At 68.0% G+C, this 104974-nt stretch carries 98 protein-coding genes, 1 tRNA gene and 1 riboswitch (1 of these 100 only partly in view); of the genes, 47 read left to right on the top strand and 52 right to left on the bottom strand.

Annotated elements, in window-relative coordinates:
• Window positions 1-191: 191 nt before the first annotated feature.
• Complete coding sequence (gene gloA / locus HWX76_RS18395; protein WP_050014660.1) at window positions 192-581, top strand: lactoylglutathione lyase; 390 nt, start codon at window positions 192-194, stop codon at window positions 579-581.
• 107 nt (window positions 582-688) lie between these two features.
• Here gloA and HWX76_RS18390 read toward each other — a convergent pair whose 3' ends face one another.
• From HWX76_RS18390 to glyQ, 5 genes are read right to left on the bottom strand one after another with little or no spacing between them, the layout of a single operon-like run.
• Entirely contained in the window at window positions 689-1576 is an 888-nt protein-coding gene (locus tag HWX76_RS18390) for a SprT family zinc-dependent metalloprotease (protein ID WP_050014658.1), read from the bottom strand.
• A 45-nt stretch (window positions 1577-1621) separates the two neighbouring features.
• A complete protein-coding gene (locus HWX76_RS18385) occupies window positions 1622-2386 on the bottom strand; it encodes a lysophospholipid acyltransferase family protein (protein ID WP_050014656.1) in 765 nt (254 codons plus the stop codon).
• A gap of 43 nt (window positions 2387-2429) precedes the next feature.
• On the bottom strand, window positions 2430-2993 hold the full coding sequence (gene gmhB, locus HWX76_RS18380) for a D-glycero-beta-D-manno-heptose 1,7-bisphosphate 7-phosphatase (protein ID WP_050014654.1): 564 nt from the start codon (window positions 2991-2993) through the stop codon (window positions 2430-2432).
• A 10-nt stretch (window positions 2994-3003) separates the two neighbouring features.
• A complete protein-coding gene (glyS, locus tag HWX76_RS18375; RefSeq protein ID WP_124631521.1) occupies window positions 3004-5103 on the bottom strand; it encodes a glycine--tRNA ligase subunit beta in 2100 nt (699 codons plus the stop codon).
• A 22-nt stretch (window positions 5104-5125) separates the two neighbouring features.
• Complete coding sequence (gene glyQ / locus HWX76_RS18370; RefSeq protein WP_006488593.1) at window positions 5126-6130, bottom strand: glycine--tRNA ligase subunit alpha; 1005 nt, start codon at window positions 6128-6130, stop codon at window positions 5126-5128.
• 321 nt (window positions 6131-6451) lie between these two features.
• On the opposite strand from glyQ, the gene HWX76_RS18365 reads away from it, so the two are divergent.
• Window positions 6452-8107, top strand: coding sequence for a hypothetical protein (locus tag HWX76_RS18365; protein WP_176016141.1), 1656 nt, complete (start codon window positions 6452-6454; stop codon window positions 8105-8107).
• Between the two features lie 54 nt (window positions 8108-8161).
• On the opposite strand, the gene lnt is transcribed toward HWX76_RS18365, so the two are convergent.
• From lnt to HWX76_RS18325, 8 genes are all read right to left on the bottom strand, one after another.
• Window positions 8162-9862: an apolipoprotein N-acyltransferase gene (gene lnt / locus HWX76_RS18360; RefSeq protein WP_124653788.1), complete on the bottom strand. Its 1701-nt coding sequence runs from the start codon at window positions 9860-9862 to the stop codon at window positions 8162-8164.
• Between the two features lie 52 nt (window positions 9863-9914).
• Entirely contained in the window at window positions 9915-10802 is an 888-nt protein-coding gene (locus HWX76_RS18355; RefSeq protein WP_021160150.1) for a transporter associated domain-containing protein, read from the bottom strand.
• A 295-nt stretch (window positions 10803-11097) separates the two neighbouring features.
• Window positions 11098-11247: a hypothetical protein gene (locus HWX76_RS18350; RefSeq protein ID WP_162838123.1), complete on the bottom strand. Its 150-nt coding sequence runs from the start codon at window positions 11245-11247 to the stop codon at window positions 11098-11100.
• Window positions 11248-11317: 70 nt separating this feature from the next.
• Window positions 11318-11950 (bottom strand): gamma-glutamylcyclotransferase, encoded by a 633-nt coding sequence (locus tag HWX76_RS18345; RefSeq protein WP_050014645.1) that lies wholly within the window; start codon window positions 11948-11950, stop codon window positions 11318-11320.
• A gap of 12 nt (window positions 11951-11962) precedes the next feature.
• Window positions 11963-12739, bottom strand: coding sequence for an rRNA maturation RNase YbeY (gene ybeY / locus HWX76_RS18340; protein WP_050014643.1), 777 nt, complete (start codon window positions 12737-12739; stop codon window positions 11963-11965).
• Window positions 12740-12880: 141 nt separating this feature from the next.
• Window positions 12881-13927 (bottom strand): PhoH family protein, encoded by a 1047-nt coding sequence (locus HWX76_RS18335; protein ID WP_050014641.1) that lies wholly within the window; start codon window positions 13925-13927, stop codon window positions 12881-12883.
• Window positions 13928-13960: 33 nt separating this feature from the next.
• Window positions 13961-15334, bottom strand: a complete 1374-nt coding sequence (gene miaB / locus HWX76_RS18330; protein ID WP_176016140.1) for a tRNA (N6-isopentenyl adenosine(37)-C2)-methylthiotransferase MiaB — start codon at window positions 15332-15334, stop codon at window positions 13961-13963.
• A 214-nt stretch (window positions 15335-15548) separates the two neighbouring features.
• Window positions 15549-16481, bottom strand: a complete 933-nt coding sequence (locus HWX76_RS18325; protein WP_050014635.1) for a LysR family transcriptional regulator — start codon at window positions 16479-16481, stop codon at window positions 15549-15551.
• A 147-nt stretch (window positions 16482-16628) separates the two neighbouring features.
• Between HWX76_RS18325 and HWX76_RS18320 the strand changes: the two genes are divergently transcribed.
• From HWX76_RS18320 to ribB, 3 genes are all read left to right on the top strand, one after another.
• Window positions 16629-17804, top strand: a complete 1176-nt coding sequence (locus HWX76_RS18320) for an MFS transporter (protein ID WP_176016139.1) — start codon at window positions 16629-16631, stop codon at window positions 17802-17804.
• 218 nt (window positions 17805-18022) lie between these two features.
• Entirely contained in the window at window positions 18023-18709 is a 687-nt protein-coding gene (locus tag HWX76_RS18315) for an XRE family transcriptional regulator (protein WP_050014630.1), read from the top strand.
• A 178-nt stretch (window positions 18710-18887) separates the two neighbouring features.
• Window positions 18888-19036: riboswitch (FMN riboswitch) on the top strand.
• 118 nt (window positions 19037-19154) lie between these two features.
• Window positions 19155-19865 carry a 3,4-dihydroxy-2-butanone-4-phosphate synthase gene (gene ribB / locus HWX76_RS18310; protein ID WP_050014629.1) on the top strand — a complete coding sequence of 237 codons (711 nt, stop codon included), beginning with the start codon at window positions 19155-19157 and terminating at the stop codon, window positions 19863-19865.
• 71 nt (window positions 19866-19936) lie between these two features.
• On the opposite strand, the gene HWX76_RS18305 is transcribed toward ribB, so the two are convergent.
• From HWX76_RS18305 to HWX76_RS18285, 5 genes are all read right to left on the bottom strand, one after another.
• The gene (locus tag HWX76_RS18305; RefSeq protein ID WP_124594599.1) at window positions 19937-20623 is read right to left on the bottom strand and encodes an HAD family hydrolase; all 687 of its coding nucleotides are present in this window, start codon (window positions 20621-20623) and stop codon (window positions 19937-19939) included.
• A 188-nt stretch (window positions 20624-20811) separates the two neighbouring features.
• Window positions 20812-21798: an inositol 2-dehydrogenase gene (gene iolG, locus HWX76_RS18300; RefSeq protein WP_176016138.1), complete on the bottom strand. Its 987-nt coding sequence runs from the start codon at window positions 21796-21798 to the stop codon at window positions 20812-20814.
• Window positions 21799-21836: 38 nt separating this feature from the next.
• Window positions 21837-22664, bottom strand: coding sequence for a TIM barrel protein (locus tag HWX76_RS18295; protein ID WP_176016137.1), 828 nt, complete (start codon window positions 22662-22664; stop codon window positions 21837-21839).
• The gene (locus HWX76_RS18290) at window positions 22661-23716 is read right to left on the bottom strand and encodes a xylose isomerase (protein ID WP_089488798.1); all 1056 of its coding nucleotides are present in this window, start codon (window positions 23714-23716) and stop codon (window positions 22661-22663) included. Before HWX76_RS18290 ends, HWX76_RS18295 begins: the two co-directional genes overlap by 4 nt.
• A gap of 143 nt (window positions 23717-23859) precedes the next feature.
• Complete coding sequence (locus HWX76_RS18285; protein ID WP_176016136.1) at window positions 23860-24924, bottom strand: LacI family DNA-binding transcriptional regulator; 1065 nt, start codon at window positions 24922-24924, stop codon at window positions 23860-23862.
• Between the two features lie 173 nt (window positions 24925-25097).
• Between HWX76_RS18285 and HWX76_RS18280 the strand changes: the two genes are divergently transcribed.
• From HWX76_RS18280 to HWX76_RS18270, 3 genes are read left to right on the top strand one after another with little or no spacing between them, the layout of a single operon-like run.
• Window positions 25098-26180 (top strand): fatty acid desaturase family protein, encoded by a 1083-nt coding sequence (locus HWX76_RS18280; protein ID WP_176016135.1) that lies wholly within the window; start codon window positions 25098-25100, stop codon window positions 26178-26180.
• Window positions 26181-26214: 34 nt separating this feature from the next.
• Window positions 26215-26523 (top strand): non-heme iron oxygenase ferredoxin subunit, encoded by a 309-nt coding sequence (locus HWX76_RS18275; RefSeq protein ID WP_011546150.1) that lies wholly within the window; start codon window positions 26215-26217, stop codon window positions 26521-26523.
• Window positions 26524-26527: 4 nt separating this feature from the next.
• Entirely contained in the window at window positions 26528-27778 is a 1251-nt protein-coding gene (locus HWX76_RS18270; RefSeq protein WP_176016134.1) for an FAD-dependent oxidoreductase, read from the top strand.
• A gap of 60 nt (window positions 27779-27838) precedes the next feature.
• Here HWX76_RS18270 and HWX76_RS18265 read toward each other — a convergent pair whose 3' ends face one another.
• The 3 genes from HWX76_RS18265 to glpD all read right to left on the bottom strand — a co-directional run bounded on the left by HWX76_RS18265 (window position 27839) and on the right by glpD (window position 31779).
• Window positions 27839-28555 (bottom strand): MIP/aquaporin family protein, encoded by a 717-nt coding sequence (locus tag HWX76_RS18265; protein WP_050014615.1) that lies wholly within the window; start codon window positions 28553-28555, stop codon window positions 27839-27841.
• An 80-nt stretch (window positions 28556-28635) separates the two neighbouring features.
• A complete protein-coding gene (glpK, locus tag HWX76_RS18260) occupies window positions 28636-30138 on the bottom strand; it encodes a glycerol kinase GlpK (RefSeq protein WP_050014613.1) in 1503 nt (500 codons plus the stop codon).
• A gap of 117 nt (window positions 30139-30255) precedes the next feature.
• A complete protein-coding gene (glpD, locus tag HWX76_RS18255) occupies window positions 30256-31779 on the bottom strand; it encodes a glycerol-3-phosphate dehydrogenase (RefSeq protein WP_176016133.1) in 1524 nt (507 codons plus the stop codon).
• A gap of 162 nt (window positions 31780-31941) precedes the next feature.
• On the opposite strand from glpD, the gene HWX76_RS18250 reads away from it, so the two are divergent.
• The gene (locus HWX76_RS18250) at window positions 31942-32310 is read left to right on the top strand and encodes a hypothetical protein (RefSeq protein WP_176016132.1); all 369 of its coding nucleotides are present in this window, start codon (window positions 31942-31944) and stop codon (window positions 32308-32310) included.
• 91 nt (window positions 32311-32401) lie between these two features.
• On the opposite strand, the gene HWX76_RS18245 is transcribed toward HWX76_RS18250, so the two are convergent.
• Together HWX76_RS18245 and HWX76_RS18240 are read right to left on the bottom strand one after the other, a co-directional pair.
• Window positions 32402-32599, bottom strand: a complete 198-nt coding sequence (locus HWX76_RS18245; protein ID WP_050014609.1) for a hypothetical protein — start codon at window positions 32597-32599, stop codon at window positions 32402-32404.
• Between the two features lie 300 nt (window positions 32600-32899).
• Entirely contained in the window at window positions 32900-33679 is a 780-nt protein-coding gene (locus tag HWX76_RS18240) for a DeoR/GlpR family DNA-binding transcription regulator (protein ID WP_034208319.1), read from the bottom strand.
• Window positions 33680-33890: 211 nt separating this feature from the next.
• On the opposite strand from HWX76_RS18240, the gene HWX76_RS18235 reads away from it, so the two are divergent.
• The 3 genes from HWX76_RS18235 (at window position 33891) to HWX76_RS18225 (ending at window position 37262) form a co-directional block, all read left to right on the top strand.
• A complete protein-coding gene (locus HWX76_RS18235; RefSeq protein ID WP_124556517.1) occupies window positions 33891-35531 on the top strand; it encodes a gamma-glutamyltransferase family protein in 1641 nt (546 codons plus the stop codon).
• Between the two features lie 326 nt (window positions 35532-35857).
• Window positions 35858-36685 (top strand): ferritin-like domain-containing protein, encoded by an 828-nt coding sequence (locus HWX76_RS18230; protein WP_011546143.1) that lies wholly within the window; start codon window positions 35858-35860, stop codon window positions 36683-36685.
• A gap of 70 nt (window positions 36686-36755) precedes the next feature.
• Window positions 36756-37262 (top strand): hypothetical protein, encoded by a 507-nt coding sequence (locus HWX76_RS18225; RefSeq protein WP_176016131.1) that lies wholly within the window; start codon window positions 36756-36758, stop codon window positions 37260-37262.
• Here HWX76_RS18225 and HWX76_RS18220 read toward each other — a convergent pair.
• The 3 genes from HWX76_RS18220 to HWX76_RS18210 form a co-directional block, all read right to left on the bottom strand.
• Window positions 37256-38698, bottom strand: coding sequence for a DEAD/DEAH box helicase (locus HWX76_RS18220; protein ID WP_176016130.1), 1443 nt, complete (start codon window positions 38696-38698; stop codon window positions 37256-37258). The genes HWX76_RS18225 and HWX76_RS18220 overlap by 7 nt on opposite strands.
• Window positions 38699-38835: 137 nt before the next feature.
• Window positions 38836-40134: a cytochrome c gene (locus HWX76_RS18215; RefSeq protein ID WP_050014602.1), complete on the bottom strand. Its 1299-nt coding sequence runs from the start codon at window positions 40132-40134 to the stop codon at window positions 38836-38838.
• Window positions 40135-40153: 19 nt separating this feature from the next.
• Complete coding sequence (locus tag HWX76_RS18210; protein WP_050014600.1) at window positions 40154-40918, bottom strand: c-type cytochrome; 765 nt, start codon at window positions 40916-40918, stop codon at window positions 40154-40156.
• A 390-nt stretch (window positions 40919-41308) separates the two neighbouring features.
• Here HWX76_RS18210 and HWX76_RS18205 point away from each other — a divergent pair, with 390 nt between their 5' ends.
• Window positions 41309-42241, top strand: coding sequence for a CopD family protein (locus tag HWX76_RS18205; RefSeq protein ID WP_089488793.1), 933 nt, complete (start codon window positions 41309-41311; stop codon window positions 42239-42241).
• Window positions 42242-42389: 148 nt separating this feature from the next.
• On the opposite strand, the gene dgoD is transcribed toward HWX76_RS18205, so the two are convergent.
• Window positions 42390-43538 carry a galactonate dehydratase gene (gene dgoD, locus HWX76_RS18200; protein ID WP_050014598.1) on the bottom strand — a complete coding sequence of 383 codons (1149 nt, stop codon included), beginning with the start codon at window positions 43536-43538 and terminating at the stop codon, window positions 42390-42392.
• Between the two features lie 146 nt (window positions 43539-43684).
• Between dgoD and HWX76_RS18195 the strand changes: the two genes are divergently transcribed.
• Window positions 43685-44368 carry a FadR/GntR family transcriptional regulator gene (locus HWX76_RS18195; protein WP_124556520.1) on the top strand — a complete coding sequence of 228 codons (684 nt, stop codon included), beginning with the start codon at window positions 43685-43687 and terminating at the stop codon, window positions 44366-44368.
• Window positions 44369-44407: 39 nt separating this feature from the next.
• Here HWX76_RS18195 and HWX76_RS18190 read toward each other — a convergent pair whose 3' ends face one another.
• Complete coding sequence (locus HWX76_RS18190) at window positions 44408-44653, bottom strand: DUF1272 domain-containing protein (RefSeq protein ID WP_176016129.1); 246 nt, start codon at window positions 44651-44653, stop codon at window positions 44408-44410.
• Window positions 44654-44801: 148 nt separating this feature from the next.
• Here HWX76_RS18190 and HWX76_RS18185 point away from each other — a divergent pair, with 148 nt between their 5' ends.
• Window positions 44802-45149 (top strand): GFA family protein, encoded by a 348-nt coding sequence (locus HWX76_RS18185; RefSeq protein ID WP_050014595.1) that lies wholly within the window; start codon window positions 44802-44804, stop codon window positions 45147-45149.
• A 39-nt stretch (window positions 45150-45188) separates the two neighbouring features.
• Here HWX76_RS18185 and HWX76_RS18180 read toward each other — a convergent pair whose 3' ends face one another.
• Entirely contained in the window at window positions 45189-48296 is a 3108-nt protein-coding gene (locus tag HWX76_RS18180; RefSeq protein ID WP_176016128.1) for a transglycosylase domain-containing protein, read from the bottom strand.
• Window positions 48297-48543: 247 nt separating this feature from the next.
• Window positions 48544-49431 carry a LysR family transcriptional regulator gene (locus HWX76_RS18175; protein ID WP_124638749.1) on the bottom strand — a complete coding sequence of 296 codons (888 nt, stop codon included), beginning with the start codon at window positions 49429-49431 and terminating at the stop codon, window positions 48544-48546.
• Between the two features lie 584 nt (window positions 49432-50015).
• Between HWX76_RS18175 and HWX76_RS18170 the strand changes: the two genes are divergently transcribed.
• A complete protein-coding gene (locus HWX76_RS18170; protein WP_176016127.1) occupies window positions 50016-50300 on the top strand; it encodes a PAAR domain-containing protein in 285 nt (94 codons plus the stop codon).
• Between the two features lie 56 nt (window positions 50301-50356).
• Here the strand turns inward: HWX76_RS18170 and HWX76_RS18165 are convergent, their stop codons facing one another.
• Complete coding sequence (locus HWX76_RS18165) at window positions 50357-50668, bottom strand: cupin domain-containing protein (protein ID WP_176016126.1); 312 nt, start codon at window positions 50666-50668, stop codon at window positions 50357-50359.
• Between the two features lie 59 nt (window positions 50669-50727).
• Window positions 50728-51411: a DJ-1/PfpI family protein gene (locus tag HWX76_RS18160; RefSeq protein ID WP_050014585.1), complete on the bottom strand. Its 684-nt coding sequence runs from the start codon at window positions 51409-51411 to the stop codon at window positions 50728-50730.
• A gap of 116 nt (window positions 51412-51527) precedes the next feature.
• Here HWX76_RS18160 and HWX76_RS18155 point away from each other — a divergent pair, with 116 nt between their 5' ends.
• Entirely contained in the window at window positions 51528-52502 is a 975-nt protein-coding gene (locus HWX76_RS18155; protein ID WP_050014583.1) for a GlxA family transcriptional regulator, read from the top strand.
• Window positions 52503-52677: 175 nt separating this feature from the next.
• The gene (locus tag HWX76_RS18150) at window positions 52678-53652 is read left to right on the top strand and encodes a LysR family transcriptional regulator (RefSeq protein WP_176016125.1); all 975 of its coding nucleotides are present in this window, start codon (window positions 52678-52680) and stop codon (window positions 53650-53652) included.
• Window positions 53653-53756: 104 nt separating this feature from the next.
• Here the strand turns inward: HWX76_RS18150 and HWX76_RS18145 are convergent.
• From HWX76_RS18145 to HWX76_RS18130, 4 genes are all read right to left on the bottom strand, one after another.
• A tRNA-Met gene (locus tag HWX76_RS18145) sits at window positions 53757-53833 on the bottom strand.
• Window positions 53834-53992: 159 nt separating this feature from the next.
• Window positions 53993-55651, bottom strand: coding sequence for an MFS transporter (locus HWX76_RS18140; RefSeq protein ID WP_050014581.1), 1659 nt, complete (start codon window positions 55649-55651; stop codon window positions 53993-53995).
• 227 nt (window positions 55652-55878) lie between these two features.
• Window positions 55879-57432 (bottom strand): sensor histidine kinase, encoded by a 1554-nt coding sequence (locus HWX76_RS18135; protein WP_089488788.1) that lies wholly within the window; start codon window positions 57430-57432, stop codon window positions 55879-55881.
• 17 nt (window positions 57433-57449) lie between these two features.
• A complete protein-coding gene (locus tag HWX76_RS18130; protein ID WP_006497347.1) occupies window positions 57450-58178 on the bottom strand; it encodes a response regulator transcription factor in 729 nt (242 codons plus the stop codon).
• Between HWX76_RS18130 and HWX76_RS18125 the strand changes: the two genes are divergently transcribed.
• The 10 genes from HWX76_RS18125 (at window position 58177) to HWX76_RS18080 (ending at window position 67573) form a co-directional block, all read left to right on the top strand.
• Window positions 58177-58317, top strand: coding sequence for a hypothetical protein (locus HWX76_RS18125; RefSeq protein WP_160300515.1), 141 nt, complete (start codon window positions 58177-58179; stop codon window positions 58315-58317). The two genes, HWX76_RS18130 and HWX76_RS18125, sit on opposite strands and share 2 nt — an antisense overlap.
• 49 nt (window positions 58318-58366) lie before the next feature.
• Window positions 58367-59440 carry a recombinase RecA gene (recA, locus tag HWX76_RS18120; RefSeq protein WP_176016124.1) on the top strand — a complete coding sequence of 358 codons (1074 nt, stop codon included), beginning with the start codon at window positions 58367-58369 and terminating at the stop codon, window positions 59438-59440.
• Window positions 59440-60345 carry a recombination regulator RecX gene (recX, locus tag HWX76_RS18115; protein WP_176016123.1) on the top strand — a complete coding sequence of 302 codons (906 nt, stop codon included), beginning with the start codon at window positions 59440-59442 and terminating at the stop codon, window positions 60343-60345. Before recA ends, recX begins: the two co-directional genes overlap by 1 nt.
• A 146-nt stretch (window positions 60346-60491) precedes the next feature.
• Entirely contained in the window at window positions 60492-61100 is a 609-nt protein-coding gene (locus HWX76_RS18110) for a DUF2889 domain-containing protein (RefSeq protein ID WP_176016122.1), read from the top strand.
• Window positions 61101-61168: 68 nt separating this feature from the next.
• The gene (sucC, locus tag HWX76_RS18105; RefSeq protein WP_124631536.1) at window positions 61169-62335 is read left to right on the top strand and encodes an ADP-forming succinate--CoA ligase subunit beta; all 1167 of its coding nucleotides are present in this window, start codon (window positions 61169-61171) and stop codon (window positions 62333-62335) included.
• Window positions 62336-62399: 64 nt separating this feature from the next.
• The gene (gene sucD / locus HWX76_RS18100; protein ID WP_006477916.1) at window positions 62400-63281 is read left to right on the top strand and encodes a succinate--CoA ligase subunit alpha; all 882 of its coding nucleotides are present in this window, start codon (window positions 62400-62402) and stop codon (window positions 63279-63281) included.
• Between the two features lie 157 nt (window positions 63282-63438).
• Window positions 63439-64140: a TerC family protein gene (locus HWX76_RS18095; protein WP_050014572.1), complete on the top strand. Its 702-nt coding sequence runs from the start codon at window positions 63439-63441 to the stop codon at window positions 64138-64140.
• A 95-nt stretch (window positions 64141-64235) separates the two neighbouring features.
• Window positions 64236-64832 (top strand): pilin, encoded by a 597-nt coding sequence (locus HWX76_RS18090; RefSeq protein WP_050014570.1) that lies wholly within the window; start codon window positions 64236-64238, stop codon window positions 64830-64832.
• Window positions 64833-64987: 155 nt separating this feature from the next.
• Complete coding sequence (locus HWX76_RS18085; RefSeq protein WP_176016121.1) at window positions 64988-66766, top strand: Wzy polymerase domain-containing protein; 1779 nt, start codon at window positions 64988-64990, stop codon at window positions 66764-66766.
• A 456-nt stretch (window positions 66767-67222) separates the two neighbouring features.
• Window positions 67223-67573, top strand: coding sequence for a TonB family protein (locus HWX76_RS18080; protein WP_124556531.1), 351 nt, complete (start codon window positions 67223-67225; stop codon window positions 67571-67573).
• Between the two features lie 148 nt (window positions 67574-67721).
• Here HWX76_RS18080 and HWX76_RS18075 read toward each other — a convergent pair whose 3' ends face one another.
• The 4 genes from HWX76_RS18075 to moaC form a co-directional block, all read right to left on the bottom strand.
• Window positions 67722-68882, bottom strand: a complete 1161-nt coding sequence (locus HWX76_RS18075) for a glycosyl hydrolase (protein WP_050014706.1) — start codon at window positions 68880-68882, stop codon at window positions 67722-67724.
• Between the two features lie 76 nt (window positions 68883-68958).
• Window positions 68959-69864, bottom strand: coding sequence for a hypothetical protein (locus HWX76_RS18070; protein ID WP_124631538.1), 906 nt, complete (start codon window positions 69862-69864; stop codon window positions 68959-68961).
• Window positions 69857-72544, bottom strand: coding sequence for a type VI secretion system Vgr family protein (locus HWX76_RS18065; RefSeq protein ID WP_176016120.1), 2688 nt, complete (start codon window positions 72542-72544; stop codon window positions 69857-69859). Before HWX76_RS18065 ends, HWX76_RS18070 begins: the two co-directional genes overlap by 8 nt.
• 121 nt (window positions 72545-72665) lie before the next feature.
• On the bottom strand, window positions 72666-73154 hold the full coding sequence (gene moaC / locus HWX76_RS18060; RefSeq protein WP_050014564.1) for a cyclic pyranopterin monophosphate synthase MoaC: 489 nt from the start codon (window positions 73152-73154) through the stop codon (window positions 72666-72668).
• A 269-nt stretch (window positions 73155-73423) separates the two neighbouring features.
• Between moaC and HWX76_RS18055 the strand changes: the two genes are divergently transcribed.
• On the top strand, window positions 73424-75118 hold the full coding sequence (locus HWX76_RS18055) for a M48 family metalloprotease (RefSeq protein ID WP_176016119.1): 1695 nt from the start codon (window positions 73424-73426) through the stop codon (window positions 75116-75118).
• Between the two features lie 39 nt (window positions 75119-75157).
• Here the strand turns inward: HWX76_RS18055 and HWX76_RS18050 are convergent, their stop codons facing one another.
• The 6 genes from HWX76_RS18050 to HWX76_RS18025 form a co-directional block, all read right to left on the bottom strand.
• Window positions 75158-75745, bottom strand: coding sequence for a DUF2946 family protein (locus HWX76_RS18050; protein WP_176016118.1), 588 nt, complete (start codon window positions 75743-75745; stop codon window positions 75158-75160).
• A complete protein-coding gene (locus HWX76_RS18045) occupies window positions 75738-76775 on the bottom strand; it encodes an alpha/beta fold hydrolase (RefSeq protein WP_176016117.1) in 1038 nt (345 codons plus the stop codon). Before HWX76_RS18045 ends, HWX76_RS18050 begins: the two co-directional genes overlap by 8 nt.
• Before the next feature lie 33 nt (window positions 76776-76808).
• Window positions 76809-77255, bottom strand: a complete 447-nt coding sequence (locus HWX76_RS18040; protein ID WP_050014558.1) for a nuclear transport factor 2 family protein — start codon at window positions 77253-77255, stop codon at window positions 76809-76811.
• Between the two features lie 115 nt (window positions 77256-77370).
• A complete protein-coding gene (waaF, locus tag HWX76_RS18035; RefSeq protein WP_050014556.1) occupies window positions 77371-78408 on the bottom strand; it encodes a lipopolysaccharide heptosyltransferase II in 1038 nt (345 codons plus the stop codon).
• A 140-nt stretch (window positions 78409-78548) separates the two neighbouring features.
• Window positions 78549-78743: a zinc-finger domain-containing protein gene (locus HWX76_RS18030; RefSeq protein ID WP_006482499.1), complete on the bottom strand. Its 195-nt coding sequence runs from the start codon at window positions 78741-78743 to the stop codon at window positions 78549-78551.
• A 50-nt stretch (window positions 78744-78793) separates the two neighbouring features.
• The gene (locus HWX76_RS18025) at window positions 78794-79717 is read right to left on the bottom strand and encodes a branched-chain amino acid transaminase (RefSeq protein WP_006477940.1); all 924 of its coding nucleotides are present in this window, start codon (window positions 79715-79717) and stop codon (window positions 78794-78796) included.
• Window positions 79718-79923: 206 nt separating this feature from the next.
• Here HWX76_RS18025 and HWX76_RS18020 point away from each other — a divergent pair, with 206 nt between their 5' ends.
• The 3 genes from HWX76_RS18020 to HWX76_RS18010 all read left to right on the top strand — a co-directional run bounded on the left by HWX76_RS18020 (window position 79924) and on the right by HWX76_RS18010 (window position 82476).
• Entirely contained in the window at window positions 79924-80679 is a 756-nt protein-coding gene (locus HWX76_RS18020) for an AzlC family ABC transporter permease (protein ID WP_050014553.1), read from the top strand.
• Window positions 80676-80999 (top strand): AzlD domain-containing protein, encoded by a 324-nt coding sequence (locus HWX76_RS18015; RefSeq protein WP_050014552.1) that lies wholly within the window; start codon window positions 80676-80678, stop codon window positions 80997-80999. Before HWX76_RS18020 ends, HWX76_RS18015 begins: the two co-directional genes overlap by 4 nt.
• A gap of 280 nt (window positions 81000-81279) precedes the next feature.
• On the top strand, window positions 81280-82476 hold the full coding sequence (locus HWX76_RS18010; protein ID WP_176016116.1) for a phosphoglycerate kinase: 1197 nt from the start codon (window positions 81280-81282) through the stop codon (window positions 82474-82476).
• Window positions 82477-82633: 157 nt separating this feature from the next.
• Here HWX76_RS18010 and HWX76_RS36935 read toward each other — a convergent pair whose 3' ends face one another.
• Window positions 82634-82762, bottom strand: a complete 129-nt coding sequence (locus HWX76_RS36935) for a hypothetical protein (protein ID WP_256975618.1) — start codon at window positions 82760-82762, stop codon at window positions 82634-82636.
• Between HWX76_RS36935 and pyk the strand changes: the two genes are divergently transcribed.
• The 6 genes from pyk to HWX76_RS17980 all read left to right on the top strand — a co-directional run bounded on the left by pyk (window position 82761) and on the right by HWX76_RS17980 (window position 89570).
• Window positions 82761-84197, top strand: a complete 1437-nt coding sequence (gene pyk / locus HWX76_RS18005; RefSeq protein ID WP_050014704.1) for a pyruvate kinase — start codon at window positions 82761-82763, stop codon at window positions 84195-84197. The two genes, HWX76_RS36935 and pyk, sit on opposite strands and share 2 nt — an antisense overlap.
• A gap of 318 nt (window positions 84198-84515) precedes the next feature.
• Entirely contained in the window at window positions 84516-85580 is a 1065-nt protein-coding gene (fba, locus tag HWX76_RS18000; protein WP_050014549.1) for a class II fructose-bisphosphate aldolase, read from the top strand.
• Window positions 85581-85813: 233 nt separating this feature from the next.
• Window positions 85814-86704 carry a phosphoribosylaminoimidazolesuccinocarboxamide synthase gene (locus HWX76_RS17995; protein WP_027785305.1) on the top strand — a complete coding sequence of 297 codons (891 nt, stop codon included), beginning with the start codon at window positions 85814-85816 and terminating at the stop codon, window positions 86702-86704.
• Window positions 86705-86721: 17 nt separating this feature from the next.
• The gene (purE, locus tag HWX76_RS17990) at window positions 86722-87243 is read left to right on the top strand and encodes a 5-(carboxyamino)imidazole ribonucleotide mutase (RefSeq protein WP_050014544.1); all 522 of its coding nucleotides are present in this window, start codon (window positions 86722-86724) and stop codon (window positions 87241-87243) included.
• Window positions 87244-87333: 90 nt separating this feature from the next.
• Window positions 87334-88530: a 5-(carboxyamino)imidazole ribonucleotide synthase gene (locus HWX76_RS17985; protein WP_050014543.1), complete on the top strand. Its 1197-nt coding sequence runs from the start codon at window positions 87334-87336 to the stop codon at window positions 88528-88530.
• 11 nt (window positions 88531-88541) lie between these two features.
• Window positions 88542-89570: an L-threonylcarbamoyladenylate synthase gene (locus tag HWX76_RS17980; RefSeq protein WP_050014541.1), complete on the top strand. Its 1029-nt coding sequence runs from the start codon at window positions 88542-88544 to the stop codon at window positions 89568-89570.
• An 89-nt stretch (window positions 89571-89659) separates the two neighbouring features.
• Here the strand turns inward: HWX76_RS17980 and HWX76_RS17975 are convergent, their stop codons facing one another.
• The 3 genes from HWX76_RS17975 to dacB form a co-directional block, all read right to left on the bottom strand.
• A complete protein-coding gene (locus tag HWX76_RS17975) occupies window positions 89660-90799 on the bottom strand; it encodes an SGNH/GDSL hydrolase family protein (protein ID WP_050014540.1) in 1140 nt (379 codons plus the stop codon).
• Window positions 90800-90895: 96 nt separating this feature from the next.
• The gene (locus tag HWX76_RS17970; protein ID WP_124631543.1) at window positions 90896-91810 is read right to left on the bottom strand and encodes a sterol desaturase family protein; all 915 of its coding nucleotides are present in this window, start codon (window positions 91808-91810) and stop codon (window positions 90896-90898) included.
• Between the two features lie 333 nt (window positions 91811-92143).
• On the bottom strand, window positions 92144-93676 hold the full coding sequence (gene dacB, locus HWX76_RS17965) for a D-alanyl-D-alanine carboxypeptidase/D-alanyl-D-alanine-endopeptidase (RefSeq protein ID WP_176016115.1): 1533 nt from the start codon (window positions 93674-93676) through the stop codon (window positions 92144-92146).
• 185 nt (window positions 93677-93861) lie between these two features.
• Between dacB and HWX76_RS17960 the strand changes: the two genes are divergently transcribed.
• The 6 genes from HWX76_RS17960 (at window position 93862) to HWX76_RS17935 (ending at window position 99236) form a co-directional block, all read left to right on the top strand.
• Window positions 93862-94524 carry a response regulator gene (locus HWX76_RS17960; RefSeq protein ID WP_050014536.1) on the top strand — a complete coding sequence of 221 codons (663 nt, stop codon included), beginning with the start codon at window positions 93862-93864 and terminating at the stop codon, window positions 94522-94524.
• A gap of 3 nt (window positions 94525-94527) precedes the next feature.
• Window positions 94528-95874: an ATP-binding protein gene (locus tag HWX76_RS17955; protein WP_050014534.1), complete on the top strand. Its 1347-nt coding sequence runs from the start codon at window positions 94528-94530 to the stop codon at window positions 95872-95874.
• 114 nt (window positions 95875-95988) lie between these two features.
• Window positions 95989-97470 carry a DegQ family serine endoprotease gene (locus tag HWX76_RS17950; RefSeq protein ID WP_089488779.1) on the top strand — a complete coding sequence of 494 codons (1482 nt, stop codon included), beginning with the start codon at window positions 95989-95991 and terminating at the stop codon, window positions 97468-97470.
• A gap of 104 nt (window positions 97471-97574) precedes the next feature.
• The gene (locus tag HWX76_RS17945; protein ID WP_089488778.1) at window positions 97575-98012 is read left to right on the top strand and encodes a carboxypeptidase-like regulatory domain-containing protein; all 438 of its coding nucleotides are present in this window, start codon (window positions 97575-97577) and stop codon (window positions 98010-98012) included.
• A gap of 128 nt (window positions 98013-98140) precedes the next feature.
• The gene (locus HWX76_RS17940) at window positions 98141-98500 is read left to right on the top strand and encodes a DUF427 domain-containing protein (RefSeq protein ID WP_050014528.1); all 360 of its coding nucleotides are present in this window, start codon (window positions 98141-98143) and stop codon (window positions 98498-98500) included.
• A gap of 28 nt (window positions 98501-98528) precedes the next feature.
• A complete protein-coding gene (locus HWX76_RS17935; RefSeq protein ID WP_176016114.1) occupies window positions 98529-99236 on the top strand; it encodes an SRPBCC domain-containing protein in 708 nt (235 codons plus the stop codon).
• Between the two features lie 51 nt (window positions 99237-99287).
• Here the strand turns inward: HWX76_RS17935 and HWX76_RS17930 are convergent, their stop codons facing one another.
• A complete protein-coding gene (locus HWX76_RS17930) occupies window positions 99288-100292 on the bottom strand; it encodes a helix-turn-helix domain-containing protein (RefSeq protein ID WP_050014525.1) in 1005 nt (334 codons plus the stop codon).
• 152 nt (window positions 100293-100444) lie between these two features.
• Here HWX76_RS17930 and HWX76_RS17925 point away from each other — a divergent pair, with 152 nt between their 5' ends.
• Complete coding sequence (locus HWX76_RS17925; protein WP_176016113.1) at window positions 100445-101110, top strand: cysteine hydrolase family protein; 666 nt, start codon at window positions 100445-100447, stop codon at window positions 101108-101110.
• 37 nt (window positions 101111-101147) lie between these two features.
• Here the strand turns inward: HWX76_RS17925 and HWX76_RS17920 are convergent, their stop codons facing one another.
• Window positions 101148-101789 carry a TetR family transcriptional regulator gene (locus HWX76_RS17920; RefSeq protein WP_176016112.1) on the bottom strand — a complete coding sequence of 214 codons (642 nt, stop codon included), beginning with the start codon at window positions 101787-101789 and terminating at the stop codon, window positions 101148-101150.
• 408 nt (window positions 101790-102197) lie between these two features.
• Between HWX76_RS17920 and HWX76_RS17915 the strand changes: the two genes are divergently transcribed.
• Both HWX76_RS17915 and bpeB read left to right on the top strand, forming a co-directional pair.
• On the top strand, window positions 102198-103472 hold the full coding sequence (locus HWX76_RS17915) for an efflux RND transporter periplasmic adaptor subunit (RefSeq protein ID WP_089488777.1): 1275 nt from the start codon (window positions 102198-102200) through the stop codon (window positions 103470-103472).
• A gap of 15 nt (window positions 103473-103487) precedes the next feature.
• Window positions 103488-104974, top strand: partial view of an efflux RND transporter permease BpeB gene (gene bpeB, locus HWX76_RS17910; RefSeq protein WP_060734073.1) — the 5' portion only. Its footprint extends 1714 nt past the window's final position; the window shows 1487 of its 3201 coding nt (coding positions 1-1487); its start codon is at window positions 103488-103490; its stop codon lies off the right edge, out of view.

Below are 104974 nucleotides of genomic sequence, written 5' to 3'. Positions count from 1 at the left end.
CTGCAAACCCTTCGTCTGGACCGCGTCAGCCGATTCGATCCTCGAAAAGCTGCATCGACTTTGCTCGCGAATCAGCGGAACAGGACACTAGGCGCCCCCGGCTAGGCGCCCCCGGCTAGGCGCCCCCGGCGAATTTCACCCGACTCCGGTAGAATTTCCGGCTCTGGAAAGTCCCCACAGGAGTACAACCCATGCGTTTGCTGCATACGATGCTGCGAGTCGGCGATCTCGACCGCTCGATCAAGTTCTACACCGAATTGCTCGGCATGAAGCTGCTGCGTCGCGAGGATTATCCGGAAGGCAAGTTCACGCTCGCGTTCGTCGGCTACGAAGACGAAAGCACGGGCACCGTGATCGAGCTGACCCACAACTGGGAGACGCCGTCCTACGATCTCGGCAATGGCTTCGGCCATCTGGCGGTGGCGGTCGACGATGCGTACGCGGCCTGCGAGAAGATCAAGGCGCAAGGCGGCAAGGTCACGCGCGAGGCAGGCCCGATGAAGCACGGCACGACCGTGATCGCGTTCGTCGAGGATCCGGACGGCTACAAGATCGAGTTCATCCAGAAGAAGGCGCACTGAACGCCGGATGAGCGGTTCGCGGCGCGTGGCGCGTCGCGGGCAACGAAAACGGGCGATGCGGCGTGATCCGCATCGCCCGTTTGGCGTTTACGTCGTGACCGATCGCATCAAAGCGACGGCAGTAGCTCGGGCGGGTGATGCTTGAGCGTGTGCCGCGCTTCGCGGAACTCGGGGAAGATCGATTCGACGGTCTGCCAGAAGGCCGGGCTGTGGTTCATCTCGCGCAGGTGCGACAGCTCGTGCGCGACGACGTAGTCGATGATCGACATCGGGAAATGGATCAGCCGCCAGTTCAGGCGGATCTTGCCGTCGCTCGAGCAACTGCCCCAACGCGTCGCGGCCGACGACAGCGCGACCATCGAATACGTGACGCCGAGCTTTTCCGCGTAGACCACGAGGCGTTCGCCGAAGATGCGTTTCGCTTCGCCCTGCAGCCAGCCCTGCACGCGATCCTTGATCTGCTGCATGTCGGCCTGCACGGGCAGCGGCAGCGACAGCCGCAGCGCGTCGGCATCGAACGCGACGGCGCCCGCGCCGAGCGCGATCGTCACAGTCTTGCCGAGATACGGCAGTTGCGCGCCGTCGCGCCAGTCGATCTGCGGCAGCGCGCGCTGCTCGGTGCGCGTCTTCCATTCCGCGAGCTTCGCGAAGATCCAGCGTTGCTTTTCGGCGATCGCCGCTTCGATGTCGGCGAGCGTGACCCAGCGCGGCGCGGTGATCGACAGCCCGCTGCCGTCGATCGTGAAGCCGATCGTGCGGCGCGCCGAGCGCTTCAGCCGGTATTCGAGCACGCGGCTGTCGAGCGCGAACGTGCGCACGCGCGAGCGATCGGGCGCCGGGCCCGGATCGAGCGGCGCGGCGGGGGCGGCTTCGGGCGGCGCCGGCGGGGCGGCAGGCGCCGACGGCGCGGCGGCCGGCCCGTCGAAGAGCGGCAGATCCATCTGGCGATGATCGAGGGCCACGACGGCAGGCCGTGGCCGCGGACGCTGTTTCATCAGTTCGCTTCTTTTTGTCGTACGCAACGGCTGCAATCCGGGGCGTCAGGCGCGCGCGGCATCGCGCGTGCCGGCGTTGCCCGCCTGGCGATACGCGTCGGGATCGATGCGGCGCATTTCCGCTTCGATCCATGCTTCGACCTGCGAGTTCAATGCATCGGGCGTCAGCCCTTCGCTGGGGATCGGCTTGCCGATCGACACCGTGACGACGCCCGGGAATTTCGTGAACGAGTTGCGCGGCCACACACGACCTGCATTGTGCGCGATCGGCACGACCGGCGTGCCGGTTTCGATCGCGAAGCGCGCGCCGCCCGTCTTGTACTTGCCCTGCTTGCCCACCGGCGTGCGCGTGCCTTCGGGGAACATGATCATCCATGCGCCTTCCGACAGGCGCTTCTTGCCCTGGCGGATCACCGAATTGAACGCGTTCTTGCCTTCCTTGCGGTTGATGTTGACCATGTGCAGCAGCCCGAGCGCCCAGCCGAAGAACGGCACGTACAGCAGCTCGCGCTTGAACACGTAGCACAGCGGCTTCGGCATCAGCGCCGGAAACGCAAGCGTCTCCCACGCGGACTGGTGCTTCGACAGCAGCACGGCCGGGCCGTCGGGCAGGTTCTCGAACCCTTCGATCCGATAGCGGATGCCGTTCAGCCAGCGCACGACCCACAGCGTCGACTTGCACCAGCCGGCCGCCATCCAGTAGCGCGCGTCGGGGCGCATGAACGGGAACGCGATGAAGCACGCGGTGGCGTACGGCACCGTGTACAGGATGAAGTAGATCAGCAGCAGCAGGGAGCGGACGAAGCGCATCGGCGTGAGTCTGGTGTTGGGGAGGATGCGCGCGGCAGCCGCATCACTCGTGTTCGTGTGAAAGAAAATCGAGCGCGAACGCGCGCAGGTCGTCGTGGACTTTCGTGCCGTCCGGCAGATTGCCTGCGGCGAGCGTTTTCTTGCCCTTGCCGGTCAGCACGAGATGCGGCTGGAAGCCGACCGCGACGCCGGCCTGCAGGTCGCGCAGCGAATCGCCGACGACCGGCGTGTGAGCGGGATCGATCTCGAAGCGCTCGGCGATCATCTGCATCATGCCGGGTTTCGGCTTGCGGCAGTCGCAGTGATCCTCGGCCGTGTGCGGGCAGAAGAATACCGCGTCGATGCGCGCGCCGACCGCGGCTGCCGCGCGATGCATTTTCAGGTGCATCTCGTTCAACGCGGCCATGTCGAACAGCCCGCGGCCGATACCGGACTGGTTGGTCGAGACGACCACGCGATAGCCCGCGTGGTTGAGCCGGGCGATCGCCTCGAAGCTGCCGGGCAGCGCGATCCATTCGTCGGGCGTCTTGATGAACGCATCCGAATCGACGTTGATCACGCCGTCCCGGTCGAGGACGACGAGCTTTCGGTTGGGGCTGGTCGGCATCGTGCGGCCCTTATGCGGCGAGCTTCGAGATGTCGGCGACGCAGTTCATCTGCTGGTGCAGCGCGGACAGCAGTGCGAGACGGTTCGCGCGCAGCGCCGGATCTTCCGCGTTCACCATCACGTCGTTGAAGAACGTGTCGACCGGCGCGCGCAGCGCGGCGAGCGCCGACAGCGCGCCCGTGTACGCACGCGCCTCGAGCTGCGACTGCACGTGCGGCGTGACGGCCGCGAGCTGTTCGTGCAGCGCCTTCTCGGCCGCCTCGACGAGCAGCGTCGGCTGCACCGCGCCGTTCGCGCCGCCTTCCGATTTCTTCAGGATGTTCGAGATCCGCTTGTTCGCGGCCGCGAGCGCTTCGGCTTCCGCGAGGCGCGTGAATTCGCGCACCGCGTCGAGGCGCGCGACGAGGTCGTCGATGCGCGTCGGGTTCAGGCTCAGCACCGCGTCGATTTCGCCGGCCGAATAGCCGCGCTCGCGCAGCAGGCCGCGCAGGCGATCCATGAAGAACGCGAAGATCGCGTCGGTCGATTCGGCGACGCCCGGCACGCCGTCGAAGCGCGCATGGGCCGTGCGCAGCAGCGCCACCAGATCGAGCGGCAACTGCTTTTCGAGCAGCAGGCGCAGCACGCCGAGCGCGTGACGACGCAGCGCGAACGGATCCTTCTCGCCGGTCGGCGCGAGGCCGATGCCCCAGATGCCGACGATCGTTTCGAGCTTGTCGGCGAGCGCGACGGCGGTCGACACCGGCGTGGTCGGCAGCGCGTCGCCGGAGAAGCGCGGCTGGTAGTGCTCGGCGCACGCGAGCGCGACGTCGTCGGCTTCGCCGTCGTGGCGCGCGTAGTACGTGCCCATCGTGCCCTGCAGCTCCGGAAACTCGCCGACCATGTCGGTCAGCAGGTCGGCCTTCGCGAGGCGCGCGGCGCGCTTCGCGTGCGCGGTATCGGCGCCGATCGCCGGGGCGATCTCGCCCGCCAGCGCCTCGAGGCGCTCGACGCGTGCGAGCGCCGAACCGAGCTTGTTGTGATAGACGACGTTCGCGAGCTGCGGCACGCGCTCGGCGAGCGGCTTCTTCTTGTCCTGCTCGAAGAAGAACTTCGCATCGGCGAGGCGCGGGCGCACGACGCGCTCGTTGCCTTCGATGATCTCGCCCGGCGTCTTCGTGTCGATGTTCGACACGATCAGGAAGCGCGAGCGCAGCTTGCCCGCGACGTCGGTCAGCGCGAAATACTTCTGGTTCGTCTGCATCGTGAGGATCAGGCATTCCTGCGGCACCTGCAGGAATTCGTCCTCGAAGCGGCACGGGTAGACGACCGGCCATTCGACCAGCGACGTCACTTCGTCGAGCAGCGATTCGGGCATCACGACCGTGTCGCCGTTCGCATGTTCGTTCAGCTGCGTGCGGATCGTTTCGCGGCGATCGGCGAAGTGCGCGATCACGCGGCCCTTGTCGCGCAGCGTGTCGGCGTACGCGCGCGCATGCTGGATCGCGACGAGGCCGTCGGACAGGAAGCGGTGGCCGAGCGTCGTATCGCCGGCGTCGACGCCGAACGCGGTGACGGGCACGACGCGATCGTCGTGCAGCACCGTCAGCCGATGCACAGGGCGCACGAACTTCACGTCCGAGCCGTCCGGGCGCTGGTACGTCATGAATTTCGGGATCGGCAGCTTCGCGAGCGCTTCGTCGAGCGCGGCCTGCAGGCCGTCGGCGAGCGTGGCGCCGGCCGCCGAGTAGTTGATGAAGAATGCTTCGGCCTTGCCGTCCTGCGCGCGCTCGAGATCGGCGATCGACGCGTTCGGGTGGCCGAGCGCCGCGAGCTTCTTCGCGAGCGGCGCCGTCGGCTTGCCTTCGGCGTCGAGCGCGACCGACACGGGCAGGACCTTTTCGCGGACCTGTCTGTCGGGTGCGACGGCGCGCACGTTCTGCACGACGACCGCGAGGCGGCGCGGCGTCGCGTAGCGTTCGAACACGAGTTCGCCTTCGATGAGGTCGCGCGCGGCGAGGCGTTGTGCGATACCTTCGGCGAATGCATCGCCGAGGCGCGCGAGGGCCTTCGGCGGCAGCTCTTCGGTCAGCAGTTCGACGAGCAGGGGGGCGGGATGATTATGCGTCATATCTGGAATAAATCTCGTCTCGTCAGACCTGATCGATCTTGCGTTCGACCTTGAGCGGCGGCGCCCATGCCGGCTGCGCGGCGTCCTGGGCGTCGGTGGTGAGGCCCGGCACGCCCGGCGGGTTGCCGAGCATCGGGAAGCCGAGCTTCTCGCGCGAGTCGTAGTAAGCCTGCGCGACGAGACGCGACAGTGCGCGGATGCGGCCGATGTACGCGGCCCGCTCGGTGACCGAGATCGCGCCGCGCGCGTCGAGCAGGTTGAACGTGTGACCGGCCTTCAGCACGAGCTCGTACGCGGGCAGCGCGAGCTGCGCGTCGATCATCTTCTTCGCTTCCGCTTCGTAGCTGTTGAAGAACGTGAACAGCAGGTCGACGTTCGCGTGCTCGAAGTTGTAGGTCGACTGCTCGACCTCGTTCTGGTGGTACACGTCGCCATATGACAGGCGACGCAGCTCGGGGCCGTTCGGGCCTTGCTCTTCCCACTCGGTCCACACGAGGTCGTACACGTTCTCGACCTTCTGCAGGTACATCGCGAGGCGCTCGAGGCCGTACGTGATCTCGCCGAGCACCGGCTTGCATTCGAGGCCGCCGACTTCCTGGAAATACGTGAACTGCGTGACTTCCATCCCGTTCAGCCACACCTCCCAGCCGAGGCCCCACGCGCCGAGCGTCGGGTTTTCCCAGTCGTCCTCGACGAAGCGCACGTCGTTCTGCTTCAGGTCGAAGCCGAGCGCTTCCAGCGAGCCGAGGTACAGGTCGAGGATGTTTTCCGGCGCCGGCTTGAGCACGACCTGGTACTGGTAGTAGTGCTGCAGGCGGTTCGGGTTCTCGCCGTAGCGGCCGTCCTTCGGGCGGCGCGACGGCTGCACGTACGCGGCGCGCCACGGCTCGGGGCCGACCGCGCGCAGGAACGTGTGAACGTGCGACGTGCCCGCGCCGACTTCCATGTCGATGGGCTGGAGCAGGGCGCAACCCTGCTTGTCCCAGTAGGACTGCAGCGTCAGGATGATTTGCTGAAACGTAAGCATGAAGAGCCTTCGTGGCGCTGGCGCTCCGTTGCGGGCGGCGCTCCGGGCGGGGCCCGGAGGGTCGGCTCGCGCGGCGGCGCGGCTTGTTAGTGTGCTGAAACGCGTAATTTTACCGGATCGGCGACCGGATGCGGCCGGAAGGCCGATGCGGGCACCGCCGGCCTGTTTCCGGCGGCCTGCGCACCCATCGCCCGCATGCGTCGCGCAGCCGCGTGCGGGCCGCTGCGACGCGCGTGCCGCGGCGCTTCGCGCGGGCGGTAAGATGCGCGTATTGCGGCGCGCACGATGCGTGCCGCGTCACCGCTTGCCGACGCTCACCGCATGGACGAACCGACCGACATCCTGATTCCGCTGCTTCCGCCGTTCCTCGCGCTGCTCGGACAGGCCGCCGACGCACAGGCGCGCGGCGAGCATGCCGCGCACGAACTGTGGCTTGTCGCCGCCACGCATCTGCATGCGGTCGATGCGCCGGCGATCGCGCAGCTCACGGCCACGCTCGTCGCGCGGCAGCGCACGGACGACGCGATTGCGCTCGCCGAATGCGCGGCGCGCGCGCAGCCGGGCGCGGACGCGTACTTCAACCACGGCTACGCGCTGCAGATGGCCGGCCGTCACGCGGATGCGGTCGCGCCGTACCGCGCGGCGCTAGCAATCGATGCCGGCTGGCCGTCGCTGCGCAACAACCTCGCGATCGCGCTGCGCTTGTCGGGCGGCGCGCGCGCGGAAGAGATCGCGCTGCTCGACGCGGCCGTGAAGCACGATCCGCAGGACGTGCAGGCATGGATCAATCTCGTCGTCGCGCGAATCGCGATGCAGGACCTCGACGGTGCGCTCGCGAGCGCCGCGCGGCTCGCCGATCTCGCGGCCGACAACGCGCTCGCGATGAACAACGTCGCGATGGCGATGAAGGAGGCGCAGCGCTGGGACGACGCCGAGCGCCATGCGGCGCGTGCGTGCGAGCTGGCGCCCGACGACGCGTCGTTCCGCTTCAATCTCGCGATCATCCAGCTCGTGCGCGGCAATTACGCAGCCGGCTGGCGCGGCCACGAGGCACGCTGGGACGGCGCCGGCGAATTGCGCGGCCGCCGGCCGGCGCTGCCTGGCCCGCGCTGGCAGGGCGAGCCGCTCGCCGGCAAGACGCTGCTGGTATGGGGCGAGCAGGGGCTCGGCGACGTGCTGCAGTTCTGTCGCTTCGTCGCGCCGCTCGCCGAACGCGTGCATCGCGAGGGCGGCCGGCTCGCGTGGAATACGTTTCCGGCGCTCGGCACGCTGATGCAGCGCAGCCTCGGCGCGCACGCGGACGTGTTCGGCGCGGGCGGCGGCGTCGACGCGCTGCCGGCATTCGATTACGAAGTGCCGCTGATCGGCCTGCCGCTGATGCTCGGCATGGAGGCGTCGACGCTCGCCGCGTCGGTGCCGTACCTGCGGGCCGAGCCGGCCGCACGAGACGCATGGCGCGCGCGGCTCGCGGGCGACGGCCGGTTGAAGGTCGGGCTCGTGTGGACGGGCAGTGCGGGCCACCAGCGCAATCCGTTCCGGCGCGTCGGGCTCGAGCGCTACACCGATGCATTTCGCGGGATCGACGGCGTCACGTTCTATTCACTGCAGCCGGGGGCGGACGCGGATGTCGCCGCCGCGCGCGCGGCCGGTTTCGCGATCGAAGACTACACGGACGAATTGAAGAGCTTCGACGATACGGCCGCATTCATCGGCGCGCTGGATCTCGTGATCACGGTGTGCACGTCGGTCGCGCACCTGGCCGGCGCACTCGGCGCGCGTACGTGGGTGCTGCTCGACGTGAATCCGCACTGGCCGTGGCTGCTCGATCGCCGGGACAGCCCGTGGTATCCGACCGCGACGTTGTACCGGCAGCCGACGTTCGGTGCGTGGGCGCCGGTGATGGAGGAAGTGAGTCGCGACTTGCGGGCGCTGGCCGCGCAGCCGGAACCATCGGATCAATCGGACCGGCCGGCCTGAGCGACCGGCCGGTTCGCGGTGACGGGCCGCCGCGCGCCGCAGCGGCCCGTTGCGTCATTGCGCTTCGTCGTCGCCTTTGCGCCGGCCGTTGCGCCGGCGCAGCCCGGGCCCGAACGTGAAGCCGAACGCGAGCAGCACGAACGACACCGCGAGCACGATGTTGTTGCCGCTCGTCACGTACGGCGTGAAGCCGCTCGTGCCTTCGATCCGCACGTCGAGCGAGCCGATCGTGAACGGCTTCAGCTGGCCAAGCACGCGCCCGTGCGCGTCGATCGCGGCCGTCATCCCCGTATTGGTCGAACGTAGCATCGGCCGGCCCGTCTCGAGCGAGCGCATCCGCGCGATCTGCAGATGCTGGTCGAGCGCGATCGTGTCGCCGAACCACGCGAGGTTCGTCACGTTGACGAGCACGCCGGGCGGCTGCGGGTTGTCGCGGATCGTCGCGGCGATTTCCTCGCCGAACAAATCCTCGTAGCAGATATCGGCCATCACCGGCTGGTTGTGCACGAGGAACGGCTTCTGCACCGGCGCGCCGCGCGCGAAGTCGCCGAGCGGCATCTTCATCAGGTTGACGAACCACCGGAAGCCCCACGGAATGAATTCGCCGAAGGGCACGAGGTGGTGCTTGTCGTAGTGATAGATGTCGCGCGAATTCGGCGTCACGCCGTACAGGCTGTTCGTGTAGTCGACGTAGTGGCCGTCCTCGGTCACCGACGCGCCGACCGCGCCGAACAGCACGGCCGACCCGGTCGTGTCGCTGAATTTTCGGATCGCGACGGCGAACGGCTCGGGCAATTCCTGGATCATCACCGCGATCGCGGTCTCGGGCGTGACGATCAGGTCGGCCGGTTTCTCGACGATCATCTGCGTGTACATCTTGATCGCCGCGTCGATGCCTTCCTGCTCGAACTTGATGTCCTGCTTCACGTTGCCCTGCAGCAGCCGCACGGTGAGCGGCGCGTTCGCGGGCACGGTCCACGTGACCTGCGACAGCCCGAGGCCGGCCGCGACGAGGGCGACGGCGATGCCGGCCGGCGCGGCGATGCGCACGCGGGCGTTGCCGCCCGATGCGCCGGCTTCGCCGTCACGCACCGGCGACGGCCGCGCGGCGGCGAGCGCCTGCACGACGAGTGCGGCGAACAGCGCGAGCACCCACGCGATCCCGTACACGCCCACCACCGGCGCGAAGCCCGCGAACGGGCCGTCGACCTGCGGGTAGCCGCTGCCGAGCCACGGAAAGCCGGTGAACACGGTGCCGCGCAGCCATTCGCCGAGCGCCCACGCGCTCGCGAACGCAAACGCGCCGTGCCAGGTCGGCGAGAACGGCCGCGGGTCGGCCTCGCGGCGATGCCATGCATGGCCCGCGCAGAACGACCACAGCCCGGCCGAAAACGCCGGGTACAGCGACAGGTAGAGCGCGAACAGCACGAGCGCGCCGCCCGCGAGCGGCGCGGCCATCTCGCCGTACACGTGCATGCTGATGTAGAGCCACCAGACGCCGCTGATGAAGTTGCCGAAGCCGAACGCGCCGCCGGTGAGCGCGGCGCCGCGCCAGTTCGACGTGCGCGTCAGCTGCGCGAAAAACCAGACGAATACGACGAGCTGCAGCCAGCCGCCGTGCGGCGTGGGCGCGAAGCTGAGCGTATTGGCCGCGCCGGCGAGCAGCGCGGCCGGATAGTGCCAGCGCGGCAGCGCGCGGCCGGGCGCCGGCGCGAGAAGGCCGCCAGCCGGGCGGGACGGAATCGGATCGTCCATGTGAAGCGGAAGAGGGCGAGCGGTTGAAGGAGGCGCGGCTGGCGCGGAGCGGTCAGTCTTCGTGCGAGGTTTCGGCGCGACGGCTGGCGAGCGGGTTGCGGCGCACCAGCAGCACGTGAACCTGGCGCGCATCGCCGCGCTGGATTTCGAACACGAGGTTGCCGAGCTGCAGCTTCTCGCCGCGGTGCGGCACGCGTCCGAAATGATGGGTGATCAGGCCGCCGATCGTGTCGACCTCGTCGTCGGGGAAATCGGTGCCGAACGTCTCGTTGAACTGCTCGATCTCGGTGAGCGCGCGCACGCGGTAGCGGCCGTCCGGCCCCGAGATGATGTTGCCGGCTTCCTCGTCGAAGTCGTATTCGTCCTCGATGTCGCCGACGATCTGTTCGAGCACGTCCTCGATCGTGATCAGGCCCGCGACGCCGCCGTATTCGTCGACGACGATCGCCAGGTGGTTGCGGTTCACGCGGAAGTCGTGCAGCAGCACGTTCAGGCGCTTCGATTCCGGAATGAACACGGCCGGGCGCAGCATTCCGCGCACGTCGAATTCTTCCTCGGCATAGAAGCGCAGCAGATCCTTCGCGAGCAGCACGCCGATCACGTTGTCGCGGTTCTCCTCGTACACCGGGTAGCGCGAGTGCGCCTTTTCGAGGACGAACGGGATGAAATCCTCGGGCTTGTCGGCGATGTTGATCGCGTCCATCTGCGCGCGCGGCACCATGATGTCGCGGGCGCACAGATCGGAGACCTGGAACACGCCTTCGATCATCGACAGCGAATCCGCGTCGATCAGGTTGCGTTCGTGGGCGTCCTGGAGGATTTCCAGCAACTCGCCGCGGGATTCGGGCTCGGGCGAGATGAAGTCGGTCAGGCGCTCGAGCAGCGAGCGCTTTTCTTGCGGTTTGTCGGTTGGCTTACGACTGGGATACGAATCGTTCATGGTGGTGCGCCCGGGTCATGCCGGGGCGCGCGGTCACGGAGTAGGCAAGGATACACCAAGGGCACGACGCGACCGTGTCACCCGGCCGTACGGCCAGGGTGGACGGCTCGCGCGGGCCCCGCTCGCGGACGGCCGCGCCGGGCGCGACGTCGTCGTCGGGTCCATCCTATCGCAGAAAGCGTCGGCGGGGCGCGGCGGCAAAAAAATGGCGGCGGGCAGGGCGGCGCGGCCGGACGCGGGCAACGGCCGGCGACGGCGGCATTCCGTCGCAGGCGGCGCACGCGTCGCGCGCCGTTCAGAACCGCATGCCGGCCGAGCAGCCGCCGGCGGCCGCGCCGTTGGTCGCGGCGCCGCCGCAGCCGAGTATGCCGCAGCCGGACAGCGCGACGCTCGCGGCGACGAGCAGCACGGCGATCCTGCAACGCGACCGGCGTGACGATTTCATCGGGCGTGTCCTCGTGTGGATGCGCGGGCGGCGCGGGGTCGCATGGCGGCCGCCCGCGCGGTGTGCCGGATCATCGGCATCGCGCCAGCAACCCTTCGAGCGCGCGGTCGGGGATGCCGCTCGCGCGCAGTGCGTCCACCGTACGGCTCACGTAGTCGAGCGTCGTGCCGTAGCGGCCGGCCGCGCAGCGGAACACTTCCTTGACGACGGGGTCGGTCAGCTTGCCCGTATAGGTCGGTGCGTCGCGGCGCATCACGAACGCGAGCGCGTTCACGCGTTCGCCGGTCTCGAGCGAGCACGGCAGCCACGCGGGCCGGTACGAGCCCATCGGCATTTCGCGCTTCCACAATGTCTCGAGATGCGGCTGCGCGGTCGGGCCGGAGAGCCGGAATGCGATGCCCGAGCACGAGCCGCCGCGATCGAGCGCGAGCACGAGGCCCGGCCGTTCGGGGGTGCCGCGATTCACGCGCGACCACAGGTAGAGCCCGCGGTGGTAGCCGTGCACCTTGCCGCGTACGGCGGCGACGGTCGGCAGCCCGGGATTCCAGATCAGCGAGCCATAGCCGAACAGCCAGAGATCCTGCCGGCCGTCCCAGTCGCGCATCGTCTGCGCGAGCGACGCCGCGAGCTCGTCTTCCGTCAGCAGGCGTCCTTCGCCGATCGACGGCGGGTAGGCGGGCGGCAGCATCGCGGCGTGGCGCATCGGGCGGACGGCTTACTGGTACGGGTTCGGGAAACCCAGTTTCGCGAGGATGTCGATTTCGAGCGCTTCCATTTCGGCCGCGTCCTCGTCGCTCGTCTCGTGGTCGTAGCCCTGCGCGTGCAGCGCGCCGTGTACCAGCAGGTGCGCGTAATGGGCCGCGAGCGGCTTGCCTTGCTCGTGCGCTTCCTTCTCGACGACCGGGCAGCACAGCACGAGGTCGCCGATCACGGTGCCGTCGGGCGCCGCGTCGTACGCGAAGGTCAGCACGTTGGTCGGATAGTCCTTGTGGCGGTAGCCGGCGTTCAGCGTACGGCCTTCGTTCTCGCCGACGAAGCGCACGGTGAGCTGCGCGCTCGCGAACAGCGCCGGCTCGATCCATTCGGCGATCAGCTTGCGCTTCGGCAGCGTCTTGCGCACGTCGCTCGTGATCTCGTCGCCGTACTGCACGGACAGGTCGAATTCCAGCGCGCGCGGCTCGTCTTCGGGGTCGTCCTCGCGCGGCGCGAACTCGGCGCCGACGTGCAGCGTCACGCTGTCGTAGTGCTCGGGCTGCAGCGCGAGCTTCGCGCGCATCGCCGGATCGTTGTGCTGTGCGACGATCGCGACGGCCGCGTCGCCCGAGCTGCCCGACAGGTCGAACATCAGGCTGCGGCCGTCCGGGAAGTCGATCCGCAGCCCTTGCGCGTTGACGGTCCGGGCTTTGCCCTTCGCGTCGAACAGCGAAAGGCGGGGGGATTCGGACGCGGCGGACGGGGCGCGGCCGGACTTGCGGGAACGAGAGGATTTCATGACGCGTGCGGCGATTGGGACGCGTTGAGGATACACCAAACGGCCGATCGCGCCCGAATTCGGACCGGGCGGCGCCCGGGCAAAAGAAAGCCCGGCGCGCCGTCTGGCGGGCCGGGCCGGGCAGCGCTCGGGCGCCGCCGCTCAGCCGTCCTGGTGCTGCGCGTGGAACTCGTCGTACGCCTCGACGATGCGTGCGACGAGCGGATGGCGCACGACGTCCGCGCTCGTGAAGCGCGTAAGCGCGATGCCGCGCACGCCGCCGAGCACTTGCTGCGCCTCGACGAGGCCGCTCTTGTGGCCGCGCGGCAGGTCGACCTGGCTCGTGTCGCCGGTCACGACCGCCTTCGAGCCGAAGCCGATCCGCGTGAGGAACATCTTCATCTGCTCGGGCGTGGTGTTCTGCGCCTCGTCGAGGATGATGAACGCGTGGTTCAGCGTGCGACCGCGCATGTACGCGAGCGGCGCGATCTCGATCATCTGGCGCTCGAACATCTTGGCCGTCTTGTCGAAGCCGAGCAGGTCGTACAGCGCGTCGTACAGCGGCCGCAGGTACGGGTCGACCTTCTGCGCGAGATCGCCCGGCAGGAAGCCGAGCCGCTCGCCGGCCTCGACGGCCGGGCGCGTCAGCACGATCCGCTTGACCTGGTCGCGCTCGAGCGCGTCGACCGCGCACGCGACCGCGAGGTAGGTCTTGCCGGTGCCGGCCGGCCCGATGCCGAACGTCACGTCGTGCTGCAGGATCTGCTTCAGGTATTCGCGCTGCGCGGGCGTGCGGCCGCGCAGGTCGGCGCGCCGCGTGTAGAGCTTCGGCCCCGGCTCTTCCTCCGGTTCGCTGGCGTCGAGCTGCGCGACGGGCTCGTCGAACGGATGATCGGGGTCGCCGCGAAAGCGCACGTCGAGCGTGTCCTGGCGGCCGTTGCCGGCCGTGTGGCGCACTTCGACCAGCGCAAGCTGGATGTCGTCGACCGACAGCGGATCGCGCGCGCGGTTGTAGAAGTTTTCGAGCGCGGCGAGCGCGAGCTTGGCGCCGCGCCCGCGGATCGTGATCCGGTGGCCGCGCCGCGCGAGCGTGACGTCGAGCGCCTGTTCGATCTGCCGCAGGTTCTCGTCGAGCGGGCCGCAGAGGTTGGCGAGGCGCGCGTTGTCGTCGCGCGGGGCGGTGAATTCCAGTGCTTGGACGGTCTTCAAAGTAGCGTCGGGCTCCTGTCGGGCGTCGGTCGGTCAGTGGGTGGCCGTGCTCGCGTCGTCGCTGACGAGCACGAGCTCGCCGCGCAGCGAGTGCGGGTACGCATGGTTGATCTTCACGTCGATCATCTGGCCGATCAGGCGCGGGTGCGACGCGAGCGGCGCCGGGAAATTCACCACACGGTTGTTCTCGGTGCGGCCCGCGAGCTCGTTCGGGTCCTTGCGCGACGGGCCCTCGACGAGGATCCGCTCGACCTTCCCGACCATCGACTGGCTGATGCGCGCGACGTTCTCCTCGATCGTCGCCTGCAGATGTTGCAGGCGTTTGAGCTTCACTTCGCGCGGCGTGTCGTCGGCGAGGTTCGCGGCCGGCGTGCCGGGGCGCGGGCTGTAGATGAACGAGAAGCTCGTGTCGTAGCGCATCTCGTGCACGAGCGCCATCATCTTGTCGAAATCGTCCTCGGTCTCGCCGGGGAAGCCGACGATCATGTCGGTCGACAGCGACAGGTCCGGGCGGATCGCGCGCAGCTTGCGGATCACCGACTTGTATTCGAGCACCGTATAGCCGCGCTTCATCGCCATCAGGATGCGGTCGGAGCCGTGCTGCACCGGCAGGTGCAGGTGGCTCACGAGCTTCGGCACCTTCGCGTACGTGTCGATCAGGCGCTGCGTGAATTCCTTCGGGTGCGACGTCGTGTAGCGGATCCGCTCGATGCCGGGGATGTCGGCGACGTATTCGATCAGCGTCGCGAAATCGGCGATGTCGGACGAGCCGGCGGTCAGTGCGCCACGATAAGCGTTCACGTTCTGGCCGAGCAGCGTGACTTCGCGCACGCCCTGGTCGGCGAGGCCGGCCACTTCGGTCAGCACGTCGTCGAGCGGGCGCGACACTTCATCGCCGCGCGTGTACGGCACCACGCAGTAGCTGCAGTATTTCGAGCAGCCTTCCATGATCGACACGAACGCGCTCGGTCCCTCGACGCGCGCGGGCGGCAAGTGATCGAACTTCTCGATTTCGGGGAACGTGATGTCGACCTGCGCGCGGCCGCTCGCGCGGCGCGCGTCGATCATCTGCGGCAGGCGGTGCAGCGTTTGCGGGCCGAACACGAGGTCGACGTACGGCGCGCGCGACACGATCGACGCGCCTTCCTGGCTCGCGACGCAGCCGCCGACGCCGATCAAGAGGCCCGGCTTCGCTTCCTTCAGCTCGCGCACGCGGCCGAGATCGGAAAACACCTTTTCCTGCGCCTTTTCGCGCACCGAGCAGGTGTTGAACAGGATGATGTCCGCGTCTTCCGGCGTGTCGGTCTTTTCGAGGCCTTCGGCCGCATTGAGCACGTCCACCATCTTGTCCGAGTCGTACTCGTTCATCTGGCAGCCGAAGGTCTTTACGTAAACTTTCTTGGTCATGGGGATTCGCCGTTCGCAGTGGTTGACCTGGGGGCGTCGTCAAGGGTGAATCGGGACGGCCGTGCGCGGCACGCGAATGGCGCGCATCGGACAGGAAAGGCCGTCGGGAAAGCCTTCCATTATAGCTTTTCATGCCACGACGGACGGGCGGCCGGTTGCGGGCGCGCGACGCCGGTTTTCACGTTCCGACCCCGGAGTGGTGGCGAGGCGGCCGTCAGCGGCACGCGTTCAGCAGGTCGTCGAGCGCGGCTTCCTCGCGCGCGAAGCGCTCGGCGAGAAAATCGAGCAGCACGCGCACGCGCGGCGCCATGTAGCGCTTGCTGTGATAGATCGCGTGCAGCGGCGCGTCCTGGTGCCGCCAGTCGGGCAGCAGCACGCGCAGCCGGCCCGCGCGGACGTCGTCGGCGATGTCCCACAGCGACTTCAGCGCAATGCCGTGGCCGCGCAGTGTCCATTCGCGGGTGAGGCCGCCATCGTTGGTCTCGAATGCGGTCGACACCGGCACCGTGTGAACCTGCACTTCGTCGCCGCGCGTGAAGTGCCAGGTGTTCATCGGGCCGGACGCGATCGTGATCACGTTGCACGGAAAGCGGGCCAGATCGTGCGGATCGGCCGGCACGCCATGGCGTTCGACGAACGACGGCGCCGCGCACAGCACGCGCCGGTTGGTCGCGAGCCGGCGGGCGATCAGCGCGCCGTCGGGCGGCGCGGCGAAGCGGATCGCGAGGTCGATCTCGTCCTGCCACAGGTTCGACGACGAATCGGACGCCGTCAGCGAGAACGTGACGCCCGGATGCAGTGTCGTGAATTCGTGGAGCCAGTCGAGCAACTGGTGGCGGCCGAAATCGGACGTCGACGACAGCCGCACCTTGCCGCTCACGACGTTGCGGCCTTCCTGCAGCATCGCGTCCGCGTCGTCGAGCGCCTGCAGCGCCTGGCGGCAGCAATTCAGGTACAGCTTGCCTTCGTCGGTGAGCCGCAATTGCCGTGTCGAGCGTTCGAACAGGCGCGTCGCGATCTTTGCCTCGAGCTTCGCGAGCCGCGCGCTCGCGGCGGCTGGCGTGAGGTTCAGCTTGCGCCCGGCGGCGGACAGGCTGCCGAGTTCGGCAGCCTCGACGAACAGCCGGATGTCGCCTAGTCGGTCCATGCGATTTTCCAGAAATATTTGAAAATGGTTCAAATGCCACGCCAATTATCAAATATAGGCGTCTTCGGGACAATGCGCGCACATCCCGCTTTCTTGTGCGGTGCGGCACCGACCGGGCGCCGCAGCCGCCGTCTTCCGGAGAACGTCATGCCCATTCCGCTCCTGGCGCTCGCGATCAGCGCCTTCGCCATCGGCACCACCGAATTCATCATCATGGGCCTCTTGCCCGAAGTCGCGCACGACCTCGTCGTGTCGCTGCCGTCGGCCGGCCTGCTCGTCACCGGCTACGCGCTCGGCGTCGCGGTCGGCGCGCCGCTGCTCGCGGTGCTGACGAGCCGCATGCCGCGCAAGGCCGCGCTGCAACTGCTGATGGCGATCTTCATCGTCGGCAACGTGCTGTGCGCGACCGCGTCCGGCTACGCGATGCTGATGGTCGCGCGCGTCGTCACGTCGTTCGCGCACGGGTCGTTCTTCGGCATCGGCGCGGTGGTCGCCGCGTCGCTCGTGCCGGCCGACAAGCGCGCGAGCGCGATCGCGCTGATGTTCACCGGGCTCACGCTGTCGAACGTGCTCGGCGTGCCGTTCGGCACGTTCGTCGGCCAGTTGCTCGGCTGGCGTGCATCGTTCTGGATCGTCGCCGCGCTCGGCGTGCTGGCGCTCGGCGGTGTGGCCGCGCTGGTGCCGAACCGCCACGACAGCGGGCCGGTCGGCCTCGGCCACGAAGTGCGCGTGCTGAAGGAGCCGCAGGTGTGGCTCGCGCTGCTGATGACCGTGCTCGGCTTCGGCGGCGTGTTCGTCGTGTTCACGTACATCGCGCCGATTCTCGAGACCGTGTCGGGCTACTCGCCGCGCGCGGTCGCGCTGATCCTCGTGCTGTTCGGCGCGGGGCTGACGATCGGCAACACGATCGGCGGCAAGCTCGCCGACCGCGCGCTGATGCCGTCGCTGATCGCGTTCCTCGTCGCGCTGATGGCCGTGATGGCCGTGTTCGCGAAGACGAGCCACCTGCCGGTCGCGGCGGCCGTCACCGTATTCGTGTGGGGGATCGCCGCGTTCGCGACGGTGCCGCCGCTGCAGGCGCGCGTGGTCGAGAAGGCCGCGAGCGCGCCGCATCTCGCGTCGACGCTGAACATCGGCGCGTTCAACGTCGGCAATGCGGGCGGTGCGTGGCTCGGCGGCGTCGCGCTGGAACACGGCTTCGCGCTCGATGCGCTGCCGTGGGTCGCGGTCGCGGTGACGTTCGCGGCGCTGGTCGTCACGTGGCTCGCGATGCGGCTCGATGCGCGCGGGCCGGCGCGCGGCGCGGCGCCCGCGGCACCGTGAGCGTCGCCACGGCGCGCCGCGCGGCGATGCCATAGCGGCAGGAAAAGGTTCGCGAGAAACGCATTCCTCCGCGATGCTGATAACGGTGTGAAGATAACTTCGTTTGCCCGTACCAGGCCGGGTGATAGCGTCTCGATACGCGCCAACGACCGGCGCAACCCGATTCCGATTCCGGCTTACCCCTACGCAGGGCCGCGCAGCGGCCCGGAGGCCATGCTATGTCTTCATCCCTGGCGCTCGTGCGCGACGTGTCTTCCTTCGAGTCCGGCAATGCCGCCGACGGACGCGGTGCCGCGTCGCTCGACGCCCTCGAACAGGTCGTCGGCGTGAACCTCGCGCGCTTGCGCGCCGAGCGGCAACTGTCGCTCGATGCGCTCGCGCGGCTGTCCGGCGTGTCGCGCGCGATGCTCGCGCAGATCGAATCCGCGCGCAGCGTGCCGTCGATCAAGGTGCTGTGCAAGATCGCCGCGGCGCTGAAGGTGTCGGTCGCCGCGTTCCTGCGGCGCCATGCGGTGAACGGTTTCGAGCATCTGGCGGCCGAGCGCGCGTCGCGCGTCGTCAGCTCGAACGGCCGTTTCTCGGCACGTGCGCTGTATCCGGAAGGCGAGCCGGCGGCGGCCGAATTCCACGAGCTGCGGATCGCGCCGCTGCATACCGAGCCCGGCGCGCGCCGCGCGCCCGGCACGACGGTCAACCTCGTCGTCAGCGAAGGCACGCTCGAAGTGAGCGTGCACGACCGTCGCCAGTTGCTCGCGACCGGCGACGCGATCGTGTTCGACGCCGACCAGCCGTACAGCCTGCGCAACCCGGGCGACAGCGAAGCGCGAGCGTTCCGCGTGACGGTGAGCCCGGAGGTGCCGCCGCGCTGGCTCGTGCCCGACGCGGCGCACGCGGCGGTCAACTGATCGCGCAGGCGGCGCGACGCGGCTGCGCTCCGCGCTTTTCGCACGATCGTGGCTCCGTCCGCCGGCCGTTCGGACGATGCCGTTAGACGGGGTCGTCAGTAAGGTTTTACGCTGCGCGTCGCGCGCGGCTGTTGTATGCTTGGCCCGCCGATGACGGGGTGTTCCCGTCCGGCAATCAGTGCGTCTTCAGGGCGGGGCGAAATTCCCCACCGGCGGTAGGCTGGCGTAAGCCGGCGAGCCCGCGAGCGCCCGCGCATCCGCGCGGGGTCAGCAGATCTGGTCGAATGCCAGAGCCGACGGTCACAGTCCGGATGAGAGAAGATGTGCAGATAGTCATGTCCGTCAGGGCCGCTTCGCGCTGCACGCGAAGCGGGTTGTCGTTCTGTCTGTTTGCAATGCCCTGAAACGTTTTTCGCCCAAATCGTATTTGCGAGGAGCGTTTCACATGTCCTTGATGTCCGTTTCGTCGGCGCCTGCCGACGCCTTTGCCGATCTCCCGTTGCTGGATGCCGAACCGGTGCCGCCGCGCATTGCCGCCGCGCTCGACGCGATGCGCGCAGGTCGCGCGGTCGTGCTGCAGGACGACCACGACCGCGAGAACGAAGCCGACCTGATCGTCGCCGCCGAGCGCATCACGCCCGAGACGATGGCGCTGTTGATCCGCGAGTGCAGCGGCATCGTCTGCCTGTGCCTGACCGACGACACGGTGCGCGCGCTCGAACTGCCGCCGATGGTGCAGACCAACGAAAGCCGCAACGGCACCGCGTTCACCGTGTCGATCGAGGCGCGCGAAGGCGTGCATACCGGCGTGTCGGCCGCCGATCGCGTGACGACGATCCGCGCGGCGATCGCCGACGGCGCGAAGCCGCACGACATCGTGCGCCCCGGCCACGTGTTTCCGTTGCGTGCGCAACCGGGCGGCGTGCTGGCGCGCCGCGGTCACACCGAAGGCACGGTCGACCTGTCGATCCTCGCGGGCCTGAAGCCGGCCGGCGTGCTGTGCGAGCTGATGAATCCGGACGGTACGATGACGCGCGGCGACGATGTCGAGCGCTTCGCGCAACGGCACGGGCTGCCGATGCTGACGATCGCGGAACTCGTCGCGTTTCGCGAGGCGCTGGCGGCGGCGCGCGAACGCTGCTGCGAGCCGGCCTGAGTGGAAGGAAGGCGGGCGCGTTCGCGCGCCCGTGGCGCGGCCGGATCGACCCGATCCGGCCCGACTGACGATCAGGACTGCACGTCGCCGAATTCGCCGCGCATGCCGGCTTCGACGAGCGCCGGCAGTTCGTCCATCCTGCGCATGATCCGCGTGATGCCCATCGCGCGCAGCGCGTCCGCGTAGTTGTCGGGGATGTGGCTCGCGCCGACGAACGCGATCGTCTTCATCCCGGCCGCCCGCGCGGCATTCAATCCCGAGATGCTGTCCTCGACGACGACGCAGCGCGCCGGCGCGACGCCGAGTGTTTGCGCCGCGTGCAGGTAGACGTCGGGGTAGGGCTTCGGCCGCGCGACCTGTTCGGAACTGAATACCCGCTCGCCGAAGATCTCGGTGAGCGACGCGCGCTTCAGCGAGCTGCGCACGCGCACGAGCCGGCTGTTCGACACGACGGCGGCCGGCAGCGTGACCTTCAGCAGCGCGTCGCGCACGCCGCTGATCGGCGCGAGCGATTGCGCGAGCGCGATTTCGATGTTGTGCTCGATGGTCTCGATGAAGTTGGCGGGCATTTCGACCCCGAAGCGGGCTTCGATGCCGGTGAGGAAACGCGACGTCTGCTGGCCGAATGCCGACTTCGCGGCGGCTTCGAAATCGAGGTTCGGGAACGTGGCGGACAGCGTGTCGAGCAGCACGCGGTCGGCGATGACTTCGCTGTCGACGAGCACGCCGTCGCAGTCGCAGATGAGGTGATCGAGCATGGTGATGAAAACGCGGAATATCGGCGACGCCGATCGATTCGCCATCATACGTGCTTTCACGCGCCGGCCGCGCGACGTGGCGGCACATTTGCCCGATGCGGCCGTGCCGTTGCGGCCGGTCGTGCCGGAGTGCCGCCGGCCATGCGGCAGCGGCAACCCGTTTGCGCGGGTCGCCGCCGTTCACGGCGTCACAGCGCGATCACGCGCCCCGTTTTCCACGACGCCATCGCGGCTTCGGCCAGTTCGAGCGCGGCGAGCCCGTCGTCGATCGTCGTCCTGACCGGCGCGCCGTCGCGCAACGCGTCGACGAAGTGCGCGATCTCGGCCGCGTACGCATGCCGGTAGCGTTCGAGGAAGAACGGCTCCGGCACGTCCGTCGCGATGCCGCCCGCGAGCCATGCACTCACCTCGGTCGGCCGCACGTTGCCGGCCTGCAGCATTCCGTGGCTGCCGAGCAGCTCGAAGCGCTGGTCGTAGCCGTAGGCCGCACGCCGCGACGTGTTGATCTGGCACAGCAACCCGCGCCGCGTGCGGATCGTCACCGCGGTCGAATCGATGTCGCCGGCGTCGTGCACGGCCGGATCGGTCAGGCAGCTGCCCGTCGCATGCAGCGTCTGCGCTTCGTCGCCGAGGATCCAGCGGAACACGTCGAAGTCGTGGATCAGCATGTCCTTGAAAATGCCACCCGAGCGGCGGATGTAATCGGCCGGTGGCGCGCCCGGATCGCGGCTCGTGACGACCAGCATTTCCGGCGCGCCGATCTCGCCGCGCTCGACGCGCGCCTTCAGCGCCGCGAAGGTCGGGTCGAAGCGGCGCTGGAAGCCGATCATGCAGGTCACGCCGGCGCGCCGCACGACGTCCGCGCACGCACGCGCGCGTTCGACGGTGAGGTCGATCGGTTTCTCGCAGAACACGGCCTTGCCGGCGTTCGCGGCGGCGACGATGAGGTCCGCGTGCGTGTCGGTGCTCGACGCGATCACGACCGCCTTTACCGACGCGTCGCCGAGCGCGTGCTCGATATCGGCGACCTGCGCGCCGTGCGTGCGGGCGAGCGCTTGCGCCGACGGCGCGTGCCGGTCGATCACGTATTTCAGTTTCGCGCCCGGCTGGCGCGCGAGATTCGCCGCGTGGATCTTGCCGATTCTGCCCGCGCCGAACAAAGCGAATTCGATCATTCCGTTCTCCCGTGGATTGTGTCGTCTTGCCGATGCGCTCAGCGATCCGTCAGTTCGCCGCGCACGTAGTCGATGCTCGCCCGCAACCGGTCTTCGATGTCGTCGGCTTCGGCGATCTCGCTCGCGAACGGCTCGAACGACAGCGCACCGCTGTAGCCGCGCGCGAGCAGTTCGCGCAGTTGCCGGATGTTGCCGAGCCGGTCCGCGCCGCCGACCAGCACGCGGTGGCCGTCGCGCATCCGGTCGACCGGCAGGTCGGCGTCCTCGACGCCTGAGATGTGCACGAGGCCCGTCAGGTTCGGGAAGAAGATGTCCTCGCCGGCGAGGTGATGGTGGAACGTGTCGTGCACGAGCCGGAACACCGGCTCGCCCGCTGCCGCGTAGATGCCCTTCACCGCGTCCGATTTGCGGCGCAGCGCGCATTCCTCGAAGCCGAGCGGCTCGATGAAGCCGAGCAGGCCGCGGGCCACGAGGATCGGCTTCAGCGCCTGCAGCGCCGTCACGAGATCCGCGTGGCGGGCGTCCGCGCCGCGCGTGTCGGCGCGGCTGTTGGTCGGGCACAGCACCAGCGCACGCGCGCCGCATTGCGCCGCGTAGTCGGCCAGCACGGTCGCCTCGTCCGCGCGCTCGGCGTTCCATTGCTCGAAGCGCTGCAGCGCGTTGATCGTCAGGATCGTCACGCCGCCGGCTTGGGCCGTCGCGCGGACGGCGGCGGCCGGCGTGCCGTCGGCGAGCTCGACGCCGTCGAGATCGTTGCGGATCTCGATCGTGTCGACGCCGAGGCGCCGGCACAGCGCGACGTAGCGGTCGAGCGGCAAGCGCGGCGCGCTCATCCGGTTCAGCGAAAAGTGGAGGGCGTGCTTCATCGTTCTGTCCTTGAGGCGTGAGTGGTGCAGGGTTCGGATTCGGTGCCGGCTCGCGCGGCGAGTGTGTGCCACGTATCGCGCAGCCATTGCGCACACGCGACGTTGTTGTCGAAGATCGAATAGCGTGCGCCGCCGCCGTAGTCGGGAAACGGGATGAACTCGCAACTGATCTGTTCGAGCCGTGCCGGCTGCACGTGAGCGTGAACCTGCATCTGCGCCTGCAGCAACTGGCGCAGCGCGGCCTTCCACGTGTCGAGCGCGTCCACGCGCCATTCGCCGTGATACGCGCCCGGCGCGGGTGCGACGAACGGGTACTGGATGCCGCGGCCGGGCTTGCCATCCGCGCGGCGCATCCAGCGGTTGTCGGGGTTGTTCGGGCTCACGCTGCGCGCATGCGCATGCCGGACCCAGCCGCGCGCGATCCAGTCCGCGTAGATCGCGGTGGGCGACGCCGGGTCGAGCATCGCGCGGCCGCCGTCGACCGGTTCGCGCAGGCCCGCTGCGTCGAGCTCGGCGCGGTTGCCGATCTTGAACAGCAGATGCGAATGATCGAGCGTGATCCGGAACGGCGCGCCGGCCTGCTCGACGTGCCGCGCGACGCGCGCCACGCGCGCGAAATCCTCGCTCCACATGTCGACGTGCACTTCGAGGCTCGGCAGGCAGCCGACCGGCTCGCCCCATGCATAGGCGCGCAGGTAGAAATCGGCGACTTCGCGATCCGACAGCCGATGGCCGTCCGCATGATGCGCGAACAGCTGGCCGTTGAGCACCGTGCTGCCGAAGCGTGCGCCCGCCGCGACGATCTCGGCGATATGCGCTTCGTCGCGGCCCGCGCACCAGATGCCGCCGATCACGCGAATCGGCAGCGCGTGGCGATCGACCAGCGCGAAATACGGCGACAGGTCCTCGCCGCGCGCCGGATTCTTTTCGATGTAATCGAACACGCCGGCAGCGGCGACCTTCCGGAAGCGCTCGGCGGGCGTGGGCGGCGGCAGCCCGTCGTGTTCGAGCACGCCGTCGAGGTTCACGCCGATGAGGATCGGTTCAGCCATCGTCTCCTGTCCGTTGTCGTCCGTCGATGGCTGTCCAATGTACGGATGCGCGGCGCGGGCCGCATGACAAACGTTGACGAAAAATCGCCAATGCCGCGGTCGATTTTTTCGCCGTGCGCAGACGGTGCGTCGCACGGCGCGATTCACGCCTGCAGGTATGCGCTCGTCCTCACGTTCGCCAGGCAGAACACGCGGAATTCGACGGGGTCGTCCGGCGGCGACTGTTCGACGATGCCGCACGCATGCAGCACGTGCTGCAGCGCGGAAATCGCCTGTCCGTCCGGATCCTGGTCGATCGCGAGATCCATCGCGCCGGCTTCGATGAAGGTGCGGTGCAGGTCGATCATCTCGTGGCCGATCCACACCACGCGCCCGAGCGCGCCGGCCTTGCGCAGCGCCGCTTCGATGCCGGCCGAACCGGCGCCACTGTTGTAGATCGCGACCACGTCGTCGTGCGCCTGCAGCGCCCTCGTCACCGCGCGATAGCAGCGGTCGTCCTGGTCGAGCGTCTCGACCGGCGCGTCGTCGCAGCGCACGGCGGCGAACGCGTCGGCGAGCTGATCGCGGCAGCCGGCCATCCGGTCGGCGTGCGCGCGGTAGCCCATGCGCCCGCCGAGCAGCAGCACGCGGCCGGGGCGTGCCGCGAGGCGGCCGATGTAGTAGCCGGCCGTGCGCCCCGCGCGGTAGTTGTCGATGCCGGCGAAGTGCGCGCGTTCGATGCCGCCGATGTCGGTGACCATCGTGACGACGGTCTCGCCACGCGCGATCGCGCCGGCCAGCGCATCTCGCATGCGGGCCGTGTCGTGCGCGGTGACGATCAGCGCCTCGCGCCGGTACGCGGGCCGTTCGATCAGCGTCGCGGCACGCTCGTCATCCGCGGCGGGCAGGATCGTCCGGTGCACGACCACGCGCCGGTCGAGCATTTGCAGCGAACGCTGCAGCGCCTGCTGCAATCGTCGGAAGAACGGCGCGTCGGTGTCGGGCAGCAGCACGTCGACGTGGATCAGCCCGTGCCGCGTGTCGGGCAATTGGCGCGGCACGCCGAGCTGGCGAGCGGCCGCCACCACGCGTTCGCGCGCCTGCGCGGAGACGCTGCCGCGCTCGTTCAGCACGCGATCGACGGTCGTCGTGCTGACGCCGGCGAGCGTCGCGATCTCGTCGAAGCGTGCGGTGCGCTTGCGCCAGCGCGGCCCCGATTCACCTGCCATGGTCGTCTCCATCGTGAGGGTCGCCATCGACCGCGTGGCGTTGTCGGGAACGCTAAAGCGATGGCGAAATTTCGTCAACGTTTCGATTGAGGCGGGGCGACCGGTCGCCTAATTTCGGTCTTATGCGAAGCGTTTGCCGCGCTTCCCGCGCACAAGACCCCCAGGAGACAGACGTGGCCCATACCGACGACCCGGCACGCGAACGCTCGGCGGCGCGCCGTCAGGCATACCGAATGACTGGCGGCGCCGGCGATCGCGCGGCGGCCGCCGGGCTCGTCAACGCCGCGTGGTACCGATGCGCGGTGCCGCGACCGCTGATGAAGCAACTGATGCAGCGCGGCGATGCGCGTGCGATTCGCGACACGCTGATCTGGTACGCGGCGATTGCGCTCAGCGGCGCGCTCGCGTGGCTGGCGTGGCGTGCGCATTCGGCATGGGCGATCCCGGCGTTCTTCGTGTACGGCACGCTGTACTGCAGCCCGGCCGATTCGCGCTGGCACGAATGCGGGCACGGCACCGCGTTCCGCACGCGCTGGATGAACGACGCGCTGTACCAGGTCGCGTCGTTCCAGGTGTTCCGCCGCGCGACTGCCTGGCGCTGGAGCCATGCGCGCCATCACACCGATACGCTGGTCGTCGGGCGCGACCCGGAAATCGCCGCGCCGAAGCCGACCGACTGGCTCGCGCTCGCGCTGAACGTCGTCGCGCTGAAGCACGTGGCCGGCGAGCTGCGCAAGATGATCGCGGTGTCGTTCACGGGCCGGCTCGACGACGAGGAGCGCACCTACGTGCCCGAATCGGAATGGCCGAAGGTCGTGCGCGAGTCGCGCATCCATCTCGCGATCTACGCGCTCGTGACGGGCGCCGCGGTCTACTGGCGCACGATCTTGCCGCTGCTCTACATCGGGCTGCCGAGCCTCTACGGCGCGTGGCTGTACCTGTACTTCGGCCTCACGCAGCACGCCGGCATGCCCGAGAACGTGCTCGATCACCGGCGCAACTGTCGGACCGTGATGATGAATCCGGTGTTCCGCTTCCTGTACTGGAACATGAACTATCACGTCGAGCACCACATGTTCCCGATGGTGCCGTTCCATGCGCTGCCGAAGCTGCACGACGCCGTGAAGGCCGACATGCCGCCGCCGTACCGCAGCACGCTGGCCGCATATGCGGAGATCGTGCCGGCGCTGATCCGGCAGACGCGCGATCCGTCCGATTACGTCGTGCGGCCGGTGCCGGATGCCACGCGTGCATGACCGTTATCGAACCTGCCAACGAAGGAGACACACCATGACGCAATGGATCGACACCGGCGCGCTCGACGACATCGACGACGAAGATGTCGCGCGCTTCGATCATGCTGGCCGCACGTACGCGATCTACCGGATCGACGGCGAGGTGTATGCGAGCGACGGCCTGTGCACGCACGAGCAGGTGCATCTCGCGGACGGGCTCGTGATGGATCACGTGATCGAATGCCCGAAGCACAACGGCCGCTTCGACGTGCGCGACGGCCGGCCGCTGTCGGCGCCCGCGTGCGAGAAGCTGCGCACGTACCGCGCGAAGATCGAAGACGGCCGCATCCTGATCGAGGTATGACGCGATGATGAGCGACCGGGTGATGGCGATCGTCGGCGCGGGCCATGCGGGCGGCCGCGCGGCGCAGGTGTTGCGCGCGTGCGGCTGGCGCGGGCGCATCGTGCTGATCGGCGCGGAGCCGCATCCGCCGTACGAGCGGCCGCCGTTGTCGAAGGGCGTGCTGACGGGCGAGCGCAGCGCGGCGCAATGCCGGTTGCGCGAGGCGCAAGCCTGGGCGGCCGATCGCATCGAGCGGGTCGTCGCGACCGTCGAGCGCATCGATCCGGATGCACGCGAAGTGCGCGTGTCCGGCGGGCACGTGTTCGGCTACGACGCGCTGCTGCTGGCCACCGGCGCCCGTGCGCGCCGCCTGGCCATCCCCGGCGCGGCGCTCGACGGCGTAGGCGCGTTGCGCACGCTCGACGATGCGGCCGCGCTCGGCGCGCGGCTCGTGCCCGACACGCGGATCGTGTTGATCGGCGGCGGCTTCATCGGTCTCGAAGTCGCGGCGTCGGCGCGACGGCGCGGCTGCCGCGTGACCGTGCTCGATGCGGCGCCGCGGCTGCTCGGTCGCGCGGTGCCGGAAGCCATTGCGACGCGCGTGCATGCGCTGCACGACGAGCAGGGCGTGGCGATTCGTCTGAACCGGACGCCGATTGCGATCGAGCGAACCGCGGGCGGGGCGCTGGCCGTCGTGCTCGACGACGGCGACACGCTGCTCGCCGACACGGTCGTGGCCGGCATAGGCATCGAACCGGCCGACGAACTGGCGCGCGACGCGGGCCTCGCGGTCGAGCGCGGAATCGTCGTGAACGCGCGGCTCGAGACGTCGGGGCCCGGCATCTACGCGGCCGGCGACGTCGCGGTGTTTCCGAGCGCGTTATCGGGATTGCCGATTCGACAGGAGACGTGGCACGGCGCCGATACGCAGGCGCACGTCGCCGCCCGCAACATGCTCGGCGCGAACGAACCGTATCGCGACATACCGTGGTTCTGGTCCGATCAATACGATGCGCAGTTGCAGGTGGCCGGGGAGCCGGCGCTCGGCACGCAGTCGGTCGCGCGCGTGCTCGGCGACGACGCGGAAATTCATTTCCATTTCGATGCGGGCGCACGGCTCGTCGCGGCGAGCGGTTTCGGCCGTGCAGCGGGATTCGTGAAGGAAATGCGCGTCGCGAGGATGCTGGTCGAACGCGGGATCGACGTGACGCCGGCCGCGGTCGCGGACGTCGCGGTGAAGCTGAAATCGCTGATGGCGGCCGTGAATGACCGGTAGACGAAAAGAAGGGAGTGAAGCGCGCGGCAGCGCACGCCGCGCGCTTCGTCCACACCGCGATCAGGCCATCGCGTGCAGGCGCAGATACAGGCCGGCCGCCGCGGCGCCGCCGAGCAGCGGGCCGATTACCGGCACCCACGCATAGCGCCAGTCGCTGTCGCGCTTGCCCGGGATCGGCAGCAGCGCATGCATGATGCGCGGCGACAGGTCGCGCGCGGGGCTCATCGCATAGCCGGTCGGGCCGCCGAGCGAGATGCCGATGCCGAGCACCAGCAGGCCGACGGGCAGCGCGTCGAGCGCGCCGAGGCCGACTTGCGGCGACGCGAGATACAGCACGCCGAGAATCAGCACGAACGTGCAGATCGCTTCGGTCAGCACGTTGTGTGTGGTGCTGCGGATCGCCGGCGCCGTGCAGAACACCGCGAGCTTCAGGTCCGCATCGGCTTCCTTCGCGAAGTGCTGGCGATACGCGAGCCACACGAGCAGCGCGCCCGCCATCCCGCCGAGCATCTGCGCGAGCACGTAGCCGCCGACTTTCGACCATGCGAACTTGCCCGCGAGCGCGAGGCTGATCGTGACGATCGGATTCAGGTGCGCGCCGCTGAACGACGCGGTCACGTAGACCGCGACGAATACCGCCATCGCCCAGCCCATCACGATCACGATCAGGTCCGCGCCTTTGCCCTTGGTCTTTGCCAGCAGCACGTTTGCGACCGCGCCGTTGCCGAGCAGCACGAGGATCGCGGTGCCGATGAATTCTGCAATATAAGGTGACATGATTGTCTCTCGAAGTCACGGCGGACTCGCGCGCTGCGCGGTCCGCCGGTGTTGTTGTATGTCGTTTGAAGTCGTTCGGATTACTGGGTGTCGTCGGCCCATGCCTTCGCGGCGCGTACCGCGCGCTGCCAGCCGGCCATGCGCTGTTCGACCTGCTCCTTCGGCATCGACGGTGCGAAGCGGCGATCGAGCTGCCACTGGTCGCGCACTTCATCGAGGTTCTTCCAGTAGCCGATCGCGAGGCCCGCGAGATAGGCCGCGCCGAGCGCGGTCGTCTCGGTGATTTGCGGGCGCACCGCGTCGACGCCGAGCAGGTCGGCCTGGAACTGCATCAGCAGGTCGTTCGCGCTCGCGCCGCCGTCCACCCGCAGCTCGCCGATGCTGATGCCCGAGTCGGCTTCCATCGCGGCCAGCACGTCGAGCGACTGGTACGCGATCGCATCGAGCGCCGCGCGCGCGAGGTGCGCGGCGGTCGTGCCGCGCGTGACGCCGAACACCGAGCCGCGCGCCCGCGCGTTCCAGTGCGGCGCGCCGAGGCCGGCGAACGCGGGCACGAGGTAGACGCCGTCGGTATGCGGCACGCTCGCGGCGAGCGCTTCGATTTCGGCGGCCGTCTTGATGAGGCCGACGCCGTCGCGCAGCCACTGCACGACCGCACCCGCGATGAAGATGCTGCCTTCGAGCGCGTACTGCACGTCGTCGCCGATCTGCCACGCGATCGTCGTGACGAGGTTGTTCTTCGACTCGATCGGCTTGTCGCCGGTGTTCATCATCAGGAAGCAGCCGGTGCCGTAGGTGTTCTTCACCATGCCCGACGTCGTGCACATCTGGCCGAACAGCGCCGCGTGCTGGTCGCCGGCGATGCCCGCGAGCGGGATCTTCGACGCGAACACGGTGGTCTTCGTGTGGCCGTAGATCTCCGACGACGCCTTCACTTCCGGCAACATGCTGCGCGGAATGTCGAGCAGTTCGAGCAGTTCGCTGTCCCACTCGCGCGTGTGGATGTTGAACAGCATCGTGCGCGACGCGTTGGTCACGTCGGTCACGTGCAGCTCGTGCTTCGTGAAGTTCCACACGAGCCAGCTGTCGACGGTGCCGAACGCGAGCTTGCCTTGGCGCGCCTTGTCGCGCGCGCCCGGCACGTTGTCGAGGATCCAGCGGATCTTCGTCGCGGAGAAGTACGAGTCGATCGGCAGGCCGGTCTTCGCGCGCACCTTTGCTTCGAGCCCTTGCTTCTTCAGCGAGTCGCAGAAGTCGGCCGTGCGGCGATCCTGCCAGACGATCGCGTTGTAGACGGGCTGGCCCGTCTCGCGATCCCAGACGATCGTCGTCTCGCGCTGGTTCGTGATGCCGATCGCGGCGATCGACGTGCCGTTCAGGCCCGTGCGCGTGACGGCTTCTGCGGCGACGCCGGCTTGCGTCGACCAGATTTCCTGCGGGTCGTGCTCGACCCAGCCGGGTTGCGGGTAAATCTGTTCGAATTCCTTCTGGGCGATCGATACGATGTTGCCCTGGCGATCGAACAGCATCGCGCGGGAACTCGTGGTGCCCTGGTCAAGCGCGAGGATGTACTGGTCCTGCATGTCTCTCATCTCCATCCGTGGATTGGCTTAGTTGTGATGCGCGCCGCATGTGGGCGGCGCGTCGGTGAATCAACGTCGGTCAGGCAACGGCAACGGCAACTGCAATGTGCATTCGAATCAGGCGTGCGGCGCATGCGCGGCGGCGAACCACGCGTCGACCGCGGCGGTCACGGCGTCCAGCGTGCCGGGCGCGACGTGCAGGCCCAGCTTCGAGCGGCGCCACAGCACGTCCTGTGCGCAGGTCGCCCATTCGGCGTCGCGCAGATAGCGCAGTTCGGCGTCGTGGATGCCCGGTGCGATTTCGGCGCCGAGGTCGGCGAGCGAGGTCGCGCTGTCGACCACGCGCTCCGCACGCGTGCCGTACGCACGTGCATAGCGGCGTGCGAGCGCGGCGGGCAGCCACGGATGGCGTTTCGCGAACGCACTGGCGAACCCGTCGAACTTCGCGTCGGCGATATCGCCGCCCGGCAACGCGACGCCGGCCGTCCAGGTCTTCGCGTCGCGGCCGAGCGCGCGGCACAGCATGTCGCCGGCTTCTTCCGCGAGCTTGCGGAACGTCGTGATCTTGCCGCCGAACACCGACAGCAGCGGGGCGCCCGCGCCGTCGTCGAGTTCGAGGCGATAGTCGCGCGTGACGGCCGACGCGTTCGCCGCGTTCTCGTCTTCCAGCAGCGGGCGCACGCCCGAATAGGTCCAGTGCACGTCGGCCGGCGAGATCTTGCGCTTGAAGTAGCGGTTGATCGAATCGCACAGATATTGCGTCTCGTCGCGATCGATCGCGACCTTCGCGGGATCGTTCGTGTATTCGACGTCGGTCGTGCCGATCAGCGTGAAGTCGTGCTCGTACGGAATCGCGAAGATGATCCGCTTGTCCGGATTCTGGAAGATGTACGCGTGATCGTGATCGAACAGGCGGCGCGTGATGATGTGGCTGCCCTTCACGAGCCGCACGCTGTGATGTGCGCCGCGGCCGAGCGCGCCGTGCAGCACGTCGCCGACCCACGGGCCGGCCGCGTTCGCGATCGCGCGCGCCTGCACGACGCGGATCGAACCGTCGGCGTGCTGGAGCCGCGCTTCCCATTCGTCGCCGCGGCGTTCGGCGGACACGAGCTTCGTGCGCGTGAGGATCTCGGCGCCGCGCTCCTTCGCGTCGATCGCGTTCAGCACGACGAGGCGGGCATCGTCGACCCAGCCGTCGGAATACACGAAGCCGCGCTTGATCGAGTCGATCAGCGGCGCGCCGGCCGCATGGCGGCGCATGTCGATGCCGCGCGAGCCGGGCAGCAGTTCGCGTTTCGCGAGGTGATCGTAGAGGAACAGGCCGATGCGGATCAGCCAGGCCGGGCGCAGGTTCGGCATGTGCGGCATGACGAAGCGCAGCGGCCACATGATGTGCGGCGCCGCGCGCAGCAGCGTTTCGCGCTCCTGCAACGCCTTGCGCACCAGTCCGAACTCGTTGTACTCGAGGTAACGCAGGCCGCCGTGAATCAGCTTCGTGCTGGACGACGACGTATGCGACGCGAGGTCGTCCTGCTCGCAGAGCATGACCGACAGGCCGCGGCCGGCCGCATCGCGCGCGATCCCCGCGCCGTTGATGCCGCCGCCGACGACGAGCAGATCGTAGCGATTCGGTTGGGTCACCTGCTGTCCTTATCGTCTGTTGAAATAGGGCGAACATGAAATGTTCGAATTCGAAATTTAACGAACGAAATCGAAAAAGTAAAGTTCGATAAAGCGGGGCCAGTAGCGCGCGACACGATCCCGGACGATACTGGCGAAATCGACCGTTTCGCGAGGTGAATCATGCGTATTGGGATGTGGGCCGGCGTGTGCGCCATCCTTCTGGCGGGGTGCGGCGCGGGTACGCCGCCGCTCGCCGGCAACTGGCGGGCGCCGTCGTTCGTCGACCTGCAGACGTCGTGCGGCGGCGCCGTGCGCGACTGGGGCGCGGACGCGCAGCCGGTCTATTCGACGCTGTACGACGCGTACGTCGCGAAACGGTATCGCGGGCTGACCGAAGCGAATTATTGTGCGTTCGTAAACGAACTTTCGACCCACTATGTGGCGCCTGACGCGGCGGCGCGCGCGGGCTGGATCGCGTATTTCAACGGAGCGCGCGCGCAGGCCATCAGCTGGCGGGCGGCGGTCGATCCGACGCTGCGCGGCGGTTGAAGCCGGCGGCGACGAACGGGCGGGGAGGCGGAAACGACCGCGCGGCCGGATGCCGGCCGCGCGATCAGGTCAAGGTCGGGAACAGCGGGGCTTACGAATAGCGGTACTTGACGGATCGCAGCGTGGCGTCGCCGGTCTCGGTCACGCAGTATCTGCGCCCCGAGCCGAGCCCTTCCAGGCGGACGAGCTGTTGTTCGAGCAGGATGTCCAGTTCATCCCGATCCATGTCGCGCTGATCAGGCGCGTCCTTCACAAGCAAGAGCGTGGCGAATTCATGCGGACTCAGCATCGTTCTCTCCATGGCAATCGGACTGCCCGCGCGGCCGGCGCATACGCCGACGCGCGATACCCCGCGGGGTATGGCTTGGGGGGAAAGCTGTATTCGCCGGCCCTGCAGTTCGCACCGCCCTGGCACAGGCGGATCGGCGAACGGGCCGGGGAACTGGAGTCTAGTCGAGCGCACACGCAACGACAAATCGTGCCCCGTTAATTTTCCGTTTGACAGAAGGGCATGCCGCAAGCGGTTCGTGCGCGGCGCCAACTTCTTGATTTCACTTGAAGTTTCAGGTGCGGTGCAGCATCGCAACCGTCATTCCGCGACGTACACCTGGGTGCCGGCGGCGGCCACCGTATCGGCCATGTCGGGCGGCAGCGGCTTGTCGGTGAAGAGCGCGTGCACCTGGCTCAGATGGCCCTGGCGCACGAGCGCCGGGCGGCCGACCTTCGAATGATCGGTGACGAGGTACACCGTGCGTGCATGCTGCATGATCGCCTCGGCGACGCGCACCTCGCGCGTGTCGAAATCGCGCAGCGTGCCGTCGGCCTCGATCGCCGACGTGCCGATGATCGCGTAGTCGACCTTGAACTGCCGGATGAAGTCGATCGCGAGTTCGCCCACGATGCCCTTGTCCCACGGCCGCACGATGCCGCCCGTGATCAGCACCTCGCAGTCGGGATAGCCGCTCATCATCGACGCGACGTTCAGGTTGTTCGTGATCACGTGCAGCCCATGATGGCGGTTCAGCGCGCGCGCGACTTCCTCGGTCGTCGTGCCGAGGTTGATGAACAGCGACGCCTGGTCGGGGATGTGCGACGCCGCGAGCGCCGCGATGCGCCGCTTCTCGTCGTGGAACATCCGCTGGCGCGCGGTGTACGACACGTTCTCCGAGCTGGTCGGCAGGCTCGCGCCACCGTGATAGCGGCGCAGCAGGTTCAGGTCGGCAAGCCAGTTCACGTCGCGGCGGATCGTCTGCGGCGTGACCGCGAAGTGCGCGGCGAGATCGTCGACGGTCACGAAGCCGTCGCGCTGCACCCATTCGAGCAATTCCTGCTGGCGCGCGTTGAGGGTGAGGCGGGGATCTCGGGTCATGGCTCGATGGTCGTGTCGTGAGACGGAGCGGGTATTGTAAGGGCGGCAACGGCGTTCGGCCGGCCTGCCGGACATCGGCGCGCATGATTCATGCGGAAATGGCATGGATTCATGTGACAAATGAATTTGTGCGATCGCGCCGATCGCGCTGCAATGGCGGATTGCCCGTTCGCACGGGCCCGTTCATTCAGCTTTCGACGAGGTGGTCTCGATGAGTGGCTTCAACTGGCACAACCCGTATCCGTCGACCCGTATTCCGGTGTTCGCGCGCAACGTCGTGTCGACGTCGCACCCGCTGGCCGCGCAGGCCGGGCTGCGGATGCTGTGGAAGGGCGGCAACGCGGTCGACGCGGCGCTGGCCGCGGCCGCCGCGATCACGGTCGTCGAGCCCGTATCGTGCGGGCTCGGCGGCGATGCGTTCGCGCTCGTATGGGATGGCGACCGACTGTCGGGGCTCAACGCATCGGGCGTCGCGCCGGCCGCATGGAACGTCGACTACTTCCGCAAGCGTCACGGCGAGGACGCGCGCGGCAACGCGAACAAGCCGACCCGCGGCTGGGACACCGTCACCGTGCCGGGCGTGATCGCGGGCTGGGAAGCGCTGCACGCGAAGTTCGGTTCACTGCCGTTCGCGGACCTGCTCGAGCCGGCGATCGAGATCGCGGAGCGCGGCTTTTCGGTGCCGCCGATCGTCGCGCACAAGTGGGCGGCGGCCGTCCCCGAACTGCAGGGCCTGCCCGGTTTCGCGGACACCTTCATGCCGCGCGGCCGCGCGCCGCTCGTCGGCGAACGCGTGTGCCTGCCCGGTCATGCGCAGACGCTGCGCACGCTCGCGAAGGACGGCGCGCGGGCGTTCTACGAAGGCGCGCTCGCCGAGCGTATCGCCGCGTTCGCGCGCGAAGGCGGCGGCGCGCTGACCGCAGCCGACCTGCGCGCGTACCGGCCGGAATGGGTCGAGCCGATCGGCAAGCGCTTCGGCCGTCACACGATTCACGAGATCCCGCCGAACGGGCAGGGCATCGCCGCGCTGATCGCGCTCGGCATCGCCGAGCAGGCGGGCGTGACCGAGTGCCCGGTCGACTCGGTCGATTCGCAGCATCTGCAGATCGAGGCGATGAAGCTGGCGTTCGCCGACGTCTATCGCTACGTCGCCGATCCGCGCGCGATGGACGTCACGCCCGAACAGATGCTCGACGATGCGTATCTCGCCGAACGCGCGAAGCTGATCGATCGCGCGCGTGCGACGCACTTCGCCGCCGGCCGTCCGCATTCGGGCGGCACGATCTACCTGTCGGCGGCCGACGAGCGCGGGATGATGGTGAGCTTCATCCAGTCGAACTACATGGGCTTCGGCTCGGGGCTCGTCGTGCCCGGCGCCGGCATTGCGCTGCAGAACCGCGGGCACGGCTTCTCGATGGACCCGGCTTCGCCGAACGTCGTCGGGGGCGGCAAGCGGCCGTTCCACACGATCATCCCGGCGTTCGTTACCGAGGAAGCCAATGGCCGCACCGAGGCCGTGATGAGTTTCGGCGTGATGGGCGGCGACATGCAGCCTCAGGGCCATCTGCAGACCGTCGTGCGGATGCTCGGCTATGGCCAGCAGCCGCAGGCCGCGTGTTGCGCGCCGCGCTGGAAGGTCAATCGCGACTTCACGCTCGACGTCGAGGCGACGATGAACCGCGCGACGGTCGACGCGCTGGCCGCCCGCGGCCATACGATCCAGTCGATCGACGATCCTTACATGGATTTCGGTTCGGGGCAGTTCGTGTGGCGCCTCGATCCCGACGATCCCGAGCGCGGCTACGTGGCCGCGAGCGACAGCCGGCGCGACGGGCTCGCGGCCGGTTTCTGACGGATCGCTTCCGGCTTTCTTTGCAGTTGTCCAGCATTACGGGCGGCCCGGTGGCCGCCCGTTTCGTTTGATGCGGCGGATCTCGTCGACCGCGCGCAAGCGGTTTGAAGGACTCGTCTAACGAACGGCAACAGACGCCGTGGAACTGCGCGTGTCGGGTATGGTCAGTGCTCTGGAGCACGAACTTCAAAGTCCGGCTAAGATGCCAGGATGGTTCGGCCGGACCGACTCACTATAAACGCAAGTAAAACGCCGCCTGCGGATCGGCTGGCGCCTGTGCCCCAGGCATGGGCCGGCCTCCGCGCGACGACTGGGAGCGCACTACCATGGACACCAAAACGACGCATGTGATGCCGTGGCGTATCGAGGACATCGACCTGAACCGGATCGATCGTCAGCGTGCCGCCGCGAACGAGGATCTGCTACTGCTGCTGTGCGCGTCGTCGTTCATCGAAAGCGGCTCGGATCTCTATACGAGCAATCTGAGCGAATTCTTCAATGACGATCCGGAAGTCTCTGCATGGCTCAACAATGCATGGGAGCCCGAAGAATTGCAGCACGGCCGCGCGCTGAAGGCGTATATCGCGCACGTGTGGCCCGAGTTCGACTGGGATACGGCCTTCGCGAATTTCTTCGCCGAGTATTCGAAGACGTGCTCGGTCGAGGCATTCGAAAAAACCCGCGCGCTCGAAATGGTCGCGCGCTGCGTCGTCGAGACGGGCACGGCCACGCTCTATCGCGCGATCAACGAATGCTCGGACGAGCCGGTGCTGAAGGAAATCACCGACAACATCCGCACGGACGAAGTGCGTCACTACAAGCACTTCTTCAAGTTCTTCAAGAAGTACAACCAGGTCGAAGGCAACGGCCGGCTCGCGGTGCTCGGTGCGCTTGCGCGCCGCGTGATGGAAATCAAGAACGAGGATTCCGAGATCGCGCTGCGCCACGTGTTCGCGATCCGCTATCCGGACCGCGTCGGCGACAGCCAGTACAACCGCGAGCGCGCCGCGCGCATCAATTCGCTGGTCCGGCGCAACCTGTCGGCCGACATGTGCGTGAAGATGCTGCTCAAGCCGCTCGACCTGCCCGCGAAGATCCAGCCGGGCGTCCACTATCCGCTCACGAAGATCACGCGGCACGTTTTCCTGCGCTGATCGCCGCGGGGCGGCCCGTCGCGCGTATGCTGGCGCATCCTCATCCGATCCGCAGCCGGGCCACGCCATCATGACCGATACCCATCGCCACGCACTCGAACAATGGACGTTCGATGCGTGGCCGTCCGCCGTCGTGTCGCTGTTCGACGGCACCGCGCTCGAGCGTCATGCCGGCGTCGCCGCGTCGCTGATCGTCGCGACCGACGACGGCCAGTTGCGCACGACGCTGCTCGGCGTCGGCGAAATCTACGCACACGATGCGCGCACGCTGCTGATCGCGCTCTGGCCGCAGTCGCGGGCGGCGCGCGCGATCGCGCAACGGCGCACGGCCGCGTTGACGCTGGTCGCGGACGGCGCGTTTTTTCAGGCGCAACTGGAGATGAGGCCGCTCGAAGGGGACTTCGGCGGACTGGCCGGATTCGCTGCGACGATCGCGCACGGCGATGCGCAGCGGGTCGGCTATGCGCGTCTCGCGACAGGCGTCACGTTCACGCTGGAAGGGGAGCGCGCCGCGGTGCTCGCACGCTGGCAACGCCAGATCGAGCACCTGCGGCGCGCGGCCGCGCGGCTTCAGTGACCGCGCTGGCCGCTGCGCGACGAACGGTTGCGGTTCGGATGCGCGGCGTTGCCGTTTGCCGGGCGGGCGCCGTTGGCGCCGCCTGCCGGACGTCCGCCGCTATTGCCAGCGGCGCCGCCTTGCGTGCGCGGCTTCGCGGTCTTCTGCTGCGATGCCTTCGGTTGCGCGTTGCCGTCGCGTTTCGCGGCCGGCTGGCCTGAGCCGCCGGCACGCGGCTGGCGATTGCCGCCGCCACCGCCGCCGCGCGGTTGCTGCTGGCCGCGGCGTTGCTGGATCGGCTCCGGCTTCGCGTTCGGATCGGGTTCGAAGCCCGCGATCACTTCCTGCGGGATCTCGCGCTTGATCAGCCGCTCGATGTCGCGCAGCAGTTGCTTCTCGTCGACGCACACGAGCGACACGGCTTCGCCGGTCGCGCCCGCGCGGCCCGTGCGGCCGATCCGGTGCACGTAATCCTCGGGCACGTTCGGCAGGTCGAAGTTGACGACGTGCGGCAACTGGTCGATGTCGATCCCGCGCGCGGCGATATCGGTCGCGACGAGCACCTGCAGCGTGCTGTTCTTGAACTCGGCCAGCGCGCGCGTACGCGCCGACTGGCTCTTGTTGCCGTGGATCGCCATCGCGCTGATGCCGTCCTTCGTCAGTTGCTCGGCGAGCCGGTTGGCGCCGTGCTTGGTGCGCGTGAACACGAGCACCTGGAACCAGTTGTGTTCGCGGATCAGGTGCGTGAGCAGCTCGCGCTTGCGGTCGCGGTCGACCGGGTGGATCTTCTGCGCGACGCTCTCGGCGGTCGTGTTGCGGCGGGCGACCTCGATCAGCGCGGGCGAATCGAGCAGGCTGTCGGCGAGCGCCTTGATTTCATCGGAGAAGGTGGCCGAGAACAGCAGGTTCTGGCGTTGCGGCGGCAGCTTCGCGAGCACGCGCTTGATGTCGTGGATGAAGCCCATGTCGAGCATCCGGTCGGCTTCGTCGAGCACGAGGATGTCGAGATCCGACAGGTCGATGGTCTTCTGCTGCATGTGGTCGAGCAGGCGCCCCGGCGTCGCGACGACGATGTCGACGCCGCGCTTGAGCGCATCGATCTGCGGATTGATGCTGACGCCGCCGAACATCACGGTCGAGCGCAGCTTCAGGTACTTGCTGTACGCGCGCACGCTTTCCTCGACCTGGGCGGCGAGTTCGCGCGTCGGCGTGAGGATCAGCGCGCGCACCGCACGCTTCGCGCCACGGTGCTCCGCGTAGAACGTATGCAGGCGTTGCAGGATCGGCAGCGTGAAGCCGGCGGTCTTGCCGGTGCCGGTTTGTGCGCCGGCGAGCAGGTCGCCGCCGCCGAGGACGGCCGGGATCGCCTGCTGCTGGATCGGGGTCGGCGACGTGTAGCCGAGCTCGTTGACCGCCTTGACCAGCGGTTCGGCCAGGCCGAGAGATTCGAAAGACATAGATACCACTCTTGAGTTTTATGATCGGCGATGCATCGCGCGGCCCGCGCGGCAAACCTGCATCGCAAAACAGCCAAAAAGCAAAAGGGCGCGGCCGCGGTTTCCCGCAGCCGCGCCCCGTTTGTGTGAGCCGCTTCTTAGTCGAGCGGCGCGGAACGCAGGTCGCTCACCTGTTGCGGCGAGATCGGCGTACCGTTGTTACCCCAAGACATCCGGATATACGTGACGACCGCCGCGACTTCCTGGTTCGACAGCGACTGCGCGAACGGCGGCATCCCGTACGGACGCGGATTCTTGAACGTGCTCGGCGGGTAGCCGCCATTCAGCACCATGCGGATCGGGTTGACGGCCGATTCCATCATGATCGAGTGGTTGCCCGCGAGCGGCGGATAGGCCGGCGGCTTGCCCGCGCCGTTTTCGGCGTGGCAGGTCGCGCAGTTGTCCGCGTAGATCTTCTTGCCCTGGTCGAACAGCGCGTTGCCGAACTGCTTCGACGGCTCGTACTGCATGTTCTTCGGCGCTTCGGCTTTCTGCGGGATCGACTTCAGGTACGTCGACATCGCGCGCGTATCTTCGTCGGTCATGTACTGCAGGCTGTTGTGGACCACGTCCGCCATCGGGCCGAACACCGCGCCCTTCTGCGACACGCCGGCCTGCAGCAGGTCGGACAGCTCCTGCACGTGCCAGTCGCCGAGGCCGAGCTCCTTGTCGTTCGTCAGCGACGGCGCATACCAGTTCTGCAGCGGGATCAGGCCGCCGGCGAACGCCGACGAGCTCACCGGGCCGCCCATCATGTTGATCGACGTGTGGCACATCGAGCAGTGGCCGAGGCCTTCGACGAGATACGCGCCGCGGTTCCATTCGACCGACTTCGTCGGATCCGGCTTGTATTCGCCTTCCTTGAAGAACAGCGTGCGCCAGCCGATCAGCAGGTTGCGGTTGTTGAACGGGAACTTCAGTTCGTGCGGACGGCTCGGCACCGACACCGGCGCGACCGAACGCAGGTACGCGTAGATCGCGTCCGAATCGGCGCGCGTGACCTTCGTGTAGCTCGCGAACGGGAAGCCCGGGTACAGCAGGCTGCCGTCCTTCGAGCGACCGGTGTGCATCGCGCGGTAGAAGTCGTCCGACGTCCACTTGCCGATACCGTTCTGGTCGTCCGGCGTGATGTTCGGCGTGTACATCGTGCCGAACGGCGTCGCCATCGGCAGGCCGCCCGCGAACGACTTGCCGCCGCGCACGGTGTGGCATGCGATACAGTCGCCGACGCGCGCGAGGTATTCGCCCTTCTTGATCAGCGCGGCCTGGTCGGCCGGCGTGGCCGCGACGGCGGCAGCGCCGTGCAGCGTGTCGTTGCCCGGCCACAGGACCGGCACGAGGGCGGCAGCCGCGACGATCGCGACGGCCGAGAGTGCAAACAGGGACTTGCGTTTCATTGTGTCTGTCTCCCTTGCCTTATTGCGGTTCGCTGCCGCAGGCGAGCGGAGTCTTCATCGAACGCGCCGGGGCCGGCACGGGGTTGGCGGGCGCCGGTTGCGCGGCGAGCCACGCGGTCACGGCCGTCACGTCTTCGTCGGAAAGCTTCGCGGCGATGTCGTGCATGCAATCGGGCGCCTTCGCGTGGCGGTTGCCCGAGCGCCATGCGCCGAGCTGCGCGCTCAGGTAATCGGCGTGCAGGCCGACGAGGCCCGGGATCGCCGGCTGCATGCCGGTCAGCCCTGCGCCGTGGCAGGCCACGCAGGCCGGCAGCTTGCGGGACGGGTCGCCCTGCGTGACGAGCTGCTTGCCGCGTGCGAGCGTCGCGGCCGGCAGCGTCGGCTTCGCCGGCGTCGGGTACGGCGGACGTTCGGCCGAGAAGTGCTCGGCGATTTCCTTCAGGTAATCGTCGTTCAGGTACGTCAGCAGATAGTTCATCGGCGGGTACTTGCGCCGGCCGTCACGGAAGTTGACGAGCTGGTTGTACAGGTACTCGGCCGGCTTGCCGGCAAGACGCGGGAAGTAGTCGTTGTCCGTGCCCTGGCCGTGAACGCCGTGGCATGCAGTACAGCCGCGCACGCGCTCGGCCATGGTATCGGGTGCCTTGAGCGGCGCCTGCTGGGCGTGCGCTTGCTCCGTGGGCTTGGTCTGCGCTTGGGCAGCGCTCATAAGGCCCGCGCCGCCGATCATCAGAACGGCGAGCAGCGGACGGAAGAGGCGTCTTGAAGACACACGAGACTCCATGTTTATTCGTCGGGGACCTTGTCCGGGCTACGATCGGCTCGGCGCATGGACGGCAGGACAGCCGGGCTGCTGCGACGCGGCATTCTATCATCGATGGGTAATGACGGCTATTTGGCAAAAGGACATCGGTTCCTGTCCGTTTGCGACTTGCGACAATTTGACGCGCATTGTGCCGGGGGCATGTGAACCGGCGTGCGTTTTCCCCATCGAAGACCGTACACTCGCGGGTCGCGCGGCGCCGCCTCCGCCGCAGGTCCAGTCATTTCTCCCGTTTCCGGATTCATCGATGACGTTTTCTACCGTGCCGTTGCCTGCCTCCCGCTGTCCGTCCCGCTGTCCGTCCCGGTGCCGCCGCACTGCCGGCCTGCCGCTTGCGGGAGGGGGCGCGCGATGAAGTTCGACAGCTTGTGGATCGGTCAGGTCGCGCTCGCGGCGCTGATGGATGCGGCGTTCGCGATGGCGGTCGGCTCGGCGCTGCTCAAGGCGTGGCTCGGCAAGGACGGTGCGCGGCCGGTCATCGCGCCGTCGCACCCCGCCTGGCTGCGCGCGCAACATTCGCTGGTCGCGGCGGCGCTGGCGCTGGTGCTCGCCGATCTCGGCTGGCTCGTCTACGAGGCCGCGACGATGAGCGGCGCGGGGCTCGGCGGCGCGTTCGCCGCGATTCCCGTCATGCTGATGCAAACGCATACGGGCTTCGCGTGGAGCGTCGCGTTCGCCGGCGCGCTGCTGCTCGCGGTCGTCGCGCTCGCGAAGCCGGACGGCCCGGTCGCGCATGCAGTGCTGTGGCTCGCGGTGATCGTGGTCGCGGCCGGCAAGGCGTCGCTCGGCCATGCGGCCGACAGCGGCGTGCTGTCCGCGGCGGTCGGCGTGCAGACGCTGCACCTGCTGGCCACCGCCGTATGGGGCGGCCTCGTGCTCGCGGGCGGGCTCGCGGTGTTGCCGGCGCTCGGGACGTCGGTCGCGCGCGGCGCGCTGATCCGCATCGGCCAGCACCTGTCGCGCACGTCGATCGTCGCGGTCGTCTTCGTGCTCGGCACCGGCGTGCTCAACGCGATCCGCGGGCTCGGCGGCTCGCTCGCGCCGCTCGACGGCAGCACGTGGGGGCGCGTGTTGCTGCTGAAGTTGCTGCTCGTCGCGCTCGCGCTCGTGCTTGGCGGGCTCAACCGCTTCTCGGCGCTGCCGCGCCTGCGCCGCACCGCGTCGACCGAGGACGCGTACACGTTCCGCAACATCCTGCATCTCGAAGGGATGACGATGATCGGCGTGTTCGTGGCGGCGGCCGTGCTGTCGTTCAGCGTGCCGGGATTCGCGGCGCTCGGCTGACGGCCGAACGGCGCAGGGCGCAGGGCGCTGGCGCGCGCCGCTGGCGTGGCGCGGATGCAAGAACGGCCGCCTTGTCGGGCGGCCGTGTCGAACGCATTGCGCGGCGCGCGCCGCACCCCGCGTCTTTCTTATTTATCTCACGCGTTCATCACCACTCGGCGACGCTGCCGTCCGCGTGGCGCCACACCGGGTTGCGCCAGCGATGGCCGGTCTTCGCCATCTCGCGCACCTTCTCCTCGTTCACGTCGATGCCGAGCCCCGGCCCTTGCGGGATCGCGACGAAGCCATCGTCGTAGCGGAACACCTCGGGGTTGCGCAGATAGTCGAGCAGGTCGTTGCCCTGGTTGTAGTGGATGCCGAGGCTCTGTTCCTGGATGAACGCGTTGTAGCTGATCGCGTCGAGCTGCAGGCACGCGGCGAGCGCGATCGGCCCGAGCGGGCAATGCAGCGCGAGCGCGACGTCGTAGCTTTCCGCGAGCGTCGCGATCTTGCGGCACTCGGTGATGCCGCCCGCGTGCGATGCGTCCGGCTGGATGATGTCGACGTAGCCGCCCGCGAGGATGTGCTTGAAGTCCCAGCGCGAGTACAGCCGCTCGCCGAGCGCGATCGGCGTGTTGGTCTGGTTGACGATGTCGCGCAGCGCCTCGGCGTTCTCCGACAGCACCGGCTCCTCGATGAACATCAGCTTGTACGGGTCGAGTTCCTTCGCGAGCACCTTCGCCATCGGCTTGTGCACGCGGCCGTGGAAGTCGACGCCGATCCCGACGTGCGGGCCGACCGCGTCGCGCACCGCCGCGACGTTCGCGATCACCTGTTCGACCTTGTCGTAGGTGTCGACGATCTGCAGTTCCTCGGAGCCGTTCATCTTCACGGCCTTGAAGCCGCGCTCGACCACCGCGCGCGCATTGTTCGCGACGTCGCTCGGCCGGTCGCCGCCGATCCACGAATACACCTTGATGCGGTCGCGCACCTGGCCGCCGAGCAGCGCGTGCACGGGCACGCCGTGATGCTTGCCCTTGATGTCCCACAGCGCCTGGTCGACGCCCGCGATCGCGCTCATCATGATCGGGCCGCCGCGGTAGAAGCCCGCGCGGTACATCACCTGCCAGTGATCCTCGATCAACAGCGGGTCGCGGCCGACCAGGTAGTCGGCCAGTTCCTGCACGGCGGCCTCGACCGTGTGCGCGCGGCCTTCGACGACGGGCTCGCCCCAGCCGATGATGCCCTCGTCGGTTTCGATCTTGAGGAACAGCCAGCGGGGCGGGACGACGAACGTTTCGAGGCGGGTGATTTTCATGACGCGTGTCTCCATGATTGACCGGCGCGCCCGCGCGGGCGCGGCGCACGATCCGTGCTTTCACGGTTATCCTAGCGTAGTCGAATAAAAAATAGTATTAATAGCATTAATGTGCAGATAGTGGGCAGCCCGCCCGACGGAGAACGATCATTCAACGCGACCTGCATGGACAGACGGCCTTCCGGCTCGCGACGGCGATCCTGCGCGGCGACTATCCGCCCGAATCGCTGCTGCCGAGGGAACCCGACCTGATGGAGATGTACGGCGTGAGCCGCACGGTGATGCGCGAGGCGCTGCGCACGCTGACGTCGAAGGGGCTGGTCGAATCGCGGCCGAAGGTCGGCACGCGCGTGCGGCCGCGCCGTGCGTGGAACCTGCTCGATGCCGACCTGCTCGACTGGTATGCGCGCGTCGCGCCGCCGCTCGCGTTCGCGCTGAAGCTGCAGGAAATGCGCGAGATGATCGAGCCGCACGCGGCTGCGCTCGCCGCGCGCACCCATACGCCCGAAGCCTTCGACGCGATCGACGGCGCGGTGCGCGCGATGGCCGCCGCGCGCAACGTCGACGAATGGGTGCGCGCCGACCTGCACTTTCACCTGAGCGTGCTGGAGGCCGGCGGCAACGAGCTGCTGGTGCCGCTCGGCGCGCTGATCGATCGCACGCTCGAGGCGCAACTGCAGCTGAACGCGCGCCGGGCGGACGTGTACAACGCGTCGCTTGCCGAGCACACGGCCGTCAGCGACGCGATCCGCGTGCGCGACGAAGACGGCGCGCGCCGCGCGATGGCGACGCTGCTCGCGGTGACGCGCGCGCGGATCGAGATGTCGTGACGGAGCGGGGCGAGGCGGCCCCCGCGCCGCGCCGTGTCGTCAGGCGTTCGCGCAGCCGCCCGGCTTGTGGATGCGTTTCGTCGACGGCGGGTACTTCGCGAGCAGGCTCGCCGGCCGCCGCGGCCGCGCGACCAGGTCGCCGCCGCAGTTCGGGCAGCGGCCCTTCAGCACGTCGTCGGCGCAGGCCGCGCAGAACGTACATTCAAATGTACAGATGCGCGCTTCCGCCGAATCGGGCGGCAGGTCCTTGTCGCAGCATTCGCAGCCGGGGCGCAGTTCGAGCATGAGGGTCTCCTGGGTCGATGACGGATGGGCGCCGCCCGGACATTGCGTGCGGCGCGTGCGAGCGCTACTGTACGCGTTTGGATCGGCCCGGCCAACGGCGTCCCGCCTGGGCGCCGGCGCTGCGCACGGGCTGCACCGGGAGACGACCATGCTCTATCGCGGAAGCTGTCATTGCGGCGACGTGACGTTCGAGGCGGAAGGCGACCTGCAGGGCGTGATGGCGTGCAACTGCTCGATCTGCCAGCGCAAGGGCGCGCTGATGTGGTTCGTGCCGCGCGACCACATGAAGCTGCTGACGCCCGACGAAAATCTCGCGACCTACCTGTTCAACAAGCACGTGATCCGGCATCGCTTCTGCAAGCGGTGCGGGATTCATGTATTCGGCGAAGGCGTCCATCCGGACGGCACCGCAATGGCCGCGATCAACGTGCGCTGCGTCGAGGGCGTTGATCTCGACGCGCTACCCGTCACGCACTACGACGGCCGCTCGCGCTGAGCGGCGCGCGGTTGCGGGCGCCTGCGCGGCGCAATCGGATCAGGAGGGTTGCACGGCCGCCGCGTTCGGCGCAGGCGTTTCCGCTTGCGGCGCCGGGCCGGCGGTGCGCGTGCCGGCGTCGGCCGGGCGTTCGATCAGCGGCGCGAGCGCCGGCGCCATCGACTTCAGCAACTGCACGGCCATCGCGCTCGTGAAGTCGTAGCGCGCCGCATACGGCTCGTGCGCGGTCGCCGTCAGCACGCCGAAGAACCGGTCGCCGATCGCGAACACGAAGGTGCCGCTGCGGTTGACCTTGCGCGACTCGATCAGCCGCGCGCCGCGCGCATAGATGTTGAAGCGCTGGTCGCCCGTCCCGGTCTTGCCGTACACGTCGAGCGTCTTGCCGTCCGGCAGCGTGAGCCCGCCCGCGAGGCGGCGCGCGGTGCCGTGGAGCACGACGTCGCGCAGCAGCGTGTGTGCGACGTTGACGATCTCCGGCGCCAGCATCGGCTGCGGCTGCGCGGCCGCGCGCACGAAGCGGGTTTCGTACGGCGTGCCCTTCGCGAAATCGAGCCGTGTGATCGTCTCGGTCGGCGCCTTCTGGCCGCCGTTCGCGATCAGGCCGATCAGTTTCGCGAGCGCGTCGGGCTGGTCGCCCGAGGCGCCGATCGCGGCCGCGTAGGACGGCGTCACCTCCGCGAACGGGTAGCCGAGCGCGCGCCACGACTTCGTGATTTCCGCGTACGCGCGCAGCTCGACCATGCGGCGGATGCGGCGGTCCTGCGTCGCGTGGTAGCGGGTCTTGTACAGCCACGAATACGTGTAGAAACGCGCATCGCGACTGTCGCGCTGCACGTCGGCGAGCGACGCGGCCGGATGTGCGCGCAGGTAGTTGAGCGTCCACAGCGCGAGCGGATGAACGCTCGCGATATAGCCGCGATCGTTGAGGTTGAAGCGGTCGATCGCGTACTTCGCGTAGAGCGCGGCGAGATCGTCGTCGGACAGCGTCGCGGCCGGCGTGCCTTTCAGTTGCGCGCGCATCTGCGCATCGAACCATGCAAGCGATTCGTTCGGCGCGACGCTGCGCAGCACCGTCGCGAGCTTCGGCGGCGACTTGCGTACGTCGCGCAGCATCAGCGCGAGCGCGTCGTCGGGCGCCTTGCCCGCATAGCGCGTGTAGTAGCGCTTCACGTAGACCTGGCTTTCGCCGTCGACGAATTGCTGCAGGTAATGCTGGCGCTGCACGGGATCGTTGAGCCACGACGACGACGGGCCGGCCGCCTGCAGCGTTTCGTAGTGGACGATGTCGCGCATCAGCCGCACGAACACGAGGTTGACCGAGTGCTCGAACGCCGCGTGCAGCGTCAGGATGCGGCCGTTGTCCGACTTTTCGAAGTTCGAGAACACCTGCGCGCCGCCGCCCGTGTAGAACACGTCCGGACTCGCCGAATACTTGCGTTCGACGGACGCATCCAGCATCGCCTGCAGCGAGCGGTCGCGCGTATGCGACAGGTAGTCGAGCGCCCAGCGCGACAGCCCGTCGATCGGATCCGGTTTCACGCGCGCCAGCTCCGCGTTCGACAGGTTCGCATAGCGCGCATGCAGGTCGGCGACGATCTGCAGGTACGTGATCAGCGTGCGCAGCTTCGCGGTCGAGCCGAGGTTGATGCGGCCGCCGCGATTCACGTCGAACGGCTGGTTCACGCTGTCGGTCTGCACGCGCAGCATGTTCGCGCCGTTGCGGTGCTCGTACAGCGTGAAGCTGTACGTGAGGTGCGACGGGTCGTCCTTCGGCGCCAGCATCTCGAAACCGTACAGGCCGGCGGCCTGCGCGCCGTCGCGCGTCGATGCCCGCGCGAGCCGCTCCGCGACCGCCTGCTGCACGCCGTTGTCGAGCGTGCTGGTGGCCTGCAGATCGAGCTGGTCGAGCTGGTACAGGTCGCTGATGCCGAGCGCCGACAGCAGCGACGCGCGCGCGGAGGTCGCGGCCTTGCGCGACACGAACGACTGCACGCGCGCGGCGGCCGGCGGCGCGCTGCGTTCGATCTGCGCGGCGAGCGCGGCATCGCGCAGCGCGGGCGAGATCACGCCGCCGTTCGACAGCAGCCGCAGGTAGCTGTCGGTCAGCTTCTGCAGCGCCGGATAGCCGCGGTTGAGGAAGTACGACGGCGCGCGCTGCGCGATCAGCAGCGACAGCGCCTCGCGGAACATCTTGCCTTGCTGGTCGACGTTGTCGCCGGTCGTCGGCGCGGAGAGCACCCGGTTCACGTCGTTGAAGTCGCGGCCGTACCACGCGGCGAGGCCGTCGCCGATGCCGGTGATTTCGCCGACGTGCGGCCGCGCGGCGAGCGGCACGGAGTTCAGGTAGCGCACCACGATCGTGCGGCGCGCGAGCATCGTCTGCGGGCCGTTCAGGTACGCGCGCACCGACGCGGACGCGATCTGCCGCAGCTTCTCGGGCGGCGTCGCGGTGCGGCCCTCGGGCGAATGGCGGAATTTCTCGATCTGCGTCGCGAGCGTGCTGCCGCCCGGGCGCGCCTGATGGCGATTGACCACGTGCAGCGCCTGGTCGGCCAGCGCGCGGCTGAAGCGCCCCCAGTCGATCGCCGGGTTGCGGTTCGGTTCGTTCGCATCGAGCAGGTAGCGATCCTCGATGAACAGCAGCGAATCGGTGATCACGCGCGGCACCGTGTCGAAGTCGGCATAGACGCGCTGCGGGAACACGGTCGCGAACAGCGGCGAGCCGGTCGAATCGAACAGCATCAGGCCCGTCTGGTCTTTCTCTTCGTAAGGGAGAAATAGCCCGCGCTCGCCGAGCGACAGCATCCGCTGCGAATCGCGCGCCTGTTCGCTGACGACGAAGCCGCGCGCGAGCAGCCGCTGCTGGAACGCGGGGATCAGCGCGTAGCCGAAGCGCTGGTCGTACGGGCCGTTCCCGGGGAAGCGGATGTGATCGCTCGGCCCCGTCTCGACCGTATAGCCGACGTCGCGGGTGAGCTCGGACAGGTAGCGCGCCTGCAGCCGGGACGTTTCGATCTCGGTCTGCACCAGCCGCGCGACGATCGCCACCGCGATCAGCAGTGCGGCGAGCAAAGACCACTTGACCCACGTCCAGACCGATGCGGGACCGGTCACGCGCGGGAGGATACGATTCAGCGGCCGATTCATGGCGGCGTCTCCCTGAGGGCGCGGTTGTCCGGCCACACCCCATTAAGGATTAGTGTAGTCCTCCGCGGCGGGCTGCCAAGGCCGGTTGACTACCGAGATGCGCCGGCGCAACAGGCGTGCCCGCGCCGGCCGGGCAACGGGTCGATGGCGGTCGGGGCGCCAGCCGGCGCGGTGCGCCGGCCCTGGGCAGGTCGGGCGGGCGGCGGCGACGCAGCGTGGAAAAATGGTGCGCGATTTCACCGTTCATTCAACTGGTGAAATGCTCGATCAGGTGATCGACGAACAGCCGTGCCTTGCGCGGAAAATGCCGGCGGGTCGGGTACGCGACATTCATCTCGAGGGCTTCGAGCCGATAGCCGGGCAGCAGCGCGAGCAGCCGGCCGTCGTCGAGATCCGGCTTGACGAGGAAATCGGGCAGGACCGCGATGCCCATGCCGGACAGCGCCCAGTTCCGGATCAACCCGACGTTGTTCGACGATGCGGATTTGTTCGGGCGCACGGTGATGCGCGTTTGTTCGTGTTCGAACGACAGGTATTCGCCCGCGAAATCGGCATGGAATGCCAGGCCCGCGTGCGATGCGAGATCGTGCGGATGGCCCGGCGCGCCGTGCCGTTCGACATAGTGCGGCGCCGCGCAGACGATCCGGTTGATGCGCGTGAGCGGGCGCTTCACGAGGGTGTTGTTGCCGATGTGCTGCGACAGCAGCAGCCCGATGTCGAAGCCCTCGGACACGAGGTCGACGTGACGGTCCACGATCGTGACTTCCGGCACGATGGCCGGATGGCGCGTCTTGAACGCGTCGATGGCCGGCGCGAGCACGTGCATGCCGAACATGACCGGCGCGGCGATTTTCAGCGATCCAATCGGTTCGTGATGCATCGAGGCGATCGTTTCCTCGACCCGGTCGATCTCGTCGATCACGTGACGTATCTGCGCCAGATAGAGGTGGCCCGCGTCGGTCAGCGACAGGCTGCGGGTGGTGCGATTCAGCAGGCGTGCGCCGAGCCGATCCTCGATGCTCATCACGAGGCGGGTGGCCGACGAATTGGAGATGTTCAGTTCCGTGGCCGCGCGCGCGAAACTGCGAAGTTCGGCGACCTTGACGAATAGTCGCATCGGTAGGAGTTCGTCCATTTTTTTATCGATAAATAGAAAGCGATGACTTGATTCTATCTATCGGTTTGCTGGATTTTAACGGACGTTTTTCGCGAATTATTATTATGGAATCGTGTATTTATCTGGTGTGCGAACGGTATGAGAATGGTGGATTACAAGGCATTAAAGTCGTTGAATTGGCGATTTGATTGAGATTGTCATTAAACCTTTTTGACGGATTTGTATTTAGTAATTGTACGAAAATATAGGCTACTTTTTCGTTAAAGAATCGGACGTTATCGATGCGATGTGATGCCGAACCGTATACGTCCCTGTTGCGTTGGCAGCTTCGCGCGTTCGTGCCGGCGCACGGCCTCGGCGGAACGGCGGAACGGGTAGTCGCAGGTAATCGGGTTTGGCGCATCGCGGCGCGTGAGCGCGCGTGGCCGCCGGATGGCCGTGCGCGGCGAACACGTGTTGCAGCGGGCGGCCCACGCCGAGGACCCGTGTCGCGGCCGCGGCCAGCGGTGATATGCTCGCGGGACGCCCGCGACCGACGGGCGGTTTCACGATGCCCGTGCGCGGTTGCGTCGCGCGGCGTTTCCGAGGGAAGAACCGACATCATGAGCCGCAAATTCATTCTGAAGGGCGACACGACCGATCACGGCGGCGTCGTGCTCGAAGGGATCGCCAATTCGTCGTTCGACGGGCGCGAACTCTCCTATCTCGGCGCAGCTGTGTTCTGCGCGGCGTGCAAGTCGCCGGGCGTGATCGTATCGGACGGCGGCGAGCGCACGATGACCGTGATGGGCAAGGTCGTCGCGCTCGAACACGACCTGTGCCAGTGTCTGTGCACGCCGCAGCCGAAACTGTTCCCGTCGCAGGCGACCGGGACGATCTCGGGCTGAGCCCCGCCACGCGGGCGTTCGTCGTCCGCGCTGCGTCGAGACACCGATGCCCGCCGTCAGACGCTGCCTGCGGTCTCGATCACGAGGATGCGCGCGGCGCCGAGCGGATGCGCGACGTGCTCGGTGCCGACCGTCGCATGGAAGACGTCGCCCGTCTCGAGCACCGTCGCATGCTCGACGCCTGCGTCGCGGTAGCGCATCTCGACGCGGCCATCGAGCACCGCGAACACCTCCTCGCCGTCGTTCACGTGCCAGCGATACGGCTGGTCGGTCCAGTGCAGCCGGACCGTGATGCCGTTCAGGTTCGCGATGTCGAGCGCGCCCCACGCGCAGTCCGCCGTGAATGCGGCACTCCGGATGATCTTCATCGATGTGTTCTCCGGCACGCGTGTGTGCCGCTTTCCCGTGATTTTTCCGACATCCGCGTTCAGCGCGACGCTGCGCGCAGCGCCTGCTCGACGATCTGCTTGCGCTTCTCGAAGCCGGCGGCCGTCCGTTCGGTGACGCGCGTCACGACCGCAGCCGGCGCGGTATCGGGCGAGCCGGCGTCGAACGGCGGCGCGGGCGCATATTCGAGTTGCAACTGGATCGCCTGCGCTTCTTCGTCGCCGACCAGCTCCGCGGCGATCGTCAGCGCGAAGTCGATGCCGGCCGTCACGCCGCCGCCCGTGACCAGGTTGCCGTCGCGCACGACGCGCTCGCGCACCGGTATCGCGCCCAACGGTTCGAGCAGCGAGTGGAACCGCCAGTGCGTCGTCGCGCGCCGTCCGCGCAGCAGGCCGGCCACGCCGAGCAGCAGCGCGCCCGTGCAGACCGACGTCACGTAGCGCGCGGTGGCCGCGCGCCGTTGCACGAACGCGATCGTTTCGGTATCGAGCAGCAGGTCGTTGATGCCGATCCCGCCCGGGATGCAGATCACGTCGAGCGGCGGGCAATCGTCGAACGTGCAGGTGGGCGCGAGCGCGAGGCCGCTGCTCGACGCGACCGCGTCGCGCGACTTCCACACCAGATGGACGGCCGCGTCGGGCAGCGACGCGAGCACGTCGTGCGGGCCGGTGAGGTCGAGTTGCTGGACGCCCGGAAAGACGAGAAGGCCGATATGCAGGCTCATGCGAGGACTCCGTCGGGAAGGGAACGCGCGCCGTTCGGCACGGGATGGACAGACCGATTCTAGGCGCGTAGTGTTTGGCGAAATTGCCATATCGCCCACGTTTTCAGCCAATCGCCATGCCCGCCGCCGCTCCGCGTTCGATCCTCGTCCTCGCGTTTCCCCGTGCGCAACTGCTCGATGTGACGGGGCCGCTGCAGGTGTTCGCATCCGTCAACGAGCTCGCGCTGGAGCGCGGGCAGCCGGCGCCGTATGCGCCGCGCGTCGTGGCCGTCGAAGCCGGGCCCGTCGAGACGTCGTCGGGCCTCGTCGTGATGGCCGAGTCGCTGCGCGCGGCCGCGCGCCGTCCCGACACGCTGATCGTCGCCGGCGGGAAGGGCGTGCATGCGGCGTCGAAGGATGCGCGGGTGGTGAGTTGGGTGCGGCAGCAGGCCGGGCGCGCGCGGCGCGTGGCGTCGGTCTGCACCGGCGCGTTCCTGCTCGCCGAGGCCGGCCTGCTCGACGGGCGGCGCGCGGTCACGCACTGGGCGCGCTGCGACGAATTCGCGGCGCGCTACCCGAACGTGCGTGTCGAACCGGACCCGATCTTCATCCGCGAAGGCGCGCTGTGGACGTCGGCCGGCGTGACGGCCGGCATCGATCTGGCGCTCGCGCTGGTCGAAGAGGATCTCGGTCGGGCGACCGCGCTCGACGTCGCGCGCGAACTCGTCGTGTTCCTGAAGCGTCCGGGCGGACAGGCGCAGTTCAGCACGATGCTGTCGATGCAGCGCACTGCCGACCGGTTCGGCGAGCTGCACGCGTGGATGGCCGAGCACTTGACGGCCGACCTGTCGGTGCCCGCGCTCGCCGAGCGCGTGAGCATGAGCGAGCGCAGCTTCGTGCGCCACTATCGTGCGGAGACCGGCCGCACGCCCGCGCGCGCGGTCGAGCAGATCCGGGTCGAGGCCGCGCAACGCCTGCTCGGCGAAACGGCGTGGCCCGTCAAGCGGATCGCCGGGCGTTGCGGCTTCGGTACCGAGGAGACGCTGCGACGCAGTTTCGTGCGCGTGCTCGGCGTGTCGCCGCAGGGATATCGCGAGCGGTTCGTGCGGTAACGGACGACGGATGAGCGGGGCCGGAGCAGGCGCTGCGCGGAACTGAACGGAAACCGGTCGGTTTCGAGTCCGAAGCACCGAAACTATTCAGGATTGGACAACAATAGGCGGGGGCTTGTGCCGCGCCCGCCGCGGGCTCTATTCTGTTCCGTTGGTGATTCGAAGGGGAAGCGGCATGGACCGAATCCAGGCAATGGAAGTTTTTACCCGCGTGGTCGACGCGAACAGCTTCACGCGGGCGGCCGACACGCTCGCGATGCCGCGCGCGTCGGTGACGACCATCATCCAGAATCTCGAGGCGCTGCTCGGCGTGCGCCTGATGCACCGGACGACGCGCCGGCTGTCGCTGACGCCGGAGGGCGCCGCGTACTACGAGCATTGCATGAAGATCATCGCGGAGATCGCCGAGGCCGACGCGAGTTTCCAGGCCGGCAACCGCAAGCCGAGCGGCATGCTGCGCGTCCACATGCCGAGTTCGCTCGGGCGGCGCATCGTGCTGCCGTCGCTGTCGATTTTCCGGCAGCGCTATCCGGACATCACGCTCGAGCTGGGGCTGTCCGACCGCTACGTCGATCCGGTCGAGGAGGGCATCGACTGCATGATCCGGGTCGGGCCGCTCGAGGATTCGTCGATGGTCGCGCGGCGCATCGGGATGCTCAAGCGCGTGACGTGCGCGTCGCCTGATTACCTGGCCCGTCACGGCGAACCGAACGAGATTGCCGATCTCGTCGAACATCATGCGGTGAATTTCCGCTCGAGCCACGGCGCGCGGGCGATTCCGTGGGTGTTCATGATCGACGGCAAGCCGTTCGAGGTGCGGATGAACGGCAGCGTCACGGTCAACGATTCGGATGCCTACGTGACGTGCGGGCTCGAAGGCTTCGGGATGATCCAGCCGACGCTGTTCATGGTGCTGCCGCACCTGCTCGACGGTTCGCTGGTCGAAGTGCTGCCGGACAGCAATCCGAAGCCGAAGCCGATTTCCATCGTGTATCCGCACAACCGGCATTTGTCGCAGAAGGTGCGCGTGTTTGCGGACTGGATCGCGGAGGTGTTCGAGTCGACGCCGGCGCTGGAGGGTGGGGAGAACTGGCGGGGGAAGGTGGGGGCGGAGGCACGGGATGCGAAGCGCGGAGCGGTGGTGGCGTAGTCGCGGCGCAGCACGCGGGCTGAAGGACGGGCAACGTGCGGCACCGTGTGCGCTGAAGCAATGAAAAAGCCGCTGTTTCTTTCGAAACAGCGGCTTTTCGCATTTGGTGGCGAATCAGGGATTCGAACCCCGGACCTGCGGATTATGATTCCGTCGCTCTAACCGACTGAGCTAATTCGCCGAAGACCCAAATTATGTCGATCGGCCGGCCGGCTGTCAATACCTTTTTCCATCTTCCCCGAAAAAAGTTGCCGGCGGCCCGTGCCGGCCTCCATCGCGGGCGGGAGCCGGCCAGCGGAAGCAGTGCCTCCGCCGGCCTTTCCCCGCTGCGCAGCCAACATCAATCCTGCGCGTAGATGTCCGAGTCCTTCGTCTCCTTGACGAACAGCAGGCCGATCACGAACGTGGCCAGCGCGATCACGATCGGATACCAGAGCCCCGAGTAGATGTTGCCCTTCGCCGCGACGATCGCGAACGCGGTCGCCGGCAGGAAGCCGCCGAACCAGCCGTTGCCGATGTGATAGGGCAGCGACATCGACGTGTAGCGGATCCGCGTCGGGAACATCTCGACCAGCATCGCCGCGATCGGGCCGTAGACCATCGTCACGAAGATCACGAGGATCGTCAGGATCACGATCGTCATCGGCCAGTTGAGTTGCGCCGGGTCCGCCTTGGCCGGGTAGCCGGCCCCCTTCAGCGTCGACGCGAGCGTCTTGTCGAATGCCGCGCCCTGCACCTTCGCGTCGGCCGCCTTGCCGTCGTAGGTCTGGATCACCGTGTCGCCGACCTTGATCTGGGCCGGCGTACCGGCCGGCGCCGCGACGTTCTCGTAGTTCAGGCCGGCCTTCGCGAGCGCGCTCTTCGCGATGTCGCACGAACTCGTGAACTTCGACGTGCCGACCGGGTTGAACTGGAACGAGCAGGCGGCCGGATCGGCGATGACCGTGATCGGCGCCTTCTGCGTCGCGAGTTCGAGCTGCGGGTTCGCGTAGTGCGTGAGCGCCTTGAACAGCGGGAAGTAGGTCAGCGCCGCGATCAGGCAGCCCGCGAGGATGATCGGCTTGCGGCCGATCTTGTCCGACAGCGAACCGAAGAACAGGAAAAACGGCGTGCCGATCAGGAGCGCGATCGCGATCAGGATGTTCGCGCTCGCGCCGTCGACCTTCAGCGTCTGCGTGAGGAAGAACAGCGCGTAGAACTGACCCGTGTACCACACCACGGCCTGGCCGGCCGTCAGGCCGATCAGCGCGAGGATCACGATCTTCAGGTTCTTCCACTGGCCGAACGCTTCGGTCAGCGGCGCCTTCGACGTCTTGCCTTCCGCCTTGATGCGCAGGAACACCGGCGATTCGTTCAGTTGCAGCCGGATCCACACCGACACCGCGAGCAGCAGGATCGACGCGACGAACGGCACGCGCCAGCCCCAGCTGCCGAACGCTTCCTCGCCGATGAACGTGCGTACGCCGAGGATCACGAGCAACGACAGGAACAGGCCGAGCGTGGCCGTCGTCTGGATCCATGCGGTGTAGAAGCCGCGCCGGTTGGCCGGCGCATGCTCGGCGACGTAGGTCGCCGCGCCGCCGTACTCGCCGCCGAGCGCGAGGCCCTGCAACAGCCGCATCGCGATGAAGATCACGGGGGCGGCGATGCCGATCGACGCGTAGCCGGGCAGGAAGCCGACCACGAACGTCGAGACGCCCATGATCACGATCGTCACGAGGAACGTGTGCTTGCGGCCGACGAGGTCGCCGAGCCGGCCGAACACGATCGCGCCGAACGGCCGCACCGCGAAGCCGGCCGCGAAGCCGAGCAGCGTGAAGATGAACGCGGCGGTCGGATTGACGCCGGAGAAGAAGCTCTTGCTGATGTAGGCCGCGAGCGAGCCGGCCAGGTAAAAGTCGTACCACTCGAACACGGTGCCGAGCGACGACGCGAAGATCACCTTCTTCTCTTCGCCCGTCATCGGCGAGTGCGAAATTTGCCCGCCTAACGTTGCCATGAATCGTCTCCAAGTCCCTTGATATAGATATGCGGCCGCCGTGGGAGGGGCGGGCCTGTCGACGATTATTGGCACGGAAACTTACGGCCCACTGACTCGCGCGTACAAAACCACTGCGCGTTAACCCGCGTCGAATCGGCCGCTTCGCGCGCCGATCGTAGCGCGAACGGTTGGTAAATCGCCGGTTTCGACGTTTTTGCGCCGCGCCGCGGCGGCGCGCGTCAGGGTTAATCCGGGGCGGGGGCGGCCAGCGGCAGGCTGATGCGCACGAGCGTGCCGGCGAGGCGCGGGGCGTGCTGATAGACGTGATCGTCGAGCGTCAGCGTGCCGCCGTGCTGCGTGGCGATCTCGCGCACAATCGCGAGCCCGAGGCCGCTGCCGTCGCCTTCGCGGCCGAGGATCCGGTAGAAGCGCTCGACGACGCGATCGCGCTCGCCGGCCGGGATGCCGGGGCCCGTATCCTCGACTTCGAGATGCACGCGCCGCGCCGCGGGCTCGGCGCGCACGCGCACCGTGATGCGGCCGCCTTCGGGCGTATAGCGGATCGCGTTGTCGACCAGGTTGCCGAGCATCTCGCGCAGCATCACCGGATTGCCGTCGACGTCGAGCGGCGCGTCGTCGTCCGGGCCTTCGTACCCGAGGTCCATCCGTTTCGCGAGCGCGGCCTGCACCCAGTCGCGCACCGTGCGTCGTGCGAGTGCGCCGATCTCGACCGGCTCGAAGGTCAGCCCGCTCGCGCGGTTTTCGGCACGCGCGAGCGCCAGCAGTTGCGTGACGAGCCGCGCGGCCTGCTCGGAGCTCGTCGCGATCTGCTCGAGCGAACGCTGCACGTCGGGCGGCACCGGGTGGCGCAGCGCGAATTCGGCCTGCGTGCGCAGGCCCGCGAGCGGCGTCTTCATCTGGTGCGCGGCGTCGGCGATGAAACGTTTCTGCAGCGCCATGTTCTGTTCGAGCCGCGCGAGCAGGTCGTTGAACGACGTGACGAGCGGTTCGATCTCGGGCGGCGCGCGCTGCGCTTCGACGGGCGACAGGTCGTCGGGTCGTCGCGCGCGGATGTGCGCCTGCAGCGCGTTGAGCGGCGCGAGCCCGCGCGACAGCCCGAACCAGACGAGCAGGATCGCGAGCGGCAGGATCACGAATTGCGGCAGGATCACGCCCTTGATGATGTCGTTCGCGAGCGCGTTGCGCTTGTCGAGCGTTTCGCCGACCTGCACGAGCACGGGCTGCGCGCCGCTCGCCTGCGGCAGCGCGACGGTCGTATATGCGACGCGCACGTCGTTGCCGCGCAGCAGGTCGTCGCGGAACACGACGACGCCCGGCGGCGGACGGTCCTCGTCGCGCGGCAGCGGCATGTCGGCCTCGCCCGCGACCAGCTCGCCGCGCGTGCCGAGCACCTGGAAGTAGACGCTGTCGATGTTGTCCGCGCGCAGGAAGTCGCGCGTCTGCTCCGGCAGCGTCAGTTCGGCGACGCCGTTGACCGGATGGATCTGCCGGGCGAGCACGTACGCGTTGGTCTCGAGCGCGCGGTCGAACGGGCCGTTCGCGATCGTCTTCGCGACGAGATAGGTGACGGCGATGCTCATCGGCCACAGCAGCAGCAGCGGCGCGAGCATCCAGTCGAGGATTTCGCCGAACAGCGAGCGCGGGCGCGGCGTTTCGGGCGATTCGGTTTCGTCGGGCGGCGCGAACGGGTTCTCGTAGCGGGCGTCGCGCGCGTCGTCGGCAGCCGACGACGGCGCGCCGGTCGGGTGGCGGGAAGGGGAATGGGCCGGCGTGGCCATCGCGGCGCCGCCCGGCGTCAGCGCAGCGGCGTGCCGGCGGCCGCGGGCTGGGGCGCCGCCGTGTCGGCCGGCGTCGCGGGCGCGACCTTCTCGAGGCAATAGCCGAGGCCGCGCACGGTCGAGATCCGCACGCCGCTCGGTTCGATCTTCTTGCGCAGCCGGTGCACGTAGACTTCGATCGCGTTGTTGCTGACTTCCTCGCCCCATTCGCACAGGTGATCGACGAGTTGTTCCTTCGACACGAGGCGGCCGATCCGCTGCAGCAGCACCTCGAGCAGGCCGAGTTCGCGCGCGGAGAGATCGAGCACGTGATCGTTCGCATACGCGATGCGGCCGACCTGGTCGAATGCGAGCGAGCCGTGGCGCACGACCGTCGGGCCGCCGCCGGCGCCGCGCCGGGTCAGCGCGCGCACGCGCGCCTCGAGCTCGTTGAGTGCGAACGGCTTGGCCATGTAGTCGTCGGCGCCGAGGTCGAGCCCCTTCACGCGTTCGTCGACGCTGTCGGCGGCGGTCAGGATCAGCACGGGGAGATTGGAATTGCGCGCGCGCAGGCGCTTGAGCACGTCGAGCCCGGACATTTTCGGGAGCCCGAGATCGAGGATCAGCAGGTCGAAAGTCTGCATCGACAGCGCGGTGTCGGCGTCGACGCCGCTCTTCACGTGATCGACGGCATAGCCCGATTGGCGGAGTGACCGGGTGAGTCCGTCCGCGAGTATGCTGTCGTCTTCGGCGATGAGAATTCGCATGTTGCTGACCGATGCCGGCAGGGCGTTCGCGCCGGCGCGGCTGTCTCCGAAGTTATTCGTGTACAACGCAACCCGCATTGCGGGCTTGCATAAACCACTGTTTTTTTATACAGTGTCTGCATTCGTGGGCAGCGCTTGATGCGGGCGCGCCTCCAACAGACGCTGCTCATCATAGCAAAGGACGATTCATGGAAGATAGCAAGAAGGGCTCCGGGATGACCGCCGAGAAGAGCAAGGCGCTGGCGGCCGCGCTCGCGCAAATCGAGAAGCAGTTCGGCAAGGGCTCGATCATGCGCATGGGCGACGGCGAGGCGGCCGAGAATATCCAGGTCGTCTCCACGGGGTCGCTGGGTCTCGACATCGCGCTGGGCGTCGGCGGCCTGCCGCGCGGCCGGGTGGTCGAGATCTACGGTCCGGAATCGTCCGGTAAAACCACGCTCACGCTGCAGGTCATCGCCGAACTGCAGAAGATCGGCGGCACGGCAGCCTTCATCGACGCCGAGCACGCGCTCGACGTCCAGTACGCGTCGAAGCTCGGCGTGAACGTGCCGGAGCTGCTGATCTCGCAGCCGGACACCGGCGAGCAGGCGCTCGAAATCACCGATGCGCTGGTGCGCTCGGGCTCGATCGACATGATCGTCATCGACTCGGTCGCGGCGCTCGTGCCGAAGGCCGAAATCGAAGGCGAGATGGGCGATTCGCTGCCGGGCCTGCAGGCCCGCCTGATGTCGCAGGCACTGCGCAAGCTGACCGGCACGATCAAGCGCACGAACTGCCTCGTGATCTTCATCAACCAGATCCGGATGAAGATCGGCGTGATGTTCGGCAACCCGGAAACCACGACGGGCGGCAACGCACTGAAGTTCTATTCGTCGGTGCGTCTCGACATCCGCCGGATCGGCTCGATCAAGAAGAACGACGAGGTGATCGGCAACGAAACCCGCGTGAAGGTCGTCAAGAACAAGGTATCGCCGCCGTTCCGCGAAGCGATCTTCGACATCCTGTACGGCGAAGGCATTTCCCGCCAGGGCGAGATCATCGATCTCGGCGTGCAGGCGAAGATCGTCGACAAGGCCGGCGCCTGGTATAGCTACAACGGCGAGAAGATCGGCCAGGGCAAGGACAACGCGCGTGAATTCCTGCGCGAAAATCCGGAAATCGCGCGCGAGATCGAAAACCGCATCCGCGAATCGCTCGGTGTCGTCAGCATGCCCCCCGATGGCGTAGCCAACGAAGCCGAGGCGCTGGACGAAGAAGAGTGATGGTTGCGCGCCGAGGTCGGGCTGGCGAGCCGGAGGAGCACGACACGCCCGAAACGGCGGGTCGCTCCGGCCGGCGAGCCGCACCCTCGGGCGCCAGCCGGCGGGACGCAGGCCGCAACGCAGCGAACCGCACCGCGACGAGGGCATCCGACGATGTCCTCGTTTCGTTTGAGATTGCCGCACCGGACGATCCGTTCGACGACGAATCGTTCGACGCACACGATCGCCCCCGCCGTCGGGTGTCTGGTGTCCGCTTCCCGGGCGATCGAGCCCCGGGCGCTCGTGCCCCGGGCGATCGCGCAGCCGATGCGCCCGCGACGGAAGATGTCTATACGCGCAGCAGCCAGCATCCGCGCCGCACACGCCGTGCATCCGGCGCGTCTTTCGGCGCATCTTCCGGCGGCGCTGCTTCAAGCGACGCCCCGGGCGCTCGCGAACGCGAGTCGTCGAAGCCGCCGCGGTCGTTGAAGGGGCGCGCGCTCGGCTATCTGTCGAGGCGCGAATACAGCCGCGCGGAACTCGCGCGCAAGCTCGCCCCTTACGTCGGCGAGGACGAATCCGTCGACCCGGTGCTCGATGCGCTGGAAAAGGAAGGCTGGCTGTCCGACGCGCGCTTCGCCGAGAGCCTCGTGCATCGTCGCGCGTCGCGCGTCGGCGTCGCGCGCATCGTCAGCGAACTGAAGCGCCATGCGGTCGGCGACAGTCTCGTCGAAGAGGTGAATGCCCAATTGCGCGAGACCGAGTGGACGCGCGCGCAGGCCGTTTGGCGCAAGAAATTCGGTGCACTGCCGCAAACGCCTGCCGAGCGCGCGAAGCAGGCGCGCTTCCTGGCCGCGCGGGGCTTCTCGAGCGCGACCATCGTGAAGTTGCTGAAGGTCGGCGACGATTTCCCGATCGATGACTGAGCCGCCCGGTCGCGCGCGTGGCGCGCGATTTTGCTGCATCGCAACCGCTTCCGGACAGGCGGGAATACCCGCCGTCGGGGCCGAATGCCTCAAATACCCAATATGCTAAAATCCACGGGTTTTCCTCTTCGGCCTCAACCTCCAGCATGCCGCTATCCGAGCCCGTGCCCCGTCAGTTGCGACATCGACGCGCAATCCGAGCGGAAGCCTACGAGCGCGGCGACGGCTTGTGGGACATCGAAGCCTGCCTGACCGACCACAAGCCGCGCGATGTCGCGCTTGCGTCGGGCATCCGGCCTCAGGGCCTGCCGATCCACGAACTCTGGCTGCGCGTGACCATCGATCGTGACCTCAATGTCGTCGACGCCGAAGCGTCTTCGGAATGGGTGCCCTATCCCGGTCACTGTCAATCCGCTTCCCCCGCCTATCGGGCCCTCATCGGGCTCAACCTCTTCCGCAATTTCCGCCGCAACGCGAACCGGCTGCTCGCCGGCGTCGCAGGCTGTTCCCATCTCACCGAACTGTGCGCCGTGCTGCCGACGGCCGCGATCCAGGTGTTCGCCGGTGATGTATGGAACGTGCGCGAGGAGGGTGGCGAAGGGCCGGACCATGACGGCGTGCACGCCGAACCGCCTTTCCAGCTCGGCCGCTGCCGCGCGCTGCGATTCGATGGCGAGGTCGTGCGGCAGTACTACCCGCGCTGGTATGGCCCGATTCGGCCGGATCTGCCCGGTGAAGGCAGCACGAAGGAATGAACGGAAATCATTCGAAGAAGCGTCTTAAGCGACATTTCATCCAACTCTCAGACTGAAGGGAATCACGCATGAAGATTCACGAGTACCAGGGTAAGGAAATCCTGCGGAAATTCGGCGTCGCGGTACCGCGCGGCAAGCCGGCGTTCTCGGTGGACGACGCCGTCAAGGTGGCGGAAGAGCTCGGCGGCCCGGTTTGGGTCGTGAAGGCTCAGATTCACGCGGGTGGCCGTGGCAAGGGCGGCGGCGTGAAGGTGGCGAAGTCGATCGAACAGGTGCGCGAATACGCGAACCAGATCCTCGGCATGCAGCTCGTCACGCACCAGACCGGTCCGGAAGGCCAGAAGGTCAACCGCCTGATGATCGAAGAAGGCGCCGACATCAAGCAGGAACTGTATGTCAGCCTCGTCGTCGACCGCATCTCGCAGAAGATCGTGCTGATGGGTTCGAGCGAAGGCGGCATGGACATCGAAGAAGTCGCCGAAAAGCACCCGGAACTGATCCACAAGGTCATCGTCGAGCCGTCGACGGGCCTGCTGGACGCGCAGGCCGACGACCTCGCCGCGAAGATCGGCGTGCCGGCCGCATCGATTCCGCAAGCGCGCGCGATCCTGCAAGGCCTGTACAAGGCATTCTGGGAAACCGACGCTTCGCTGGCTGAAATCAACCCGCTGAACGTCTCCGGCGACGGCAAGGTCACCGCACTCGACGCGAAGTTCAACTTCGACTCGAACGCGCTGTTCCGTCACCCGGAAATCGTTGCGTACCGCGATCTGGACGAAGAAGATCCGGCTGAAATCGAAGCGTCGAAGTTCGATCTCGCGTACATCTCGCTCGACGGCAACATCGGCTGCCTCGTGAACGGCGCAGGCCTCGCGATGGCGACGATGGACACCATCAAGCTGTTCGGCGGCGAACCGGCGAACTTCCTGGACGTCGGCGGCGGTGCGACGACCGAGAAGGTCACGGAAGCGTTCAAGCTGATGCTGAAGAACCCCGACCTGAAGGCGATCCTCGTGAACATCTTCGGCGGCATCATGCGCTGCGACGTGATCGCGGAAGGCGTGATCGCCGGTTCGAAGGCCGTGAACCTGAACGTGCCGCTCGTCGTGCGCATGAAGGGCACGAACGAGGACCTCGGCAAGAAGATGCTGGCCGATTCGGGCCTGCCGATCATCTCGGCCGACAGCATGGAAGAGGCTGCGCAGAAGGTCGTCGCGGCTGCCGCAGGCAAGTAACGCTATCGAATACGCATGGCGGCGCGGCTTGCACGCGACGCCCATCGAACAGAGGTCAAAATACATGTCGATTCTGATCAACAAGGACACGAAGGTCATCACGCAGGGCATTACCGGCAAAACCGGTCAGTTCCATACGCGCGCCTGCCGTGAATACGCAAACGGCCGCGAAGCATTCGTCGCGGGCGTGAACCCGAAGAAGGCCGGCGAAGATTTCGAAGGCATTCCGATCTACGCGAGCGTCAAGGAAGCGAAGGCGGAAACCGGCGCGACCGTGTCGGTCATCTACGTGCCGCCGGCAGGCGCAGCCGCTGCGATCTGGGAAGCGGTCGAAGCCGATCTGGATCTCGCGATCTGCATCACGGAAGGCATTCCCGTGCGCGACATGATCGAAGTGAAGGACCGCATGCGTCGCGAAGGCCGCAAGACGCTGCTGCTCGGGCCGAACTGCCCGGGCACGATCACGCCGGACGAACTGAAGATCGGCATCATGCCGGGTCACATCCACCGCAAGGGCCGCATCGGCGTCGTGTCGCGTTCGGGCACGCTGACGTATGAAGCGGTTGCGCAGCTGACGGCACTGGGCCTCGGCCAGTCGTCGGCAGTCGGTATCGGCGGCGACCCGATCAACGGTCTGAAGCACATCGACGTGATGAAGATGTTCAACGACGATCCGGATACGGATGCGGTCGTGATGATCGGCGAAATCGGCGGTCCGGACGAAGCCAACGCCGCCGAGTGGATCAAGGACAACATGAAGAAGCCGGTCGTCGGCTTCATCGCGGGCGTCACGGCGCCTCCGGGCAAGCGCATGGGCCACGCCGGCGCGCTGATCTCGGGCGGTGCGGATACGGCCGAAGCGAAGCTGGAAATCATGGAAGCGTGCGGCATCACCGTCACGCGCAACCCGTCGGAAATGGGCCGTCTGCTGAAGAAGGCGCTGTAAGTATTTCCATCGGGCTCGTCCTGCAGAAAACGCCGGCTTTGCCGGCGTTTTTTGTTATGCTCCCGCAATGAATTCGTAAGCACCGGGCATGCGTGCTGCATGTGCCGACGATGAACCGGGTCGCCCGCGAGGCGGCCGCTGCCCTTTCCTCACCGCCATGCTCGAATTCCTGACCTCGCTGCACTGGGGCGCCATTCTCCAGATCGTCATCATCGATATCCTGCTCGGCGGCGACAACGCGGTCGTGATCGCGCTTGCATGCCGCAACCTGCCGGCGAACCAGCGGCTGCGCGGGGTCGTCTGGGGCACCGCTGGGGCGATCCTGCTGCGCGTCGCGCTGATCACGTTCGCGGTCGCGCTGCTCGACGTGCCGTTCCTGAAGCTCGGCGGCGGGCTGCTGCTGCTGTGGATCGGCATCAAGCTGATGGCGCCGGCCGCCGACGCGCACGACAACATCAAGCCGGCCGACCGGCTGTGGGATGCCGTGAAGACGATCGTGATCGCCGATGCGGTCATGAGCCTCGACAACGTGATCGCGATCGCCGGCGCGGCCGAGCAAGCCGATCCGTCGCACCGGATCGCGCTCGTGATCTTCGGGCTCGTCGTCAGCGTGCCGATCATCGTGTGGGGCAGCACGCTGGTGCTGAAGCTGCTCGACCGTTTCCCGGTCGTCGTGGCGCTCGGCGCCGGGCTGCTCGGCTGGATCGCGGGCGGGCTGATCGTGAACGACCCGGTCGGCGACCGCTGGCCGGTGCTCGATACGCCGGAAGTGGTTTACGGCGCGAGCATCGTCGGGGCCCTGTTCGTCGTCGCGATCGGTTACGCGCTCAGGAAACGCCGCGACGTGCCGCAGCACTGACTGGCCATCCGGCCGACTGCCGGCTTCGCGGCCCGCTGGCTACGATCGAGACGCCTGCCTTTGTCGGCAGGCGTTTTTCGTTTCCGGAGCCTGCCATGTTCGAAGCCTTTTCCGTTTCCCTGTTCCGTCGCGTTGCCGCCGATCTGCGGCGCGCGAACCGGTCGTCGCCGCGCTGGCGGCTGGCCGGGTTCACGCTGATCGAACTGATGATCGTGCTGGCGATCGTCGGCGTCGTCGCGGCCTATGCGATTCCCGCGTACCAGGATTACCTCGCACGGTCGCGCGTCGGCGAGGGGCTTGCGCTCGCGTCGTCGGCGCGGCTCGCGGTCGCCGACAATGCCGCGAGCGGCGCGAGCCTCGACGGCGGCTACAGCCCGCCGGCCGCGACCCGCAACGTCGAATCGGTTGCGATCGATGGCGCCACCGGCCAGATCACGGTTGCGTTCACCACCCGTGTCGCCGCGGCCGGCACGAATACGCTGGTGCTCGTGCCGTCCGCGCCCGACAAGGCCGATGCGCCCACCGCGCGCGTGCCGCTCAAAAAGGGGGCGATACAGGCGGGCGCGATTGCGTGGGAATGCTTCGCCGCCGGCAAGGACGCGTCGTCGCTGCCGGCGCCCGGCGCCGGGCCGTTGCCCGGTAACGCCGCGACGCTGCCCGCGAAATATGCGCCCGCGGAGTGCCGTGCATAAGGCTGGCGCAGAAGGAGAGCGGCCGCGCATGCGGCCTGCCGGCCGCCGCTTCGGCCGGCCGGGCTGCGGCCCGACGCCGGCACGCGGAGCGACAGCCCCGCACAGAGCGGGGAAAGTTTTGTATAGTGCGCCGGTTGCTGACATCCGGTTCGCTCATGCCTTCTACTTTTTCCCGTTCGTTGTCGCTCGTTGCGCTGGCTGTCGCCCTGATCGTGCCGTACGCGATCACGAATCACACGTATCCGATCCCGACCTTCTATTCGGAGTTTTCCGCGCTGGTGCTGTATCTGCTGGTGGGCGTGTCCGTCGTGCTGCTCGCGCGCACCGGCCGCCCGGCCCAGCGGTTTGCCGCGCCGGCGGCGTTCGCGGCGCCGCTCGGTTTTGCGGCGGTGCTGATCGCGCAGGTCGCGCTGATCCCGCTCAAGGTGCCGTCGATGAACTGGCTGGCGGTCGGCTATCTCGCCGCCGCGCTGGTCGCGATGCAGGCCGGGTATGCGCTGGCGCGCGACGGGATGGCGGAAATCGTGTCGCGGATGATGGCCGGTGCGCTGCTCGTGGGCGGCGTGTTCGCGGTCGGCACCCAGATCGTGCAGCTGTTCCACCTCGAATCGGCCGTCTCGCCGTTCGTCGTGGTGTACAACATCGCGGTCGATCGCCGCCCGTACGGCAACATGGCGCAGGCGAACCACCTGGCCAGCTACATCGCCTTCGCGCTCGCGGGTGCGCTGTATCTGGTGCAGACGCGCCGGCTCGCGGTGTGGGCATGGCTCGCGCTGTCGCTCGTGCTGTCGGTCGGTCTCGCGCTGACGGTGTCGCGCGGGCCGTGGCTGCAGGTCGCGGTGATGGTCGTCGCGGGCTTCTGGATGGCGTGGGTCGAATCGCGCCGCACGCCGGGCAATGCGCGTGCGTGGCTGATACCGGTGGTGCTTGCGGTCGCATTCATCGCGGTGAACGTCGCGGTGCGCTGGGCCAACGTGCACTACCACCTGAATCTCGCGGAGTCGGCAGCCGACCGGATGCGCGATGCCGGGCAGATCGCGCCGCGCCTCGCGCTGTGGAAGTACGGGCTCGCGATGTTCCGCGAGCATCCGCTGCTCGGGGTCGGCTGGGGCGAATTCCCGTCGCATCAGTTTGCGCTCGTGCGCACGCTCGGCGGCGTCGAGATCGCGAACAACTCGCACGACATCTTCATCGACCTGCTCGCGAAGTCCGGTCTCGTCGGGCTCGGCGTGCTCGCCGTCACGCTCGTCATGTGGTTCGTGCGTGCGGTGCGGGCGCCGCAGTCGAGCATGCGCGTGTTCGGCTTCGCGCTGATCGGCATCCTGCTGATGCATGCGCTGGTCGAGTATCCGCAGCAATACATGTTCTTCCTCTTGCCGGCGATGTTCGTGATCGGGCTGCTCGAGGTGAAGCCGCTGCGTATCCTGCCGGGGCGTGCGGCATTCGGGCTGTTCGCGGTGCTGTCGTTCGGCGGCGTGCTGGCGGCGGTGCCCGTGCTGCGCGACTACCAGCGCGCGGAAGTGCTCTATTACGGCAGCAGCCCGGCCGCGCAGTACCGCGATGCGCCGTCGCTGCTGTTCGGCGCGTGGGGCGATTACGGTGCGGCGACGCTGCTCACGATTTCGTCGGACAACCTGCCGCTCAAGCTCGCCGCGCACGAGCGCGCGATCGCGCTGCTGCCCGGCGAGACGGTGCTGCGCCGCTATGCGGTGCTGCAGGCGCTGGCCGGCCGCGAAGCGGACGCGCTCGATACCGTCGCGCGCCTGCATGTGTTTGCGAAGGAATTGAAGGACTGGCCGCAACAGCTGGCCGCGTTGTACAAGCTGTGCGATCAGGAGCCGGCGCTGAAGACGTTCAGGGCGGCCGTCGTCGCGAAGTACGGCGAAGCGCCGGCCGACGAGGGCGACGATTCGGACGACGACGATTCGGATTGACGCGTGTCGTGCACGCCGGAACGGGGAATTCCGGCGTCTACCGCGCCGCGCTGACGGCGGCCGACGTCGGAGCAAGACGGCCGCCCGGCGCATAGCGCGCCAATCCGGTCGGGTATCGATTACGTCGCGGATCGCGCGGATTCCAGCCGAATGGGCGGCGATTCGCGTCAACCATTGTCAAATCGCCGCCGCTGACCGGGCGGCGCGTGCACAATGCGCGAAAGCGCTCGCGTGCCCGCCGGCGCGGCGCGTAGCCGGTGTGAATACGGAGAATGTCCAGGCTATCCGGGCATTCCGCCGAGCAGGATCGCGGTCGAGCATTGCTCGGCCGCGCGGCCGTAACGGGGCGCCGGTCCGATGGCCGCGGCGCGGTGCGACACACGCGATGCGGCCGGCGAAAGGCTGCCGGCGCGCGACGCATGTGCCCAGAACAGTGCTGAAGAACGACATTCGACCATGGCCCTTCGCTCGACCTACCTGATCCTGCCCGCCGTCGCGGTACTGCTTTCCGGCTGCGCGATGCTGTCGTCGTCGCAGGAAAGCAAGCTGACCTGCCATATCCCCCGGGCCGTCTATCCGGATAGCGCGAAACCGCTCACGCGTCCGGTTACCGTGCTCGTGCGCGCGCTGATGACGACGTCCGGCGAAGCGCAGAACGTGACCGTGACGACGAGTAGCCGCAACGCGGCGGCCGATCGCGCGGCCGTCGAGGCGATGACGCACGCGACCTGCGCACAGACTGGCGCGACCGCGAATCCTTTCCTGCTGACGCAACCGTTCGTGTTCGAGCCGCAGCGCGGGCAGTGACGGGCGGGCTGCGCGCCGATGGCCGCACCGTTGCACGCGGCCACCGAAAGTCGATCCGTGCGGCCGCCGAGCCGTGCGCTCGATGTGCGGTGCCGCGGAGCCGGCATCCGAATCGCGACGGCGGTCCGCGGCAATCGCATCGGAACGGTCAGAACTGCCGCTTCTTGAGCGTATAGGCGACCAGCGAATACAGCGTGTTCGTTTGGGCGTTGAAATATCCGCCCTGAGCCGGTTTCTCCCTGCTCGAGTTCCAGGTCTTCCCGCCGTCGCTGCTGACGAACGTGAGATCGAGCGGTGTGCCGTTGCGGCTGGCGTCGGTGGCGTAGACGAGCAGCAATCCGTCCCGGCCGACGCTCAGACTATCGAGCGTCAGTGCGTCGTCAAACGAATGCAACTGGCGCACCTGCTCGGGTTCGCCGTTCGTCCACGTCGAAATGGCGCCGACGCGTTTTCCCTTGTCGGCGGGATTATCGAAATTGCGCGGTTCGCCGAGGCGCGACAGCGCGTAAAGCGCATAGTGATTCGACGCGGTTGGAGACGAGGACAGGTTGACGACGACCTGTTCGGGCAAAACGGCCTCCAGGGCGAACCCGGATTGCTCCCAGCCCAGCCGATAGACGACGCTTCCGGCGGTAGCATGCTCGGATTTCTCGACGTGGTATGCCACGCGCAAGGTACCGTCCGGGCCGAGGTCGATGCCGTCAAAGGTGCGGCGGGGTTTGCCGGCCTCCGCAGCACCCGGTGGCAGTTGGATTTCCCGCCACGATTGACCGCCGTCGGACGTGCGCCACACGTGCGGGCCCCAACCGATCGCATAGCCGCGTTGCGGATCCAGAAAGAGCAGGCGACCGATGTTCCGATCTTCGGGCCACGCGAGCTGTACCCAGTCGCGTCCGCCGTTGGACGACTTCCAGAGCTTGGTCACGTGCGGCGTCAGCCCGTCGGCAGGCTGAGGCGACTTGTAGTCCATCCAGCCGGTGCTGATGAATTCGACCGTCCAGTCCTTGGCGTGCCACCAGGCGGCGGTCTGGCCCACCTGCTTGAAATGGCGCGTCATGTCGCCGTTCACCGGGCCGCGCCAGAATTCGACCGACGTCCGGTTCAGCGTTTCGCGACTGTCGCTCATCCAGGCTTCGGCCGGCTCGGCTTTTTCCTTGTCCTTCCATTCCGCGTACGGTTTGAACGTGATTTCAGGATCGCTGATCTTCAGCGTGATCGCCTCGTTTCCCGATATCACGAAGTCGCCTCCGCCGTAAGGCTTGCTGTTCTTCATGAAAGTGTTGGAAACGACCTGCCAGTCATTCGACATAGATGAGAACCCGACAATCAAGACAATGAGCACGACTGCCGCGCCGAGCGACAGCTTCAGGAATTTTTTCGTCATTTCATTTCGGCATCAGTTTTTCGATTGCCTGTGCAACAGGGTCGATGACATGTTCGTTGACGGCATCACCGGCCTGTTTCGCATATTCGACGGTATTGTCGACGTACTGTTTGCCCACGCCGACACCGCTGTCGAATGCCTGGGAGAATGTCCTGAGATCACCCCATTCCTGGGCGTTGGGTTGCTTCAGGATGTAGTACATATCGACAGGCCCGAGCCCGGCCAGACCGCCGTCGAGATAGGCGAGAGGGTGGGTCTTGAACGCGTACGTCTTGAAGGTGTCGTCATCCAGTTCGAGCGCGTACTGCGGCACGTTCATCTCGCAACCGCCGCTGTTCGGCTTCTTGCCCCTGATCGAAATGGTGTCGCCGCGCATGTTCTGCTGCAAACCCTGTTCCAGATAATGCTGCAGGAACCAGCGTGCGCTCGCAAGCCACGCCTTGCCTTTGTCGCTCAATTGCGGGAGCAGGTATTTGCCGTAATTCGAGCAATAGTAGTAACCGTAGCTGACGTAATATCCCGGCGGCTTATGCCCGCATCCGATATGACGCATCATGAAATTGCCGTGGCGGGACCAGTCGGAATCGGTGCTTTCGGCTTGTATCAGGTTCTCCCGCCGATGCAGCAGTTCACGGGCAACTTTCGTGTCTTTCCACGGATCCCATGACGTCGCGAATTTCTTGACGGTTGCCCAGATACTCGACGTGCTGACTTTTTCGACCGTTTCCCAGTACTCGCCATGCAGCGGCCGGTAGTAGTACGGGCACGTTCCGATAATGGAATCCGCCGCCGGCGTCACATGCTTGTCGCAGATGTTGATCTGTACCTTCGGCCGATCCTGGTATCCCGTCGGGGTGAGCATCGCCGCACCGGTTCCGAGCACCTTGTCCTGTTGTCCGTCAGCCATTCGATTTCCCCAGAAACTTGACGACGACGTCGTGCGGCACGTGGCTCTGCGTGAGCCCTGTCTCGCCTGCCGCGTTGGTGACGCCTTCCGAGATCAGTTGTCCGTTCGAGAACATCTGGTACCGCGTGTTCGCGACCGGGATGTCGGTGCCGGCCCAGTGCGCGATGAACGCCTGGTCGTAGTTGCCGTTGGAGTTCGGCAGCGTCGGCATCGCTTGCGACAGGTGGGTGGGGCCGCTGAACGCATGCTGCGCGCCCTTGATGTCGATCTTGCCGGGCGCATGCACCTCGATGTTGCCGTTCGCGATGCGGATATAGGCGCCGCCGGACGTCAGCAGGATTTCCTTCGCCGCGGCGCCTTCGACCGACTGCGTGACGGCGATCAGCTTCAGCGCCTTCTGCGCGGTCAGCTCGATGTTGTCCGCGTGCGCCTGCACTTCGACCTTGCCCTTGCCGGCGAACAACTTCATCCCCGCGTTTTGCGCGAACAGGCTGATCCGGTCGAGGACACTGGCGACCAGCGATTTCCCGGCGGCGACGTGCGTGCTTTGTCCGCTGACGAGGTTGATCTGCTGGTCCGCGGCAAATTGCGCGGATTGCTGCGTGGACATCCCGATGCCGGCCGGGCTGCCGAACAGCATGACCGGCTCCTTGAACGCATTCGCGCTGCCGGTTCCGCCGCCGGCCGTCCGCCCGCCCGACGTGCCGCCGCTCACGCTGTTCCGCGTCGCATCGGCGAACTGCTTCAGTGCCGAGTGGCCGGGGTCGAGCGACTCGCCCTGATGCTGCGCGCTGACCTGCGACATCGCGTCGATCAGTCCTTCCGCGCGCACGAGCTGCTCCCGCGTCTCGTCGACGTCGAGCGGCTGGCTTGCCGCCTGCTTCGGATGCGTCGTGACGTACAGCCCGCGGTTCGCGCGCACGGCGCCGTAGGCGTCCGAGCGCAGGTCGAAGCCGCTGCCGAGATAGCTGCCGCGGTTGTTGCCCGCGTGGTCGATCAGGTAGCCCAGATGCAGATGTGCGTTGGTCTGGCTGCTGTACAGGTGCACGCGGTTCTGCGACGTCGCGTCGTCTAGTACCAGTTGGTTGTAGCCGGCGCCCGCATATTCCTTTGACCGGTATCCGGACAGGATCCCGTTGCTATGCCATTGCGGACTCGTCGCGCCGTTGTAGACCTTGCCGACGATGATCGGACGATCGCAGTCGCCGCCGACGAAGTCGACCAGCACTTCCTCGCCGCTGCGGTGCGGGTGAACGGCGCCGTAGCCGTTGCCCGAATCGGACGACGTGGCGCGGAGCCAGCACGATGCCCTTTCGTCGCCGTCGTTCAGGCGGTCCCAGTGGAAGCGGACCTTGACCCGGTTGAGCGCGTCCGTGTGGACCTCTTCGCCCTGCGGGGCGACGACGATCGCGGATTGCAGGTGCATCGGCGGCTTCGCATGCTCGAACGGGCTGCGGAACGGCACCGTCGTGCGCTGCGCTTCGATGCGGATCTGATAGAAGCCCTCGGTGCCGTCGGGATGACGCACACGCGACAGCGGAGTATCGCCTGCCTGCACGATGCGGCCGATCTCGGCCTGCAGACTGTGCGGGAAAACGGCCGACTCGTCGGCCACGGGCAGGTTGTTGACGATGACCCACGTCGTCTCGATCACCGCGAATTCGCGTTGACCGGCATCGTCCTTGTCGTGTTCGGGATGATCGGCGAACGCGAACGTGCGTCCCGCGTCCATGCGCCGCACGCCGCCGACACCATGAAAGCGCTTCGCTTGCGATTCCTGTTCTTCCATCCAGATCTTCGACAGATGGTCGCCGCGCGACTGCTCGGGATACGTGTACGCACCCGTGTATTCGTAGACTTCGAGCTGCCCCGGCAGGTCGCCCTGGTTCGCGATCGTCGGCGTGTGGGTGGCCTTCGGATTCGACGCGGTGGGCGGCTGCTTGTAGTCGAACGTGCGCGTGGCGCGCGCGACGCTGCGCAGCGTGCGCGTACCGGTGAACTGGACGAGCGTGTCGGCTTCGTCGCCCGTGCCCGCGTGATGAAAGCGCACGGTTCGCGGCGACAGCGCGGGCAACGCATCGAGCCGATCGACGATGACGAGCCGGTGCGACTTGCCGTCGTTGTCCTGTTCCCAGAAACCGTACAGGCCTTCCGATTCCATCAGGCGATGCACGAAATTCCAGTCGTCCTCGTATTGCATGCAGAACGAGCGCGACGGCAGCGGTCGGGAAAGCTGGAACGTGAAGCGGCCCTGGGCCTGCGGGTGCTGGTTCAACACGTCGGCGATGATGTCGTCGGCCGACCGGTCCTGCCAGATGCGCTGATCGCGGCGGAACTTCAGGAAGTGCAGGAACGATGCAAAGACGATCTGGTAGTGCGTGACGCCGCTGTCCGATCCGAGCCGGCGGACCGCATGCGCATAGCCGTGGTGTGGCGCGTACGATTGGTCGGCCTGCTGGATCCAGAGCGTCACCGGCTGCGCGATCAGTTTCTTGAGTTCGACGTCGTCGGATACCGACACGGTATCGACGGTGAACTCGAAATGGCGCCCGAGCCGCGACCGGCCCGCGACCCGCTGCGGCAACAGGACGTCAGGGCCGAGCGGGGTATCCAGCTTGACGAGGCGCGCGTGCTGGACCGGTCCGGCCAGCAACGCGCTTCTTAACGCTTGCGAATTCATCACCAGGGCTCGCTTTGTTGTGCTGTTTTGCTGGTTCGCACGCTCTCTCGTGCGGAATCCGCTAATTGTATGAGATAAACGGTTTTATCTCGAATTTGCGGGCCGGCTGCGCCCTGGCCGTTCAGCCCGCCGCGTCTTCCGCCTTCCAGTCCCCCGACTTCCCGCCGCGCTTCTCGCGCACGCTCACGTCGGTGATCACCATCCCGCGGTCGACCGCCTTGCACATGTCGTACACGGTCAGCAGCCCGACCTGGACGGCCGTCAGCGCTTCCATCTCGACGCCGGTCCGGCCGAACGTCTCGACCTGCACGACGCAATGCACGCCCGGCAGCGCGTCGTCGAGTTCGAAGTCGACGGCCACGCGCGTCAGCGCGAGCGGGTGGCACAGCGGAATGAGATCGGCCGTGCGCTTCGCGCCCTGGATCGCCGCGATGCGCGCGACGCCGAGCACGTCGCCTTTCTTGGCCTTGCCGTCGCGGATCAGCGCGAACGTGGCCGGCAGCATCCGGATCGTGCCGCGCGCGATCGCGATGCGCCGCGTTTCCTGCTTGTCGCCGACGTCGACCATGTGCGCATGGCCGGCGGCATCGAAATGGGTGAGTCCTGACATGTCTTCCTCTCGTGGAACGGCGTGCGCGCGCACGTCCGTCGATCCGGCTCCGTGATCAGCCGCGCTTCGAATCCCGTACCGGCGCGACGAACCGATCCAACTGCGCAGCGGGCGCCTATCATAGCAGCGGCGTTCGCGTTGCCGGACGCGCAGATGACGCATGCGCGGCACGGGACAGTCGTCGCGGCGCCGGTACAATGACCCGAATATTCAGACCAAACGCCGCGATGCGCGCCGCTCGCGCGGGACGGCGTCGTATTCATCCTGCCATGCGTGTCAAACAGTTGCTTGCCGTGTCGCTGTCGGCCGCGCTTGCGCTGCCGCCGGGCGGCCATGCGCAGAGCGCCTCCGCGCCGCCGCTCGAGCCGGCAGCGGGCGGCGCGACGTCGATATCCACCGTGCCGTCCGGCATCGCGACCGGCGTGTTCGGCACGTACGGCGGCGCGGAGAGCCGGTTCTCGGGCGCGGACGGTGCGTCGGCGCCGGTCGCGAGCCTGCGCGCGCCGCTGCGTGCGCTGGAGCTGCCCGATCTTGGCGACGGCTCCGGCGGCGCGCTGACGCCGCAGGCCGAGCGCCGGCTCGGCGAGCGCGTGATGCGCGAGGTGCGGCGCGATCCCGACTATCTCGACGACTGGCTCGTGCGCGACTACCTGAACGCGATGGCGGCGCGGCTCGCGGCCGCGGCGGCGGCGCGCTACATCGGCGGCTACACGCCCGACTTCGACCTGTTCCCGGTGCGCGATCCGCAGATCAACGCGTTCTCGATGCCGGGCGGCTTCATCGGGATCAACAGCGGGCTGGTGGTGACGACGCAGACGGAGTCGGAGCTCGCATCTGTGGTCGGCCACGAGATGGGGCATGTGCTGCAGCGGCACATCGCGCGGATGATCGGCGCGAGCGAGAAGAGCGGCTACACGGCGCTCGCGACGATGCTGCTCGGCGTGCTGGCCGGCGTGCTCGCGCGCAGCGGCGATCTCGGCAGCGCGATCGCGATGGGCGGGCAGGCGTACGCGGTCGACAACCAGCTGCGCTTCTCGCGTTCGGCCGAGCGCGAGGCCGATCGCGTCGGCTTCCAGTTGCTCGCGGGAGCCGGCTACGACCCGTATGGGATGCCGGGCTTCTTCGAGCGGCTCGATCGCGCGTCGATGGGCGATGCGGGCGTGCCGGCCTACGCGCGCACGCATCCGCTGACCGGCGAGCGGATTGCGGACATGGAGGATCGTGCGCGCCGCGCGCCGTACCGGCAACCGCGCCAGTCGGCCGAATACGGGTTCGTGCGCGCGCGGCTGCGCATCCTGCAGAACCGGGCGCCGACCGACATCTCGGCCGAGGCGCGCCGGATGCAGCTCGAGATCGACGATCGCACCGCGCCGAACGTCGCGGCGAACTGGTACGGCATCGCGCTCGCGAACACGCTGCTCGGCCAGTACGATGCGGCGGACAAGGCGCTCGCATCGGCGCGCGGCGCGTTCGACGAGCGCGAGCGGCGCGACGACGATCCGGCCACCCGTTCGCCGAGCCTCGACGTGCTGGCCGCCGACATCGCCCGCCGCGCGGGCCGGACCGACGACGCGGTACGGCTGTCGGCGCTCGCGCAGCGGCGCTGGCCGGCGTCGCACGCGGCGATCGTCGCGCACCTGCAGGCGCTGATCGCCGCGCGCCGCTTCGCCGACGCGCAGACGCTCGCGCGGGCGCAGGCGAAGGCCGACCCCGAACAGCCGGACTGGTGGGATTACCTCGCGAAGGCGAGCGACGGCAAGGGCGACGTGCTCGCGCGGCGCCGCGCGCTGGCGGAGAAACTGGCGCTCGACGGCGCGTGGCCATCGGCGATCCGGCAACTGAAGGAAGCGCGCGACGCGAAGGACGTGTCGTTCTACGAGCAGTCGATCATCGGCGCGCGGCTGCTGGAATTCGAGGCGCGCTACAAGGAAGAGCGCGACGACGAGAAGAACGGCCGCGGGTAGCGGCCATCGCGCGGCGAACGCGGCCGGTGCCGCCGCGGCTCACTGGTCGCTGTCGGCCGCGTCGCGCGCGCGGCGCGCCGGGCTGGCGACGTAGCCGAACCGTGTCGGTACGTCGGCGCACGCGATGCTGCCGAGCGGCAGCGTACGGCCGTCGCGCCAGCGCAGCACGGGCGGCTCGGCATCGAAATCCGCGTGATCGGCGAACAGCCCGAGGTCGTGATCGTGCAGCGCCGCGATGCGCGCGGGCGTGCCGGCGTCGCGAAACAGCACGCCGCCGCCGTCGTCGAGCCACGCTGCCTCCGGCTTGAACGGGGCGCCCGTCTGGTCGGTGAGCGCAAGCTGCCCGTCATGCTCGGCGAGCCGCACGACCCACGGCGTATAGGCGAGTTCGACGTACACGCGCTGCGGCCCGTTCTGGAAGAACCACTGGCCCTGCGCGTCGCATGCGTAGTTGCGGCCGATGAACGCGTTCAGCGCCGCATGCCGGATCGGCGAGCCGAGCTCGCCGGCCGCCTGCGCGGCGTCGTCGCGCAGCCGCCATGCGCCGCGCCGATCGAGCAGCAGCCAGCCGGTGCAATGCGGCACGTTCGGCCATTTGGCGAGCGCCTGCCTGACGATGTCATCCATGGTCGACGAATTTCGAGCAATAGCCGAACACCCGCGCCGACAGCCAGTCGAGGCGGCCGGGGAACGGCCCGGTCATGAAGCCCGCGTGGCCGCCGTGCGCGGGCTGGTCGAGCTCGACGGCCGGCGACACGTCGGCCGGGCCCGGCAGCGCCGATTCGGGCAGGAACGGGTCGTTGCGGGCGTTGAGGATCAGCGTGGGCACGTCGATCGCGCGCAGCAGCGGGCGCGTCGTCGCCTGGGTCCAGTAGTCGTCCGCGTTCGCGAAACCGTGCAGCGGCGCGGTCACGACTTCGTCGAAGTCGCGCATCGTCACGGCCCGCAGCATCGCGTCGCGGTCGAACAGCCCCGGATACTGTTCGAGTTTCGCGAGCCCCTTGCGTTTGAGCGTCTTCAGGAAGCTGCGCGTGTAGACCATCGCGAAGCCCTGCGACAGCGCGCGGCCGCCGGCATGCACGTCGATCGGCGTCGAGATCGCGGCGGCGGCGCGCACGATCGACGTGTCGCTGCGATGCTCGCCGAGCCAGCGCAGCAGCACGTTGCCGCCCAGCGACACGCCGGCCACGACCAGCGGTCCGCGGTGCTGCGCGGCGAGCCGGCGCAGGATCCAGTCGACCTCGGCGCTGTCGGCGAGATGGTAGAAGCGCGGCTGCCGGTTGATCTCGCCGCTGCAACTGCGGAAGTGCGGGACGACCGCGTGCCAGCCGTGCGCGCGCGCGGTGGCCATCATCGCGAGCGCGTAGTGCGAGCCGGAGCTGCCTTCGAGGCCGTGGAACAGCACGAACAGCGGCGCGTCGGGCGTCGGCGCCGCGCTGTCGAGGTGCGCGACCCAGTCGAGGTCGATGAAGTCATGGTCGGGCGTTTCCCATCGCTCTCGCCGATAACCGACTACCGGCCGCCGCGCGAACAGCGCGGGCACGATGGTTTGCACATGGCTGTTGGGCAGCCAGCGCGGTGCGCGATAGCGCAATGAATCGTCGTCGGGGGCCGGGGGCCCGGTCAGCGGCGAGGTGGGCGGAGAAGCCGTACTCATGATCGCCCCGCTAATGCGTTGCTTCGTTTTTCGTCAGTGCAGCGGACCCTGCCCGTGACGGATCTTCGCGGCGAATTGTCCGGCCGCTCGTTCAGGAATCGGGCTCGCGTGGATGTGCGCGATGCGCCATTCGCCACGTTCGTGGATCATCACGTACGTCGCGAAAACCATGTCGGGTTCGGCCGTCAGGTCGGCCTGCTGATGCGCTTCGGCGATCGTATAGACGACTGTGCCGAGGCTGTCGTACACGCGGATGTCGAGCGGCTCGATCGTGACGGGGCGCGTCGCGAGGCGATTGCCCAGCCCGCTGCGGATCTGGTCGAGGCCGTGCAGATGCTCGCCGTCCGCCCACACGCAGCTGGCGAAATCCTCGTCGATCCACAGCGCCAGCAGCGCGTCGAGATTGGCATCCGCGACGGCCTGGTAGTAGGCGTTCAGCGTATCGGCGGCAGCTTCGAACAGGCGGGCAAAACGTGGCATCGGGGTGGTCTCTCGCGCGCATCGCGCGCCGTATTCAGCACGGCGGCCCGGATCGAGCCGCCGTACACCGGTGAATCGGATTGCCCGGCGCGCCGTGCGACGCTGCCGGTCAGGGTCAGCGCTGCCCGACGAGCATGCCGCGCAAATCGCCGAATACCTGCTCGGGACCGAGTTCGCGCAGGCACTTCAGGTGGCCGAGCGGGCACTCGCGTTCGAAGCAGGGACTGCATTCGAGATGTAACCATTGTACCTTCGCCAGGTCCGACAGCGGAGGGGTATGGCGCGGATCGGTCGATCCGTACAACGCGACGAGCGGCCGGCGCAACGCGGCGGCGACGTGCATCAGCCCCGAATCGTTGGTGACGACCGCGTTCGCGCGCGCGATCAGCGCGCACGCCTCGGACAACGACGTCTGCCCGCACAGGTTGCGCACGTTCGGCGCGTGGTCGGCGATCGCCTGCGCGGCGGCCGAATCCTTCGGCGAGCCGAGCGCGACGATCTGCGTATACGGGAACGACTGGTGGACGATGGTCGCGAGCGACGCGAAGTGCTCGGGCGGCCAGCGCTTGGCCGGGCCGTATTCGGCGCCGGGGCAGAACACGACGAGCGGCTTGCGCGTATCGAGATTGAAACGTGCGGACACGCGCGCCGTCTCGTTCAGGTCGGCGTCCAGGCGCGGCGCGGGCAGCGTCTTCATCGACTCGGGCAGCTTCGCGCCCGGCGCGTACGCGAGCGCCGCGTAGTGGGTCGTCATCGGCGGCCGCTCGCCCGACTTGTCGGGGTTCGCGTGCCGCACGTTCAGCAGCCCGTAGCGGTGCTCGCCCGTATAGCCGATGCGCAGCGGAATGTTCGCGAGCCACGGGATCACCGCGGATTTCAGCGAATTCGGCAGCACGTACGCCGCGTCGTAGCCGACGTCGCGCAGGTCGCTCGCGAGCTGCCAGCGGCGCAGCAGCTGCAGCTTGCCGTGCGCGAGATCGGTCGCGTAGACATCGTGGATCTCGGGCATCCGCTCGAGCACGGGCGCGACCCAGGAGGGTGCGACGGCATCGATCGCGATGCGGGGATGGAGCTTTTTCAGCAGCGCAAAAAGCGGCTGCGCCATCAATGCGTCACCGATCCAGTTCGGTGCGATAACCAGCGCTCGACGCATCAGGTCGACTTCCGATGTCGTAATGAAGCACGGCGCACGGGCGCCGCGTTCGGGTTGCCAGAATGGGGAAGGGCGGCGCGCCGGACTGCCGGCTGCGCCGCCTTGCGGGTCGGCGGGCCGTCAGGCCCGGCCGCCGGGGCTCAGTGGCCCTTGACGACCTCGCCGTCGCGCAGCTTGTAGCGCGTGCCGCAGTACGGGCAGCGCGCCTCGCCGTGCGATACGTCGATGAAGACGCGCGGGTGCGCATTCCAGCGCGTCATGGCCGGGTTCGGGCAGTAGGCGGGAAGATCCTTGGCCGTCAGCTCGACCAGCGGCATTTCCTTGATTTCGCTCATGAGACTTTCTCTTATCACTCTTGTGTGGGGCGGTCGGTGGCGCGGCGCGCTCAGACCTTCGTCAGCCAGTGCGCGTACTTCGCGTTCTTGCCTGACACGATATCGAAAAACGCCGACTGGAGCTTTTCCGTGACGGGGCCGCGCGCGCCGCTGCCGATCGTGCGGTTGTCGAGTTCGCGGATCGGCGTGACCTCGGCGGCCGTGCCGGTGAAGAACGCTTCGTCGGCCGTGTAGACCTCGTCGCGCGTGATGCGCTTCTCGATGACCTCGATGCCGGCGTCCTTCGCGAGCGTGATGACCGTGTCGCGCGTGATGCCGTCGAGGCAGGACGACAGGTCGGGCGTGTACAGCTTGCCGTTGTTCACGAGGAAGAAGTTCTCGCCGGAGCCTTCGGACACGTAGCCGTCGACATCGAGCAGCAGCGCTTCGTCGTAGCCGTCGGCCGTCGCTTCCTGGTTCGCGAGAATCGAGTTCACATACCAGCCGGATGCCTTCGCACGCACCATCGACACGTTCACGTGGTGGCGCGTGAACGACGACGTCTTCACGCGGATGCCCTTCGCGAGGCCGTCCTCGCCGAGGTACGCGCCCCACGGCCACGCGGCGATCGCGACGTGGATCGTATTGCCCTTCGCGGCCACGCCGAGCTTTTCCGAGCCGACCCAGATGATCGGGCGCAGGTAGCACGACTCGAGATGGTTCTCGCGCACGACCGCGAGCTGCGCGGCTTCGAGCGTTTCGCGGTCGAACGGCACGTCCATCTGGAAGATCTTCGCCGAATTCAGCAGACGTTTGGTGTGCTCGCGCAGGCGGAAGATCGCGGTGCCGCCGTCGGCCGTCTTGTACGCGCGCACGCCCTCGAAGACGCCCATGCCGTAGTGCAGCGTATGGGTCAGGACGTGGATCTTGGCGTCGCGCCAGTCGATCAGCTTGCCGTCCATCCAGATCTTGCCGTCGCGGTCGGCCATTGACATAGGATTCTCCTGGAAGCGGTGATGTGCTGCGGGTGATGTGCAGCGTTGAACCGGAAAGACGCTTATTTTAGCGTCATTTGGGGACGATCCGGTCGGGCGGCACGGGGCCGGCGCTATAATCGTCCGGTACCGATTCCAATAACGATGGGTCGCACGGCAGGAGGCGCCGGCGTCCCGACGAACCGCCCGCTGCGGCCCGCTTTCCGATGCTCGCTCGATTGTCCGCCACCGACCGCTTCGCGCTGATCCAGGGCGCGCGCGACTATTCCCCGACACTGATGGCGATCCTGTCCTGGGGGCTCGTCACCGGCATCGCGATGAGCAAGTCCGTGATGACGCTCGGGCAGGCGAGCGCGATGTCGCTGTTCGTCTACGCGGGCTCGTCGCAGCTCGCGGTGCTGCCGCTGCTCGCGGCGAAGCTGCCGATCTGGACCGTGTTGCTCACGGCCGCGATGGTCAACCTGCGCTTCGTGATCTTCAGCGCCGGGCTGGCGCCCCATTTTTCCTACCTGCCGCTGTGGCGGCGCCTCGCGATCGGCTATTTCAACGGCGACGTGATCTATCTGCTGTTCCAGAAACAGGGCTTCGCGTACGGCCGCGTGCCGGGCAAGGAAGCGTATTTCTGGGGGATGGCGCTCGCGAGCTGGGCGTCGTGGCAGGTGTCGTCGCTCGCCGGCATCCTGCTCGCGAGCGTCTTTCCCGCGAGCTGGGGGCTGGAGCTGGCCGGCACGCTCGCGCTGATCCCGATCATGGTGTCGGCGGTCGCGAACCGCTCGACGCTCGCGGCCGTCGCGGTCGCGGGCATCGTGTCGCTGATCGCGTTCGACCTGCCGTACCGGCTCGCGCTCCCGATCGCGGTGCTCGCCGCGCTCGCGGCCGGCTGCGCGGCCGATTTCTTCGTCGAGCGCGCCGACTGGCGGCGCATCCGGACCGAAACCGTGCACGAAAAGGACATCGAATGAGCGCGACCGAGATCTGGATCGTCATCGTCGGGATGACGATCGTCACGGCCGTCACGCGCGCGCTGTTCCTGATCGGCGGCGAGCGCACCGTGCTGCCCGAACGCGCGCAGCGCGCGCTGCGCTACGCGCCGGCCGCCGCGCTGGTCGCCGTCGTGTTGCCCGACGTGCTCGAAACGCCGGCCGGACTGTCGTTCGGGCTGTCCAATCATCCGTTCTACGCGGCGCTCGCCGGCCTCGGCTGGTTTTTGTGGCGGCGCAGCATGCTCGGCACGATCGTCATCGGGATGCTCGTGTTCACCGCACTGCGGCTGATCTTCTGATGCGCCGCCGTTCCGGTCCGATCACTGCCGGCCGGCTGTGCGCCTGTCTTGCTGCGGTGCAGCAATTCGTCCGTTCCGGCGCGCGATCCCAAATAGGCGGAATTCGCCGTCGCACGGGTCAGTCTGCCGGATGGATCGGCTAGAATGCCCGTTCGAGATTTTTTACCCGTGCGCGTCTTGCGAACCGCCAGCCACGGCCGCATCCGGCGCCCTTTCGCGGCAGCCCGCGCACGTCCAGCGTGAACCCCCTTTCCCCATCCACCACTTCAATCTGTTCAACATGAGCCAAGTCAAGCGTCTTACCGACCTGATCGCCGCCGGCCAGCTCGCCGGCAAGCGGGTGTTCATCCGCGCCGACCTGAACGTCCCGCAGGACGACCAGGGCAACATCACCGAGGACACGCGCGTGCGTGCGTCCGTGCCGGCCATCCAGGCCGCGCTCGACGCCGGCGCGGCGGTGATGGTCACGTCGCACCTCGGCCGTCCGACCGAAGGCGAATTCAAGCCGGAAGACTCGCTCGCGCCGGTCGCGAAGCGTCTCGCCGACCTGCTCGGCCGCGACGTGCCGCTCGTCGCGAACTGGGTCGAGAACGGCGTGAACGTCGCGCCGGGCCAGGTCGTGCTGCTCGAGAACTGCCGCGTGAACAAGGGCGAGAAGAAAAATTCGGACGAGCTCGCGCAGAAGATGGCGAAGCTCTGCGACGTGTACGTGAACGACGCGTTCGGCACCGCGCACCGTGCGGAGGCGACCACCCACGGGATCGCGAAGTATGCGCCCGTGGCATGCGCGGGCCCGCTGCTTGCTGCGGAACTCGACGCGCTCGGCAAGGCGCTCGGCAACCCGGCGCGCCCGCTGGTCGCGATCGTCGCCGGTTCGAAGGTGTCGACCAAGCTGACCATCCTGAAGTCGCTGGCCGGCAAGGTCGACCAGCTGATCGTCGGCGGCGGCATCGCGAACACGTTCATGCTCGCGGCCAGCCTGTCGATCGGCAAGTCGCTCGCGGAAGCCGATCTCGTCGCCGAGGCGAAGGCGATCATCGACGAAGCGCGCGAGCGCGGCGCATCGGTGCCGATCCCGACCGACGTCGTCACCGCGAAGGAATTCTCGCCGACGGCCGCGGCCACGGTGAAGCAGGTCGCCGACATCGAAGCGGACGACATGATCCTCGACATCGGCCCCGATACGGCCAAGGCGCTCGCGAGCCAGCTCGAGAAGGCCGGCACGATCGTGTGGAACGGCCCGGTCGGCGTGTTCGAGTTCGACCAGTTCGGCAACGGCACCAAGACGCTCGCCGAAGCGATCGCCAAATCGTCCGCGTTCTCGATCGCGGGCGGCGGCGACACGCTCGCGGCCATCGCGAAGTACGGCATCCACGACCAGGTCAGCTACATCTCGACGGGCGGCGGCGCCTTCCTCGAGTTCCTCGAGGGGAAGAAGCTGCCGGCGGTGGAAGTGCTCGAAACGCGGGCGGCCTGAGCGTGGCGGCGCGCGCAGGGGTGACGAAGGCCGCGCGCTCCGCGAAAGCGGAGCAGCCGGCCGGCGCGGGCAAGCGCACACGCGCGCCCGCGCGGGCGAACACCGCCCCGCGCGCACCGGCGGCCGCCGGCGACGCGGCCGTGCAGCACCACGAGATTCAGAACAAAGCGATGCCGGGCGCCAGCACCGGCACGCCCCCCGGAACGGCGGCCGCTGGGCCTGCCGGTTCCGGCTCTCGCAGCGTTTCACCCAGCGCATCCACCTTGATCCAGATGAGGAGTTTCATGCAGCGCGCCACCAAGATAGTCGCCACGATCGGCCCGGCATCCAGTTCGCCGGAGATTCTGCTGCAGATGATGCAGGCGGGCCTCGACGTCGTGCGGCTCAATTTTTCGCACGGCACGGCCGACGATCACCGCCAGCGCGCCGAAATGGTGCGCGAGGCCGCCCGCAAGGTTGGCCGCGAGATCGCGATCATGGCCGACCTCCAGGGCCCGAAGATCCGCGTCGGCAAGTTCGAGAACGGCAAGACCACGCTCGTGCCGGGGCAGCCGTTCATCCTCGATGCGGGCTGCGAACTCGGCAACGACGAGCGCGTCGGCCTCGACTACAAGGAGCTGCCGCGCGATCTGAAGCCGGGCGACCTGCTGCTGCTGAACGACGGCCTGATCGTGCTGACCGTCGAGCGCGTGCTCGGCGACGAGATCCACACGATCGTCAAGGTGGGCGGCGAGCTGTCGAACAACAAGGGGATCAACCGCCAGGGCGGCGGCCTGTCGGCGCCGGCGCTGACCGCGAAGGACATGGAGGACATCCGCACCGCGATGTCGCTCGGCGCGGACCTCGTCGCGGTGTCGTTCCCGAAGAACGCGACCGACATGGAAATGGCGCGCCAGCTCGCGAACATCGCGGGCGCGCCGTACGGCATCAAGCCGAAGATGATCGCGAAGATCGAACGCGCGGAGGCGATTCCGGCGCTGCAGAGCATCCTCGACGCGTCCGACGGCATCATGGTCGCGCGCGGCGACCTCGCGGTCGAAGTGGGCAACGCGGCCGTGCCGGCGCTGCAGAAGCGGATGATCCGGATGGCGCGCGAGTCGAACAAGCTCGTGATCACCGCGACGCAGATGATGGAATCGATGATCTACGCGCCGGTGCCGACCCGCGCGGAAGTGTCGGACGTCGCGAACGCGGTGCTCGACGGCACCGACGCGGTGATGCTGTCGGCCGAGACGGCTGCCGGCAAGTATCCGGTCGTCACGATCGAGACGATGGCGGCCGTGTGCGTCGAGGCGGAAAAGTCGGAAGAAGTCGAGCTGGACAAGGACTTCCTCGACCGCACGTTCACGCGGATCGACCAGTCGATCGCGATGGGCGCGCTGTTCACCGCGTACCACCTGGGCGCGAAGGCGATCATCGCGCTGACCGAATCGGGCGCGACCGCGCTGTGGATGTCGCGTCACTACACGCACGTGCCGATCTTCGCGCTGACGCCGCGCGTCGGCAGCGAGCGCACGATGGCGCTGTACCGCAACGTGACGCCGCTGCACGTCGACTTCAACAGCGACCGCGATTCGGCGCTGCAGGCCGCGCTCGAGATCGTCGTCAAGCAGGGCTACGTGCAGCACGGCGACATGGTCGTGCTGACCGTCGGCGAGCCGATGGGGCAGGCGGGCGGCACCAACACGCTGAAGATCGTGCGGGTCGGCGAGCATTATTGAGCGCCGGCTGAACCGCATCGCGCCGGCCGGCAGACCGGCGGCCCGGATCGGCTGCAATCGATCCGGCACCGTTTTTTTGCGCACAGGCCGCGCGGGGTCCGAAGCCCCGCGCGGCTTTTTTTCTCCTTTTTGGCCCGATTGTGCCGTGCGAACGTAACAAATTGCGAGCGGGCGCCACCGGGCGGTCGGAATCGGAGGCGCTTCGCGATAAAATGCGGCTATTCGACGCTCAGCCGCGCCGCGCCGTCCCGGTTCAGAGGGGAGTGAGCGCCGCGCCGGCGTCAGGGCGCACCGGTTTTCATTCCAAGGAGTTCCACAATGCCTCTCGTATCAATGCGTCAATTGCTGGACCACGCGGCAGAGCACGGTTACGGCCTGCCGGCCTTCAACGTGAACAACCTGGAGCAGGTCCAGGCGATCATGGCGGCGGCGGATCAGGTCGGCGCGCCCGTGATCATGCAGGCATCGGCCGGCGCGCGTAAGTACGCGGGCGAGCCGTTCCTGCGCCACCTGATCGAAGCAGCGGTCGAATCGTATCCGCACATCCCGGTCGTGATGCACCAGGATCACGGCCAGTCGCCGGCGGTCTGCACGGCCGCGATCCGCAGCGGCTTCACGAGCGTGATGATGGACGGTTCGCTCGAAGCCGACGGCAAGACGGTCGCGTCGTACGAGTACAACGTCGACGTGTCGCGCAAGGTCGTCGAGATGGCGCACTCGATCGGCGTGACGGTCGAAGCCGAACTCGGCGTGCTCGGCTCGCTCGAGACGATGAAGGGCGACAAGGAAGACGGCCACGGCGCGGAAGGCACGATGACCCGCGAGCAGTTGCTGACCGATCCGGAGCAGGCCGCCGACTTCGTGAAGCTCACGCAGTGCGACGCGCTCGCGATCGCGATCGGCACGTCGCACGGCGCGTACAAGTTCTCGAAGAAGCCGACGGGCGACATCCTGTCGATCCAGCGCATCAAGGAAATCCACGCACGCATTCCGAACACGCACCTGGTGATGCACGGTTCGTCGTCGGTGCCGCAGGAACTGCTGGCCGAGATCCGCGAATTCGGCGGCGACATGAAGGAAACCTACGGCGTGCCGGTCGAGGAAATCCAGGAAGGCATCAAGCACGGCGTGCGCAAGATCAACATCGACACCGACCTGCGTCTCGCGATCACCGGCGCGATCCGCCGCTACCTGTTCGAGAACCCGGGCAAGTTCGATCCGCGCGACTACCTGAAGCCCGCGCGCGAAGCCGCGAAGCAGGTGTGCGTCGACCGTTACCTCGCGTTCGGCTGCGAAGGCCAGGCCGGCAAGATCAAGCCGGTGTCGCTCGACAAGATCGCCGAGCAGTACAAGTCGGGCGCGCTCGCACAGGTCGTGCGCTGAGACTGTAGTACGATTGCCCCGCCCGGTTCTGCCGCCGGGCATGGGCTGGCTGCCCGTTCGGCCGGATTTGATCCGGCCCCGGCAGCCGTTCCGTCCGGCCGAACAAGGGCCGGCCGGCAGCCGCCCGGGCGCTGCGCCCGCCGGTTCGCCGACGTATTGCAAGACCGCCGTTCCCGCCTGCCGCGGGGAACGGCGTTTCCCTTTTTGTTTGGCTCCTTATCTGCGAAAAGACGATGTCTACCCTTTACGAATCCACGCTCCGCTCGCTGCCGCTTCTCGGTCGCGGCAAGGTTCGCGATAACTACGCGGTCGGCAACGACAAGCTCCTGATCGTCACGACCGATCGCCTGTCGGCCTTCGACGTGGTGATGGGCGAGCCGATTCCGAACAAGGGCCGCGTGCTGAACCAGATGGCGAACTTCTGGTTCGACAAGCTCGCGCACATCGTGCCGAACCACCTGACGGGCGACGCGCCGGAAGCGGTCGTCGCGGCCGACGAGGTCGAGCAGGTGAAGGGCCGCGGCGTGGTCGTCAAGCGCCTCGAGCCGATCATGATCGAAGCGGTCGTGCGCGGCTACCTGGCCGGCAGCGGCTGGAAGGAATACCAGGCGTCGGGCGCCGTGTGCGGCGTGCAGCTGCCGGAAGGCCTGCAGAACGCGCAGAAGCTGCCCGAGCCGATCTTCACGCCGGCCGCGAAGGCCGAGATGGGCGAGCACGACGAGAACATCACGTTCGAGGAAACCGAGCGCCGCATCGGCACCGAGCTGGCCGCGACGATCCGCGACATCTCGATCCGCCTGTACAAGGAAGCGGCCGACTACGCGGCGACGCGCGGCATCATCATCGCCGACACGAAGTTCGAATTCGGCCTCGACAACCACGGCAAGCTGTATCTGATGGACGAAGTGCTGACCGCCGATTCGTCGCGCTTCTGGCCGGCCGACCAGTACGAAGTCGGCACGAACCCGCCGTCGTTCGACAAGCAGTTCGTGCGCGACTGGCTCGAGGCGCAGCCGTGGGGCAAGACGGCGCCGGCGCCGGCGCTGCCGGCCGACGTCGTCGAGAAGACGGCCGCGAAGTACCAGGAAGCGCTCGAGCGCATCACGGGCCAGTCGCTCGCCTGATCGAGGAAGATAAGAGAATGAGTGAAGTCCAGACCGCCCACACGCACAGCGCGCCGCTGATCGGCGTGCTGATGGGTTCGAGTTCCGACTGGGACGTGATGAAGCACGCGGTCGCCATCCTGCAGGAATTCGGCGTGCCGTACGAAGCGAAGGTCGTGTCCGCGCACCGGATGCCCGACGAGATGTTCGACTATGCGGAGAAGGCGCGCGAGCGCGGGCTCCGCGCGATCATCGCGGGCGCCGGCGGCGCCGCACACCTGCCCGGCATGCTCGCCGCGAAAACCACGGTGCCCGTGCTCGGCGTGCCGGTCGCGAGCAAATACCTGAAGGGCGTCGATTCGCTGCACTCGATCGTGCAGATGCCGAAGGGCGTGCCGGTCGCGACGTTCGCGATCGGCGAGGCCGGCGCCGCGAATGCCGCGCTGTTCGCGGTGTCGATCCTGTCCGGGAACTCGGTCGACTACGCGAACCGGCTCGCCGCGTTCCGCGTGCGCCAGAACGAAGCCGCGCACGCGATGGTGCTGCCGCCGCTGGAATGACGGCATGGCGCGCGGCCGCACGATGCGGCCGGCGCCGGATTTTCCTACTGCGGCGGGCCTTTCCGCGTTCCGCCGCGACCGACCACTGACATGACCGCAACTCCTGATTCCGTTTCCCCGATCCTGCCCGGCGCGTGGCTGGGCATGGTCGGCGGCGGCCAGCTCGGCCGCATGTTCTGCTTTGCCGCCCAGTCGATGGGCTATCGCGTCGCCGTGCTCGATCCCGATCCGACGAGCCCCGCCGGCGCGGTCGCCGATCGCCACCTGCGCGCGGCGTACGACGACGAAGCCGCGCTCGCCGAACTGGCGGACCTGTGCGACGCCGTATCGACGGAGTTCGAGAACGTGCCGGCCGCGAGCCTCGATTTCCTCGCGCGCACGACGTTCGTCGCACCGGCCGGCCGCTGCGTCGCGGTCGCGCAGGACCGGATCGCGGAGAAGCGATTCATCGAGGCGTCGGGCGTGCCGGTCGCGCCGCACGTCGTGATCGAATCGGCGGCGGCGCTCGTCGCGCTCGACGATGCGGCGCTCGACGCGGTGCTGCCGGGCATCCTGAAGACGGCCCGCCTCGGCTACGACGGCAAGGGCCAGGTGCGTGTCGCCACCGCGCAGGAAGCGCGCAACGCGCATGCCGCGCTCGGCGGCGTGCCGTGCGTGCTGGAGAAGCGCCTGCCGCTGAAATACGAAGTGTCGGCGCTGATCGCGCGCGGCGCCGACGGCCGCTCGGCCGCGTTCCCGCTCGCGCAGAACGTGCATCACAACGGCATTCTCGCGCTGACGGTCGTGCCGGCGCCGGCGGCCGACGCCGCGCGCGTCGAAGAGGCGCAGCAGGCGGCCGTGCGGATCGCCGATACGCTCGGCTACGTCGGCGTGCTGTGCGTCGAATTCTTCGTGCTGGAGGACGGCTCGTTCGTCGCGAACGAAATGGCGCCGCGCCCGCACAACTCCGGCCACTACACGGTCGATGCGTGCGCAACGAGCCAGTTCGAGCAGCAGGTGCGCGCGATGACGCGCATGCCGCTCGGCAATCCGCGCCAGCATTCGCCAGCCGCGATGCTGAACATCCTCGGCGACGTGTGGTTTCCCAATGGTGCGGCGGCCGACGCCGTCACGCCGCCGTGGGACACGGTCGCCGCGATGCCGGCCGCGCACCTGCATCTGTACGGCAAGGAAGAAGCGCGCGTCGGCCGCAAGATGGGCCACGTGAACTTCACGGCCGAGACGCGCGACGAAGCCGTCGCCGCCGCCACCGCGTGCGCGCACCTGCTGCGCGTGCCGCTCGACTGAGGCGCGGGCCGATGTCCATCGATCTCCCGAAGCACGTGACGCCCGCGCAGATCGACGCGGCCGCGGCGCTGCTCGACGCGGGCCAGCTCGTCGCGTTTCCGACCGAGACCGTCTACGGGCTCGGCGGCGACGCGGCGAACCCCGAGGCCGTCGCGCGCATCTATGCGGCGAAGGGGCGGCCCGCGAACCATCCGGTGATCGTGCATCTGCCGCCCGGCGGCGACCCGGGCTATTGGGCCGACGACCTGCCGGCCGACGCGCACGCGTTGATCGATGCATTCTGGCCGGGCCCGCTCACGCTGATCCTGAAGCGCCATGCGCGCATTCCCGATGCCGTGAGCGGCGGGCAGGATTCGGTCGGGCTGCGCTGTCCGTCGCATCCGGTCGCGCAGGCGCTGCTGGCCGCGTTCAGCGCGCGGCGCGGCGGCCATGGCGGCGTGGCCGCGCCGTCCGCGAACCGGTTCGGCCACGTGAGTCCGACGACCGCGCAGCACGTGCGCGACGAGTTCGGCGATACCGTGCACGTGCTCGACGGCGGCGCGTCCGAAGTCGGCATCGAGTCGACGATTCTCGACCTGTCGCGCGGCTTCCCGGCGCTGCTGCGCCCGGGCCACGTGACGCCGCAACAGATCGCCGACGTGCTCGGCCGCGCACCGAGGCTGCCGGACGGCAGCGATGCGACGGCGCCGCGCGCGTCGGGCACGCTGAAAGCGCATTACGCGCCGCGCACGCCGCTCGCGCTGCTGCCGTTCGACGCGCTCGAGCCGCTGCTCGCGGCCGCGCAAACCGACGGCGAGCGCGTCGCGCTCGTCGCGCGCGCATCGCGGGCAGCGCACTGGGCGCAGGCCGACGGCGTGCATTTCATCGCGGCGCCGGAAGATCCGCAGGCCTATGCGCGCGACCTGTACGGGATGCTGAGGGCGCTCGACCGCGCGCAGGTCGCGCGCATCCTCGTCGAGAAGCTGCCCGAGACCGTCGAATGGATCGCGGTCAACGATCGTCTCGGCCGCGCGGCGGCCGCGTTCGAAGCGCGCGACTGACGCAGCCTTCGCCTTCCGCTCGAGAATGAAAAAACGCCTGACCGGCGCGAACCGGTCAGGCGTTTTCGCTTGGGCGCGTGGCCGGCGGCTTACTTGCCGACGCCGGATTTCGCGATCTGCTGTTCGACGTACTGCGCGAACAGCGCATGCAGGCGCGTGGTCGGGTGGACCGTGTCGGCGAACATGTAGGTCTGGTCCGCGTTCGCGACCGTGTAGGTCTGCGGCGAGCAGAACAGCGACGAGCCGAACGCGGTCGCGTTCGCGACGCCGTACTGCGTCGCGGCCTGGACCATCGCCTTCAGGTTGCAGGCCGTATCGGTGTTCTTCACGCTGAAGCCGTTCGCCTGGTAGTTGGCCGCGATGCCGTCCTGCCACGTGAACGAATCGACCACCGCGACCTTCGTGGTGTCGACCTTCAGCGCGGCCAGCGTGCCGGCCAGCGTCTGGTTGAAGAGGCCCGACAGTTGCGTGAACGCGGCCTGCGTGCCGCCCTGCAGCGCGAGCGGCGTGCCGCCGATGTCCGGCACGTTCGCGACGAACACGTGCGTGGCGCCTGCCGCGACGATCTGCTGGACGATTCCGCCGAGCTGCTGCGCGGCCAGGCCGATCGCCTGCGCCGCCGCGAGCTGCGCGGCCGGCGTATTGCCTTGCGCCTGCGCGACCTGGGCCTGGTAGAAGATGTCGTTCGCGCCGCCGTTGATCAGCACGATCTGGCCGGCGTTGAAGCTGCCGTGCTGCGTCAGGTACTGCTTGACCTGATCGGCGATCGGCGTGGTGGTCGCCTGCGCGTAGTCGGGGTTCGGCACGCTCGCGTCCGCATGGCCGATGCCCGGCTGCAGCGTCACGCGCGAGCCGCCCTGCGCGTAGCCGAGGCCGCCGGTGGCCTGCAGCGGGATGCCGAAGCCGCCCTGGTTGGCGGGCTGCAGCGTGTCGCCGTAGTACTGCGCGACGTTCTGCGTCCACACCTGGCCCGGGTTGGTCGTGAAGCGGCCGCCGCCGAAGCCGAGCTTGATTTGCGAGTAGGTGCCGACGTCGGACAGGCTGTCGCCGAACGACACGATTTGCATCTTCACGCCCGACGGCGGCGTGGTCGACGCGCTGCTGCCGTTGTTGTCGTCGCCGCCGCCGCATGCGGCGAGCAGCGCGAGCGCGGCGCCGGCGATCGCGACCTGCGCGGTGCGCAGCATGCGCCCACGCGTGCGGGAAAGTGCGTGTTGTTGTGTCTGCATCGTTCTATCTCCTCGTAGATATGGCCCTGATGTGTTTCTCATCTGCCGCGTGCCTGCTCGGTTCCGGGCTGCGCGGCGGCCGTTGGCTGAAACGGTTTATCGGTCGCGCGCAGCCGCCGGCGGCACGGTGCGCGGATCCTGGTTCGCGGCCTCGGCAATCTGCGCATGATAAGCGCTCGCCCATTCGGGCGGGCCGAAAATCGCGCGCAGCTTGTTGCGCCATCCGCCGACGCGCCACGCGTCGGACGCCATCGCCCCCCACTCGTGGAACGTCGCGACGAGCGGGTTGTTCGAGCCGAGCCGCTCGACGATCCCGTACTGCGGCGGATCGTCGGGCGTTTCGTCGACATAGCTGCCGAACAGGCGATCCCAGATCACCAGGACGCCTGCGTAATTGCGGTCGATGTAGCGCGCGTTGCGCGCATGGTGCGCGCGGTGGATCGACGGCGTGTTCAGCACGTATTCGAGCCAGCCGAGCTTGCCGATCGCCTGCGTGTGCACGAAGAACTGGAACGCGAGGTTGATCAGCACGATGCCGACGACCTGTTGCGGCGGAAAGCCGGCGAACGCGAGCGGCAGCCAGAACAGCCACATGCCCGAGACCGGGTACATCAGGCTCTGGCGGAACGCGGTCGAGAAATTCATCCGCTCGGACGAGTGGTGCACGACGTGCGCGGCCCACAGCCAGCGCACGCGATGACTCGCGCGATGGAACACGTAGTAGAGGAAGTCCTGCGCGACGAACAGCACCGCGAACGACAGCCAGCCGTCGTGCCACGTGTAAAGACGATAGTGCCGGTAGCAGTACGCATAGACGGGAATCACGAACAGCCATGCGAGCTTGTCGGCGCCCTGGTGCATCAGCGCGAGCGCCGCGTTGCACAGCGTGTCGCGCCACGCATAGATGCGGTCGTGCGCACGGGTGCGGGCGAGGTGCCAGGCCTCCCACGCGATGCAGAGCAGGAAGACGGGCGCCAGCGCGAGCAGAAGCAATTCGACGTCGAATCGCATGGGCGAGTGTCTCCTTCGTTCCCCTGCAAGCCATGAGGCCGGGCGTGTGGCCCGTTGTAGATATCGGTCAGGCCAACAGCCTACGCAATCGCCACGCGCTAGGCGAGGGGGCAGCGTAGAGGGTTCCCTCTGAGGACAGGGTTTCTACGGAATCCGTACTGCACGGGGCCGGGCGGTGCGGCCCCGTTTTGCGGGCATGGCGTGCGCACAGCGCGTTGCACGAGGGTGGCGGCGGCGTTTCAAACCGCGCAGCGCGAAATTTCGCGGGCGACGCGGAGCAGCGGGAGCGCGGGCCGCGTTGTCACGACGGCCCGATGCGCGGTGCGCGGAGCGTCAGTGCGCGCCCGCGTAGATCCACTCGAGCAGCGTGTCGTGCGCGGCGCGTGCGCCTTCCGCGCGATCGTCGTTGATGAAGCTGACGACGACGTAGCTCTGGCCGTCCGCGCCGGCGACGTAGCCGGCGATCGCGCGCACGTCGCGCAGCGTGCCGGTCTTGATGTGCGCGTTGCCGAGCACGCCGGCGTTGGTGAGGCGGTTCTTCATCGTGCCGTCGATGCCGGCGATCGGCAGCGAATCGACGAACGCCTGCGCGACGGGGCTCGCGTTCGCGGCCTGCAGCAGCGCGGCGAGCGACAGCGCGCTCACGTGCTCTTCGCGCGACAGCCCCGAGCCGTTCTCGAGCACGAGATCGGGCATCGCGATGCCGTTCTTCTGCAGGAACGCCTGGATCGCGCGGCTCGACTGCTCGGGCGTCGCGGGCGGCTTGCCGCTGACCGCGCCGATCGTCAGGAACAGGTTGCGCGCCATCACGTTGTTGCTGAACTTGTTGATGTCGTAGACGATGCTGCCGAGCACCGGGCTGTGATGCACGGCGAGCGGCCGCGCGGTGGTCGGCACCTTGCCTTCGCTCACGGGCCCCGCGATCGTGCCGCCGTCCTGCTGCCACAGCGCGAGGAAGCCGCGTGCGAAGAACGTCGTGTGATCGAGGATCGCGAGGTTGGTCGTGTGCGCGCCGCAGCGCAGCGGGTAGTCGCCGGCGAACGACGCGGTCATGATCCCGCCGCCGGCGGTCAGCGTCGGGCGCGCGGCCGCGGCGGCCGCGCTGCACGAGCCCGAGCCTTCGACGAGCTGGTTGTCGATCGACAGGTCCGCGAGCGGCGGCAGCACGTCGACGGCGACCTTGCCGTCGTCGCCCGGCGTGACCGTGAACGACACGGCCTTGAATGCGTACAGCAGCGGATCGGGGCCGACGTTGTACGGCGCGCTTGCATCGTCGTCGAATGACGGCAGGTCGCGCGTCGACGCCGCGAAATAGCTCTTGTCGAGCACGAGGCCGCCGGCCACGCGCTTGACGCCGGCCTTGCGCAGCTTGTCGACGAGGTCGATCAACTCTTCGGGCACGAGCTTCGGATCGCCGGTGCCCTTGATGTACAGGTTGCCCTGCAGCGTGCCGTCGGGGTCGATCGTGCCGTCCGTGTACGCGGTCGTGCGCCAGCGGTAGTCGGGGCCGAGGATCGACAGGCCCGAGAAGGTCGTCACGAGCTTCATCGTCGAGGCCGGCAGCATTGGCCGGCTCGCATTCCACGCGATCAGCGGTTGCGGATCGCCGACGCGCTCGACCACGACGCTCATCGCCGATGCCGGCACCTTCGCGCGCTGCAGCGCGACGAGCACCGATGCCGGCAGGCCGGCCGCGCGCGCGGCCGGCGACACGACGGCGCTCTTGCGCGCTTCCTTGTGGGATTTCTTGCGGGCCTGCGCGGGCGGCGCGAACGCGAGCGCGGTGCAGGTGGCGACGACGGCGGCCGCCCGCAGGCAGACGCGGGCGCGAGGGGGGAACCGGGCGGAAAGATCGGAAATCGGCATGGGCGAATACGGGAAAAGCGGGGGCTCGGGCAGGGCGCGCGGGGCGCCGAAGCGCACATTGTAGAGACAAGTCGCGGCACGCCCCTTGCAATCCGCCTTACTGTTGCATTGCAGGGTGCCGCGCACGCGATTCGCGGCGCTACAATGGTCGCCGTGTTTGACTCGCCCCATGGATGCGTGGCCCGATGCGGATTCTGCTTGTCGAAGATGATCGAATGATTGCCGAAGGCGTGCGCAAGGCGCTGCGCTCGGACGGCTTTGCGGTCGACTGGGTGCAGGACGGCGACGCCGCGCTGACGGCGCTCGGCGGCGAGACGTACGATCTGCTGCTGCTCGATCTCGGGCTGCCGAAGCGCGACGGCATCGACGTGCTGCGCACGCTGCGCGGGCGCGGGCTGGCGCTGCCGGTGCTGATCGTCACCGCGCGCGACGCGGTCGCCGATCGCGTGAAGGGGCTCGACGCGGGCGCCGACGACTACCTCGTCAAGCCGTTCGATCTCGACGAGCTCGGCGCGCGGATGCGCGCGCTGATCCGCCGCCAGGCCGGGCGCAGCGAGTCGCTGATCCGCCACGGTGCGCTGACGCTCGATCCGGCCGCGCACCAGGTGACGCTCGACGGCGCGCCCGTCGCGCTGTCCGCGCGCGAGTTCGCGCTGCTCGAGGCGCTGCTCGCGCGGCCGGGCGCGGTGCTGTCGAAGAGTCAGCTCGAGGAGAAGATGTACGGCTGGGGCGAGGAGATCGGCAGCAACACGGTCGAGGTCTACATCCACGCGCTGCGCAAGAAGCTCGGCTCGGACCTGATCCGCAACGTGCGCGGGCTCGGCTACATGGTCGTCAAGGAAAGCTGACGCGTGCGGTCGATTCGTCATCAATTGCTGATCTGGCTGCTCGCGATCGTGGTCGCGGGCGTGGGCATGGCGGGCTGGCTCATCTACCGGCAGGCGCTCGCCGAGGCGAACGAACTGTTCGACTACCAGCTGCAGGAAATCGCCGCGGCGCTGCCGTCCGAGCCGTTCTCGCAGGTGTTCGGCTCGCGCACCAACGGCGACGAAGGCATCGTGATCCAGATCTGGAACCGCAACGGCGTGCTGATGTACTTCTCGCATCCGCGCGCGCCGATCGCGCCGCGCGCGGAGCTCGGCTTCTCGACCGAGCGCACCGATCGCGGCGAATGGCGCGTGTACGGCGCGATCGTCGGCGACAACGTCGTGCAGCTCGCGCAGCCGCTGTCGGTGCGCAACCGGCTCGCGGCGAACGTCGCGCTGCGCACGCTGTGGCCGCTGATCGTGCTGCTGCCGTTCCTCGGCGCGGCCGTGTGGGGGATCGTCGGGCGCGGGCTCGCGCCGCTCGGCCGCGTGACGCGCGCGGTCGAGGCGCGCCGGCCGGAAGCGCTCGATCCGCTGCCCGACGGCCGGCTGCCGCTCGAGGTGCAGCCGCTCGTGCGGGCGCTGAACGGGCTGCTCGCGCGATTGTCGTCGGCGCTCGACACGCAGAAGGCGTTCGTCGCCGACGCCGCGCACGAATTGCGCACGCCGCTCGCGGCCGTGCAGATCCAGGCGCAGCTCGTCGCGCGCGCGAAGGACGATGCATCGCGCCGCGAGGCGATCGCGGATCTCCAGGACGGCGTGTCGCGCGCGACGCGCCTCACCGAGCAACTGCTCGCGCTCGCCCGCGCCGAGCCGGACGGTGCGACGATGCGCGAACCGGTCGACCTGCAGGCGCTGCTCGCCGAATGCGTGGCCGCGCATGCGCCGCTCGCGCAGCGGCACGACATCGATCTCGGCTTCGAGGAAACGCGCGCGGCGAGCGTCGTCGCGGACGTCGGCGCGCTGCGCGTGATGTTCGGCAACCTGCTCGACAACGCGGTGAAGTACACGCCGGACGGCGGCCGCATCGACGTGTCGCTGACGCGCGACGCGGCCGGCCGCGCGTGCGTGCAGATCGCCGACAGCGGGCCGGGCATTCCGGCCGACGAGCGCGAGCGCGTGTTCGACCGCTTCTATCGCGACAGCACGGCGCGCGCGCGCACCGACGTGTCGGGCAGCGGGCTCGGGCTCGCGATCGTCAAGCGCGTGGCCGCGCAGCAGGGCGCGACGGTGTCGCTCGGCGATGCGGCCGCGGGCGGCCTGCTCGTCAGCGTCGTGTTCCGCGATGCCGAGATGCCGGCCCAGGCGCCGCAGCCTTCCGAATCCGCCTGAAGGGACGCGGGGCCGGCCCGGCGCCGGAGGTCGCTTAAGCCCCGCTTAAGGCTGATTAAGCCTCCTTTAAGTCAGGGTCGTTACGCTGCGTCCTAACAACGAGGAGGTCCTACGATGAACACCCGATTCCTTGCACGCGGCACCGTCGCGGTCGCCGTGGCGGCCGCCCTGTCGGCAGGCTATTTCGCCGGTACCCGCCGCGCCGATCCGCAGATCATCACGCCCGCGCAGGCCGCCATGATGCCGGCCGAAGCCGCCGCCAAGACCGGCATCCCCGATTTCTCCGGGCTCGTCGAGACCTACGGCCCGGCGGTCGTGAACATCAGCGCGAAGCATGTCGTGAAGCAGGTGTCGCGGCGCGCGCCGCAGCCGCAACTGCCGATCGATCCGAGCGACCCGTTCTACCAGTTCTTCAAGCACTTCTACGGCCAGGTGCCGGGCATGGGCGGCGACGCGCAGCCGGACGACCAGCCGAGCGCGAGCCTCGGGTCGGGCTTCATCGTCAGCGCCGACGGGTACATCCTCACCAATGCGCACGTGATCGACGGCGCGAACGTCGTCACGGTCAAGCTGACCGACAAGCGCGAATACAAGGCGAAGGTCGTCGGCTCCGACAAGCAGTCCGACGTCGCCGTGCTGAAGATCGACGCGAGCGGCCTGCCGACCGTGAAGATCGGCGATCCGGCGCAGAGCAAGGTCGGCCAGTGGGTCGTCGCGATCGGCTCGCCGTACGGCTTCGACAACACGGTCACGTCGGGCATCATCAGCGCGAAGTCGCGCGCGCTGCCGGACGAGAACTACACGCCGTTCATCCAGACCGACGTGCCGGTGAACCCGGGCAACTCGGGCGGCCCGCTGTTCAACCTGCAGGGCGAGGTGATCGGCATCAACTCGATGATCTACTCGCAGACGGGCGGCTTCCAGGGCCTGTCGTTCGCGATCCCGATCAACGAGGCGATCAAGGTGAAGGACGAGCTCGTGAAGACGGGCCACGTGAGCCGCGGCCGTCTCGGCGTGGCCGTGCAGGGGCTGAACCAGACGCTCGCGAGCTCGTTCGGGCTGCCGAAGCCGGACGGTGCGCTCGTCAGCTCGGTCGACGCCAACGGTCCGGCCGCGAAGGCCGGCCTGCAGCCGGGCGACGTGATCCTGTCGGTCAACGGCTCGCCGGTCGCCGATTCGACGTCGCTGCCCGCGCAGATCGCGAACCTGAAGCCGGGTTCGAAGGCCGAGTTGCAGATCTGGCGCGACAAGTCGAAGAAGTCGATCAGCGTGACGCTCGGCGCGATGGCCGATGCGAAGCTCGCGTCGAACGACGGCGGGCCGGTCGAGCAGGGTCGTCTGGGTGTCGCGGTGCGGCCGCTGTCGCCGCAGGAGCGCAACGCCGACAACCTGTCGCACGGGCTGATCGTGCAGCAGGCCGGCGGGCCGGCCGCCAACGCGGGCATCCAGCCCGGCGACGTGATCCTCGCGGTGAACGGCCGCCCGGTCACGAGCCCCGAGCAGTTGCGCGACGCGGTGAAGGGCGCGGGCAACAGTCTTGCTCTGTTGATCCAGCGCGACAATGCACAGATCTTCGTGCCGGTCGACCTGAGCTGACCGGCCACGGCCGACGGCCGGCCCGGCCGGCCGCGGCGGGCGCCGCCGCCGCTCGATCGCGTGACGCTGCGCCCCGTATGTGTTCCGACCCCAAGGAGAGAGCCATGCAACATCTACGCAACGTGTCCCGATTTGCCGTCGCCGCGGCGCTGACCGCCGGCCTCGCGGCCGGTGCGACCGGCGCGTACGCGCAGTCGGACGGTCTGCCCGCCGCGAGCCAGCAAGGCGATATCAGCTATGTGTCGGGCGGTATCGGCAAGGACCAGTCGACGGCATTCCAGAGTAACGAGGCGTCATGGCCGCTGGCGCTGCGCTTCACCGGCAAGGGCGGCGAGTTCCTGGCCGACGTCCATGTCCGGATCGTCGACGGCAAGGGCACCGAGGTGCTGGCGACCGACGCGCGCGGGCCGTACATGCTGGTGAAGCTGCCGCCGGGGCGCTATACGGTGCATGCGTCGTACCAGGGCAGCGACGAATCGCGCGCCGTCACGGTCGGCGCGAAGGGCGGCGCGAAAGCCGCGTTCCAGTGGAGTGCGCAGTAGCCGCCCGCGCGCGGCCCGGGCCCGGGACGCGCAATCGGACGAAGTTTCGCCCATAATGAAAGCCACGGCATGCGTGCCGTGGCTTTTTCGTTTCCTGCCCGGCCTGGCGGCCGCCCGAAGGAGAAACGATGTCCGATGCAGCCGACCCCCGACTCGAAATCGTGCCGAACCGTCATCGCGTGCGCGTGATCCATCGCGGCATCACCTATGCCGATTCGCACGGCGCGCTGACCGTGCGTGAAGCGGGGCTCCCGGACATCCACTACCTGCCGCGCAGCGACGTCAACATGCGCCGGCTCGTGAAATCGGGCGTCACGACCGCCTGCCCGTTCAGGGGGCAGGCCGTGCATTTCGACTTGCAGACGGAAGACGGCGTGATCGAGAACGCCGCATGGAGTTACGAAGAACCGAAGGAGGCGGCCGCCGTGCTCGCGCACTACGTCGCCTTCGATGTCGCACGGGTCGACAGTCTCGTCGAGACGTCCTGATGCGGCGCGCGTTCATCGGGGAGGCGTCATGGAATTGAACGACACGTTACGCGTACCGCTCGCGCCGCCTGTCGTGCGGGAAGCGCTGGAGGATCTCGCGCTGCTGCGTGCGAGCTTCGATCATTGCGAATCGTTCGTGAAACTCGCGCACGGCGAGTTCGCGCTGACGATCACGGTGCCGCTGGGCCCGCTGCGCGCCCGCTACGACGTGCGCGCGCATGCGGCCGCCGAACAGGGCGACGCGGAAGGGCAGCCGCGCCGCGTGCTCAACTTCAAGGCGCGGGCCGACGGCCCCGGCGCGCTGCGCGGCCAGGTCGAGCTCGTGCTGATGCCGGATGACGATGCGACCGCCACGCGCATCGAGTACGTGGTCTGGGCGACGGCGAGCGGGCCGCTCGCGGAGTTGCCGGGGCGGCAGATCGACAATGCGCTGCGCGAATGGACCGACGCGTTCTTCCGCGAGTTCTGCGCGGTCGTGCAGGCGAAGCACGGCCTCGCGCCGAATCGCGCGAGCGCCGCCGCGCAGCGACGCCAGCATGTCTTTCTGCGGCCGGCATCGCTGATGGCCGCGACGAAGCGTTCGCTGCCGCCGCATCTCGGCGGTACGCTGAGCGGGCGGGCGGCGAGCGCGCTCCGGCATCGCGATTCCGGCACGGTGCCCGTGTGGGCCTGGGCGGCGATGATCGTGTTCGTCGCGCTGCTGCTTTACGCGGCACGCTGGTTCAACGGCGGCTGAGCGGTCGCCCGGTTCCGCGTCACGGCCTGCGTCGCGCCCGCACGGCGCGTATCACCGTCCCGCGTCGTTACCGGCGCCGGCGCCGCGAAATTCCCTTCGATATGCAGACGGCGACGTGCCGAGCGCGCCCGCGAAATGCTGGCGCAGCGACACGCTCGAGCCGTAGCCGGCCGCCTGCGCGATCGCGTCGATCGATTGTCCGGTGGTTTCGAGCAGATGCTGCGCGCGCGCGAGCCGCTCGGCCTGCAGCCACGCGGTGACGGTCGTGCCCGTCGCCTGGCGGAAGTGACGCGTGAACGTGCGCCGACTCATCAGCACGCGTTCGGCGAGCGAATCGACGCTATGCGCGGCGTCGAGATGGGCGCGCACCCAATCGAGCAGGCCCGCGAGCCGCGCATCGCGCGGGTGCGCGGCGACCGGTTGCGGCACGTACTGAGCCTGGCCGCCCTGGCGGTGCGGCGGGATCACGAGGCGGCGCGCGATCCGGTTCGCGGCGTCCGAGCCGAAGCGTCGCCGCACGACGTGCAGGCAGCAGTCGAGGCCTGCCGCCGTGCCGGCCGACGTCATCAGATTGCCGTCGCCTACGTACAGCACGTCGGGATCGAGTCGCACGCGCGGAAAGCGCTGCGCGAAATCGTCGGCCCACGCCCAGTGCGTGGTGGCCGGGCGGCCGTCGAGCAGCCCCGCCGCGGCGAGCACGTACGCGCCGAGGCACAGGCCGACGAGCTCGGCGCCGCGCGCGGCGACCGCGCGCACCGCATCGAGCAGCGCGTCGGGCGGCGTTTCGTCCGGGTCGCGCCACGAGGGCACGATGACGATGTCCGCATCGTCGAGCGCGTCGAGCCCGTACGGCGCGGTGATCGTGAAGCCGCCCGTGGTCGCGAGCGGGCCGCGCTCGGCCGAGCAGACGCGGAATTCGAACACGGGCGACACGGCCGCGTCGCGTTCCTTGCCGAACACGACCGATGGCACCGACAGATGGAACGGGCTGATGCCGTCGTACGCGATCACGGCGACGACGGTCGGAGCGGACGGGGACGAGGCGACGGCGGGCATGGCGGACTCCGGAACGGCGATGGCCCGATTTTATCGAAGAATGGCTATCGGGCCACTATCGACGCACGCCATGCGGCCCGACAATGCATCGCATCGCACTGCTGGCCGCCCCGCTCCGGGGCGGGGCAGCGCCTCCCGACCAGGAGCTCGCCATGTCGAATGCCGCCTCGCATTCCGCTTCCCGTCCCGCCCACCGCCGCGCGCTGATCGTGATCGACGTGCAGAACGAATACGTGACGGGCAACCTGCCGATCGAATATCCGCCGCTCGACGTGTCGCTCGCGAACATCGGCCGTGCGATCGACGCCGCGCACGCGGCCGGCGTGCCGGTGATCGTGGTGCAGCACGTCGCGCCGGCGGGCGCGCCGATTTTCGCGCCCGGCAGCGACGGCGTCGCGCTGCACGCGGTGGTCGCGAGCCGGCCGTACGCGCATCGGATCGAGAAGGCGCAGGCAAGCTCGTTCGCCGGCACCGATCTCGCCGCGTGGCTCGACGCGCACGGGATCGACACGCTCGCGGTGGCCGGCTACATGACGCACAACTGCAATGCGTCGACGGTCTATCAGGCGGCGCATGCGGGGCTGAAGGTCGAGTACCTGGACGACGCGACGGGCACGCTGCCCTACGAGAACGAAGCGGGCGCGGTGAGCGCCGAAGAGATTCACCGCGCGTACGGGGTGGTGTTCCAGTCGAATTTCGCGGCGGTGATGTCGACCGACGCGTGGATCGCGGGACTGGCCGGCGCGCCGATGCCGGCGCGCGATTCGGTGGCCGCGTCGAACCGGCGGGCCCGCGCGCGGCGCGCGAAGGCGGCCTGACCCCGCGCGGCGACGGAGCGTGCGACGCGCCGCGCGGTCAGTCGCCGTCCTTCAGCATCGCCGGGCTGTAGCGCAGCATGTCGAAGCAGCCGTCGACGAGCTCTTCCGCATGCTGCTCGGCGTCGATCTCGTCGGGCAGCATCAGCATGTCGCGCACGAAGCCGCTGACGAGCGTGTGCAGCATCAGCGCCGCGCGCCACGTGTCGAGCCGCTCGGGCAGCAGCTTGAGCCCCACGGCCACCGCGAGATCGGCGTCGATCATGTGCAGCGCCTCGCTCATCCCCGCGCGGTTGCGCTGGAGCAGCGGCTCCATGTCCGCGACGTATTCGCACTTCATGAACATGATGCTGAACACGCGCCGCAGCTGCGGGTCGCGCTGCACGCCGAGCAGGCACCAGATCAGGATCTGGCGCACCTTATCGAGCGGATTGCCGCCCGGCGCGTCGAGCGGCATCCGCTTCAGTTCGTCGATCGGCAGGAGCACGCGGTTGAACATCGCATCGAACAGTTCGCTCTTGTTCGCGAAATGCCAGTAGATCGCGCCGCGCGTCACGCCGGCGTGCTGGGCGATGTCCGCGAGCGACGTGTGCGACACGCCTTTCTCGAAGAACACGTGTTCGGCGGCGTCGAGAATGCGATTGCGCGTCTCGAGCGCCTCCTCCTTGGTACGTCTGACCATGTGCAGGCCTGATTGGATCGATCGTCGGTGAATAGAGGGTCGCCACCCCTCGTCGCCGTCATGCAGACGGGCTATGCTTGCTTCCGGTAACAATTCGTAAGACTGGACAGCCGGCGGCGTACAAACGGGCTTTTTACATACATTCGTGAATGTATATACAATACCACCCTACGATCGAATGACCCAAGTGGCAATCAGTTAATATCCCACTCTGCTGATTCCCGCCCTAGTACTTGTCCGCAGTTCGCGGCGTCCCGTCGGCACGGAGGTCTCGTGCCGACTTGCTGTATCCAGCAGTCTCTAGCAGTCCAGTAATTCAGGTGTTCGATCAGCGCCGCGAGGCGCATCCGTGTTGCGCTCCGCTCGGGCGCGGCACTTATTCCATTGGTTATACACAGAGGTCGCTCCATGCGCGTCGAACGGGTTCCATACCGCTTAATCACTGTCGCGACGGCCGCCGTTTTCCTGGCCGCGTGCGGGAAAAAAGAATCGGCACCGCCGCCGCAAACGCCGGAAGTCGGCGTCGTCACCGTCCAGCCGCAAGCCGTACCGGTCTTCACCGACCTGCCGGGCCGCACCAGTGCATTCCTCGTCGCGCAGGTCCGCGCGCGGGTCGACGGCATCGTGCTGCGCCGCGAATTCACCGAAGGCACCGACGTCAAGGCCGGTCAGCGTCTCTACAAGATCGATCCGGCGCCGTACATCGCCGCGCTGAACAGCGCGAAGGCGACGCTCGCGAAGGCGCAGGCGAACCTCGTCACGCAGAACGCGCTGGTCGCGCGCTACAAGGTGCTGGTCGCGGCGAACGCGGTCAGCAAGCAGGACTACGACAACGCGGTCGCCACGCAAGGCCAGGCCGCTGCGGACGTCGCGGCCGGCAAGGCGGCGGTCGACACCGCGCAGATCAACCTCGGCTATACGGACGTCGTGTCGCCGATCAGCGGCCGCGTCGGCATCTCGCAGGTGACGCCGGGCGCATACGTGCAGGCGAGCCAGGCGACGCTGATGTCGACCGTGCAGCAGCTCGATCCGGTGTACGTCGACCTCACGCAGTCGAGCCTCGAAGGGCTGAAGCTGCGTCAGGACGTGCAGAGCGGCCGCCTGAAGACGAGCGGCCCGGGCGCGGCGAAGGTGTCGCTGATCCTCGAAGACGGCAAGACCTATTCGGAAGCCGGCAAGCTGCAGTTCTCGGACGTGACGGTCGACCAGACCACCGGCTCGGTGACGATCCGCGCGGTGTTCCCGAACCCCGGCCGCGTGCTGCTGCCGGGGATGTTCGTGCGCGCACGGATCGAGGAAGGCGTGAACGAGAACGCGTTCCTGGTGCCGCAGATCGGCGTCACGCATGACCAGAAGGGCCAGGCGATCGCGATGGTGGTGAACGCCAGCAACAAGGTCGAGCCGCGTCCGCTGAAGACCACCGGCATGCAAGGCCCGAACTGGGTCGTCGAAGGCGGTCTGCAGGCAGGAGATCACGTGATCGTGCAAGGCGTCGACAAGGTGCGCCCGGGCGCGACCGTGAAGACGGTCCCCGCGCAGCTCGCTCCGGCGGCCGATGCCGCCTCGGGTGCTGCTGCCCCCGCCGCGCCGGCCGCCGCCGGGTCCGGCGCCGCTGCCGCTTCCGGTGCCGCCGCATCGGGCGCCGCGCCGGCGAGTGCTGCCGCTGCCTCGAGCGCGAAATAACAGGGAGCCTGTTTCATGGCAAAGTTTTTTATCGATCGCCCGATCTTCGCGTGGGTGATCGCCATCATCCTGATGCTGGCCGGGGTTGCGGCGATCTTCACGCTGCCGATCTCGCAGTATCCGACGATCGCGCCGCCATCGATCCAGATCACCGCGAACTACCCGGGCGCTTCCGCGAAGACGGTGGAAGACACGGTGACGCAGGTGATCGAGCAGCAGATGAGCGGTCTCGACAACTTCCTGTACATGTCGTCGACGAGTGACGACTCGGGCAACGCAACGATCACGCTGACCTTCGCGCCGGGCACCAACGCCGACATTGCGCAGGTCCAGGTGCAGAACAAGCTGTCGCTCGCGACGCCGGTTCTGCCGCAGGTCGTGCAGCAGCTCGGTCTGTCGGTCACGAAGTCGAGCAGCAGCTTCCTGCTGGTGCTCGCCTTCAACTCCGAAGACGGCAGCATGAACAAGTACGACCTCGCGAACTTCGTGGCGTCGCACGTGAAGGATCCGATCAGCCGGCTGAACGGCGTCGGTACCGTCACGCTGTTCGGCTCGCAGTACGCGATGCGGATCTGGCTCGATCCGAACCGCCTGACCAACTACGGCCTCACGCCGGTCGACGTCAGCTCGGCGATCACCGCGCAGAACGTGCAGATCGCGGGCGGCCAGATCGGCGGCACGCCGGCCAAGCCCGGCACCGTGCTGCAGGCGACGATCACCGAATCGACGCTGCTGCAGACGCCCGAGCAGTTCGGCAACATCCTGCTGAAGGTCAACCAGGACGGCTCGCAGGTTCGCCTGAAGGACGTCGCGCAGATCGGCCTCGGCGGCGAAAACTACAACTTCGACACGAAGTACAACGGTCAGCCGACCGCGGCACTCGGTATCCAGCTCGCGACCAACGCGAACGCGCTCGCGACCGCGAAGGCCGTGCGCGCGAAGATCGACGAGCTCGCACCGTTCTTCCCGCACGGCCTCGTCGTCAAGTATCCGTACGACACGACGCCGTTCGTGAAGCTGTCGATCGAGGAAGTGGTCAAGACGCTGCTCGAAGGTATCGTGCTCGTGTTCCTCGTGATGTATCTGTTCCTGCAGAACCTGCGGGCGACGATCATCCCGACGATCGCGGTGCCGGTCGTGCTGCTCGGTACGTTCGCGATCATGTCGATGGTCGGCTTCTCGATCAACACGCTGTCGATGTTCGGCCTCGTGCTCGCGATCGGCCTGCTGGTCGACGATGCGATCGTGGTGGTCGAGAACGTCGAGCGCGTGATGGCCGAAGAAGGGCTGTCGCCGAAGGAGGCGACCCGCAAGGCGATGGGCCAGATCACCGGCGCACTCGTCGGCGTGGCGCTCGTGCTGTCGGCGGTGTTCGTGCCGGTCGCGTTTTCCGGCGGGTCGGTCGGCGCGATCTATCGTCAATTCTCGCTGACGATCGTGTCGGCGATGGTGCTGTCGGTGCTGGTCGCGTTGATTCTGACGCCGGCACTGTGCGCGACGAT

The organism is Burkholderia sp. BCC0398, assembly GCF_902833245.1.
In the GTDB taxonomy this organism is placed as follows: Bacteria; Pseudomonadota; Gammaproteobacteria; order Burkholderiales; family Burkholderiaceae; genus Burkholderia; species Burkholderia sola.
Note: the sequence above shows the minus strand (reverse complement) of the source record. Positions and strands in the feature narration are given on the sequence as shown.

Coding starts and splice junctions, on each gene's coding strand:
- gloA (WP_050014660.1), top strand. CDS start 192: ATGCGTTTGCTGCATACGATGCTGCGAGTCGGCGATCTCGACCGCTCG.
- HWX76_RS18390 (WP_050014658.1), bottom strand. CDS start 1,576: ATGAAACAGCGTCCGCGGCCACGGCCTGCCGTCGTGGCCCTCGATCAT.
- HWX76_RS18385 (WP_050014656.1), bottom strand. CDS start 2,386: ATGCGCTTCGTCCGCTCCCTGCTGCTGCTGATCTACTTCATCCTGTAC.
- gmhB (WP_050014654.1), bottom strand. CDS start 2,993: ATGCCGACCAGCCCCAACCGAAAGCTCGTCGTCCTCGACCGGGACGGC.
- glyS (WP_124631521.1), bottom strand. CDS start 5,103: ATGACGCATAATCATCCCGCCCCCCTGCTCGTCGAACTGCTGACCGAA.
- glyQ (WP_006488593.1), bottom strand. CDS start 6,130: ATGCTTACGTTTCAGCAAATCATCCTGACGCTGCAGTCCTACTGGGAC.
- HWX76_RS18365 (WP_176016141.1), top strand. CDS start 6,452: ATGGACGAACCGACCGACATCCTGATTCCGCTGCTTCCGCCGTTCCTC.
- lnt (WP_124653788.1), bottom strand. CDS start 9,862: ATGGACGATCCGATTCCGTCCCGCCCGGCTGGCGGCCTTCTCGCGCCG.
- HWX76_RS18355 (WP_021160150.1), bottom strand. CDS start 10,802: ATGAACGATTCGTATCCCAGTCGTAAGCCAACCGACAAACCGCAAGAA.
- HWX76_RS18350 (WP_162838123.1), bottom strand. CDS start 11,247: ATGAAATCGTCACGCCGGTCGCGTTGCAGGATCGCCGTGCTGCTCGTC.
- HWX76_RS18345 (WP_050014645.1), bottom strand. CDS start 11,950: ATGCGCCACGCCGCGATGCTGCCGCCCGCCTACCCGCCGTCGATCGGC.
- ybeY (WP_050014643.1), bottom strand. CDS start 12,739: ATGAAATCCTCTCGTTCCCGCAAGTCCGGCCGCGCCCCGTCCGCCGCG.
- miaB (WP_176016140.1), bottom strand. CDS start 15,334: ATGACCAAGAAAGTTTACGTAAAGACCTTCGGCTGCCAGATGAACGAG.
- HWX76_RS18325 (WP_050014635.1), bottom strand. CDS start 16,481: ATGGACCGACTAGGCGACATCCGGCTGTTCGTCGAGGCTGCCGAACTC.
- HWX76_RS18320 (WP_176016139.1), top strand. CDS start 16,629: ATGCCCATTCCGCTCCTGGCGCTCGCGATCAGCGCCTTCGCCATCGGC.
- HWX76_RS18315 (WP_050014630.1), top strand. CDS start 18,023: ATGTCTTCATCCCTGGCGCTCGTGCGCGACGTGTCTTCCTTCGAGTCC.
- ribB (WP_050014629.1), top strand. CDS start 19,155: ATGTCCTTGATGTCCGTTTCGTCGGCGCCTGCCGACGCCTTTGCCGAT.
- HWX76_RS18305 (WP_124594599.1), bottom strand. CDS start 20,623: ATGCTCGATCACCTCATCTGCGACTGCGACGGCGTGCTCGTCGACAGC.
- iolG (WP_176016138.1), bottom strand. CDS start 21,798: ATGATCGAATTCGCTTTGTTCGGCGCGGGCAGAATCGGCAAGATCCAC.
- HWX76_RS18295 (WP_176016137.1), bottom strand. CDS start 22,664: ATGAAGCACGCCCTCCACTTTTCGCTGAACCGGATGAGCGCGCCGCGC.
- HWX76_RS18290 (WP_089488798.1), bottom strand. CDS start 23,716: ATGGCTGAACCGATCCTCATCGGCGTGAACCTCGACGGCGTGCTCGAA.
- HWX76_RS18285 (WP_176016136.1), bottom strand. CDS start 24,924: ATGGCAGGTGAATCGGGGCCGCGCTGGCGCAAGCGCACCGCACGCTTC.
- HWX76_RS18275 (WP_011546150.1), top strand. CDS start 26,215: ATGACGCAATGGATCGACACCGGCGCGCTCGACGACATCGACGACGAA.
- HWX76_RS18270 (WP_176016134.1), top strand. CDS start 26,528: ATGATGAGCGACCGGGTGATGGCGATCGTCGGCGCGGGCCATGCGGGC.
- HWX76_RS18265 (WP_050014615.1), bottom strand. CDS start 28,555: ATGTCACCTTATATTGCAGAATTCATCGGCACCGCGATCCTCGTGCTG.
- glpK (WP_050014613.1), bottom strand. CDS start 30,138: ATGCAGGACCAGTACATCCTCGCGCTTGACCAGGGCACCACGAGTTCC.
- HWX76_RS18250 (WP_176016132.1), top strand. CDS start 31,942: ATGCGTATTGGGATGTGGGCCGGCGTGTGCGCCATCCTTCTGGCGGGG.
- HWX76_RS18245 (WP_050014609.1), bottom strand. CDS start 32,599: ATGCTGAGTCCGCATGAATTCGCCACGCTCTTGCTTGTGAAGGACGCG.
- HWX76_RS18240 (WP_034208319.1), bottom strand. CDS start 33,679: ATGACCCGAGATCCCCGCCTCACCCTCAACGCGCGCCAGCAGGAATTG.
- HWX76_RS18235 (WP_124556517.1), top strand. CDS start 33,891: ATGAGTGGCTTCAACTGGCACAACCCGTATCCGTCGACCCGTATTCCG.
- HWX76_RS18230 (WP_011546143.1), top strand. CDS start 35,858: ATGGACACCAAAACGACGCATGTGATGCCGTGGCGTATCGAGGACATC.
- HWX76_RS18225 (WP_176016131.1), top strand. CDS start 36,756: ATGACCGATACCCATCGCCACGCACTCGAACAATGGACGTTCGATGCG.
- HWX76_RS18220 (WP_176016130.1), bottom strand. CDS start 38,698: ATGTCTTTCGAATCTCTCGGCCTGGCCGAACCGCTGGTCAAGGCGGTC.
- HWX76_RS18215 (WP_050014602.1), bottom strand. CDS start 40,134: ATGAAACGCAAGTCCCTGTTTGCACTCTCGGCCGTCGCGATCGTCGCG.
- HWX76_RS18210 (WP_050014600.1), bottom strand. CDS start 40,918: ATGGAGTCTCGTGTGTCTTCAAGACGCCTCTTCCGTCCGCTGCTCGCC.
- HWX76_RS18205 (WP_089488793.1), top strand. CDS start 41,309: ATGAAGTTCGACAGCTTGTGGATCGGTCAGGTCGCGCTCGCGGCGCTG.
- dgoD (WP_050014598.1), bottom strand. CDS start 43,538: ATGAAAATCACCCGCCTCGAAACGTTCGTCGTCCCGCCCCGCTGGCTG.
- HWX76_RS18190 (WP_176016129.1), bottom strand. CDS start 44,653: ATGCTCGAACTGCGCCCCGGCTGCGAATGCTGCGACAAGGACCTGCCG.
- HWX76_RS18185 (WP_050014595.1), top strand. CDS start 44,802: ATGCTCTATCGCGGAAGCTGTCATTGCGGCGACGTGACGTTCGAGGCG.
- HWX76_RS18180 (WP_176016128.1), bottom strand. CDS start 48,296: ATGAATCGGCCGCTGAATCGTATCCTCCCGCGCGTGACCGGTCCCGCA.
- HWX76_RS18175 (WP_124638749.1), bottom strand. CDS start 49,431: ATGGACGAACTCCTACCGATGCGACTATTCGTCAAGGTCGCCGAACTT.
- HWX76_RS18170 (WP_176016127.1), top strand. CDS start 50,016: ATGAGCCGCAAATTCATTCTGAAGGGCGACACGACCGATCACGGCGGC.
- HWX76_RS18165 (WP_176016126.1), bottom strand. CDS start 50,668: ATGAAGATCATCCGGAGTGCCGCATTCACGGCGGACTGCGCGTGGGGC.
- HWX76_RS18160 (WP_050014585.1), bottom strand. CDS start 51,411: ATGAGCCTGCATATCGGCCTTCTCGTCTTTCCGGGCGTCCAGCAACTC.
- HWX76_RS18155 (WP_050014583.1), top strand. CDS start 51,528: ATGCCCGCCGCCGCTCCGCGTTCGATCCTCGTCCTCGCGTTTCCCCGT.
- HWX76_RS18150 (WP_176016125.1), top strand. CDS start 52,678: ATGGACCGAATCCAGGCAATGGAAGTTTTTACCCGCGTGGTCGACGCG.
- HWX76_RS18140 (WP_050014581.1), bottom strand. CDS start 55,651: ATGGCAACGTTAGGCGGGCAAATTTCGCACTCGCCGATGACGGGCGAA.
- HWX76_RS18135 (WP_089488788.1), bottom strand. CDS start 57,432: ATGGCCACGCCGGCCCATTCCCCTTCCCGCCACCCGACCGGCGCGCCG.
- HWX76_RS18125 (WP_160300515.1), top strand. CDS start 58,177: ATGTTGCTGACCGATGCCGGCAGGGCGTTCGCGCCGGCGCGGCTGTCT.
- HWX76_RS18130 (WP_006497347.1), bottom strand. CDS start 58,178: ATGCGAATTCTCATCGCCGAAGACGACAGCATACTCGCGGACGGACTC.
- recA (WP_176016124.1), top strand. CDS start 58,367: ATGGAAGATAGCAAGAAGGGCTCCGGGATGACCGCCGAGAAGAGCAAG.
- recX (WP_176016123.1), top strand. CDS start 59,440: ATGGTTGCGCGCCGAGGTCGGGCTGGCGAGCCGGAGGAGCACGACACG.
- HWX76_RS18110 (WP_176016122.1), top strand. CDS start 60,492: ATGCCGCTATCCGAGCCCGTGCCCCGTCAGTTGCGACATCGACGCGCA.
- sucC (WP_124631536.1), top strand. CDS start 61,169: ATGAAGATTCACGAGTACCAGGGTAAGGAAATCCTGCGGAAATTCGGC.
- sucD (WP_006477916.1), top strand. CDS start 62,400: ATGTCGATTCTGATCAACAAGGACACGAAGGTCATCACGCAGGGCATT.
- HWX76_RS18095 (WP_050014572.1), top strand. CDS start 63,439: ATGCTCGAATTCCTGACCTCGCTGCACTGGGGCGCCATTCTCCAGATC.
- HWX76_RS18090 (WP_050014570.1), top strand. CDS start 64,236: ATGTTCGAAGCCTTTTCCGTTTCCCTGTTCCGTCGCGTTGCCGCCGAT.
- HWX76_RS18085 (WP_176016121.1), top strand. CDS start 64,988: ATGCCTTCTACTTTTTCCCGTTCGTTGTCGCTCGTTGCGCTGGCTGTC.
- HWX76_RS18080 (WP_124556531.1), top strand. CDS start 67,223: ATGGCCCTTCGCTCGACCTACCTGATCCTGCCCGCCGTCGCGGTACTG.
- HWX76_RS18075 (WP_050014706.1), bottom strand. CDS start 68,882: ATGTCGAATGACTGGCAGGTCGTTTCCAACACTTTCATGAAGAACAGC.
- HWX76_RS18070 (WP_124631538.1), bottom strand. CDS start 69,864: ATGGCTGACGGACAACAGGACAAGGTGCTCGGAACCGGTGCGGCGATG.
- HWX76_RS18065 (WP_176016120.1), bottom strand. CDS start 72,544: ATGAATTCGCAAGCGTTAAGAAGCGCGTTGCTGGCCGGACCGGTCCAG.
- moaC (WP_050014564.1), bottom strand. CDS start 73,154: ATGTCAGGACTCACCCATTTCGATGCCGCCGGCCATGCGCACATGGTC.
- HWX76_RS18055 (WP_176016119.1), top strand. CDS start 73,424: ATGCGTGTCAAACAGTTGCTTGCCGTGTCGCTGTCGGCCGCGCTTGCG.
- HWX76_RS18050 (WP_176016118.1), bottom strand. CDS start 75,745: ATGGATGACATCGTCAGGCAGGCGCTCGCCAAATGGCCGAACGTGCCG.
- HWX76_RS18045 (WP_176016117.1), bottom strand. CDS start 76,775: ATGAGTACGGCTTCTCCGCCCACCTCGCCGCTGACCGGGCCCCCGGCC.
- HWX76_RS18040 (WP_050014558.1), bottom strand. CDS start 77,255: ATGCCACGTTTTGCCCGCCTGTTCGAAGCTGCCGCCGATACGCTGAAC.
- waaF (WP_050014556.1), bottom strand. CDS start 78,408: ATGCGTCGAGCGCTGGTTATCGCACCGAACTGGATCGGTGACGCATTG.
- HWX76_RS18030 (WP_006482499.1), bottom strand. CDS start 78,743: ATGAGCGAAATCAAGGAAATGCCGCTGGTCGAGCTGACGGCCAAGGAT.
- HWX76_RS18025 (WP_006477940.1), bottom strand. CDS start 79,717: ATGTCAATGGCCGACCGCGACGGCAAGATCTGGATGGACGGCAAGCTG.
- HWX76_RS18020 (WP_050014553.1), top strand. CDS start 79,924: ATGCTCGCTCGATTGTCCGCCACCGACCGCTTCGCGCTGATCCAGGGC.
- HWX76_RS18015 (WP_050014552.1), top strand. CDS start 80,676: ATGAGCGCGACCGAGATCTGGATCGTCATCGTCGGGATGACGATCGTC.
- HWX76_RS18010 (WP_176016116.1), top strand. CDS start 81,280: ATGAGCCAAGTCAAGCGTCTTACCGACCTGATCGCCGCCGGCCAGCTC.
- pyk (WP_050014704.1), top strand. CDS start 82,761: ATGCAGCGCGCCACCAAGATAGTCGCCACGATCGGCCCGGCATCCAGT.
- HWX76_RS36935 (WP_256975618.1), bottom strand. CDS start 82,762: ATGAAACTCCTCATCTGGATCAAGGTGGATGCGCTGGGTGAAACGCTG.
- fba (WP_050014549.1), top strand. CDS start 84,516: ATGCCTCTCGTATCAATGCGTCAATTGCTGGACCACGCGGCAGAGCAC.
- HWX76_RS17995 (WP_027785305.1), top strand. CDS start 85,814: ATGTCTACCCTTTACGAATCCACGCTCCGCTCGCTGCCGCTTCTCGGT.
- purE (WP_050014544.1), top strand. CDS start 86,722: ATGAGTGAAGTCCAGACCGCCCACACGCACAGCGCGCCGCTGATCGGC.
- HWX76_RS17985 (WP_050014543.1), top strand. CDS start 87,334: ATGACCGCAACTCCTGATTCCGTTTCCCCGATCCTGCCCGGCGCGTGG.
- HWX76_RS17980 (WP_050014541.1), top strand. CDS start 88,542: ATGTCCATCGATCTCCCGAAGCACGTGACGCCCGCGCAGATCGACGCG.
- HWX76_RS17975 (WP_050014540.1), bottom strand. CDS start 90,799: ATGCAGACACAACAACACGCACTTTCCCGCACGCGTGGGCGCATGCTG.
- HWX76_RS17970 (WP_124631543.1), bottom strand. CDS start 91,810: ATGCGATTCGACGTCGAATTGCTTCTGCTCGCGCTGGCGCCCGTCTTC.
- dacB (WP_176016115.1), bottom strand. CDS start 93,676: ATGCCGATTTCCGATCTTTCCGCCCGGTTCCCCCCTCGCGCCCGCGTC.
- HWX76_RS17960 (WP_050014536.1), top strand. CDS start 93,862: ATGCGGATTCTGCTTGTCGAAGATGATCGAATGATTGCCGAAGGCGTG.
- HWX76_RS17950 (WP_089488779.1), top strand. CDS start 95,989: ATGAACACCCGATTCCTTGCACGCGGCACCGTCGCGGTCGCCGTGGCG.
- HWX76_RS17945 (WP_089488778.1), top strand. CDS start 97,575: ATGCAACATCTACGCAACGTGTCCCGATTTGCCGTCGCCGCGGCGCTG.
- HWX76_RS17940 (WP_050014528.1), top strand. CDS start 98,141: ATGTCCGATGCAGCCGACCCCCGACTCGAAATCGTGCCGAACCGTCAT.
- HWX76_RS17935 (WP_176016114.1), top strand. CDS start 98,529: ATGGAATTGAACGACACGTTACGCGTACCGCTCGCGCCGCCTGTCGTG.
- HWX76_RS17930 (WP_050014525.1), bottom strand. CDS start 100,292: ATGCCCGCCGTCGCCTCGTCCCCGTCCGCTCCGACCGTCGTCGCCGTG.
- HWX76_RS17925 (WP_176016113.1), top strand. CDS start 100,445: ATGTCGAATGCCGCCTCGCATTCCGCTTCCCGTCCCGCCCACCGCCGC.
- HWX76_RS17920 (WP_176016112.1), bottom strand. CDS start 101,789: ATGGTCAGACGTACCAAGGAGGAGGCGCTCGAGACGCGCAATCGCATT.
- HWX76_RS17915 (WP_089488777.1), top strand. CDS start 102,198: ATGCGCGTCGAACGGGTTCCATACCGCTTAATCACTGTCGCGACGGCC.